Annotated in this window: 104 protein-coding genes and 2 pseudogenes (1 of these 106 running past the window's edge); 57 read left to right on the forward strand and 49 right to left on the reverse strand. The window is 56.1% G+C overall.

All coding sequences use genetic code 11. The features are described 5' to 3' along the window. Positions 1–8 precede the first annotated feature (8 nt). Together ruvA and ruvB are read left to right on the forward strand one after the other, a co-directional pair. Positions 9–620 carry a Holliday junction branch migration protein RuvA gene (gene ruvA / locus GRPL_RS12145; protein WP_032699415.1) on the forward strand — a complete coding sequence of 204 codons (612 nt, stop codon included), beginning with the start codon at positions 9–11 and terminating at the stop codon, positions 618–620. 8 nt (positions 621–628) lie between these two features. Further along, positions 629–1,639: a Holliday junction branch migration DNA helicase RuvB gene (ruvB, locus tag GRPL_RS12140; protein ID WP_032686919.1), complete on the forward strand. Its 1,011-nt coding sequence runs from the start codon at positions 629–631 to the stop codon at positions 1,637–1,639. A 93-nt stretch (positions 1,640–1,732) separates the two neighbouring features. Here ruvB and znuB read toward each other — a convergent pair whose 3' ends face one another. Together znuB and znuC are read right to left on the reverse strand one after the other, a co-directional pair. Then, positions 1,733–2,518 (reverse strand): zinc ABC transporter permease subunit ZnuB, encoded by a 786-nt coding sequence (znuB, locus tag GRPL_RS12135; RefSeq protein ID WP_032686920.1) that lies wholly within the window; start codon positions 2,516–2,518, stop codon positions 1,733–1,735. Beyond that, positions 2,518–3,270 (reverse strand): zinc ABC transporter ATP-binding protein ZnuC, encoded by a 753-nt coding sequence (znuC, locus tag GRPL_RS12130; protein ID WP_032699366.1) that lies wholly within the window; start codon positions 3,268–3,270, stop codon positions 2,518–2,520. Before znuC ends, znuB begins: the two co-directional genes overlap by 1 nt. A gap of 78 nt (positions 3,271–3,348) precedes the next feature. Here znuC and znuA point away from each other — a divergent pair, with 78 nt between their 5' ends. The 3 genes from znuA (at position 3,349) to lpxM (ending at position 6,780) form a co-directional block, all read left to right on the forward strand. Continuing rightward, positions 3,349–4,293: a zinc ABC transporter substrate-binding protein ZnuA gene (gene znuA / locus GRPL_RS12125; protein WP_032686922.1), complete on the forward strand. Its 945-nt coding sequence runs from the start codon at positions 3,349–3,351 to the stop codon at positions 4,291–4,293. Between the two features lie 15 nt (positions 4,294–4,308). Further along, positions 4,309–5,628, forward strand: coding sequence for a murein DD-endopeptidase MepM (gene mepM / locus GRPL_RS12120; protein ID WP_032699367.1), 1,320 nt, complete (start codon positions 4,309–4,311; stop codon positions 5,626–5,628). A gap of 177 nt (positions 5,629–5,805) precedes the next feature. Next, positions 5,806–6,780 carry a lauroyl-Kdo(2)-lipid IV(A) myristoyltransferase gene (lpxM, locus tag GRPL_RS12115; protein ID WP_032695586.1) on the forward strand — a complete coding sequence of 325 codons (975 nt, stop codon included), beginning with the start codon at positions 5,806–5,808 and terminating at the stop codon, positions 6,778–6,780. Positions 6,781–6,835: 55 nt separating this feature from the next. On the opposite strand, the gene dcuR is transcribed toward lpxM, so the two are convergent. The 3 genes from dcuR to GRPL_RS12100 all read right to left on the reverse strand — a co-directional run bounded on the left by dcuR (position 6,836) and on the right by GRPL_RS12100 (position 10,336). Beyond that, entirely contained in the window at positions 6,836–7,552 is a 717-nt protein-coding gene (dcuR, locus tag GRPL_RS12110; RefSeq protein WP_032699369.1) for a two-component system response regulator DcuR, read from the reverse strand. A gap of 79 nt (positions 7,553–7,631) precedes the next feature. Next, a complete protein-coding gene (locus tag GRPL_RS12105) occupies positions 7,632–9,317 on the reverse strand; it encodes an NAD-dependent malic enzyme (protein WP_032699370.1) in 1,686 nt (561 codons plus the stop codon). A gap of 71 nt (positions 9,318–9,388) precedes the next feature. Further along, complete coding sequence (locus GRPL_RS12100) at positions 9,389–10,336, reverse strand: AEC family transporter (protein WP_032699372.1); 948 nt, start codon at positions 10,334–10,336, stop codon at positions 9,389–9,391. 425 nt (positions 10,337–10,761) lie between these two features. On the opposite strand from GRPL_RS12100, the gene GRPL_RS12095 reads away from it, so the two are divergent. Then, positions 10,762–12,096 (forward strand): 2-hydroxycarboxylate transporter family protein, encoded by a 1,335-nt coding sequence (locus tag GRPL_RS12095; protein WP_032699373.1) that lies wholly within the window; start codon positions 10,762–10,764, stop codon positions 12,094–12,096. A 64-nt stretch (positions 12,097–12,160) separates the two neighbouring features. On the opposite strand, the gene pyk is transcribed toward GRPL_RS12095, so the two are convergent. Next, positions 12,161–13,603 (reverse strand): pyruvate kinase, encoded by a 1,443-nt coding sequence (pyk, locus tag GRPL_RS12090; RefSeq protein ID WP_032686929.1) that lies wholly within the window; start codon positions 13,601–13,603, stop codon positions 12,161–12,163. Between the two features lie 126 nt (positions 13,604–13,729). Next, positions 13,730–14,635, reverse strand: coding sequence for a MurR/RpiR family transcriptional regulator (locus GRPL_RS12085; RefSeq protein WP_160873290.1), 906 nt, complete (start codon positions 14,633–14,635; stop codon positions 13,730–13,732). A 319-nt stretch (positions 14,636–14,954) separates the two neighbouring features. On the opposite strand from GRPL_RS12085, the gene zwf reads away from it, so the two are divergent. The 3 genes from zwf (at position 14,955) to GRPL_RS12070 (ending at position 19,144) form a co-directional block, all read left to right on the forward strand. After that, positions 14,955–16,430, forward strand: coding sequence for a glucose-6-phosphate dehydrogenase (gene zwf, locus GRPL_RS12080; protein ID WP_032686930.1), 1,476 nt, complete (start codon positions 14,955–14,957; stop codon positions 16,428–16,430). 221 nt (positions 16,431–16,651) lie between these two features. Continuing rightward, a complete protein-coding gene (gene edd / locus GRPL_RS12075; protein WP_032699374.1) occupies positions 16,652–18,463 on the forward strand; it encodes a phosphogluconate dehydratase in 1,812 nt (603 codons plus the stop codon). Between the two features lie 39 nt (positions 18,464–18,502). Continuing rightward, positions 18,503–19,144 carry a bifunctional 4-hydroxy-2-oxoglutarate aldolase/2-dehydro-3-deoxy-phosphogluconate aldolase gene (locus GRPL_RS12070; RefSeq protein WP_032695282.1) on the forward strand — a complete coding sequence of 214 codons (642 nt, stop codon included), beginning with the start codon at positions 18,503–18,505 and terminating at the stop codon, positions 19,142–19,144. 62 nt (positions 19,145–19,206) lie between these two features. On the opposite strand, the gene purT is transcribed toward GRPL_RS12070, so the two are convergent. After that, entirely contained in the window at positions 19,207–20,385 is a 1,179-nt protein-coding gene (purT, locus tag GRPL_RS12065; protein WP_032699375.1) for a formate-dependent phosphoribosylglycinamide formyltransferase, read from the reverse strand. Between the two features lie 135 nt (positions 20,386–20,520). On the opposite strand from purT, the gene GRPL_RS12060 reads away from it, so the two are divergent. The 3 genes from GRPL_RS12060 to ptrB all read left to right on the forward strand — a co-directional run bounded on the left by GRPL_RS12060 (position 20,521) and on the right by ptrB (position 23,857). Continuing rightward, positions 20,521–20,895, forward strand: coding sequence for a YebG family protein (locus GRPL_RS12060; RefSeq protein WP_032699376.1), 375 nt, complete (start codon positions 20,521–20,523; stop codon positions 20,893–20,895). A 97-nt stretch (positions 20,896–20,992) separates the two neighbouring features. Then, complete coding sequence (locus GRPL_RS12055; RefSeq protein WP_032686935.1) at positions 20,993–21,679, forward strand: tellurite resistance TerB family protein; 687 nt, start codon at positions 20,993–20,995, stop codon at positions 21,677–21,679. Between the two features lie 117 nt (positions 21,680–21,796). After that, positions 21,797–23,857 carry an oligopeptidase B gene (gene ptrB / locus GRPL_RS12050; RefSeq protein WP_032686936.1) on the forward strand — a complete coding sequence of 687 codons (2,061 nt, stop codon included), beginning with the start codon at positions 21,797–21,799 and terminating at the stop codon, positions 23,855–23,857. Between the two features lie 5 nt (positions 23,858–23,862). Here ptrB and exoX read toward each other — a convergent pair whose 3' ends face one another. Next, positions 23,863–24,522, reverse strand: a complete 660-nt coding sequence (gene exoX, locus GRPL_RS12045) for an exodeoxyribonuclease X (RefSeq protein WP_032686937.1) — start codon at positions 24,520–24,522, stop codon at positions 23,863–23,865. A 78-nt stretch (positions 24,523–24,600) separates the two neighbouring features. Then, on the reverse strand, positions 24,601–24,831 hold the full coding sequence (locus GRPL_RS12040; RefSeq protein ID WP_004863978.1) for a DNA polymerase III subunit theta: 231 nt from the start codon (positions 24,829–24,831) through the stop codon (positions 24,601–24,603). 126 nt (positions 24,832–24,957) lie between these two features. Here GRPL_RS12040 and yobA point away from each other — a divergent pair, with 126 nt between their 5' ends. Genes yobA through GRPL_RS12025 form a run of 3 tightly spaced genes read left to right on the forward strand, consistent with a single transcriptional unit; the run spans position 24,958 to position 26,560 of the window. Beyond that, positions 24,958–25,332, forward strand: a complete 375-nt coding sequence (yobA, locus tag GRPL_RS12035; RefSeq protein ID WP_032686938.1) for a CopC domain-containing protein YobA — start codon at positions 24,958–24,960, stop codon at positions 25,330–25,332. Between the two features lie 3 nt (positions 25,333–25,335). Beyond that, positions 25,336–26,205, forward strand: coding sequence for a copper homeostasis membrane protein CopD (gene copD / locus GRPL_RS12030; protein WP_032699377.1), 870 nt, complete (start codon positions 25,336–25,338; stop codon positions 26,203–26,205). A gap of 13 nt (positions 26,206–26,218) precedes the next feature. Continuing rightward, positions 26,219–26,560: a YebY family protein gene (locus GRPL_RS12025; protein ID WP_099001803.1), complete on the forward strand. Its 342-nt coding sequence runs from the start codon at positions 26,219–26,221 to the stop codon at positions 26,558–26,560. A gap of 579 nt (positions 26,561–27,139) precedes the next feature. On the opposite strand, the gene GRPL_RS12020 is transcribed toward GRPL_RS12025, so the two are convergent. Together GRPL_RS12020 and GRPL_RS12015 are read right to left on the reverse strand one after the other, a co-directional pair. Further along, entirely contained in the window at positions 27,140–27,283 is a 144-nt protein-coding gene (locus tag GRPL_RS12020; protein WP_142131748.1) for an Ecr family regulatory small membrane protein, read from the reverse strand. 120 nt (positions 27,284–27,403) lie between these two features. After that, complete coding sequence (locus tag GRPL_RS12015; protein ID WP_172958380.1) at positions 27,404–28,375, reverse strand: VirK/YbjX family protein; 972 nt, start codon at positions 28,373–28,375, stop codon at positions 27,404–27,406. Positions 28,376–28,517: 142 nt separating this feature from the next. On the opposite strand from GRPL_RS12015, the gene pphA reads away from it, so the two are divergent. Then, positions 28,518–29,162 (forward strand): protein-serine/threonine phosphatase, encoded by a 645-nt coding sequence (gene pphA / locus GRPL_RS12010; RefSeq protein WP_032699379.1) that lies wholly within the window; start codon positions 28,518–28,520, stop codon positions 29,160–29,162. Positions 29,163–29,167: 5 nt separating this feature from the next. On the opposite strand, the gene GRPL_RS12005 is transcribed toward pphA, so the two are convergent. The 5 genes from GRPL_RS12005 to yebS form a co-directional block, all read right to left on the reverse strand. Beyond that, entirely contained in the window at positions 29,168–29,359 is a 192-nt protein-coding gene (locus GRPL_RS12005) for a YdfD/YebW family protein (protein WP_032686984.1), read from the reverse strand. Between the two features lie 93 nt (positions 29,360–29,452). Continuing rightward, positions 29,453–29,692: a YebV family protein gene (locus GRPL_RS12000; protein ID WP_004863958.1), complete on the reverse strand. Its 240-nt coding sequence runs from the start codon at positions 29,690–29,692 to the stop codon at positions 29,453–29,455. A 114-nt stretch (positions 29,693–29,806) separates the two neighbouring features. Further along, a complete protein-coding gene (gene rsmF, locus GRPL_RS11995; protein ID WP_032699380.1) occupies positions 29,807–31,240 on the reverse strand; it encodes a 16S rRNA (cytosine(1407)-C(5))-methyltransferase RsmF in 1,434 nt (477 codons plus the stop codon). A 74-nt stretch (positions 31,241–31,314) separates the two neighbouring features. Then, entirely contained in the window at positions 31,315–33,948 is a 2,634-nt protein-coding gene (locus GRPL_RS11990) for a PqiB family protein (RefSeq protein WP_032699381.1), read from the reverse strand. Further along, the gene (gene yebS / locus GRPL_RS11985; protein ID WP_015584017.1) at positions 33,917–35,200 is read right to left on the reverse strand and encodes a membrane integrity lipid transport subunit YebS; all 1,284 of its coding nucleotides are present in this window, start codon (positions 35,198–35,200) and stop codon (positions 33,917–33,919) included. Before yebS ends, GRPL_RS11990 begins: the two co-directional genes overlap by 32 nt. A 132-nt stretch (positions 35,201–35,332) precedes the next feature. Here yebS and GRPL_RS11980 point away from each other — a divergent pair, with 132 nt between their 5' ends. From GRPL_RS11980 to htpX, 4 genes are all read left to right on the forward strand, one after another. Next, positions 35,333–35,830: a GAF domain-containing protein gene (locus GRPL_RS11980; protein WP_032686987.1), complete on the forward strand. Its 498-nt coding sequence runs from the start codon at positions 35,333–35,335 to the stop codon at positions 35,828–35,830. Between the two features lie 97 nt (positions 35,831–35,927). Continuing rightward, a complete protein-coding gene (gene proQ, locus GRPL_RS11975) occupies positions 35,928–36,602 on the forward strand; it encodes an RNA chaperone ProQ (RefSeq protein ID WP_004863942.1) in 675 nt (224 codons plus the stop codon). A gap of 19 nt (positions 36,603–36,621) precedes the next feature. Then, positions 36,622–38,670, forward strand: coding sequence for a carboxy terminal-processing peptidase (prc, locus tag GRPL_RS11970; protein ID WP_032686988.1), 2,049 nt, complete (start codon positions 36,622–36,624; stop codon positions 38,668–38,670). 236 nt (positions 38,671–38,906) lie between these two features. Then, a complete protein-coding gene (htpX, locus tag GRPL_RS11965) occupies positions 38,907–39,788 on the forward strand; it encodes a protease HtpX (RefSeq protein ID WP_004863936.1) in 882 nt (293 codons plus the stop codon). Between the two features lie 79 nt (positions 39,789–39,867). Here htpX and GRPL_RS11960 read toward each other — a convergent pair whose 3' ends face one another. Then, complete coding sequence (locus tag GRPL_RS11960) at positions 39,868–41,241, reverse strand: MFS transporter (RefSeq protein WP_032686989.1); 1,374 nt, start codon at positions 41,239–41,241, stop codon at positions 39,868–39,870. A gap of 177 nt (positions 41,242–41,418) precedes the next feature. On the opposite strand from GRPL_RS11960, the gene kdgR reads away from it, so the two are divergent. Next, positions 41,419–42,210, forward strand: coding sequence for a DNA-binding transcriptional regulator KdgR (gene kdgR / locus GRPL_RS11955; RefSeq protein WP_032699382.1), 792 nt, complete (start codon positions 41,419–41,421; stop codon positions 42,208–42,210). Between the two features lie 65 nt (positions 42,211–42,275). On the opposite strand, the gene GRPL_RS11950 is transcribed toward kdgR, so the two are convergent. Next, positions 42,276–42,515: a YobH family protein gene (locus tag GRPL_RS11950; protein ID WP_032686991.1), complete on the reverse strand. Its 240-nt coding sequence runs from the start codon at positions 42,513–42,515 to the stop codon at positions 42,276–42,278. Positions 42,516–42,674: 159 nt separating this feature from the next. On the opposite strand from GRPL_RS11950, the gene mgrB reads away from it, so the two are divergent. From mgrB to rlmA, 6 genes are all read left to right on the forward strand, one after another. Then, positions 42,675–42,818, forward strand: a complete 144-nt coding sequence (gene mgrB / locus GRPL_RS11945) for a PhoP/PhoQ regulatory lipoprotein MgrB (RefSeq protein ID WP_015584020.1) — start codon at positions 42,675–42,677, stop codon at positions 42,816–42,818. A 74-nt stretch (positions 42,819–42,892) separates the two neighbouring features. Next, a complete protein-coding gene (locus GRPL_RS11940) occupies positions 42,893–43,177 on the forward strand; it encodes a YebO family protein (RefSeq protein WP_032686992.1) in 285 nt (94 codons plus the stop codon). A 638-nt stretch (positions 43,178–43,815) separates the two neighbouring features. Continuing rightward, entirely contained in the window at positions 43,816–43,932 is a 117-nt protein-coding gene (locus tag GRPL_RS26895; RefSeq protein ID WP_049267871.1) for a DUF2627 domain-containing protein, read from the forward strand. Positions 43,933–43,972: 40 nt separating this feature from the next. Next, positions 43,973–44,182 (forward strand): transcription antiterminator/RNA stability regulator CspE, encoded by a 210-nt coding sequence (gene cspE, locus GRPL_RS11935; RefSeq protein WP_001062678.1) that lies wholly within the window; start codon positions 43,973–43,975, stop codon positions 44,180–44,182. A 188-nt stretch (positions 44,183–44,370) separates the two neighbouring features. After that, positions 44,371–46,119, forward strand: coding sequence for a peptidoglycan glycosyltransferase FtsI (ftsI, locus tag GRPL_RS11930; protein WP_032699383.1), 1,749 nt, complete (start codon positions 44,371–44,373; stop codon positions 46,117–46,119). Between the two features lie 61 nt (positions 46,120–46,180). Continuing rightward, complete coding sequence (gene rlmA / locus GRPL_RS11925) at positions 46,181–46,975, forward strand: 23S rRNA (guanine(745)-N(1))-methyltransferase (RefSeq protein ID WP_032699385.1); 795 nt, start codon at positions 46,181–46,183, stop codon at positions 46,973–46,975. 3 nt (positions 46,976–46,978) lie between these two features. Here the strand turns inward: rlmA and mntP are convergent, their stop codons facing one another. The 5 genes from mntP to manX all read right to left on the reverse strand — a co-directional run bounded on the left by mntP (position 46,979) and on the right by manX (position 51,165). Then, on the reverse strand, positions 46,979–47,545 hold the full coding sequence (gene mntP, locus GRPL_RS11920; protein ID WP_032686995.1) for a manganese efflux pump MntP: 567 nt from the start codon (positions 47,543–47,545) through the stop codon (positions 46,979–46,981). Positions 47,546–47,960: 415 nt separating this feature from the next. Further along, the gene (locus GRPL_RS11915; RefSeq protein WP_032686997.1) at positions 47,961–48,419 is read right to left on the reverse strand and encodes a DUF986 family protein; all 459 of its coding nucleotides are present in this window, start codon (positions 48,417–48,419) and stop codon (positions 47,961–47,963) included. 56 nt (positions 48,420–48,475) lie between these two features. Further along, positions 48,476–49,327 carry a PTS mannose transporter subunit IID gene (locus tag GRPL_RS11910; protein WP_004863911.1) on the reverse strand — a complete coding sequence of 284 codons (852 nt, stop codon included), beginning with the start codon at positions 49,325–49,327 and terminating at the stop codon, positions 48,476–48,478. A gap of 12 nt (positions 49,328–49,339) precedes the next feature. Continuing rightward, positions 49,340–50,140 (reverse strand): PTS mannose/fructose/sorbose transporter subunit IIC, encoded by an 801-nt coding sequence (locus GRPL_RS11905; RefSeq protein ID WP_004863908.1) that lies wholly within the window; start codon positions 50,138–50,140, stop codon positions 49,340–49,342. A gap of 56 nt (positions 50,141–50,196) precedes the next feature. Continuing rightward, positions 50,197–51,165 (reverse strand): PTS mannose transporter subunit IIAB, encoded by a 969-nt coding sequence (manX, locus tag GRPL_RS11900; protein WP_032699386.1) that lies wholly within the window; start codon positions 51,163–51,165, stop codon positions 50,197–50,199. Between the two features lie 447 nt (positions 51,166–51,612). Here manX and yoaE point away from each other — a divergent pair, with 447 nt between their 5' ends. Then, on the forward strand, positions 51,613–53,172 hold the full coding sequence (gene yoaE, locus GRPL_RS11895) for a CNNM family cation transport protein YoaE (protein ID WP_032695272.1): 1,560 nt from the start codon (positions 51,613–51,615) through the stop codon (positions 53,170–53,172). 13 nt (positions 53,173–53,185) lie between these two features. On the opposite strand, the gene GRPL_RS11890 is transcribed toward yoaE, so the two are convergent. From GRPL_RS11890 to pabB, 4 genes are all read right to left on the reverse strand, one after another. Continuing rightward, entirely contained in the window at positions 53,186–54,796 is a 1,611-nt protein-coding gene (locus GRPL_RS11890; protein ID WP_032699388.1) for an EAL domain-containing protein, read from the reverse strand. A gap of 122 nt (positions 54,797–54,918) precedes the next feature. Further along, positions 54,919–56,283: an L-serine ammonia-lyase gene (gene sdaA / locus GRPL_RS11885; protein ID WP_032687002.1), complete on the reverse strand. Its 1,365-nt coding sequence runs from the start codon at positions 56,281–56,283 to the stop codon at positions 54,919–54,921. 255 nt (positions 56,284–56,538) lie between these two features. After that, positions 56,539–57,117: a CoA pyrophosphatase gene (locus GRPL_RS11880; RefSeq protein WP_032699390.1), complete on the reverse strand. Its 579-nt coding sequence runs from the start codon at positions 57,115–57,117 to the stop codon at positions 56,539–56,541. 3 nt (positions 57,118–57,120) lie between these two features. After that, a complete protein-coding gene (gene pabB / locus GRPL_RS11875) occupies positions 57,121–58,476 on the reverse strand; it encodes an aminodeoxychorismate synthase component 1 (RefSeq protein ID WP_032699391.1) in 1,356 nt (451 codons plus the stop codon). Positions 58,477–58,564: 88 nt separating this feature from the next. Between pabB and GRPL_RS11870 the strand changes: the two genes are divergently transcribed. Further along, the gene (locus GRPL_RS11870) at positions 58,565–58,744 is read left to right on the forward strand and encodes a YoaH family protein (RefSeq protein ID WP_032687005.1); all 180 of its coding nucleotides are present in this window, start codon (positions 58,565–58,567) and stop codon (positions 58,742–58,744) included. 1 nt (position 58,745) lies between these two features. Here GRPL_RS11870 and GRPL_RS11865 read toward each other — a convergent pair whose 3' ends face one another. After that, positions 58,746–60,776, reverse strand: coding sequence for a heparinase II/III domain-containing protein (locus GRPL_RS11865; protein ID WP_032699392.1), 2,031 nt, complete (start codon positions 60,774–60,776; stop codon positions 58,746–58,748). Next, positions 60,776–62,014, reverse strand: a complete 1,239-nt coding sequence (locus GRPL_RS11860) for an alginate lyase family protein (protein ID WP_032695268.1) — start codon at positions 62,012–62,014, stop codon at positions 60,776–60,778. The genes GRPL_RS11865 and GRPL_RS11860 overlap by 1 nt, the downstream gene beginning before the upstream one ends. A 525-nt stretch (positions 62,015–62,539) precedes the next feature. On the opposite strand from GRPL_RS11860, the gene GRPL_RS11855 reads away from it, so the two are divergent. From GRPL_RS11855 to GRPL_RS11835, 5 genes are read left to right on the forward strand one after another with little or no spacing between them, the layout of a single operon-like run. Further along, positions 62,540–63,829 carry an ABC transporter substrate-binding protein gene (locus tag GRPL_RS11855; RefSeq protein ID WP_032699393.1) on the forward strand — a complete coding sequence of 430 codons (1,290 nt, stop codon included), beginning with the start codon at positions 62,540–62,542 and terminating at the stop codon, positions 63,827–63,829. Between the two features lie 11 nt (positions 63,830–63,840). After that, positions 63,841–64,782, forward strand: coding sequence for a carbohydrate ABC transporter permease (locus GRPL_RS11850; protein WP_077267052.1), 942 nt, complete (start codon positions 63,841–63,843; stop codon positions 64,780–64,782). 9 nt (positions 64,783–64,791) lie between these two features. Then, positions 64,792–65,631 carry a carbohydrate ABC transporter permease gene (locus GRPL_RS11845; protein ID WP_004121979.1) on the forward strand — a complete coding sequence of 280 codons (840 nt, stop codon included), beginning with the start codon at positions 64,792–64,794 and terminating at the stop codon, positions 65,629–65,631. Between the two features lie 10 nt (positions 65,632–65,641). Further along, entirely contained in the window at positions 65,642–66,736 is a 1,095-nt protein-coding gene (locus tag GRPL_RS11840; RefSeq protein ID WP_032687009.1) for an ABC transporter ATP-binding protein, read from the forward strand. 7 nt (positions 66,737–66,743) lie between these two features. Continuing rightward, positions 66,744–67,883, forward strand: a complete 1,140-nt coding sequence (locus tag GRPL_RS11835; protein ID WP_032687010.1) for an alginate lyase family protein — start codon at positions 66,744–66,746, stop codon at positions 67,881–67,883. A gap of 57 nt (positions 67,884–67,940) precedes the next feature. Here GRPL_RS11835 and GRPL_RS11830 read toward each other — a convergent pair whose 3' ends face one another. Next, positions 67,941–68,285 (reverse strand): RidA family protein, encoded by a 345-nt coding sequence (locus GRPL_RS11830; RefSeq protein WP_032687342.1) that lies wholly within the window; start codon positions 68,283–68,285, stop codon positions 67,941–67,943. Between the two features lie 131 nt (positions 68,286–68,416). On the opposite strand from GRPL_RS11830, the gene yoaA reads away from it, so the two are divergent. The 5 genes from yoaA to rnd all read left to right on the forward strand — a co-directional run bounded on the left by yoaA (position 68,417) and on the right by rnd (position 74,800). Further along, positions 68,417–70,327, forward strand: coding sequence for a DNA repair helicase YoaA (gene yoaA / locus GRPL_RS11825; protein ID WP_032699394.1), 1,911 nt, complete (start codon positions 68,417–68,419; stop codon positions 70,325–70,327). A gap of 67 nt (positions 70,328–70,394) precedes the next feature. Further along, complete coding sequence (gene tsaB, locus GRPL_RS11820) at positions 70,395–71,090, forward strand: tRNA (adenosine(37)-N6)-threonylcarbamoyltransferase complex dimerization subunit type 1 TsaB (protein ID WP_032687012.1); 696 nt, start codon at positions 70,395–70,397, stop codon at positions 71,088–71,090. Positions 71,091–71,128: 38 nt separating this feature from the next. Next, complete coding sequence (locus GRPL_RS11815; protein WP_032699395.1) at positions 71,129–71,710, forward strand: Slp family lipoprotein; 582 nt, start codon at positions 71,129–71,131, stop codon at positions 71,708–71,710. A gap of 208 nt (positions 71,711–71,918) precedes the next feature. After that, entirely contained in the window at positions 71,919–73,604 is a 1,686-nt protein-coding gene (gene fadD, locus GRPL_RS11810) for a long-chain-fatty-acid--CoA ligase FadD (protein WP_099973046.1), read from the forward strand. Between the two features lie 80 nt (positions 73,605–73,684). After that, on the forward strand, positions 73,685–74,800 hold the full coding sequence (gene rnd / locus GRPL_RS11805) for a ribonuclease D (RefSeq protein ID WP_162180084.1): 1,116 nt from the start codon (positions 73,685–73,687) through the stop codon (positions 74,798–74,800). A gap of 82 nt (positions 74,801–74,882) precedes the next feature. On the opposite strand, the gene minE is transcribed toward rnd, so the two are convergent. Genes minE through minC form a run of 3 tightly spaced genes read right to left on the reverse strand, consistent with a single transcriptional unit; the run spans position 74,883 to position 76,690 of the window. Further along, positions 74,883–75,152, reverse strand: a complete 270-nt coding sequence (gene minE / locus GRPL_RS11800) for a cell division topological specificity factor MinE (RefSeq protein ID WP_004103270.1) — start codon at positions 75,150–75,152, stop codon at positions 74,883–74,885. Between the two features lie 3 nt (positions 75,153–75,155). After that, positions 75,156–75,968 (reverse strand): septum site-determining protein MinD, encoded by an 813-nt coding sequence (gene minD, locus GRPL_RS11795; RefSeq protein ID WP_004863866.1) that lies wholly within the window; start codon positions 75,966–75,968, stop codon positions 75,156–75,158. A 23-nt stretch (positions 75,969–75,991) separates the two neighbouring features. After that, a complete protein-coding gene (minC, locus tag GRPL_RS11790) occupies positions 75,992–76,690 on the reverse strand; it encodes a septum site-determining protein MinC (protein WP_032687016.1) in 699 nt (232 codons plus the stop codon). A gap of 126 nt (positions 76,691–76,816) precedes the next feature. Here minC and GRPL_RS0125720 point away from each other — a divergent pair, with 126 nt between their 5' ends. The 3 genes from GRPL_RS0125720 (at position 76,817) to ycgN (ending at position 78,316) form a co-directional block, all read left to right on the forward strand. Beyond that, positions 76,817–77,098, forward strand: a complete 282-nt coding sequence (locus GRPL_RS0125720; protein WP_004863862.1) for a YcgL domain-containing protein — start codon at positions 76,817–76,819, stop codon at positions 77,096–77,098. A gap of 17 nt (positions 77,099–77,115) precedes the next feature. Continuing rightward, positions 77,116–77,775 carry a fumarylacetoacetate hydrolase family protein gene (locus GRPL_RS11785; RefSeq protein ID WP_004863860.1) on the forward strand — a complete coding sequence of 220 codons (660 nt, stop codon included), beginning with the start codon at positions 77,116–77,118 and terminating at the stop codon, positions 77,773–77,775. Positions 77,776–77,869: 94 nt separating this feature from the next. Further along, positions 77,870–78,316 (forward strand): cysteine cluster protein YcgN, encoded by a 447-nt coding sequence (gene ycgN / locus GRPL_RS11780; RefSeq protein ID WP_032687017.1) that lies wholly within the window; start codon positions 77,870–77,872, stop codon positions 78,314–78,316. A gap of 77 nt (positions 78,317–78,393) precedes the next feature. Here the strand turns inward: ycgN and GRPL_RS11775 are convergent, their stop codons facing one another. From GRPL_RS11775 to nhaB, 3 genes are all read right to left on the reverse strand, one after another. Continuing rightward, on the reverse strand, positions 78,394–78,738 hold the full coding sequence (locus tag GRPL_RS11775) for a TehB family protein (RefSeq protein ID WP_004863851.1): 345 nt from the start codon (positions 78,736–78,738) through the stop codon (positions 78,394–78,396). A gap of 117 nt (positions 78,739–78,855) precedes the next feature. Continuing rightward, positions 78,856–79,386, reverse strand: coding sequence for a disulfide bond formation protein DsbB (gene dsbB / locus GRPL_RS11770; RefSeq protein ID WP_004863849.1), 531 nt, complete (start codon positions 79,384–79,386; stop codon positions 78,856–78,858). 134 nt (positions 79,387–79,520) lie between these two features. Further along, positions 79,521–81,071, reverse strand: coding sequence for a sodium/proton antiporter NhaB (nhaB, locus tag GRPL_RS11765; RefSeq protein ID WP_032687018.1), 1,551 nt, complete (start codon positions 81,069–81,071; stop codon positions 79,521–79,523). A gap of 240 nt (positions 81,072–81,311) precedes the next feature. Here nhaB and fadR point away from each other — a divergent pair, with 240 nt between their 5' ends. Next, entirely contained in the window at positions 81,312–82,031 is a 720-nt protein-coding gene (gene fadR, locus GRPL_RS11760; protein ID WP_004863845.1) for a fatty acid metabolism transcriptional regulator FadR, read from the forward strand. A 56-nt stretch (positions 82,032–82,087) separates the two neighbouring features. Here the strand turns inward: fadR and GRPL_RS11755 are convergent, their stop codons facing one another. After that, positions 82,088–83,620 (reverse strand): SpoVR family protein, encoded by a 1,533-nt coding sequence (locus GRPL_RS11755; RefSeq protein ID WP_004863842.1) that lies wholly within the window; start codon positions 83,618–83,620, stop codon positions 82,088–82,090. Positions 83,621–83,941: 321 nt separating this feature from the next. On the opposite strand from GRPL_RS11755, the gene GRPL_RS11750 reads away from it, so the two are divergent. From GRPL_RS11750 to pagP, 4 genes are all read left to right on the forward strand, one after another. After that, positions 83,942–85,240: a D-amino acid dehydrogenase gene (locus GRPL_RS11750; RefSeq protein ID WP_032695266.1), complete on the forward strand. Its 1,299-nt coding sequence runs from the start codon at positions 83,942–83,944 to the stop codon at positions 85,238–85,240. 9 nt (positions 85,241–85,249) lie between these two features. Beyond that, positions 85,250–86,320: a catabolic alanine racemase DadX gene (dadX, locus tag GRPL_RS11745; protein WP_032687020.1), complete on the forward strand. Its 1,071-nt coding sequence runs from the start codon at positions 85,250–85,252 to the stop codon at positions 86,318–86,320. Between the two features lie 569 nt (positions 86,321–86,889). Further along, positions 86,890–88,389 carry an alpha/beta hydrolase gene (locus GRPL_RS11740; RefSeq protein WP_131063688.1) on the forward strand — a complete coding sequence of 500 codons (1,500 nt, stop codon included), beginning with the start codon at positions 86,890–86,892 and terminating at the stop codon, positions 88,387–88,389. A 249-nt stretch (positions 88,390–88,638) separates the two neighbouring features. Then, on the forward strand, positions 88,639–89,214 hold the full coding sequence (pagP, locus tag GRPL_RS11735; RefSeq protein ID WP_032695265.1) for a lipid IV(A) palmitoyltransferase PagP: 576 nt from the start codon (positions 88,639–88,641) through the stop codon (positions 89,212–89,214). A gap of 26 nt (positions 89,215–89,240) precedes the next feature. On the opposite strand, the gene GRPL_RS11730 is transcribed toward pagP, so the two are convergent. From GRPL_RS11730 to GRPL_RS11720, 3 genes are read right to left on the reverse strand one after another with little or no spacing between them, the layout of a single operon-like run. Then, a complete protein-coding gene (locus tag GRPL_RS11730) occupies positions 89,241–90,164 on the reverse strand; it encodes an acyltransferase (RefSeq protein WP_162180085.1) in 924 nt (307 codons plus the stop codon). 38 nt (positions 90,165–90,202) lie between these two features. After that, positions 90,203–93,265 carry an efflux RND transporter permease subunit gene (locus tag GRPL_RS11725; RefSeq protein WP_032699398.1) on the reverse strand — a complete coding sequence of 1,021 codons (3,063 nt, stop codon included), beginning with the start codon at positions 93,263–93,265 and terminating at the stop codon, positions 90,203–90,205. Beyond that, positions 93,265–94,350 carry an efflux RND transporter periplasmic adaptor subunit gene (locus tag GRPL_RS11720; protein WP_032699400.1) on the reverse strand — a complete coding sequence of 362 codons (1,086 nt, stop codon included), beginning with the start codon at positions 94,348–94,350 and terminating at the stop codon, positions 93,265–93,267. Before GRPL_RS11720 ends, GRPL_RS11725 begins: the two co-directional genes overlap by 1 nt. A gap of 532 nt (positions 94,351–94,882) precedes the next feature. Between GRPL_RS11720 and GRPL_RS11715 the strand changes: the two genes are divergently transcribed. Beyond that, entirely contained in the window at positions 94,883–95,314 is a 432-nt protein-coding gene (locus GRPL_RS11715) for a universal stress protein (protein WP_032695261.1), read from the forward strand. A 50-nt stretch (positions 95,315–95,364) separates the two neighbouring features. Further along, positions 95,365–98,052 (forward strand): cation-transporting P-type ATPase, encoded by a 2,688-nt coding sequence (locus GRPL_RS11710; protein ID WP_032695260.1) that lies wholly within the window; start codon positions 95,365–95,367, stop codon positions 98,050–98,052. A gap of 270 nt (positions 98,053–98,322) precedes the next feature. On the opposite strand, the gene GRPL_RS11705 is transcribed toward GRPL_RS11710, so the two are convergent. Then, a complete protein-coding gene (locus GRPL_RS11705; protein WP_032699402.1) occupies positions 98,323–99,291 on the reverse strand; it encodes a threonine ammonia-lyase in 969 nt (322 codons plus the stop codon). 129 nt (positions 99,292–99,420) lie between these two features. Between GRPL_RS11705 and GRPL_RS28570 the strand changes: the two are divergent. Further along, positions 99,421–99,522 (forward strand): annotated as a pseudogene (locus GRPL_RS28570) (hypothetical protein); the annotation flags it as partial. Here GRPL_RS28570 and GRPL_RS11700 read toward each other — a convergent pair. Then, positions 99,475–101,190, reverse strand: a pseudogene (locus tag GRPL_RS11700) (potassium/proton antiporter); the annotation flags it as partial. The pseudogenes GRPL_RS28570 and GRPL_RS11700 sit on opposite strands and share 48 nt — an antisense overlap. A 92-nt stretch (positions 101,191–101,282) precedes the next feature. Then, positions 101,283–102,197 carry a muramoyltetrapeptide carboxypeptidase gene (gene ldcA / locus GRPL_RS11695; protein WP_032699404.1) on the reverse strand — a complete coding sequence of 305 codons (915 nt, stop codon included), beginning with the start codon at positions 102,195–102,197 and terminating at the stop codon, positions 101,283–101,285. 95 nt (positions 102,198–102,292) lie between these two features. Here ldcA and emtA point away from each other — a divergent pair, with 95 nt between their 5' ends. Next, on the forward strand, positions 102,293–102,904 hold the full coding sequence (gene emtA, locus GRPL_RS11690; protein ID WP_032687024.1) for a membrane-bound lytic murein transglycosylase EmtA: 612 nt from the start codon (positions 102,293–102,295) through the stop codon (positions 102,902–102,904). An 89-nt stretch (positions 102,905–102,993) separates the two neighbouring features. Here the strand turns inward: emtA and GRPL_RS11685 are convergent, their stop codons facing one another. The 3 genes from GRPL_RS11685 to GRPL_RS11675 all read right to left on the reverse strand — a co-directional run bounded on the left by GRPL_RS11685 (position 102,994) and on the right by GRPL_RS11675 (position 108,009). Next, positions 102,994–105,114, reverse strand: coding sequence for a TonB-dependent siderophore receptor (locus GRPL_RS11685; protein ID WP_032695257.1), 2,121 nt, complete (start codon positions 105,112–105,114; stop codon positions 102,994–102,996). Between the two features lie 254 nt (positions 105,115–105,368). Continuing rightward, entirely contained in the window at positions 105,369–106,160 is a 792-nt protein-coding gene (locus GRPL_RS11680) for a methyltransferase domain-containing protein (protein ID WP_032699406.1), read from the reverse strand. 103 nt (positions 106,161–106,263) lie between these two features. Next, on the reverse strand, positions 106,264–108,009 hold the full coding sequence (locus tag GRPL_RS11675; protein WP_032699408.1) for an alpha,alpha-trehalase: 1,746 nt from the start codon (positions 108,007–108,009) through the stop codon (positions 106,264–106,266). A gap of 223 nt (positions 108,010–108,232) precedes the next feature. Between GRPL_RS11675 and GRPL_RS11670 the strand changes: the two genes are divergently transcribed. The 5 genes from GRPL_RS11670 to GRPL_RS11650 all read left to right on the forward strand — a co-directional run bounded on the left by GRPL_RS11670 (position 108,233) and on the right by GRPL_RS11650 (position 113,264). Beyond that, a complete protein-coding gene (locus tag GRPL_RS11670; protein ID WP_032695254.1) occupies positions 108,233–109,126 on the forward strand; it encodes an alpha/beta hydrolase in 894 nt (297 codons plus the stop codon). 204 nt (positions 109,127–109,330) lie between these two features. Next, positions 109,331–110,770, forward strand: a complete 1,440-nt coding sequence (locus GRPL_RS11665) for a circularly permuted type 2 ATP-grasp protein (protein WP_004863765.1) — start codon at positions 109,331–109,333, stop codon at positions 110,768–110,770. Then, positions 110,764–111,693, forward strand: a complete 930-nt coding sequence (locus GRPL_RS11660; RefSeq protein ID WP_032687030.1) for an alpha-E domain-containing protein — start codon at positions 110,764–110,766, stop codon at positions 111,691–111,693. Before GRPL_RS11665 ends, GRPL_RS11660 begins: the two co-directional genes overlap by 7 nt. Next, positions 111,690–112,505, forward strand: coding sequence for a transglutaminase family protein (locus GRPL_RS11655; protein WP_032687031.1), 816 nt, complete (start codon positions 111,690–111,692; stop codon positions 112,503–112,505). Before GRPL_RS11660 ends, GRPL_RS11655 begins: the two co-directional genes overlap by 4 nt. Before the next feature lie 18 nt (positions 112,506–112,523). After that, the gene (locus GRPL_RS11650; RefSeq protein ID WP_032687032.1) at positions 112,524–113,264 is read left to right on the forward strand and encodes a proteasome-type protease; all 741 of its coding nucleotides are present in this window, start codon (positions 112,524–112,526) and stop codon (positions 113,262–113,264) included. On the opposite strand, the gene GRPL_RS11645 is transcribed toward GRPL_RS11650, so the two are convergent. After that, entirely contained in the window at positions 113,261–114,040 is a 780-nt protein-coding gene (locus tag GRPL_RS11645; protein ID WP_032695253.1) for an AraC family transcriptional regulator, read from the reverse strand. The two genes, GRPL_RS11650 and GRPL_RS11645, sit on opposite strands and share 4 nt — an antisense overlap. 95 nt (positions 114,041–114,135) lie before the next feature. Here GRPL_RS11645 and GRPL_RS11640 point away from each other — a divergent pair, with 95 nt between their 5' ends. Beyond that, a complete protein-coding gene (locus tag GRPL_RS11640; RefSeq protein WP_032687344.1) occupies positions 114,136–115,290 on the forward strand; it encodes an MFS transporter in 1,155 nt (384 codons plus the stop codon). Between the two features lie 14 nt (positions 115,291–115,304). Here the strand turns inward: GRPL_RS11640 and GRPL_RS11635 are convergent, their stop codons facing one another. Beyond that, on the reverse strand, positions 115,305–115,343 hold the end of the coding sequence (locus GRPL_RS11635; RefSeq protein WP_032699410.1) for an ABC transporter ATP-binding protein. The gene runs 1,047 nt beyond the window's last position; only the last 39 of its 1,086 coding nucleotides appear in the window; its start codon lies beyond the right edge, outside the window; it ends in the stop codon at positions 115,305–115,307.

A 115,343-nucleotide genomic window follows, 5' to 3' on the forward strand; every position in this document is an offset into this window, starting at 1 on the left:
AGCTCCATGTGATAGGCAGACTCATAGGCATCGTTCTCGAAAAACAACCCCCGCTTGTATTACTGGAAACGGGAGGCGTGGGCTATGAAGTACATATGCCAATGACCTGTTTTTATGAACTGCCGGATGTGGGCAACGAGGCCATCGTTTTTACCCATTTTGTCGTTCGCGAAGATGCGCAGCTGCTCTATGGTTTTAATAACAAGCAGGAACGCACCCTGTTTAAAGAGCTGATTAAAACCAACGGCGTCGGGCCAAAGCTGGCGCTGGCGATTCTCTCCGGCATGTCGGCGCAGCAGTTTGTTAATGCCGTAGAGCGTGAGGAGCTGGCTGCCCTGGTGAAACTGCCGGGTATCGGTAAGAAAACTGCTGAGCGTCTGATCGTTGAAATGAAAGACCGGTTCAAAGGTCTGCACGGCGATCTGTTTACGCCAGCGACGGATCTGGTGCTGACTTCACCGGCTGGCCCGTCAGATGACGATGCGGAGCAGGAAGCGGTTGCCGCGCTGGTGGCGCTGGGCTATAAACCTCAGGAGGCCAGCCGGATGGTGAGTAAAATCGCGCGCCCGGATGCTAACAGTGAAATGCTAATTCGTGAAGCGCTCCGCGCCGCGTTGTGAGGTAAGGGATGATTGAAGCAGACAGGCTGGTTTCAGCAGACAGCACCGGGTTTGAAGAGTCGGCCGATCGCGCAATCCGCCCCAAATTACTGGCAGAGTATGTCGGTCAACCGCAGGTGCGTTCGCAAATGGAGATTTTTATCCAGGCGGCAAAGCTGCGCGGGGATGCGCTCGATCACCTGCTGATCTTTGGCCCGCCGGGGCTTGGGAAAACCACCCTGGCAAATATCGTCGCCAATGAGATGGGCGTCAACCTGCGCACCACCTCCGGTCCGGTGCTCGAGAAGGCGGGCGATCTGGCCGCCATGCTCACCAATCTCGAACCCCACGACGTGCTGTTTATTGATGAAATACACCGCCTTTCGCCGGTGGTGGAAGAGGTACTGTATCCGGCGATGGAAGATTACCAGCTGGATATCATGATCGGCGAAGGGCCAGCGGCGCGGTCGATCAAAATCGACCTGCCGCCGTTTACCCTGATTGGCGCCACGACGCGCGCGGGGTCGTTAACCTCGCCGCTGCGTGACCGTTTCGGAATTGTACAGCGGCTGGAGTTTTACCAGGTCCCTGACCTGCAGCATATCGTCAGCCGCAGCGCCCGCTTTATGGGCCTGGAAATGAGCGACGAAGGGGCGCTGGAAGTGGCGCGCCGGGCGCGCGGTACGCCGCGTATCGCCAACCGTCTGCTGCGCCGGGTACGTGACTTTGCCGAGGTACGCCACGATGGCACCATATCGCTGGACATCGCCGCTCAGGCGCTGGACATGCTGAATGTTGATGCGGAAGGGTTCGATTATATGGACCGCAAACTTTTGCTGGCGGTCATCGATAAATTCTTCGGCGGCCCCGTCGGCCTGGATAACCTGGCGGCGGCGATTGGCGAAGAGCGGGAAACGATCGAGGATGTTCTGGAACCGTATCTGATCCAGCAAGGCTTTTTGCAGCGCACGCCGCGTGGGCGGATGGCGACGGTACGCGCCTGGAATCACTTCGGCATCACGCCGCCGGAAATGCCGTAATCTGCCTCCCGGCAGGTGAGCTGTGTCTATGTCCCGGCAGGGCAAGGGGGATGACCCCGGTCGACTCGGCGTGACCGGGGAAGAGGGCGTCGGTCAGGTGGCCGATTTTTTCATCATGCTGAAGATAAACAGCAGCGCGGCGCACAGCACCACGGACGGGCCAGCGGGGGTATCGTAAAACGCCGAGAAGGTCAGCCCACCGGTCACCGCGATAATCCCCACCCCAACGGCAGCTGCGGCCATCTGCTCCGGCGTACGGGCAAAGCGGCGCGCCGTGGCGGCAGGAATGATCAGCAGCGAGGTAATAATCAACGCGCCGACGAACTTCATGGCGACGCCAATGGTCAGCGCGGTGACCAGCATCAGCAGCAGTTTCACCCGCTGCAGCTTCACGCCATCGACAAACGCCAGATCGGGGCTGATGGTCATCGATAGCAAGTTGCGCCACTGCCAGAGCAGGATCGCCAGCACAATCACCACGCCAATGGCGATAGAGATCAAATCTTCCGGCGTTACCGCCAGTAAATCGCCAAACAGATAGGCCATCAGGTCGACACGAATATTCGACATCAGGCTAACCACTACCAGACCCAGCGACAGCGCGCTGTGCGCCATAATCCCCAGTAAGGTATCGAGCGCCAGATGCGGGCGTTTTTCCAGCCACACCAGGCCGCCTGCCAGCATTAAGGTCACGGCGATCACCGCATAAAACGGATTCACGTTAAGCAGCAGGCCGAAGGCCACGCCAAGCAAAGAGGCATGAGCTAACGTATCGCCGAAATAGGACATCCGGCGCCAGACCACGAACGACCCGAGCGGTCCTGCCGCACAGGCAAGCATAATACCGGCCAGCCAGCCGGGTAACAGGAGTTCAATCATCAGCGCTCATTTCCCCTACGCAGTACAATCCGCCCCTGCAGGTCATGGCGGTGATTATGATGGTGGCGATAGATCCCCAGCTGTTCCGCCCCGCGCTGGCCAAACATCGAGATAAACTGCGGATGCAGGGAGACCACTTCCGGGGTGCCGGAACAGCAAATATGTTGATTCAGGCACAGCACCTCATCGGTTTTCGCCATCACCAGATGCAGATCGTGGGAGACCATCAGCACCGAACAATCCAGTTCCTGACGCAGCTGGTTTATCAGATCGTACAAGGCAACCTGTCCGTTAACGTCGACGCCCTGCGTGGGTTCATCCAGCACCAGCAGCTGCGGCTGGTTCAGCAGGGCCCTGGCCAGCAGCACGCGCTGGGTCTCGCCACCGGAGAGTTTTTGCATCGGCGCTTCAATCAGGTGCCCGGCCTGGACACGTTTCAGCGCCGGCAGGATATCCTGCTTGCGGGTGCCGGGACGTAAGCGCATGAACCGGCTGACGGTCAGCGGCATCGTGGCATCCAGATGCAGTTTTTGCGGGACGTAGCCAATCCGCAGATTGTTCTCGCGCTTGATAACACCGTCACTCGGTGCTACCAGTCCAAGAACCACCCGCACGAGCGTGGATTTGCCTGCGCCATTAGGGCCGAGTAAGGTCAAAATTTTGCCGGGCTTTAGCGTCAGCGAAATGTCAGACAGTACGCGTCGTTGGCCGAAGGTGACCGAGACGTTTTCGAGAGTTACAAGATTTGTCATGTCAAATTAGGGGTTGCACAAGCGAGTGAATGTTATAATATCACATCTTTCTCATTCATTACGATGACTAGACGCATTATGTTACATAAAAATACGCTTCTTTGCGCTGGACTTGGCGCCGTTTTTTTGTTCGCTCAGACCTCTACGGCGAATGCCGCCGTGGTTACCTCAATGAAACCCTTAGGCTTTATCGCTTCCGCTATCGCTGATGGAGTCACGGAGACCCAGGTGCTCCTGCCTGACGGCGCTTCAGAGCATGATTATTCACTGCGTCCTTCCGATGCAAAACGCTTACAGAACGCAGACTTAGTGGTCTGGATTGGTCCAGAGATGGAAGCATTCATGGACAAGTCAACGCAAAGCATTGCGTCGAATAAAAAGGTGACCATTGCTGAGCTTGCCGGCGTGAAACCGCTGCTCATGAAAGGGGCGGATGACGACGATGACGATCATGGCCACGAACACGCCGCAGGTGAAAATAGTGACGGCGATCACCATCATGGTGTTTACAATATGCATCTGTGGTTATCCCCAGAGATAGCGCGGCTTTCAGCGGTTGCAATCCACGATAAATTATTGGAACTTATGCCGCAGAGTCGAGCCAAACTTGACGCTAACCTGAAAGAATTTGAGGCAAAATTAGCTTCAACCGATAAGCAGGTGAGTAACGAGCTCGCACCGCTGAAAGGAAAAGGGTATTTCGTTTTTCATGATGCCTATGGCTACTTTGAAAAACACTACGGTCTGACCTCACTGGGGCATTTTACCGTAAACCCTGAAATACAGCCCGGTGCGCAGCGTTTACACGAAATCAGAACACAGCTGGTTGAGCAAAAAGCCACGTGCGTTTTTGCTGAGCCACAGTTCAGGCCAGCCGTTATAGAAGCTGTTGCCAGGGGCACCTCTGTGCGCATGGGGACTCTGGACCCTCTTGGTACCGGGATTAAGCTGGGTAAAGAAAGTTACCCGCAGTTCCTCGACCAACTGGCGAAACAGTATTCGAGCTGCCTGAAAGGAGATTAACGAGGAAGTGAATACGTGCAACAGATAGCCCGCGCTGTCACTCAGGCATTCAACAATTTGCCACGACCTCACCGCGTCATGCTGGGGTCGTTGAGCGTTCTGACATTAGCGGTCGCCGTCTGGCGACCCTATATCTACCATCCGGAATCCGCCCCTATCGTCAGGACGATTGAGCTGGAAAAAAGCGAAATCCGTTCTCTGCTGCCGGAAGCCTCCGAGCCTATCGACCAGGCGCCGCAGGAAGAAGAAGCCATTCCTCAAGATGAACTGGATGATAAAGCTGACAGCGAGTCAGGCGGCCACGAATATGTGGTCTCCACTGGCGATACGCTGAGCAGCATCCTCAACCAGTACGGCATCGATATGGGCGATATCGCCCAGCTCTCCTCAGCCGACAAAGAGTTGCGCAACCTGAAAATTGGTCAGCAGCTCTCATGGACCTTAACGGCAGAGGGGGATTTGCAAAGTCTGACGTGGGAAATGTCGCGTCGTGAAACCCGCACCTACAATCGGGTCGCGAACGGCTTTAAAATGAGCAGCGAGCTGCAGAAAGGGGATTGGGTCAACAACGTGCTGAAAGGCACCGTGGGCGCCAGCTTTGTTGCCAGCGCTCGTGAAGCCGGACTGACCAGTACGGAAGTGAGCGCGGTGATCCGGGCGATGCAGTGGCAGATGGACTTCCGCAAGCTGAAAAAAGGCGATGAGTTCTCGGTATTGATGTCGCGCGAAATGCTTGACGGGAAACGGGAACAGAGCCAGCTGCTGGGCGTGCGTTTGCGTTCAGAGGGCAAGGATTATTACGCGATTCGTGCGGAAGACGGTAAGTTCTACGATCGTAACGGTACCGGTCTGGCGAAGGGCTTTATGCGCTTCCCGACGGCGCGCCAGTTCCGCGTCTCTTCGAATTTTAATCCGCGTCGTCTGAATCCGGTGACCGGGCGCGTCGCTCCGCACCGCGGCGTCGATTTTGCGATGCCGCAGGGGACGCCGGTTCTGGCGGTCGGCGATGGTGAAGTGGTGGTGGCTAAGCGCAGCGGCGCGGCGGGATACTATGTGGCCGTACGCCACGGCCGTACCTATACCACCCGCTATATGCACCTGCGTAAACTGCTGGTGAAACCGGGGCAGAAAGTGAAGCGCGGCGATCGTATTGCGCTGTCGGGTAACACCGGACGTTCTACCGGTCCGCATCTGCACTATGAAGTGTGGATTAACCAGCAGGCCGTTAACCCATTAACGGCGAAACTGCCGCGTACCGAAGGGTTGAGCGGTTCCGATCGCACCGATTATCTGGCGCAGGTCAAAGAGGTCATCCCGCAGCTGCGGTTTGACTAGCAGAATGTCAGTGTAAGCCGGTGCCTGTCGCGCGCCGGCTTTTTCTTTTGTAGGTTCCCCATCGTATCGCTAAACTATACCCACAATAAGTCGTCTTACGGCTTCTGAGGCTGCAACTTGCGGTTTGACGGGATTACCCCATTATCTTTTTTTATGCAGTACGGCTGTGGACTGGGCATGGAAACGAAAAAAAATAATATTGAGTTTATTCCAAAGTTTGAAAAATCCTTTTTACTTCCGCGCTACTGGGGCGCCTGGCTGGGGGTTTTTGCGTTTGCCGGCATCGCCCTGACGCCTCCCTCTTTTCGCGATCCGATCCTCGGTAAACTGGGACGTGCGGTGGGTCGGCTGGCGAAAAGCTCGCGCCGTCGTGCGCAGATAAACCTGCTGTACTGCTTCCCGGAAAAGAGCGAGCAGGAGCGCGAGGCTATTATCGATGAAATGTATATGTCGGCGCCGCAGGCGATGGTCATGATGGCCGAGCTGGGTCTGCGGGATCCTGCACATATTCTTTCCCGCGTCGACTGGCAGGGCAAAGAGATCATCGAAGAGATGCAGCGTAATAACGAAAAGGTGATCTTCCTGGTGCCGCACGCCTGGGGAGTGGATATTCCGGCCATGTTGATGGCCTCGGGCGGTCAGAAAATGGCGGCAATGTTCCATAACCAGGGGAATCCGGTCTTTGACTACGTGTGGAATACCGTCAGACGTCGCTTTGGTGGGCGCATGCACGCGCGTAACGATGGCATTAAACCGTTTATCCAGTCGGTCCGCCAGGGCTACTGGGGCTACTATTTGCCCGACCAGGATCACGGTGCCGAGCACAGCGAGTTCGTCGATTTCTTTGCGACCTATAAAGCCACCTTACCGGCGATTGGCCGGCTGATGAAGGTCTGCCGCGCGCGCGTGGTGCCGCTGTTTCCGGTCTATGATGGTAAAACCCATCGTCTGACGGTGCTGGTACGTCCGCCGATGGATGACCTGCTGGACGCCGATGATCACACGATCGCGCGACGAATGAATGAAGAGGTCGAGATTTTCGTCAAGCCGCATACCGAGCAATATACCTGGATCCTCAAGTTGCTGAAGACGCGTAAGCCGGGGGAAATCGAGCCTTATAAGCGCAAAGAACTCTTCCCGAAAAAGAAATAGCGTCTGCCTGTGCCTCCACCGGCGTAGTAAAAGAGAGCCGATGAACCTGCCGGGTTCATCGGCTGTATTGTTTGAGTAAAGCCGTCTGCTCGCTAATCAACCGGTAGCGATATTCCGGTCGACCGGTGAAGCCATAGTGATTATTGGTGAAGAGAATCCCCGTCTTCTCCAGCCAGATTAAATACTTACGGCACGAAACTCTGGAGATTTGCAGCGCGTTGGCGATCTCATTTGTCGAGAAGGCGTTCTCCTGATGGCTATCAATCCATTGGCACACCAGGCGCAGCGTTTGCGGCGTTAATCCCTTAGGTAAGCGGCGGGCGTTATCCGGGCGCTGAATACCGCTGCGCAGTAAATCGTCAACATCGGACTGCTCGTAGCGGGATTTGGCGTGCTGCAGCTCGCGTCGTTTGCGCCATGTCAGCAGCGCCTCTTCAAAACGCGGGAACTGAAACGGTTTAATTAAATAATCAACCACGCCATAGCGCATCGCCGTCTGGACGGTTGCCGCATCGGCGGCGGAAGTAATCATGATCGCATCGATACTGCGGGCGCTCGTACGCAGGATGGGCAGCAGATCCAGTCCGTTCTCTCGCTGCATGTACACATCCAGCAGGATCAAATCGATCGCGGGTACATGGTTCAGCATCTGCTCAGCTTCCGCCAGCGTTGAGGCGATACCACAGCAGCGAAAGTCGGCGACCCTGCTGATAAACAGCCGGTTCAGCTCTGCAACCATCGAATCATCATCCACAATAAGCACATTGAACATGCGCGGTTCCTTTGACTATCGGGAAGCAGGGGAGTCGACGCCTGGATGCTTCCCGCAGGATTAATGAAGGAACGTGTCGCTACAGCGATGAACGCTTATAGGAGGTGTAACGCGCGTGCCAGAAGGTTTTATCAATATTCGCGATCAGCTCTTCCTCGCTGAGTTTTTCGGCGACGCCTTCGGCCTGGGCCACCAGAGCGACATCAAGAGCAATGGCCCGGGAAATCATCTCAATCTCTTCCACCGGGGGTAATAACCCGCCTTTGCCGGTGGTGGCTAACGGCGAGTGGGCCGCCAGCGTTTTACTGCAGGTTATCAGCATGGCTTCGGTGACGCGCTCCGCCTTGGTCGCCAGGATGCCTAACCCCAGTCCAGGGAAAATATAGGCGTTGTTGCACTGAGCGATATCGTAGGTCGTCCCCTGACAGAACACCGGTTCGAACGGGCTGCCGGTGGCGATCAGCGCGTTACCCTGAGTCCATTCCAGCAAGTCTTTCGGCTGTGCTTCGGCGCGGGAGGTTGGGTTAGAGAGCGGCATCACGATCGGCCGTGGGCAGTGGCGGTGCATCTCTTTGATTATCGCTTCGCTGAACAGACCCGGCTGGCCGGATACGCCAATAAGCACGGTCGGGTGCACATTGCGCACCACATCCATCAACGACAGGTTGGCAGAGGTTACATCCCAGTGGGCTATAGCCTCCCGCGGCGTCACGAGGCTTTGCTGAAAATCGAGCAGATTGGGCATCTCATCGGTCAGTAAACCAAAGCGATCGACCATGAAGACCTGGCTGCGGGCTTCTTTCTCCGATAAACCATCATCAACCATCAGCGCAATAATTTTTTCGGCAATACCGCAGCCGGCGGAACCGCCGCCGAGGAACACAACCCGCTGGTCGCGCATACGGGTGCCTGCCACCGCGGCGGCGGCAATCAACGTACCGGTCGTGACGGCGGCTGTTCCCTGGATATCATCGTTGAAACAGCACAGCTGGTTGCGATAGCGATTAAGCAGGCGGCTGGCATTCTTCTGCGCAAAATCTTCGAATTGCAGCAGGACATGCGGCCAGCGACGTTTTACCGCATCGACAAACCTATCCATAAACTCCATATACTGATCGTCGTTAATGCGCGGATGACGCCAGCCCATATACAGCGGGTCTTCGAGGTGCTTCGCATTGTTGGTTCCGACATCCAGCATCACTGGCAGCGTCGCAGCGGGATGAATGCCGCCGCAGGCGGTATACAACGAGAGTTTACCAATCGGAATGCCCATCCCGCCGATACCCTGATCGCCCAGGCCAAGAATACGCTCGCCATCGGTAACGACGATCACCTGAATATCGTGGCGGGAGAAGCCCTGCAGCATCTCGTCAATGTGATGCCGGTTAGGCCAGGAAATAAACAGACCGCGCCCACGACGATAAATTTCGGAGAAGTGTTCGCAGGCTTCTCCGACGGTTGGCGTATAAATCACCGGCAGCATCTCTTTCATATGACGGCGTAGCAAGTGATAAAAGAGCGTCTCGTTAGTATCCTGAATATTCCGCAGATAGATATGTCGGGAAATATCGCGCTTAAATTCACTGAACTGCTTCCACGCGCGCTCCGTCTGTTCTTCGATAGTTTCAACATTATGCGGAAGTAATCCCTGGAGATTAAACGCCGTTCTTTCCCCCTCGGTAAAAGCGAGCCCTTTATTTAACAGCGGATTTTCCAGCAGCACTGCGCCATTGTAAGGGGTATATAATGTTTCTTTGACTAACATTTGATAACTCCTGAACATTGTTTAAATAAAAACAGGTTTAACTTGATAGAAATGTTGCCCTGAGACGGTAATTAAGAAATTAAATAAATCATGATGCCTTCGGTGACCACGCCAATGGCGGTGCCGAGTAAAATAGAGGATGAGGCCGGCTCAATATAAGTATCGCTGCGCAGCGCAAACATACTGGCAGCGATGGCTGAAGGGGTGGCGCCAATGATAATGACCTGCTGCATCAGCGTATGGCTGAGACCAAAAGCCAGGCCTGCCGCGGCCATCATAGCGGGCTGAAGCAGATTTTTAATACTGATGTTGGTGCAGGTCTGAATATTAACCGTCGGGCGTTCTCCATAAAACAGCAGGCCAAGAGCAAACAGCGACAGGCCGCCGGCAATTTTCCCGACCATTTCAATCGGCATGCTGAGCATATGGGGAAGCTGTACGCCAGCAAGGCTCAGCAGCACCCCCGAGATCGGGATCCAGACAATAGGGTTTCTGATGGCTTTCAGCAGGTTTTGCACAATCAGCTTACCCGCATGAATTTTCTCTCCATCGCCAGCGGCATGTTTATCGCCCATCCGAATCAGGATTATCGTCAGGGGAATCATGAAGACGCTGGTGATTAAGTTGCCGATAAGCACGCCAAGAAACCCTTCGGGCCCAATCAGGACGGCAAGGACCGGCGCACCGAAATAGGCCATATCAGGAAATGCGCACACCAGGGACTGGAGCGCGCTGGTTTTGATGTCATGGCGGAATACGTAGCGCGAGATCAGCAGGGTAAGGAAATAAGACCCCATCAGGCCAATCACTAATACCGCCATAAAGGCGAAGTTTTTAATTTTATCCGGGTTGGTATTTAATGCGCCTATAAAAAGATGAAAGGGCAGAGCAAACCGAATGACGACGGTGGCTAACACCGAGGCATCTTCACGACGGGTATAGCCTAACTTACCGCTGAGCCAACCGAGTAACATGATAAAAACTAATGGGAACAATGATTGTAATAGCAGCGTAGGCATAAATTATCCTGAAAATAGGCTGTAGGGTTACTTGTGGTTTTTAATCTAACGATCCCCTATGGAATGAAAGGTGATTGAAATCACAGTGGCGGGTATTTAAATAATTTCGCCTTGGGAACTTTACTTACAAATAGCGGCGCGGAGATTAACTCCTTGTTTTTCATGACTGCCGATAATTAAATGTCGTGACTGATAACTTTAGCTACGCCGTAATAATTTAAATTACTTAAACGGGAGTTTCTAACTCAGTCACAAAGTCGTGAAGGAAGGGCGTGGTTTTCTTTTTTAGCGAAAACTCCTGTGCTACCGTTTATCTGGTTTTAATTCGCATACTTCTTCATTTTTTTGTTTTTTATTTTTATTTTACTGCGCAATTTTAATATTGCGCCTCGATCCTACGCCATCTATTACAATTCAGGTGCAACATGAAAAATAATTCACTCAACCATCCGGTAGAACAAACGCACTCGAGTGGGCAAACTCCGCGTTTCTTATCCAACGTTGACGTCGGCGCCGTACCTTTAACGTTGTTTGTCGGTATCGCAACGATTGTCGCCGTCTCATCAATGGCGGGACTGTTGCCAAAGAACATGATTGGCGGGCTGGCGGTCATTATGACCCTGGGATTCGCTCTGGCCAAAATCGGCCGAATGGTGCCGGTGCTTAAAGATATCGGCGGTCCGGCTATTTTGTGTTTGATGATGCCGTCGGTGCTGGTCTATTTCGGGGTATTTGATCCCCATACTCTGGGCACCGTGCATCTGTTGATGAAAGAGGCCAATTTACTCTATTTTGTCATCGCCTGCCTGGTGGTCGGCAGTATTCTGGGCATGAACAGAACCATTCTTATCCAGGGTATGGTGCGCATGTTCGTTCCGCTGGTGGTGGGGACCGGGGCGGCGATCGCGACGGGCCTGCTGGTGGGCAGCTTATTCGGCTACAGTCTTTACCACACCTTTTTCTTTATTATCGTGCCGATTATCGGCGGCGGTATTGGGGAAGGGATCCTGCCGCTGTCGCTGGCCTATTCGGCGATCCTTGGGCAAACCCCGGACGTGTATGTTGCACAGCTAGCGCCCGCTGCGGTGGTGGGGAATATCTTCGCCATTATCTGCGCCGGCTTTCTGGCACGCCTGGGCGTCCGCCGTCCGGCGCTGTCCGGTGATGGTATGTTGATTCGCAGCCATGATGATAACCACGTTTTCTCGCAGTCTCAGGCAGGGCAGCCTACCGATTTCCAGCTGATGGGGGCCGGGCTGCTAATGATCTGCGCATTTTTCATCGTTGGCGGGCTGCTGGAGAAAGTGCTGCACATCCCGGGACCGGTATTGATGATTCTGGCCGCCGTTCTGTGCAAATACAGCAAAATTATCCCTGCCGCGATGGAGCTGGGGGCGCATAGCTGCTACAAATTTGTCTCCGCCGCCCTCGTCTGGCCGCTGATGATCGGCCTTGGGATGCTGTATGTCCCGCTGGAGAGCGTTGTTTCCGTCTTCTCCATCGGCTACGTGGTGGTTTGCGGTTCCATCGTTATTGCCATGGCGTTAAGCGGATTTTTCATCGCTTCCCGGCTGAATATGTATCCTGTTGAAGCGGCGATTGTCACCAGCTGCCACAGTGGGCTGGGCGGTACCGGGGATGTGGCGATACTCTCGGCATCGAATCGCATGTCGCTGATGCCATTTGCACAGATTGCCACCCGTATCGGCGGCGCCTCAACGGTGATTGCCGCGACATTGCTGCTGAGCTGGATTGTCTGATTGCGGATAAAAAAAACCTGCCGGCATGATGCTGGCAGGTTAGGCGTTCACCACGAGGTCGATATTACTCGACGGTCAGAATACGCGTGGTGTTGGTGCTGCCGATGGTGCTCATCACGTCACCCTGGGTCACGATAACGAGGTCACCCGAGACCAGATAGCCTTTATCACGCAGCAGATTCACCGCATCGTGCGCCGCAGCAACGCCGTCGTTGGTGCTGTCGAAGTGAACCGGCGTCACGCCGCGATACAGGGCGGTCAGGTTCAGCGTACGTTCATGGCGGGAGAGGGCGAAAATGGGCAGGCCAGAGCTAATGCGTGAAGTCATCAGCGCGGTACGACCGGACTCGGTCATGGTGATGATCGCGGTGACACCTTTCAGGTGGTTCGCCGCATACATCGCTGACATGGCAATCGCCTCTTCAACGTTGTCGAACTGGATATCCAGACGATGTTTGGAGACATTGAGGCTTGGGATTTTTTCGGCGCCCAGACAGACGCGCGCCATCGCGGCCACGGTTTCTGACGGATACTGACCGGCGGCGGTTTCCGCAGAGAGCATCACGGCATCGGTACCATCGAGGACAGCGTTGGCAACGTCCATGACTTCCGCGCGGGTTGGCATCGGGTTAGTAATCATCGACTCCATCATCTGAGTCGCGGTGATGACCGAACGGTTCAGCTGACGAGCGCGGCGAATCAGGGCTTTCTGAATACCCACCAGTTCCGGATCGCCGATTTCCACGCCAAGGTCGCCACGGGCAACCATCACCACGTCGGAGGCCAGAATAACGTCGTCCATCGCGTCCTGATCGCAAACCGCTTCCGCACGCTCGACTTTCGCGACGATCTTCGCATCGCAGCCGGCTTCACGCGCCAGGCGGCGGGCATAGTTCAGGTCTTCGCCACAGCGTGGGAAGGAGACGGCCAGGTAATCAACGCCGATTTTCGCCGCGGTGACGATGTCAGCCTTGTCTTTCTCAGTCAGCGCTTCGGCGGACAGGCCGCCACCCAGTTTGTTGATCCCTTTATTGTTTGACAGCGGTCCGCCGACGGTGACTTCGGTGAACACCTTCAGACCCTGAACTTCGATCACTTTCAGCTGTACGCGGCCATCGTCCAGCAGCAGGATATCGCCTGGCACGACGTCCGCCGGCAGGCCTTTATAATCAATACCGACTTTCTCTTTGTCGCCTTCGCCTTTACCCAGCTCTGCATCGAGCAGGAATTTGTCGCCGATATTAAGGAAAATTTTGCCTTCTTTGAAGGTGGATACGCGAATTTTCGGGCCTTGCAGATCGCCGAGGATGGCCACGTGACGGCCCAGTTTTGCCGCGATTTGACGGACTTTATCTGCACGAATCTGATGATCTTCCGGGGTACCGTGAGAGAAGTTCATACGTACCACGTTAGCGCCTGCGGCGATCACCTTTTCAAGGTTATTATCACGATCGGTTGCCGGGCCTAAGGTCGTTACGATTTTGGTTCTGCGAAGCCTTCTGGACATGTAATACTCCGTTGACTAAAACAACTTTGGTGTTGCGTGAACATGGAATCGGCGGTGCCGGTCAGCAATGTCGCTCTGCCGGAACGTAACCGAAGGTGTAATGGGTCACTACCTAATTATCAAGTTTTATGGGTTGTCGCTGTGTACAGGCAGCTCTTTATCAAAACGCGATTCCTTCAATGCTTCCTTGACCCTCTTCAAGTTATCTCTGAATTTCGCTCCTCGACGGAGGGTAAAGCCGGTGGCCAGCACATCTATGACCGTCAGTTGGGCAAGACGTGAAACCATGGGCATATAGATATCCGTATCTTCGGGGACATCAAGCGTAATCGACAAGGTTGCCTCTCGCGCCAGCGGGGTACCCGCCGACGTGATGGCGATGACCATGGCATCGTTTTCACGCGCCAGCTGCGCCAGTTCGACCTGGCTTTTCGTCCGGCCAGTATGTGAGATAATCACGACAACGTCATCATCATTGCAATTCATACAGCTCATGCGTTGCAGGACAATGTCGTCGGAGTAGATAACCGGAACGTTAAAACGGAAAAATTTGTTCATGGCGTCATGAGCGACGGCTGCCGAAGAACCGAGGCCAAAGAAGGCAATTTTCTTGGCCTGGGTCAGAAGGTCGACGGCGCGATTGACCGCTGACATATCGAGAGAGTGGTGGACCTGATCTAAACTGGCCATGGCTGACTCGAAAATTTTTCCCGTATAGGACTCTACGCTGTCGTCTTCATCGACATTGCGGTTAACATAGAGAGTACCGTGTGCCAGGCTTTGTGCCAGGTGAAGTTTAAAATCGGGAAAGCCGCGGGTTTCCAGGCTCCGACAAAAACGGTTAACGGTCGGTTCACTGACGCCAGCTTCCAGCGCCAGGGCCGCAATGCTTGAATGAATCGCCTGAGCAGGCGTAGCAAGAATGACTTCCGCCACTTTGCGTTCGGATTTGCTAAGGTGTTCCAGCCGGGACTGGATTTTTTCCAGCATATTCATGGGTAACGGAGCGCTCATCAGTGGAAGCGATTTCATTAATGGATGAAATCATCAGGCGTTTTAGCAAGAATATACCCCTCCGTTACGCTAAGCGGGGAGGAATGACGTTAAAAAATGTTGTTTTTTTTCATTACATGATCAGAGTCGTATTTTATTAACTTAAAACCGGTCGAAAGAACGAACAGGTTTAGCCGCTTGCCCAAATAGTCGCCGAAACTTTTCTCCGCGTGCGGTTTAGCGCCGGGAATGGCGGCCTGAGGGTTTCGGGAAGTTCGTAAACACAGTACAGTGCAGTGTAAGAAAATTACAAATATAGCCTGGCATAAGCACCAGACTATCAACTGAGGAGAATGACATGGCGGTAACGCAAACGGCCCAGGCATGCGATCTGGTCATTTTCGGCGCGAAGGGTGACCTGGCGCGGCGTAAATTGTTGCCTTCCCTGTATCAGCTCGAAAAAGCTGGCCAGATCAACCCTGAGACCCGGATTATCGGGGTAGGACGTGCTGACTGGGATAAAGATGCTTACACCAGGGTCGTACGTGAAGCGCTTGAAACCTTCATGAAGGAAAAGATTGATGAAGGTTTGTGGGACACCCTGAGCGGACGTCTGGATTTTTGTAACCTCGATGTGAACGATACCAAAGCGTTTTCCCGTCTGGGCAAAATGCTGGATCAGGAAAACCGCGTCACCATCAACTACTTTGCCATGCCGCCAAGCACTTTTGGCGCCATTTGCAAAGGCCTCGGCCAGGCGAAACTGAACGCCAAACCTGCGCGCGTGGTGATGGAAAAACCGCTGGGCACCTCTCTGGATACCTCCCGCGAGATCAACGATCAGGTCGGCGAATTCTTCGAAGAATGCCAGGTTTACCGTATCGACCATTACCTTGGCAAAGAAACGGTGCTCAACCTGCTGGCGCTGCGCTTTGCGAACTCCCTGTTTGTCAATAACTGGGACTGCCGCACGATCGACCACGTTGAAATCACCGTCGCGGAAGAAGTGGGTATCGAAGGCCGCTGGGGTTACTTCGATCAGGCTGGGCAAATGCGCGACATGATCCAGAACCATCTGCTGCAGATCCTGTGCATGATCGCGATGTCGCCGCCGTCAGACCTCAGTGCCGACAGCATTCGTGACGAAAAAGTCAAAGTGCTGAAGTCGCTGCGCCGTATCGACCGCTCCAACGTACGTGAGAAAACGGTCCGCGGCCAGTACACCGCCGGCTTCGCCCAGGGTAAAAAAGTCCCGGGCTACCTCGAAGAAGAGGGGGCGAACAAATCCAGCAATACCGAGACCTTTGTGGCTATCCGCGTCGATATCGATAACTGGCGCTGGGCCGGCGTGCCGTTCTACCTGCGTACCGGTAAACGCCTGCCGACCAAATGTTCTGAAGTGGTGGTTTATTTTAAAACCCCGGAGCTGAACCTGTTTAAAGAGAACTGGCAGGAGCTGCCGCAGAACAAGCTGACGATTCGCCTGCAGCCGGATGAGGGCGTGGATATTCAGGTCCTCAACAAAGTGCCGGGTCTTGACCACAAACACAATCTGCAGATAACCAAGCTGGATCTGAGCTATTCGGAGACCTTCAACCAGACTCACCTGGCGGATGCCTATGAACGTCTGCTGCTGGAAACCATGCGCGGTATCCAGGCGCTGTTCGTGCGTCGCGATGAAGTTGAAGAGGCGTGGAAGTGGGTTGACTCCATTACTGAAGCCTGGGCTGCCGATCGCGATGCGCCGAAGCCCTATCAGGCAGGTACCTGGGGGCCGGTCGCCTCTGTGGCGATGATCACCCGCGACGGTCGTTCCTGGAACGAATTTGAATAGTTTGCGCGTTATCCGGAGGAGTTATTTTACCGGTAACATGATCTGACGCAGCAAGTCGCATAATTTTTGCTCTTTTAAGCCCCGGGAGGATTCACCCCTGGGGCTTTTTTTATTACACTGCGGATAGATATTTTGCCGCTGAGCTGCAGTGTTGGTGCCTTTCACCTTCTAAGAGGTTGCTAAAATGCTGTGGCCGGACAGATAAAAATTCAGGAGCCTTTATGAATTCGACAATGTTACGGGTAACAAATCGCATTATCGAACGGTCGCGCGATACCCGCACCGCCTACCTCGCACGGATTAACCAGGCGAAGACGGATACCGTCCATCGCGCGCAGCTGGCGTGCGGTAATCTCGCCCACGGCTTTGCTGCCTGTCAGTCGGAAGATAAAGCCTCGCTGAAAAGCATGTTGCGTAACAATATCGCCATCATCACTTCTTACAACGACATGCTGTCCGCCCACCAGCCCTATGAGTATTATCCGGATATCATCCGCAAAGCGCTGCATTCGGTGAATGCGGTAGGCCAGGTCGCGGGAGGCGTACCGGCGATGTGCGACGGCGTCACCCAAGGGCAGGACGGGATGGAACTCTCCCTCCTGAGCCGCGAAGTGATTGCAATGTCGGCCGCGATCGGCCTGTCGCATAACATGTTCGACGGCGCGCTGTATCTGGGCGTATGTGACAAAATTGTCCCCGGACTGACGATGGCCGCGCTCTCCTTTGGCCACCTGCCGTCAGTATTCGTGCCGTCTGGCCCGATGGCCAGCGGCCTGCCAAATAAAGAAAAAGTACGCATCCGCCAGCTGTATGCCGAGGGTAAAGTCGATCGTATGGCGCTGCTGGAGTCTGAAGCGGCCTCCTACCACGCCCCGGGTACCTGCACATTTTACGGCACGGCGAACACCAACCAGATGGTGGTGGAATTTATGGGCATGCAGCTCCCGGGCTCGTCGTTTGTGCATCCGGATGCCGAATTGCGCCAGGCGCTGACCGCCGCCGCCGCACGCCAGGTAACGCGCATGACCGGTAACGGTAATGAATGGATGCCGCTGGGCAAAATGTTTGATGAGAAAGTGGTGGTGAACGGGATCGTTGCGTTGCTGGCAACCGGCGGTTCGACCAACCATACGATGCACCTGGTCGCAATGGCTCGCGCGGCGGGCATTATCATTAACTGGGATGATTTCTCCGATCTCTCCGATGTTGTGCCGCTGCTGGCGCGCCTTTACCCGAACGGTCCGGCGGATATTAACCACTTCCAGGCCGCGGGCGGCGTACCGGTGCTGGTTCGTGAGCTGCTGAAAGGCGGTTTGCTGCACGAAGATGTCAACACCGTAGCCGGTTTTGGTCTCTCCCGTTACACCATGGAACCGTGGCTGAATAACGGCGAGCTGGACTGGCGCGAAGGGGCGACGGCGCCATTAGACGATCAGGTTATTGCGACTTTCGACAAGCCATTCTCTCGCCATGGCGGGACGAAAGTGCTGAGCGGCAACCTCGGGCGTGCGGTGATGAAAACCTCGGCCGTACCGGTTGAGAACCAGATAATTGAAGCCCCGGCGGTGGTGTTTGAAAGCCAGCACGACGTTTTGCCTGCTTTCGAAGCCGGAATGCTGGACAAGGATTGCGTGGTGGTTGTTCGCCATCAGGGGCCAAAAGCGAACGGCATGCCAGAATTACATAAACTTATGCCGCCACTTGGTGTATTATTGGACCGCCGTTTCAAAATTGCGCTGGTTACCGATGGTCGACTCTCTGGCGCATCTGGCAAGGTCCCGTCAGCAATCCACGTTACGCCTGAAGCGTACGATGGTGGGCTGCTGGCAAAAGTACGTGATGGCGATATTATCCGCGTCAACGGGCAGACGGGCGAACTGACGCTGCTGGTGGATGACGCTGAGCTGGCTGCACGCCAGCCGCATGTTCCTGACCTCAGCAGTTCGCGCGTCGGGAGCGGCCGGGAAATGTTCGCAGCGCTGCGTGAAAAACTCTCCGGAGCCGAACAGGGCGCAACCTGCATCACTTTTTAAGACGATACAATTTGTAGATCTGGCGAGAGAGAAACTCTAATGAAAAACTGGAAAACAACTGCAGAAGCAATCCTCACCAACGGCCCGGTTGTCCCGGTGATCGTGGTGAAAAAGCTGGAACACGCTGTGCCGATGGCCAAAGCGCTGGTTGCCGGCGGCGTACGCGTACTGGAAGTCACGCTGCGTACCGCATGCGCGCTGGATGCGATCCGCGCGATTGCGCAAGAAGTGCCGGAGGCGATTGTCGGCGCAGGTACCGTAACAAACGTTGAGCAGCTGAAAGCCGTCACCGAGGCTGGCGCGCAGTTCGCTATCAGCCCGGGTCTGACCGAGTCCCTGCTGAAAGCGGCGACTGAAGAAGGGTCCATCCCGCTGATCCCGGGGATTAGCACCGTCTCCGAACTGATGCTGGGCATGCAGTATGGCCTGAAAGAGTTCAAATTCTTCCCGGCGGAAGCTAACGGTGGTGTAAAAGCGCTGCAGGCGATTGGCGGTCCGTTCGCGCATATCCGTTTCTGCCCGACTGGCGGCATCTCACCGGCGAACTACCGCGACTACCTGGCACTGAACAGCGTGCTGTGCATCGGCGGTTCCTGGCTGGTTCCGGCGGATGCGCTGGAAGCGGGCGATTACGACCGTATTACCAAAATTGCTCGCGAAGCGGTTGAAGGCGCGAAGTAATTTCCACGCCCTGATAAATGGCGAAATCCAGACCCGGTAGCGTTGACGCGACCGGGTTTTTTTTATCCCTGAACCTGCACCGCTGACGCAGCGGCTTTCGCGCGAGCCACCGCCTCATCGACGCTATCGGCGACGGCCAGCGTGACGCCCAGTCGACGAGAACCGTCAATCTCCGGCTTACCGAACAGGCGTAGCTGCAGTCCCGCCCCTACTGCGCCCTGGAGATTGCTAAAGGTGACGTTCTGGCTGGTGAGCTGCGGCAGAATGACCGCGGAGGCCGCCGGGCCATACTGACGAATCGCGCCAACCGGCAGACCGAGGAAGGCGCGAACGTGCAGCGCAAATTCCGAGAGGTCCTGGGAAATCAGCGTCACCATCCCGGTGTCATGCGGGCGAGGGGAGACTTCACTGAAAATCACCTCATCACCGCAGACGAACAGCTCCACGCCAAACAGACCGTAGCCGCCAAGCGCCAGCACGACTTTGCTGGCAATCTCCTGGGCGCGGGCCAACGCCAGCTCGTTCATCTGCTGCGGCTGCCAGGATTCGCGGTAATCGCCATCCTCCTGGCGATGGCCGACCGGCGCACAGAAATGGACGCCATCGACCGCGCTGACGGTAAGCAGGGTAATTTCAAAATCGAAATTCACCACCCCCTCGACGATAACCCGACCGGCGCCCGCGCGGCCGCCTTGTTGCGCGTAGCGCCAGGCCTCGGCCAACTGGTCAGAGTGACGAATAAAGCTCTGGCCTTTACCAGAAGAGCTCATGACCGGCTTCACAATGCAGGGAAGGCCAATCTCCGCGACGGCTTCGCGAAAGGCCGCTTCGCTGTCGGCAAAGCGGTATGCCGAGGTGGGAAGCTGCAGCTCCTCTGCGGCCAGGCGGCGAATACCTTCGCGATTCATGGTCAGTTTCGCCGCGCGAGCGGTGGGGACGACTTTCTGCCCGGCCTGCTCCAGCTCCACCAGCATATCCGTGGCGATGGCTTCAATTTCCGGCACGATAAAGTCGGGTTTTTCTTCCGCAATCAGCGCGCGCAGCGTTTCACCGTGCAGCATGTTGATGACGTGCGAACGATGCGCCACTTGCATCGCCGGCGCGTCGGGGTAGCGGTCGACCGCGATGGTCTCAATACCCAGCCGTTGGCACTCAATGGCGACTTCTTTACCCAGTTCGCCGGAACCTAACAACATCACCCGCGTCGCTGCCGGACGCAGCGCTGTGCCTAATAACGTCATGACTCTTTTCCACAGTAAAAAAACATGCGTCGCATTATAAACGAAAACGTTTGCGTCTGTCTTTACGGCTGTTGGTTGAGTCCCGGGTGAAAATTTGCTATACTGTATAAAAATACAGTATAAAGAGGCTGCACAATGGCGGTTGAAATTAAATATGTGGTGATCCGCGAAGGTGAGGAAAAGATGTCGTTTACCAGCAAAAAAGAGGCCGATGCTTACGACAAAATGCTCGATCTTGCCGAGGTCCTCAACGACTGGCTGGTCGAGTGCCCGCTGACGCTGGATGAAACCCAGCGCGATGAAATGGCAATGTGGCTGGCGGAACGTAAAGAGACATTGCACCACATCCTGAGATCAGGAAAACTCCCGGAAACGGAAGACGGTACGAACGGCCAGGCTTCTCAGGACGAGAGCTCCGCGGCTGAAACCTCAGAGGCCGCAGCGGAGGGAGCGAGCGAACAACCCGCGGCAACCGCGCCTGTAAAATCGCGCAAGGTGAAGGCCGCCTGAGTCCGGCCGAATTTGCGCATCTTTAGCTGCTCATAACATTTCCTGACATCTCGTCGTTTAGGCTGATGACATCGCTTAATAAGCAACGAGGGAAATCATGGCTAACTGGCTTAATCAACTCCAGTCCCTGCTGGGCCAGCAGGGACCGTCTTCCTCATCAGGCGAACGGTCTGATGGTAAAAGCTTCCTTCTGCCCGGGGCGCTGGGCGGCCTGGCGGGGCTGCTGGTGGCCAGTAAATCATCGCGTAAGCTGCTGGCTAAATATGGCACCAGCGCACTGCTGGTTGGCGGCGGCGCGGTGGCGGGAAGCGTGCTGTGGAACAAGTACCAGCAAAAAATGCGGGAAAATTCCCCTGCGCAATCTGTCGCTTCTCCTGTACAACCCGCCGGGGCGTCAACCTCGCCAGCCTCCGGGCTCGATGCCCGCAGTGAACGGCTCATTCTGGCGCTGGTGTTTGCCGCGAAAAGCGACGGGCACATTGATGACAGCGAGCGGGCAAACATTGATGAGCAGCTGCGCGCGGCTGGTATTGCCGTGCAGGGGCGCGTTCTTATCGATCGCGCTCTGGCCCAGCCTCTCGATCCGCAGCGTCTGGCGCAGGGCCTCACCAGCGAGCAAGAGGCGCTGGAGATCTATTACATCAGCTGTGCGGCGATCGATATCGACCATTTTATGGAGCGTAGCTATCTCAACGCTCTGGGTGAGGCTTTAGGCCTTCCGCCGGAAGTGCGTGCCGACATCGAACAGGATATCCAGGCACAAAAACAGGCGCTTTCTACCTAAATCCGCAGGTTTTGCTTGCAACGTGGGCCACTTTTGCCACCCTTATACACACGCCATCCTTCAAGCCGCTTCTTGAATGATTTTGTGTATGAAATACAGGATGCAGAAGACCAAAAGATGCCACCAAAAGCAAAACGAATTCCCCACGCCATGACCCTTCATGGCGATACCCGTATCGATAATTACTTCTGGCTGCGCGACGACGAGCGTTCGCGGCCGGAAGTACTTGATTATCTTCGCGAGGAAAATGAGTACGGACAGCAGGTCATGGCGACTCAACGTAGCCTGCAGGAGCGGGTGCTAAAAGAGATTATTGACCGTATCCCGCCGCGCGAAGTCTCCGCGCCCTACAGCAAAAATGGCTACCGTTATCGTCAGGTGTATGAGCCGGGCTGTGAATACGCTATTTATCAGCGTCAGTCGGTGCTGAAAGAGGAGTGGGATGAATGGGAAGTGCTGCTCGATAGCAACCAGCGCGCGGCGCAGAGCGAATTCTATACTCTCGGTGGGCTGGGCATTTCGCCGGATAACACGATGATGGCGCTGGCGGAGGATTATCTCTCCCGTCGGCAGTATGGCCTGCGCTTGTGCAATCTGCAAAATGGCGAATGGTATCCTGAAGTGCTGGAAAACGTTTCGCCGGAATTCGCCTGGAGCAATGATTCGCAAACGCTGTGGTATGTCCGCAAGCACCCGACTACGCTGCTGCCTTATCAGGTCTGGCGGCATACCGTGGGCGCTTCGCCGCACTCCGATGCGCTGGTCTACGAGGAGAAGGATGAAACCTTCTACGTCAGCCTCCATACGACCACCTCCCGGCAATTCGCCGTTATCTATCTTGCCAGCGCGACAACCAGTGAAGTGCGGCTGCTGAATACCGAAATGCCGGATGCGGAACCGGTGTGTTTCCTGCCGCGGCGTAAAGATCACGAGTACAGTCTCGATCATTACCAGCATGCCTTTTATCTTCGCTCTAACCGCGAGGGGAAAAACTTCGGTCTCTACCGTACCCATGAGCGCGACGAGCGGCAGTGGGAGACGCTGATTGCGCCACGCCAGGATGTGATGCTCGAGGGATTCACCCTGTTTACCGACTGGTTGGTGGTTGAGGAGCGCCAGCGCGGGTTAACCAGCCTGCGCCAGATCAACCGCAAGACCCGGGAAGTGGTGGGGATCGCCTTTGATGATCCGGCCTACGTGACCTGGCTTGCCTATAATCCGGAACCGGAAACTTCACGCTTGCGCTACGGATACTCCTCCATGACCACGCCGGATACGCTCTTTGAGCTGGATATGGACACCGGTGAGCGGCGGGTACTGAAGCAACAGGAAGTGAAAGGGTTTGAGGCCAGTCATTATCGCAGCGAACATCTGTGGATTAAGGCTCGCGATGGTGTGGAGGTTCCTGTTTCGCTGGTTTATCGGCGTGAGCATTTCCGCAAGGGTGTCAGTCCGCTGTTGGTCTATGCCTACGGGTCGTACGGCGCCAGTGAAGATGCCGATTTCAGCGCCAGCCGGTTGAGCCTGCTCGATCGGGGTTTCGTGTTTGCGATTGCCCACGTCCGCGGCGGCGGGGAATTAGGGCAGCAGTGGTACGAAGACGGCAAGTTCCTGTGTAAAAAGAATACCTTTAACGATTATCTCGATGTTTGCGATGCGCTGCTGGCGCAGGGATATGGCAATCCTCGCCTGTGCTACGGCATGGGCGGCAGCGCGGGCGGCATGTTAATGGGCGTCGCCATTAATGAGCGGCCGGAGCTGTTTCACGGCGTAGTGGCTCAGGTTCCGTTTGTCGATGTCCTGACCACAATGCTCGACGAGTCGATTCCGCTGACGACCGGGGAATTTGAAGAGTGGGGAAATCCGCAGGACGAAGAGTACTACCGCTATATGAAGAGCTACAGTCCTTACGATGGCGTCACGGCGCAGGCCTATCCCCATCTGCTGGTGACTACCGGCCTGCACGATTCCCAGGTGCAATACTGGGAACCGGCAAAATGGGTGGCGAAGCTGCGAGAGCTGAAAACGGACGATAACCTGCTACTGCTGTGCACCGATATGGATTCAGGGCACGGCGGTAAGTCGGGACGCTTTAAAAGCTATGAAGGGGTTGCGCTGGAGTATGCCTTTCTGATTGGCCTGGCGCAGGGGACGTTACCCGGCCAGGCAAACGTTTAGCGTCGCTACTCCCCGAGATAGTGCTTGAGCGTCAAGCGCAGCTCGGGGCTCATCCGATCCAGGTTATTGAACAGCCAGCGTAAATAGCCCGGGTCGTTTTCTGCGATTTCGGCCACCGCCTTGCCGCGATATTTACCGAAGGTAAAGGTGGTCAACAGCGCCGGACGACCGGTAATGGTCGCCATCTCCTCAGGCCGCCAGCCGGAAACGTGCATAATATCGAGAAGCAGTGCGGCGGTGATATAGCAGTCGTACAGCGCGCGGTGCTGATGCAGCCCCGCAGGCGTTGCGACACTGAGCTTACGCGATTTATACAGTCCCATATTGCTGTATTTAATGCCTGGCCACAGGCGACGGGCCAGCTTCATGGTGCAGATCCACTCCCCGTGCATTTCCGGTAACACCCGGCGGTCGAAACTGGCGTTGTGGGCGACATACCACCGGCTGCCGATGTAATGCGGCAGAACTTCTTCAATCCACGGCTTGTCGGCGACCATCTCTTCGGTGATACGGTGAATCGCCATGGCCTGGGGGCTGATAGGTCGATCGGGACGAACCAGATGACTCATGGGATTGGTTATCTGACCATCGACAATATCAACAGAGGCGATTTCCACAATGCCCCCCTGCAGTCCGCAGGTTTCCGTATCGATTACGCGTAGCATGGCTCACTCCGGCCGAAAAAAACCAGCGTAATTGAATGCGCAGCGCTTGCCAACCGGGACGCCCTTAAGGGACGAGAATTATTTCGCTTTGGGTTCATAGGGCAGTCGCGACAGTGAAACAGACGCCAGTCGATGGGCGATCAGGCGTTCACGGAACCAGTCACGCAGGTGTGACGGTTGCTCCCGCTCCACTAAATCGGCGACAACGGGCATATTGTAACGCTCTTTAAAGGCGACACCGGCCGCGGCAAGGTCGACGTTCACTTTGTCCATCTCGTCCTGCGAAATTTTGGCCAGATTTTTTTCCATATGGTTTCTCCTTCATGATGCCGAAAAGCGATCGGGCGCGACGTCGGACCGGGACGCATCGCTCGACTACGCCATTATACAGGGTTATTCTCTGTGCTACATACATAACGAAAAGGAATGACGATTATGCGTACCATCGCCGGGCGCGCGCTGCGTGCCTCTGCTTTTTTCGCCGGCTTTCTGGTCAGCACCGCGGCCTTAGCCCATGCGCATCTTCAACAGCAAACGCCTGCCGCAGATTCGACGGTCACCGCCTCTCCCGAATCACTGACCCTGAGCTTTTCTGAAGGTATCGAAACGGCCTTTAGCGCAGTGACCCTCACCGGCCCGCAGCAGAAAGCCGTTGCGACCGGCAAGCTGGCGCGCAGCGACAGCAATAAAGCTCAGCTGGTTGTTCCGCTGACGCAGCCGCTGTCTGCGGGGGAGTATACCGTTGACTGGCACGTGGTCTCCGTTGATGGCCACAAAACCAAAGGGCAATACCACTTTAGCGTGAAATAACGCATGCTCTCGGGAATCTATATCGGTCTGCGCTTCGTCCACTTTCTCTCGCTGATGGTGGCATTTGGCTGCGTGCTGTATGGCGCGTGGTGGGCGCCGCTGACGCTACGGCGTTTGCTAATGCAGCGTTTCTTCCCGCTTCTGCGTCATCTGCTGCTGCTTAGCGCGGTTTCTGCGCTGTTGATGCTGATGGTACAGGGCGGTCTGATGGGGAATGGCTGGGCGGACCTCTGGCAGCCTGCTATCTGGCAAGCCGTCGCCGGCACCCGCTTTGGCAGCGTCTGGGTCTGGCAGATTCTGCTGGCGTGGGTTGCGCTGGCGATCGCGTGGCTCAAACCGCGTCGTCCGGCGCGTCTGCTGCTGGTGCTGCTGTGCGCGCAGATCTTGCTGATGGCGGGCGTTGGCCATGCGGCAATGAGCGAGGGTGTGCGGGGCGTGGTGCAGCGGACTAACCACGCTGTACATCTGTTCTGTGTCGCCGGCTGGTTTGGCGGGCTGCTGCCGTTCATCTACTGCCTGCGCCTGGCGCGCGGGCGCTGGCGTCAGGCCGCTATCGGCACCATGATGCGCTTTTCTCGGTACGGACATCTGGCGGTCGCGGGCGCGATCGCCAGCGGCGTGCTGAATGCGCTGCTGATCCAGGGCGGATTATTCCGTGATTCGTTGTGGGGAGAGATGCTATTGATCAAATGTGCCCTGGTCGCTGGGATGGTAGCAATTGCGCTGGTGAACAGGTATGTTCTGGTGCCACGTATGTCGGTGAGCGGAACGCGAGCGGAGCAGCTCATTTTGCGCACCACGCAGGTTGAAATGGCGCTCGGAGCATTGGCGCTGCTGGCCGTCAGTCTGTTTGCAACCTGGGAACCTTACTGAATTAACTGGCTAAATCATGAAAAAAACTCTTCTGACTATGTTGTTACTGGCAAGCTCTGGCGTCGCGCTGGCAGCACCGCAGATTATCACCGTTAGCCGCTTCGAAGTGGGTAAAGATAATTGGGCGTTCAATCGCGAAGAGGTGATGTTGACCTGTCGCCCGGGGAATGCGCTGTTTGCCATTAACCCCAGCACGCTGGTGCAGTATCCGTTGAATGATGTTGCTGAGCAGCAGGTGAAAGCGGGTAAAACCAGCGCTCAGCCGATCTCAGTGATCCAGGTCGACGATCCGCAGCATCCGGGACAAAAAATGAGCCTCGCGCCATTTATTGAGCGCGCGCAGAAGCTTTGTTGATACCCGAACCTATCTTACTGTATTAACATATAAAAAACCGCCGGCATTCCTCTCAGGAAGCGGCGGTTTTTTGTTGGCGCTGGCCATTTTGTCAGGAATTATTCGACCACTTTTGTTGCGGACTGGAAAACCTGACGCGGTAAACTATTCTTATAAGGCAAGGCGACTTAGCCTGCATTAATGCCAACTTTTAGCGCACGGCTCTCTCCCAAGAGCCATTTCCCTGGACCGAATACAGGAATCGTGTTCGGTCTCTTTTTATCTGAAGCTTATCAACTCGTTACAAAATAAGACCGCAATCGATCCCTCATTTCCCGTTACGGTCTTTTTCCCTTATACCACAACAAAAAACGCCTTAACATTCTCTTTACAGAAAATCTGAGCTGGAGACATCCGGGTCTGCGGGTCAACGTCAGGGCGATGGCGTGCCGCCCGTCCGGAGCCAGGGTCGTCATCGCAGCGGGATATCCATACCCTGAAGATACGCGGGCATATTATTTTATTGCGATCTATTTGGCTGCTCGTTGACAGGAAATGAAAGGCCGTCAGGAAGAGGAGGGGAGGAATAAAAACAACGTATTATTCAGGCGCGACGATTGACGGATACAGCTGGGATTCAAGGTAGCAGACCAGATTCCAGATCTCCCCGCTGAAAATAAACCAAAGCGCGCCGAGGAGAATTATTATCACGATAACCAGAAGGGCAATTTCACTTTTACTCATAACTTCAATGGCTACCCGAAAGGAAACGATGAAGTGATGATAGTAACGAAACCACAGGATAAGATGCAAACGCCGTGATTTAAAAACGGCGTTTGTTTGCTATGGACAGGCGTTAGTCCCTCAGGGTTGGGAAGTCAGCCGTGCGACCTGCGCGGTCAGGTCGTCCAGCAGCTGGAAGCGGCGACGGTATTCCGCCCGCTTTTTACTGGCGATGTCCTCCAGCGACTTCCTTTCCATCTGTTGCGGCAAGCGCCAGCGCCAGGCGCCATCGGCTACGCCATCAATGGACTGCCAGAACTCATCATAGCTGGCGTGGAAATGGCGTCCCTTGCTGAGACGATAGCGCAGCGCGCGGAAAACGTGACCGTTATCGCTTACGCCATAAATGGCCTGAATGTGGCTTCTTGCGGCCAGCGCCCAGATAAACTCGAGCAGCAGGCGTTTAGGAAACAGACCATAGCAGGCGCGGGTGGCGAGCTTGATGACTTCATGCGGCACATTACGTCGCGGCCCCTGCAGCCCGCCGATAACCAGCTGCCATTGCTCCTGCTGGCGCACAACGCTGAATGTGGCGCTGGCCAGCAGCGTCTGGTTACCATCGCGCAGCCACAATGTGGTTTCGCCTTCGCGCTCGGCTTTACCTGCGGAGGAGGCCGAGAGAGTGAAGCGGGTTTCATCTTTACCCTGCAATTCCAGCAGGGGCGTCTCTTTGGCGGCGGTCATGGCGGCAGCCAGCTGCGCGCCTGGCAATGAGTCGATGAACTGATAGTGGCTGATAATCGCCTGGGCGCGCTGGCTGGCGTTTAACCCACGGGTCAGATACTGGCGGTGTACTTTACCCGGCAGGGTGACCTGCGCGGCAAGTAGCTGATTAAAGTCAGGACGCACGGAAAGATTATCCAGCATTGCGCGAGTGGGCGTATAAAATAAGGCCGTACGCAATAAAAATTTCAGCCGGTAATTACGCTTTTGCCAAATCGGAGCGGGAATAAGTCTGCCCATCACCAGATCGGCAATAAGATTTGTGCGGGGCTGTTGTGCGAAGGCTGAGTGCAGGCTATTGTCCGTCACGATAAAATACCTCGTTGTTATTTAGCCTCTATTTTAAGGGCTCGCTAAGGCGAGATTAATATCCTGGCGGACTATATTTCTGTTTCGTTTATATTTGATTGAGGTGTGTATCTTCGGGGTGGCAGCGGGAGAATTAACTATAATTGTATCAGGGGGACAAAATATGTATCAGCGCATTGAGGGGGCGGCCTGGCGCAATATCTGGCTGGTTGGCGATCTGCATGGCTGCTTTGCCGTATTGATGAACCAGCTCCGGCATATAAAATTCGACCCTTACCAGGATCTTCTCATCTCGGTGGGCGATTTGATCGATCGCGGGCCGCAAAGTGCGAAATGTCTCGCGCTTCTCGACTGCCGCTGGTTCCGTGCGGTGCGAGGTAACCATGAACAGATGGCGTTGGATGCGCAAGAGAGCGGGGCGTTGACGCTATGGGTCATGAACGGAGGCCACTGGTATCAGGAGAGCGCGCGCGGCGAGCGGCAGCAGATTGACGAACTCCTGAGTCGCTGTCGTCAGCTGCCGCTGATTGTCGAACTCAGCGCCGGGTCGCTGCGCCATATTGTGGCCCACGCCGACTACCCGGCCGCGACCTATCGTTGGCAGCAGCCGGTAGACGAGCAACAGGTGCTGTGGAGCAGACAGCGCCTGATGGACCATCTGGCCGGTCGGCATGGCGCAATAGGTGGAGCGGACCACTTTTGGTTTGGCCACACGCCGTTGAAGCAACGTTATGATAGCGATAATCAACATTACATTGATACGGGGGCGGTATTCGGCGGTGAACTGACCCTGGTACAGCTGCAGTAAGCGGCTTAAAAATCGCTGTATTCGCTGGCGGGCTGCCAGAAACCATCAATAAAATCCTCAACCGGAAAACAGCCGCCCTGGCGTATCCGCTGATCGTCCATCGCGACAAGGCACCGTCGTTCGTTATCGTAGACGTCGACGACAATATCTTCGCAACCACCGTCCAGGTAACAAATAAACAAAACTAAGGCGAACATCCTGGCCTCATGTTTGGGTTTGTTAATCAGTATAGGGTAGCTCATAAACGGGGGGAATAAATAACCCGTCTCAGGCGACGGGTTCTTTTTGAATCAGGCAACGCGCATGATCCAGGCATCGGATTGTTGATCATAGTGCTTACGGTAGAGGACGGAATGTTGGCCATCAAGAATGGCAGGGACGCTGGTTTCCGCATCCCAGCCATCCAGCTGCATGCATAAGTCCGGATCGGATTTGCAAGGAATGCTTAACGTTCGCTCTCCCTGCTGTTCACCGTGCAGCTCGGCGTCGTCTATCTCAAACGCGCCGATTCGAATGCTGGTTTTACTCATAAATTCACCCCGTTAATCTGCTGAATTGTGGTACGACCAGTTAGGCCGTCATTTTTCAGCGTAGACAATGGGGGGCAAACCGCCAGTAAAAAAATGCGCTTTTTTTGCGCGCGATCACGCCTTGCCGGCAAAAAGTTTACCGTCGCGCACCAGCTCACGCGGGTAGCTGTTTTTCAAACGGGAGCCGACTTTTTTCGCCAGCCCCAGCGTTGCTCCCTGGAACGTGACGATGACTTCATCCTGCCGCGGCGGCGTTTCAGGATAGACGTCGCGGCCACGATACCACTCTTGCGCTTCATCCAGCGTCAGTTCAAACGGGGCATCCGGTGCGGCGAGGGCAATGACCGCTTCATGCTGCCAGCGAAAGCCTTTGTTATGGGTTTCCGCCAGGCGAATGCCAATCCGCGAAAAACGGACCTGGCCGATAAATGATTCCAGCGCTTGCGGAAACAGCCAAATCTCTTTATCACGCTGCCAGAGCGTATGACTGTCATCCCAGTGCAGCCCGACGGCGGCAGCGGCGGCGGTAATCGCTGCGGCTTCGCGGCTTTTAAGCGGCGCAAAAGGAAATTTACCGACTTTGTAACCCGGCGCCGGTAGCGCTTCGATCGCCGCGGTTTTCTTGAGGCGGGCAACAAAAAAGCCCTCGCAGTCAAAAATCTGCGGAAAGACGTGGAGAAATCCTTCTGCGGTTAAGGCCTCCGTAGCCTGTGGGAACAGCGCGCCAAGCGGTAATACCTCGACCGCCTGCGGATAGCGGGCTAACAGCCACTGCACGACCTCCTGGTTCTCTTCCCGGTTCAGGGTGCAGGTTGAGTACACCAGTGTGCCGCCAGGGCGCAGCGCGTGAAATGCGCTGTCGATGAGCTCCCGTTGGGTTTCGGCGATCTGCTGGTTACTCTCTGGCGACCAGTTTTTCAACGCATCGGGATCTTTGCGCACCACCCCCTCGCCGGAGCAGGGAGCATCCAGCAGGATAGCGTCAAAGCGTTCCGGCAGCGCGGCGCCAAACACCCGGCCATCGAAGTGGGTCAAGGCAACATTGCTGATGCCGCAGCGGCTGATATTGGCATGCAGGACTTTAACCCGGCTGGCGGAAAACTCATTGGCGAGGATCCCGCCCGCATTTCCCATGCGCGCGGCGATCTGCGTGGTTTTGGAACCAGGTGCAGCGGCGACATCCATGACCCGCTGTGGCATGTCGCCATCGGCAAACAGCGCCGCAACCGGCAGCATAGAACTGGCTTCCTGGATATAAAACAGGCCGCTGAGATGTTCGGCGGTGCTGCCCAGCGGCAGGGCGTCCTCATCATCGCGTTCGATCCAAAAGCCCTCTTCGCACCAGGGGATCGGCGTCAGCTGCCAGCCATAGGGCGCTACCCGCTGCAGAAAGCCGGCAACGGAAATTTTCAGCGTATTCACGCGCAGGCTGCGGCGTAACGGGCGCTGGCAGGCAGCGATAAACGCATCGAAAGAGAGATGCGTGGGCATCGCGTCACGCATTTGAGCGAGGAATTGGTCAGGAAAATAGACTGCGTTTTGAGCCACTGGTGCGCACCACAAGAAAAAAGGGTGCGCAGTTTATCATAAACGCTCCGGCGGGGGACACCGGAGCGTTTTGCTTACTGTGGCAGGGCCGTGCCCCATTCACGCCACTCTTTCGGTTCGCTTTCCAGCAGCAGGAAGTGTTTACCATCCTGTGCCTTCGGCGCCAGCGGCGTGCCTGGCGGCGTGGCAAAGGAGATGCCGCCGCGAATGAACTGGTTAAAGGTCCCGGTTTTCACGACGCCGCCAATCAGGCCAAAGTCGAGGTTATAGCCGGAAGAGAGCCAGAAGACCGAATTGTTACGCACCAGATACTGATAGCGTTTGCTGATACGCAATTTGACCATTACGCGATCCGACATTGAACCCAGAGTCAGCCCGGTGACCGTACCGACTTCCAGTCCGCGGAACAGTACCGGCGTTCCGATATCCAGCGAACCGGCTTCCGGCACTTCGACAACGATGCTCAGACCGTCAATGTAGCGGGAGTCGCTAATCGTCGTTTCCTGAATTTCGAAATCACGGCGTGCCGTGCCGCGACCCGGTTCAACGTTGATATAGGGCTGGAAAATGGTATCCAGGTGTTCGACACCCGCGGCCGAAATCTGCGGGGTGATCACCGAGAAGCGGGTCCCGCTGCGGGCGAAGGTGTCGACGTACTCTGGGTAGAGCACGGCTTTCGCCTGGACTTCGTTTTTCGCGGTAATCAGATTCAGGGACTGGATCTGGCCGATATTAATGCCCAGGTAGCGAATCGGCATCCCTTCGGAAATTTTACCGGCATCAAAGGCATGCAGCGTAATCTGGCCACCGACTGCCCGCGCAGCGGTTTCAGAAGCATAGAGAATGCGTTTGTTGCCAATTCGCGCGCCGGCGCTGCTGCCGCTGAGATCGTCAAAGCTGACAGCGCCCCTCAAGGCCCGTGACAGCGGTGACGCCTGCACGGTCAGACCATTGCCATCGAGCTGGACCTTGGCGCCTCCCTCGGCCCAGAAGACGCTATTGTTGGTCAACAGATAGCGATATTCCGGCTTAATATGCAGATCGATATCAAATGCGTTGCGCCGGGGTTTAACCGAAATGATCTCGCCGACGGCAAACTTACGGTACAGCACCACCGAACCTTCCTGAACATCCGGCAGGGTCTCTGCCGTCAGGCTCAGAGTGGTGGTGGGCACTTCGCTGAGGCTGTTTTCTTCCGCCTTCTCCATATTGGCATACAGCGGATAGCTGGCCTGTATTGTTCCTTTCTCGCCAGGGATGATGCGAATACCGCCTTCGACCCACTCGCTGGCGCTGGCGCCGAGCACTTTGATGCCATCAAAACCCACTTTCACGTCAAGGCGGCTGTTAACGACAAATTTGCTGTCGCCGCGCACCAGGTCGCGATATTCAGGGGTAATGGCCACCTGGAACGTGACGCCTTTCGCGGTCAGCTTGCGCTCCAGAACCTGACCCACTTTCACGCCGTGCAGCACCAGCGGCTGCCCGGCATCAATACCGTAACTCTCCGCTGCCGTGAGCGTAACCGTAGCCACATCCGGTTCATCGAGCAGGGATTTGTCAGCCGGAAGCACCACAAAGTGATTCCGCGTCTCCCCCTCTCCGGGCACCAGTTCGAACGTATTCCCGGTCAGCAGGGCGCTGAGGCTGGGGTTATCCAGCGAGATTTTCGGCTTTTTCATCTGAATAAGCGTCTTATCTCTGAGCAGGGTGACAACGCTTGGGTCCACCGTCATCTCACCGGTCACTTTACTGCCGGGATTGAGATTGAGTTTGGTCAACTGCCCGACTTCCAGCCCCTGATACATGAGCGGGGTGGAGCCGGCTTTCAGGCCTTCGCCGTCAGGCAGTTCCAGCGTGACCAGGACCCCGCGCTGGCTGTGGGCCAAATCTTCATACAGCCCGTATTCATCGTTTTGCTGAGCCGGTTGGGAATCCGCAGGGGAGTCAAAGGCAATCGCGCCGTTAACCAGCGCGGAGAGGCTTTCCAGCTGGACCTTCGCGCCGCCGAGGCCGACATCGGCCTTAACGCCTGAGACATTCCAGAAGCGGCTGCCTTTTTTCACCAGGTTCGTAAAGCGGCGCTCGATCAGCACATCGATAGTGACGCCCTGATTGTTATCATTGAGCGCAAAATCGTAAACCCGGCCCACCGGAATTTTGCGGAAGTAGACCAGCGATCCGCTGGTGAGCGAACCGAGGTCCGGCGCCTGCAGATGAATCATCAGCTCGCCGTTGTTGATATGGTATTTCGGCTGGGTATCGAGGGCGATGAAATGGTCCTGCGGTTCGCCTTTGCCCGGCATCATACCGATATAGTTACCGCCAACCAGCGCATCAAGACCGGATACGCCGGCCAGCGAGGCTTTCGGAGTCACCAGCCAGAATTGGGTATCTTTGCGCAGAGCGTCTTTCATGTCGCCTTTGACGCTGGCGGATACCTCGATTTTACTCAGGTCTTTGCTCAGCGAGATATTCTCGACGGTGCCCACCTCGACCCCTTGATAGCGGATAGGCGTGCGCCCCGGGACAATCCCGTTGGCCGACTGGAAGTCGATGGTGATGGTCGTCCCGCGATCGTTATAGCTGGTCCAGATCAGCCAGCTGGCGATCAACAGGGCTATTACCGGCAGCAGCCAGAATGGCGAGATGCGACGTTTGGTTTTGATTCTGGCTTCAGTCGGTGAAGCGGGCGTTTCCTGACTCATGTGCGTCCCAAAGTAAGCGGCTGTCCAGCCATTCAACAGCAAGGATAGTTAATATTACCGCGGCGCCGAAATATACCGCAGCAGGCCCCATCGTGAAAGCGAGGAGTTGGTCGCGATTAATCAGTGACATGGTTAATGAGATAACAAAAAGATCCAACATTGACCAACGGCCGATCCAGGTAATCAGCCGCAGCAGGATGATGCGGGTACGCAACCCCTGTTCGCACTTGAATTGTATGCTCACTAACAGCGTAAACAACACAATAACTTTGGTAAATGGCACCAGAATACTGGCGATAAACACGACGCCGGCAATCGCCACATTGCTATTGGCCAACGACATAATCCCCGAAAGAATCGTATCATCCTGACGTGCGCCGTTGACGTAAATAATTGAGATCGGCAGCAGGTTAGCGGGAAGCAGGAACACCACCGAAGCAATCAGCCCGGCCCAGCTTCGCTGCAGGCTCTGCGGTCGTCGATGGTGGAGCGGCGTATGGCAGCGTCGGCAGCGCCCGCGAGCGTCGCGAAAGCCGGTGTAATGGCAGCCGGTGCAAACCTGTAGCGCCGGGTCGGCCCGAAACGCAGGCCGCTGGGGATAAAATCGCTCCCACAACTCTTCCACGTTCATATGAATGATCGTCAGAATGCTGAGCAGGGTGAGGGAGATAAAGGCCACAAGCCCGACGCCCGGCTGCAGGAAGGCGTAATCCTGTACCTTGATGGAGGCCACGCCGATACCGACCAGATAGATATCCAGCATCACCCACTCTTTCAGTTTTTCCAGCATCAGCAGCACCGGGCGTAAATTCATGCCCAGAACGTTCCCCAGCCAGAGATAGGCGATAGAGATGACCAGCAGCGCCGGTGCGCCAATCGCACAAAACAGCACCATCGCGGCAGTGAGCGGATCGCCCTGGCCGGTCATTTGCCAGATCCCCTGGATCACGTTCGCATCGATACGTACGCCGAGCAGATGCAGACGCAGTAAGGGTTCGGTCCACGCAAAGGGCATCAGGAGCATCATGGTGATGGCCATACTACCCAGCCGCGAAAGAGACCAGTCGCGGCCATCACGCACTTTCGCATTGCAGCGCGGGCACCAGGCGCTTTGATAACGCTTAAGCACCGGCAAACGAAAAAGAACGTCACACTGCGGGCAGCGGTGATAATGTGCCTGGGGTAGCGGACGGCTGACCGCATGCACGACCATCTTTTTTGCCGGTGTTATCGGTTGTGTTTTTAGTGGCATTTATTACGTACAGGAATGAATGTATCTCACTATCTTAACCCAGGATTGAATTCATCTTGAGCCTGAACGCATTTAATGCTTATTTTATTAGGCAATGCGTGTTTCGCAGTAAGACAACTAAGTGACCAGATAATGAACAAAACAGAATTTTACGCGGATTTGAACCGTGATTTTCAGGCTTTAATGGCAGGTGAAACCAGTTTTTTGGCGATGATCGCTAATACCAGCGCGCTGCTGTTTGAGCGCCTGACCGAGGTTAACTGGGCAGGTTTCTATTTGCTCGAAGGGGAGACGCTGGTTTTAGGACCATTCCAGGGCAAACTGGCCTGCGTACGGATTCCGGTTGGGCGAGGCGTTTGCGGTGCGGCCGTTGCGCAAAATCGCGTTCAGCGGGTGGAAGATGTCCATGCCTTCGATGGACATATCGCATGTGATGCCGCCAGCAATTCGGAAATCGTCTTTCCGCTGCAGGTGAACAATCAGATTATTGGCGTTCTGGATATCGACAGCACCGCCTTTTCCCGCTTCACCGCTGAGGATGAGCAGGGGCTGGCTGAACTGGTCGCACATCTGGAAAAACTCATTTCTGCGACTGACTACCAAAAAATATTCGCCCACGTCGCAGGATAATCAACGGATAACGTAGCATTTAGCGATGGCGTCATTATAATGACGCCTGTTCATGCCTGCGGCTTGTTGGCTACGTCCGTTGTAATCAGGAAATTTCATGGAAAATCAACCTAAGTTGAATAGCAGTAAAGAAGTTATCGCGTTTCTGGCCGAACGTTTCCCTCAGTGCTTCAGCGCTGAAGGTGAAGCTCGCCCCCTGAAAGTCGGTATTTTTCAGGATCTCGTGGAGCGTGTTGGGGGAGAGATGAATCTCAGCAAAACCCAACTTCGTGCCGCTTTACGTCTTTATACTTCGAGCTGGCGCTATCTGTACGGCGTTAAGCCAGGCGCAGTCCGCGTTGACCTTGACGGCAACCCGTGCGGCGAACTGGAAGAGCAGCATGTTGCTCACGCTCGTCAGCAGCTCGAAGAAGCAAAAGCTCGCGTTCAGGCGCAGCGCGCAAGCCAGCAGGCTAAAAAGCGCGAAGCCGCCGCCGCTGCGGGTCAGCAGGAAGACGGTGCTCGTCGTGAGCGTAAGCCACGTCCTCAGGTTCGTCGCAAAGAAGGCACCGAACAGCGTAAGCCGCGTCCAGCCGTTGCAAAAGCACCGCGTGAAGAGCGTCATACCCCTGTATCAGATTTGACCGCGTTAAGCGTTGGCCAGGCTCTGAAGGTGAAAGCAGGCAACAACGCAATGGACGCCACCGTTCTGGAAATCACCAAAGATGGCGTTCGTGTACAGCTGACTTCTGGTATGTCAATGATTGTACGCGCAGAACACCTGGTGTTCTGAAACGGAGGCCGGGCCAGGCATGAACACATTCTTTAAGCTCACCGCGCTTGCGGGCCTGCTAGCAATAGCAGGCCATGCGTTCGCCGTGGACGATATCACTCGAGTCGATCAAATTCCCGTGCTGAAAGAAGAGCCGCAGCACGCGACGGTGAGTGAGCGCGTTACCTCGCGCTTTACCCGTTCTCACTATCGGCAATTTGATCTCGACAACGCCTTCTCGGCAAAAATTTACGACCGCTATCTGAATCTGCTGGACTACAGCCACAACGTGCTGTTGGCCAGTGATATTGCTCAGTTCTCGGCGAAGAAGAATCAAATCGGCGATGAGCTGCGCACCGGAAAGCTGGACGTTTTTTACGACCTGTATAACCTGGCGCAGAAGCGTCGTTTTGAGCGCTATCAGTATGCATTGAAGGTGCTGGAACGTCCGATGGACTTTACCGGCAACGACAACTTCAACCTTGACCGCAGCAAAGCCCCCTGGCCGAAAGACGAAGCCGAGCTCAACGCGCTGTGGGATGCCAAGGTTAAGTTTGACCAGCTGAGCCTCAAGCTCACTGGCAAAGATGACAAAGAAATTCGCGATACCTTAACGCGTCGCTACAAATTTGCCATTCGCCGTCTGGCGCAGACCAACAGCGAAGATGTGTTCTCGATGGTGATGACCGCTTTCGCTCGCGAGATTGACCCGCACACCAACTATCTTTCTCCGCGCAACACCGAACAGTTCAATACGGAAATGAGCCTGTCATTAGAGGGCATCGGCGCGGTACTGCAGATGGATGACGACTATACGGTCATCAATTCGCTGGTAGCCGGTGGTCCGGCGGCGAAGAGTAAATCGATCGCTGTCGGCGATCGTATCGTCGGCGTCGGCCAGTCGGGTAAAGGCATGGTTGACGTCATCGGCTGGCGTCTGGATGACGTTGTCGCGCTGATCAAAGGGCCGAAGGGCAGCAAGGTGCGTCTCGAAGTTCTGCCTGCCGGTAAGGGGGCCAAAACCCGCATCGTCACGCTGACCCGAGAGCGCATTCGTCTCGAAGACCGCGCGGTGAAGATGTCGGTGAAAACCGTCGGCAAAGAGAAAGTCGGCGTGCTGGATATCCCGGGCTTCTACGTTGGCCTGACGGATGACGTTAAGGTGCAGCTGCAGAAGCTGGAGAAACAGAACGTCAGCAGCATTGTTATCGACCTGCGCAGCAATGGCGGTGGGGCGCTGACCGAAGCCGTTTCGCTATCTGGCCTGTTTATTCCGTCTGGCCCGGTGGTTCAGGTCCGTGACAACAATGGCAAAGTGCGTGAAGACAGCGATACCGATGGCGTGGTGTACTATAAAGGCCCGCTGGTGGTGTTGGTCGATCGTTTCAGTGCTTCGGCCTCTGAAATCTTCGCTGCCGCTATGCAGGACTACGGTCGCGGCTTAATTGTTGGCGAGCCGACCTTTGGTAAAGGCACCGTTCAGCAGTATCGCTCGCTGAACCGGATTTACGATCAGATGCTGCGCCCTGACTGGCCGGCGCTGGGCTCCGTACAGTACACCATTCAGAAGTTCTACCGCATTAACGGCGGCAGTACCCAACGTAAAGGTGTCACGCCGGATATCATGATGCCGACCGGGAGCGAAGATCGCGAAACCGGCGAGCAGTATGAAGATAACGCGCTGCCGTGGGATAGCGTCAATGCGGCGACCTACGTGAAATCCGGTGATTTGAAGCCGTTCGATCCGCAGCTGCTGAAGCTGCATAATGAGCGGATTGCCAAAGATCCTGAGTTCCAGTACATCATGAAGGACATCGCTCGCTATAACGCAATGAAAGATAAGCGTTATATCGTTTCTCTCAACTACGCCCAGCGTGAGAAAGAGAACGAAGAAGACGACGCGACGCGCCTGGCGCGGATTAACGACCGTCTGAAGCGCGAAGGTAAACCGCCGCTGAAGAAACTGGACGATCTGCCGAAGGACTACCAGGAGCCGGATCCGTATCTTGATGAGACGGTCCACATTGCGGTAGACCTTGCGCATCTTGAGAAAGAGATGCCCGCGGTAGAACCGCCGGTCAGCAAATAAGCACCCAACGGGCACAATGATTGTGCCCGTTTTTCTTTCCGTCATCCTCCAGGCCGTCCTCTCTTATACATACAAAATGTCAACAACTTACGCGGATGTCAGTTCGTCGTGACAAAATGTAAAGTTGTGTTTTTCTCGTGACTTAGCGGGGCCTGATCGTTGAAAATTAGCGTTCTACCCATACGATATGGGTAATCGCATAGTGCGTTTTGTTAAATCGAGGTTAAAAGAAAATTATGATGCGAATCGCGCTTTTCCTGTTGACCAACCTGGCAGTGATGGTGGTCTTCGGGCTGGTGTTAAGCCTGACGGGAATTCAGTCAAGCAGCATGACCGGGTTACTGATCATGGCGCTGCTTTTTGGTTTTGGTGGATCGATCGTTTCGCTGATGATGTCGAAATGGATGGCGCTGAAATCCGTGGGTGGGGAAGTGATTGAGCAGCCGCGCAATGAAACGGAACGCTGGCTGATGAACACCGTCGCGCAGCAGGCGCAGCAGGCGGGTATTGGCATGCCGCAGGTCGCCATCTACCACGCGCCGGATATCAACGCGTTTGCCACCGGCGCCCGCCGCGATGCTTCTCTGGTCGCCGTAAGCACCGGGCTGCTGCAAAACATGAGCCGTGATGAAGCTGAAGCGGTCATCGCCCACGAAATCAGCCACATCGCCAACGGTGACATGGTCACGATGACGCTGATTCAGGGGGTGGTGAACACCTTCGTTATCTTTATCTCGCGTGTTATCGCGCAGATTGCCGCCGGCTTCCTGGGGGGAAACCGGGATGACAGTGAAAGCAGCAACGGTAACCCGCTGATTTACTTTGCCGTAGCGACCGTGCTGGAACTGGTGTTCGGTATCCTGGCCAGCATCATTACCATGTGGTTCTCGCGCTACCGCGAATTCCACGCCGATGCCGGGTCTGCCAGACTGGTTGGTCGTGAGAAAATGATTGCCGCGCTGCAGCGCCTGAAAACCAGCTATGAACCACAGGAAGCCAGCAGCATGATGGCGTTCTGCATTAACGGTAAGGCGAAGTCAATGAGTGAACTGTTCATGACTCACCCTCCGCTGGATAAGCGTATTGAAGCGCTGCGCAGTGGCGAATACCTGAAGTAACATTGTTGCAGAGTAGGTAAAAAAAATCCGCCGCCCGAGGGCGGCGGATTTTTTTATGGCTGAAGCCTGAGGAGGGCGGCTATTGCCCAGGCCTGGGCTGAGTTACGCGAAGCCCGCTGACGGTTGCGGCAATCACCGCCAGTCCACCGGCCAACAGCAGTGCGCTGTGGGTGCCGCTGTTGCCCTGCAGGTTAAGCAGCAGGGCAACCAGCGCCGCACCGGTACTTTGACCGAGCAGACGCGCGGTCCCGAGCATTCCGCTGGCACCGCCGCTGCGATGGGCCGGTGCGGAAGAGACAATGGTATGGTTGTTTGGCGACTGGAACAGGCCAAAACCGGCGCCGCACAGTGCCATGCGCCAGATAATATCCAGATCGGAAGGCGTGGAGGGCAACAGCGCAAGGCCAAACAGGCCGCAGGCCATCACCAGCAGGCCGATTGCCCCCAGTAATCCCGCGTGCACTTTCTCAATCATATAACCTGCCAGCGGCGCCATCACCATGGTAGCCAGAGGCCATGGCGTCAGCAGCAAGCCGGTTTCTACTTCGCTGCGGCCCATCATCGACTGCAGGAAGAAGGGCAGGGAAACCAGCGCCAGCATTTGCGCGCAGAACGAACAAATGGAGGTACAGATAGACAGGGAAAACAGCGGGATGCGTAGCAGGTCAATCGGCAGCAGCGGGACCGGCATCTGCAGCTGGCGGCGCACAAAAAAGAAACCGATAACCAGCATCGCGGCCACTTCCGCAAGTACGAATCGTCCCGACTGACCCTGGGCAAAACCGCCGAGAGCGGTGATCAACAGGCCAAACGTCAGCGCATTCATTATGGCGCTGGGAAGATCGAAGCGGGTGATTTTGCTCCGGCCAACGTTTGCTGGCAGGTAACGCATGGCGAGGATAAGCGAAACAATCCCGAGCGGAATATTAATAAAAAAGAGCCATTGCCAGGAGGCAACCGAGAGAATAGCGGCTGCAATGGTGGGGCCGGCGGCCGATGAAACCGCCACCACGAAGGAGTTAATCCCCATTCCGCGCCCGAGAAAACGCTGCGGGAAAATAAGTCGGATCAGCGCTGTGTTGACGCTCATCAGGGCGGCGCCGCCAAGGCCCTGCGCGACGCGGGCAAGCGTCAGCATCTGCAGACTATGGGAGAGTGCGCAGGCGAGCGAGGTCAGAGTAAATAGCGCAAGACCGATTTTATAGATACGCCGATAGCCAAACATATCGCCGAGAAAAGAGAGCGGCAGAAGGGCAATCACGATAGCTATCTGGTAGGCGTTGACAATCCAGATTGACGCCGCCGGCGAGGCGTTTAAATCGGTGGCGATAGTCGGCAGAGCCACGTTGGCAATTGCGCCGTCGAGCACCGCCATGGCCAACCCTAAAACGATGGTCAGAATTGCGCCGTAGCGCTGCGGCAAAGGCAGGCCATCGGCAATGTTTTTATCCATGGTGAATGTATGTCTTTATGGTAATTATTCTCTGAGTAATGATTTTAGCATTGATTATTCGGCTGTATGTCGCAGATTTGTAACGAATGAACAGAAGAACGATTGCGGGGGCCGCGATGCGAATTTATAATAAAAACCGGTTCTGATTTTTATAAAACAGTTACGATGAGGTGATAAATGGCAGTTGCAGATTTGGATAAGCAGCCAGATTCTGTCTCTTCGGTATTGAAGGTTTTTGGCATTCTGCAGGCGCTTGGTGAAGAGCGTGAAATTGGCATTACCGAACTGTCCCAGCGCGTCATGATGTCAAAAAGCACCGTTTATCGCTTTTTGCAAACCATGAAATCGCTGGGCTATGTGGCGCAGGAAGGCGAATCTGAGAAATACTCCCTGACGCTCAAGCTGTTCGAACTGGGCGCGCGTGCGCTACAGAATGTCGACCTGGTCCGCAGTGCCGACATCCAGATGCGTGAACTTTCGCGGCTGACGAAAGAGACGATCCACCTGGGCGCGCTGGATGAAGACAGCATCGTCTATATCCACAAAATCGACTCCATGTACAACCTGCGGATGTACTCGCGTATCGGTCGCCGCAACCCGTTGTACAGTACCGCTATCGGTAAAGTGCTGCTGGCGTGGCGCGATCGCGCTGAAGTTGAGCAGATTCTCGAAGGCGTCGAATATAAACGCAGCACCGAGCGGACCATCACCAGTACGCAAGCGCTGCTTGACGTCCTGGATCAGGTGCGTAAGCAGGGGTACGGTGAAGATAATGAAGAGCAGGAAGAGGGGCTGCGCTGCATCGGCGTACCGGTTTTCGACCGCTTTGGCGTGGTGATTGCCGGCCTGAGTATCTCTTTCCCGACGCTGCGTTTCTCAGAAGAGCGTCTGAGTGAATACGTGGCGATGTTGCACACGGCGGCGCGTAAGATTTCTGAACAGATGGGCTATAACGACTATCCATTCTGATCCGAATGGCGCTGTGGTCAGTTAAACGACAGCGGGAATGCACTTCCCGCTGTCGCTTTTACGCATCAACCTTTGTCGATAACGGTTTCGCTTTTGCGTAAAATCGGGCAGTCGGTAACACCGATAATACCGCTATCAGAATGAACGTATTGTGCGGTACTGGTGCCGCGAGCGGTCAGATATTTACACTGAAGCCCCAGTCCCGCAGCATTCTGATTGCTGCCAATAAGAATGCCATAGCCGCTCAATAATATACCAATCCATACGATAGCCAGTACTACAATGGAACGAATGATTAATCGCATTGTTGCCTCATGGTTTGCATTATCCCTGCGCGTATTTTGACAGCTACACGTATTGAAACAAGTCTATGATTCCTAAACTTGTCTTTCGTATTACAGTTAGCCACGGTTTAAGATGCTCATGTTATCCTGGAAACATCTGATACTGATGCGGAGAATGGAGTGAAAAAAGTACGCTGGGTTTTGCTGATAGTCATCATAGCGGGCTGTTTGTTGCTGTGGACTCAGATGCTTAACGTAATGTGCGATCAAGATGTACAGTTTTTCAGCGGCATCTGCACAATCAATAAGTTTATCCCCTGGTAAGACATTTTTATGACGACCGATTTCCTTCTGCTGCGCGAGTGGTAGAATGGACGCCTTCTCTTTGAGGTGGTGAAATGAGTGAGTTACTGAATCCTGGGATCTTAAATCTGGCATCGTTGGCACTGTCCGTTGTGCTGCTGCTTGTCGGTTTGTTGTTATGGTTTTTTGTTAATCGCGCAAGTTCGCGCACCAATCAGCAGATTGAACTGCTGCAGGCGTTACTGGATCAGCAAAAGCGGCAAAATGCGCTGCTGCGCCGTCTCTGTGAAGCCAATGAGCCTGAGAAACAAGAGGTTACTAAGACTTCGGCGGGAGAGAAAGACGATGACGACTTTATCCGTCTCGTCGCCGAACGGTAGCTGACTGACAGGTGTGCACCGGGTCGGTGTGCACCTGGATCTAAGGAGTCGCTATAACTTTTTCTTATCCTTTCCGATCGTTTTGTTACACTTCCTCGCCCCCTGAGTGTGTTCCTGCTCCCAATTCTGGCTATTGACGTCATTGATTTTTTAGTTAATCAAATAAAATAATAACAATCTGTTTTAATTGTCTGATGAAAAAATATCGTCATTAATGCTTCACGTTTAAATTGTATTATAAATAATATTTATAACGGAAGCGGATGACGATTTTATATCTTTACCTCCGCAGAATTTAAGCGAAATTTCAACTATCGATATGACCTTTTATACGCATCATTATGCACTGGCCCTGACCCTGTGTGCTGAAAATGTGGTGTTTGAATAGCCGGGTGCCTGGACGAACCGAAGTTGTTGAGCTATGGTAAAAAAGTTGCAACCATCGGGTTTGCTATAATTGCGAATCCTGCGGTAGCAGCGAGGGCAACCCTGGGCGGCAAAGACGCATAAATGTGCAGGTGATCAAATGATTACCTTATAATTTGTGCGGAGGATCGAGACACGTTTAAAAATGGCTTGCCATTATTTACGTTGTATGTGATAACACCTTTCGGGTTAAACGAGGTACAGTTCTGTTTATGTGTGGCATTTTCAGTAAAGAAGTCCTGAGTAAACACGTTGTCGTTGAATACCGCTTCTCTGCCGAACCTTATATTAGTGCCTCATGCAGTAATGTGTCAGTTTTATCTATGTAAGCGCCTGTGGGCGAAGAAAACAGTCTAAGGAATTTTGCAAATGGCAAAGATTAAAGGTCAAGTTAAGTGGTTCAACGAGTCTAAAGGTTTTGGTTTCATTACTCCGGCTGATGGCAGCAAAGATGTGTTCGTACACTTCTCCGCTATCCAGGGTAATGGCTTCAAAACTCTGGCTGAAGGCCAGAACGTTGAGTTCGAAATTCAGGACGGCCAGAAAGGTCCGGCAGCAGTTAACGTTACTGCTATCTGATTCAAGACCACTCATCTTGTAAGAAAAGCCTCGCCTCTGCGGGGCTTTTTAGTCTTTATTGCAAAACATTTCCATTTTTCCCCCTCCGTCGCGCTTTGTTGCAAAACAACATCCTTATTCGCATAGTTTCGCATCCTGTTGTGCCGATTTTCTGTTAAATCAGAGGGTTGCAATATAAGGCTGGAGCTATGGTGCTAAAGTACAAAAATAAGTCAGTTGCTCATTTCACCCCTCTTCGTTTTGGGCTGTTGTGCGTGGCGATTCTCGGGTGTCTCGGAATACTGCTGGGGCGGGTGGCCTGGCTGCAAATAATTTCTCCAGATAACCTTGTAAAACAAGAAGATATGCGTTCGTTGCGCGAAGAACCCATCGACGTGCAGCGTGGAACCATCAGCGACCGCGAGAATCGCCCGCTGGCGGTCAGCGTGCCGGTGAGCGCCATCTGGGCTGACCCGCAAACCATTATGCAAAAGGGCGGCGTCGGCTATGGCCCACGCTGGCAGGCGATGGCGGAGGCGCTGCACCTTAATCTGAGCGATCTGGCCAAACGCGTTGAGAGCCATCCGCATATGCGCTTCATCTATCTGGCCCGTCAGGTTAACCCGGAACAGGCCGAATGGATCGACAAACTGCACCTGCCAGGGATCAACCTGCGTGATGAGTCGCGCCGATTCTATCCCGCGGGGCACGTGGCGGCTAACCTGCTGGGGTTTACTAATATCGATAACCAGGGCATTGAGGGGATTGAGAAAAGCTTTAATGCTCAGCTTACCGGAAAGCCGGGGCGCCGGCTGGTGCGTAAAGATCGTCATGGACACGTGATCGAAAATATCACCGAGATGCCGGCGGTACCTGCGCATAATATTCAGCTGAGTATCGACGAACGTCTGCAGACGGTCACCGAAGATGCGCTGGATAACGCCGTGAACTGGAATAAGGCGGAATCCGGGGCGGCGGTACTGATTAAGATAGATACCGGCGAGATACTGGCGATGGCCAGCTATCCGGACTTCAATCCCAATAACCGTGATAACGCCAGGCTGGATGATTTTCGCAACCGCGCCATCAGTGACACCTTTGAGCCGGGCTCGACGGTAAAACCGCTGGTGGTGATGACGGCGCTACAGCAGGGGATTGTGCAACCGGACAGCGTAGTGGATACCCATCCCTTTGTGCTTGATGGTCACCGCATTCGCGACGTTGGCTATTATCCCGAACTGTCATTAACCGGCATTTTGCAAAAATCCAGCGATACCGGCGTTTCGCATCTGTCGCTGGCCATGCCAGTCCAACACCTGATCAATACTTATAAAGCGTTCGGCTTTGGCGACCCGACCGGACTGGGGCTGACCGGCGAAAGCGCCGGGCTGATGCCTCAACGGCGCTATTGGGGCCAGCTGGACCGCGCGACCTTTGCCTTCGGATATGGTCTGATGGTGACTCCGCTGCAGCTGGCACATGTTTATGCCACTATCGGCGGCTTCGGTATTGAACGACCGCTCTCGATTACCCGTATCGACCCGCCGGTCATCGGCACGCGGGTCATGCCAGAACCGATAGTGCATGAAGTGGAGCATATGATGGAGAGCGTGGCGTTGCCGGGCGGCGGGGGAACCAAAGCGGCGGTACGCGATTATCGCATTGCGGTGAAAACCGGGACCGCGAAAAAAATCGGTCCTGACGGTAAATATATCGATAAATATGTGGCGTATACCGCAGGCGTGGCGCCCGCCAGTCGTCCGCAGTTTGCGCTGGTGGTGGTGATTAACGATCCCAGCAATGGCGCCTATTATGGCGGGGCGGTTTCCGCACCGGTCTTTAGCCAGATCATGGGAGATGTGCTGCGGCTGGAAAATGTGATGCCGGACGGTATGCCGCAAGGTTCGGAAAATCTGATTGTGATGCATAGCGGGGATGCCGCGCCGCCGGCGTTGTAACAGTGGTCTGAAAGGGCGAATAGCGCTACACTTTCGCCCTTTCAGCGACACCGGAGTTGTCATGTCATACAGTTGCCCACTTTGCCACGCGCCGCTTTCCCGCCGCGATAATAGCTATATCTGCCCGCAGCGGCACCAGTTCGACCTGGCGAAAGAGGGGTATGTCAATTTACTGCCGGTGCAGTTTAAGCGGTCTCGCGATCCGGGCGATAGCGCGGAGATGATGCAGGCGCGGCGGGCGTTTCTCGACGCGGGCCACTATCAACCTCTGCGTGATGCCATCAGTGACTTTCTGTCCGTCGCCGCCCCTGAGCGCCTGCTTGATATCGGCTGCGGGGAAGGGTACTACACCCATGCGTTTGCCGCTATCGCCGCTCATTGTTGGGGGCTGGACGTCTCAAAGTCGGCCATTCGCGCGGCGGCCAGACGCTATCCGCAGGTCAATTTTTGCGTCGCATCGAGCCAGCGTCTGCCGTTCGACGACGCCAGCCTGGATGCGGTGGTCCGGATCTATGCCCCTTGTAATGCGCAGGAGCTGGCGCGGGTGGTCAGACCCGGCGGCTGGGTGATTACCGCCACGCCGGGGCCGCGGCATTTGCTGGAGCTGAAAGGGTTGATTTACGACGAGGTGCGTCTGCATGAGCAACATCATGAACAGATGGCTGGCTTTACATTAAGCCAGCAGCAGCAGCTGGCCTATCCGATGCAGCTGACCGGGGCCGAGGCTGAAGCGCTGCTGCAGATGACCCCATTCGCGTGGCGGGCGAAGCCGCCGGTGCGTGAAACGCTGCGCGCGCAGGCGACTTTCCGCTGCCAGACCGATTTTATGATTCACTGCTGGCAGCGTGAGGCCTGAGAACTAGCCGGCGAAATGGCTCCAGAGAATCTGGGCGCCGATACCAATCAGGACAATACCACCAAGAATTTCGGCTCGCTTGCCCAGCAGCGGGCCGATAAACCGACCGACCATTATTCCCAGCGTCGACATCACCAGCGTTGCGCAGCCGATAGCCAGCGCGGTGGCGATAATATTTACTTGCAGGAATGCCAGGCCAACCCCGACGGCCATCGCATCGAGACTGGTGGCGAAGGCGGTGGTGACCAGCAGCCAGAAACCGTGGCGGCGAGGCGCTTCACATGCCTCATCTTCGGTTGTGCGAAAACCTTCGATGACCATCCGTCCGCCGAGAAATACCAGCAGCACGAACGCGATCCAGTGATTCCACTCCAGTACGAACTGGCTGGCGAGCATCCCCATCCCCCAGCCGACAAGCGGGGTGAGCGTTTCGATGGCGCCGAAAATTAACCCGGTGCGCAGCGCTTCGGAGAACTTAGGTTTGTGTAAGGTAGCGCCTTTACCGATAGAGGCTGCGAAGGCGTCCATGGACATGCCAAAGGCAAGAAGAATCGTAGCGGAGATGTTCATCATTGCGTCCTGACCGGGGAAAATCCATATGACACATCACAGCCCCCAGTAGATATACGCAGCCCGCGACTCAGGTATGCGTACAGCGGTGATGTGTCTATGGTCTCGCCTGATTGAACACCTTCTTCAACCCGTACGTGCCACGTTTTGCAACGAGTATGTTGACACGCACATTTCCTGGCTGGCAGGAAACCGGCTACTCCCCAACGACGGGCGCAACCTTAACATATTTTTAGAATATAAAACAATAACAGGATTTATTTATTTCAATAACCAAATGATAACGATTTTCATTTGAATTTATGCGTAAATAATTCGTTAATAAATATAAGTGAAGTGCGCAGACGGAATATAGCCATGGCTATATTCCGTCTGCCAGAAATCGCTGAAATATAGCGTTGGCTATATTTATAACTTACTGAGTGGAAACGAGAAGTTTGTAAATCTTTTCCAGATCGTCGATGTTTCGTACACGAATAAGCAGGCGCCGTTGCTCTAATTGCATCACCAGTACGCCATCTTCCGATAAATTCATCGCTTTAATTCGCTTATATTCAATCCAGATATTGGCGAAGAAAAAGCCAGTCGGTTTGAAGATGATTTTCGGCGTCCGGATCCAGAACAGAAACAAACCCATTAACGCCAGCGCAGATAATAACCAGGTGGTGATTAGCGCGCCGTGGCTGATGATATTGTTATAAATCAGAATGGCGGTCAGGCCGACGAAGATGATCCCGTCAACGCGGCTGCGGCGGAGCAGGGGGATGGCCAGGAGTAACGGGCCGTTGCGACGGGGCATAATAAACTGGTCATAAATGGCAAACGCCAGCAGAACAACAATAAACAGAATCAGCACCAGATCCGTGATTGTCATCTATCCTCCAGTGAAAAAAAAAGCCGGGGGCAAGCCCCCGGCGGACAACAGGATTATTACAGGCCCAGCAGGCCGATAGCGTAGCCGACGATACCGATGACGAAGAAGCCGACGATAATCCACAGGGCGTTAACTTTCTTACGCAGCAGCCACATACAGGCGAAGGTCAGCAGCAGAGGCACCAGGCCCGGCATCAGCTGGTCAAGGATAGTCTGTACGGTCGTGACGTGAACCTGACCATCTGAACCGGTGATTTTTGACACCACCAGCGGAATGTTCACATGCGTCCACTTGTTAACCAACGCCCCCATGACAAACAGGCCGAGAATTGACGCCCCCTCGGTCAGTTTCTGCAGGAAGCCGCCGCCCATATCCTTAACGATATCGACACCTTTGCTGTAACCGTATGCCACCCCGTAGTAACGGGTCAGCAGACGGACGGCGTTGAACAGAATAAAGAACAACAGCGGGCCTAACAGGCTGCCGCTCATCGCGATACCGGCACCCAATGCCGCAAATACCGGACGCACGGTACCCCAGAAGATCGGGTCGCCGACGCCAGCCAGCGGCCCCATCAGACCGACTTTGATACCGTTGATGGCACCATCATCGATCTCGGCGCCGTTTGCACGCTGCTCTTCCATCGCCAGCGTTACGCCCAGAACAGGCGCTGCGACGTACGGGTGAGTGTTAAAGAACTCCAGGTGACGCTTAATTGCCTGCTTACGCGCATCGTTGTTCTCCGGGTACAGGCGACGAATAGCCGGTACCATAGAGAAGCAGAAGCCCAGCGCCTGCATACGTTCGAAGTTCCATGACCCCTGGAACAGGTTAGAACGAATGAACACGCCACGAATGTCACTCGGAGTGAGTTTTTTCTCGGTGGTATTTTTAGTCATATCAACCATTTCGCTCACCTGTTAGTCCAGTTCGTTATCGAGATCGTTATTACCAGCAGCCTGCGCTGGCGCACCCGCTACGCGGTTGTATTTCGGGCTCAGCTGGATGTAGAGGATAGCCATTACCGCGCCAATCACCCCCAGCGCAACCAGGTTGAAGTTAGTGAATGCGGCGGTGACGAAGCCAAGGTAGAAGAACGGCATCAGGTAGCCTGCGCGCATCATATTGATGACCATCGCATAACCAACGACCACGATCATGCCACCGGCGATGTTCAGACCGCTGGTGACCACTTCAGGAATCGCATTCAGCATACCCTGAACTTCGCTGGTTCCGACGGAGATAGCCACGATGACCGCCGGGATAGCGATACGCATAGCCTGCAGGAACAACGAAGAAACGTGGAGCCACGAAATCGCCGTCAGGTTGCCATTTTCCGCCGCTTTATCCGCCGCGTGCTGGAAGGCTACGGTAATGGTACGAACGATGATGGTCAGAACCTGGCCTGCTGCTGCCAGCGGGATAGCCAGAGCGATACCGGCGCCGATACCCTGATGACCGGCAATAACCAGAACGGTAGAAATGATGGATGCCAGCGCGGCATCCGGCGCAACCGCCGCACCGATGTTCATCCAGCCCAGGGCGATCATTTCCAGGGTACCACCGATGATGATACCGGTTTTCATATCGCCGAGAACGGCACCGATCAACGTACACGCGACCAGAGGACGGTGGAACTGAAATTCATCAAGTACCGACTCCATACCCGCAATACACGCGACGATGAACACCAGCACAATCTGAAGAAGGGTAATCTCCATTGTACTTCTCCTGTTGATTAAGTCTTAAGTTGAAAATTGGGGCGCGACCCGCAAGGTTATTTCGCCACCTTGCCAATCAGGTCCATCATTTTCAGTTTCTGGTCGGTGGAAACTTTACGGACTTCCAGCTCGATACCGCGGGCATTTAGCTTTTTAAATGCTTCAATATCTTTTTCATCGACCGAAACGGCGTTGTTCACCTGCGTTTTACCCTGACGGAAAGCCATACCACCGATATTGACAGTGGTGATTTTCACGCCGCCTTCAACGACACGTTCGACGTCGGTAGGGTTGGTAAACAGCAACATGACGCGATCGCCTGCGTATTTCGGGTTGTTGTAGACGCGAATCATCTTCGCAACGTCGACAACGTGGGCGGTCACACCCGGAGGAGCAACCTGAGTCAGTAACGTTTTGCGCACGGTATCCGCCGCGACTTCATCACTCACGACAATAATACGGGTAACGTTGGTTTCTTTTGTCCAGCGGGTGGCCACCTGACCATGAATAAGACGGTCATCAATACGCGCCAGGCCGATGACCATATAGTCGTTCGGACCCATTGGTTTTGCCGGGGCTGGCGCTTGGGCTGCTGCCTTAACCGGAGCCGGAGCGACTTTTTCCACCGCTTTCGCTTTCAGCGCCTTCACGCCTTCACGACCGGTTTCTACCGCCAGAGCCACCAGCTCGTCGAACGACGGATCGTCGTCGCGCGCCATCAGCGTTTCGACCAGCATCGGAATGTTGACGCCAGCAATCACTTCGTAATGTTCTTTATCGACGACAATGCGGCTGGCGGCATTAAATGGACTACCTCCCCACGTATCGACGAGAAATAACACGCCTTTAGTTGTGTCCAGCTTTGCCAGCTGTGCGTTGTATTTCTCAATTAGCGTTTCGGCATTTTCACCCGGAACGAAATCGATCCAGCCAACGTTTTCCTGCTCGCCCAACAGCATTTCTGCGGTTTTCAGCAGTTGTTCTGCAGCCCAACCATGTGTGCCTATTACAATAGCAATCGTCACTTGCTACCTCCTTTATTATCGTGAATGCATCATCTGTGGTGATACATCCTGAATCACTCTTGCGAACAAAATCGATTCAGTGAGGGTGTAAGATCTAAAATAATTACTACCGCGAATTATTTTAGATAGTGAAAAAATAATTAATGTGATGAAGATCCGTTAATCACGCATCTGCGACTAATAATTTCGCAGCGCAAAAAATAGGCTTACCTATTGCAAAGACTGGTAAAATTTTTTCCAATCTTCCTCCATTTTTTGCTATGTTTAGCTTCCGTTTAATTACTCAGGAGTATAGGGCATAGCCCGCTGTATGGACCCTCATCGACGTCTTTTCACCTTCTGGCGTTTTTCTGCCGCCGCTACCTGCTACGCTTTTTTACCCGCAACGATTGTCTCTGCCGTGCGTGACATCGCGATGACTCCGTCTGTCGTGAACTGGAGCAACTCATGGAATTCTTAATGGATCCCTCTATCTGGATCGGTTTATTGACGCTGGTCGTCCTTGAAATCGTGCTCGGTATCGACAACCTGGTCTTTATCGCTATCCTCGCGGATAAACTGCCGCCGAAACAGCGTGACAAAGCGCGGCTGATCGGTCTGACGCTGGCGCTGTTTATGCGTCTGGGGCTGCTGTCAGTTATTTCGTGGATGGTGACCTTAACCAAACCGCTGTTCAGCATTGCGGATTTCTCTTTTTCCGGGCGCGATCTCATCATGCTGCTCGGGGGGATATTCCTGCTGTTTAAAGCGACCACGGAACTGCATGAACGGCTGGAAAACCGCCAGCACGATGCCGGACATGGTAAAGGTTATGCCAGTTTCTGGGTGGTAGTGTTGCAAATCGTCGTGCTGGATGCGGTCTTCTCGCTGGACGCAGTCATTACCGCCGTCGGCATGGTGAACCATCTGCCGGTGATGATGGCCGCGGTGGTCATTGCGATGATGGTGATGCTGCTGGCCTCGAAGCCGTTGACCCGCTTCGTGAACCAGCATCCGACGGTGGTGGTGCTCTGTCTGAGCTTCCTGCTGATGATCGGTCTGAGCCTGGTGGCTGAAGGCTTCGGCTTCCATATTCCGAAAGGGTACCTGTACGCCGCTATCGGCTTCTCGATCACCATTGAGTTCTTCAACCAGGTGGCACGACGTAACTTTATTCGTCACCAGTCGACGCTGCCGTTACGCGCACGTACGGCTGACGCTATCCTGCGCATGATGGGCGGGCGTAAACAGCACGCCGTGAGCCATGATGGCGAGAGCCCGGCGCCGGTTCCGGTGCCGGAAGGAGCGTTTGCGGAAGAAGAACGCTATATGATTAACGGCGTCCTGACCCTGGCGCAGCGTTCATTGCGCAGTATCATGACTCCGCGCGGTGAAATCAGTTGGGTGAATGCGGAGCAAAGCGAAGAAGAAATTCGTCGTCAGCTGCTCTCTTCACCGCACAGTCTGTTCCCGGTATGCCGGGGCGAGCTGGATGAAATCATTGGTATCGTGCGAGCCAAAGAGATGCTGGTGGCGCTGGAGGCCGGTGAGAACGTCGCGGCATTAGCCTCGGCTTCGCCGGCGATTGTGGTTCCGGAAACGCTGGATCCTATCAATCTGCTGGGGGTGCTGCGTCGTGCTCGCGGTAGCTTCGTCATCGTGACCAACGAGTTTGGCGTGGTACAGGGGCTGGTGACGCCGCTGGATGTCCTGGAAGCCATCGCCGGGGAATTCCCTGATGCCGATGAGACGCCGGAAATCGTGGCTGATGGCGACGGTTGGCTGATCAAAGGATCAACCGACCTGCATGCTTTACAGCAGGCGGTAGGGCTCGATGACATCGTCGATGAAGATGAGGATATTGCGACGGTAGCTGGACTGGTCATTGCCGTTAACGGCCATATACCGCGTACCGGCGATGTTGTTGAACGGGCGCCGCTGCAGTTTACCGTTCTCGAAGCGAACGACTATCGTGTTGATCTGGTGCGCGTAGTCAAAACGGTGCATGACAGCCAGGAAGAAGAATAATCCTCCTGGGTCGTCAGACTGGCCGGTCGGTCTCCGCTGGAGGCTGGCCGGTTTTATTATCCGCCATCGCCTCGACCTGACGTCGGGCGGCCAGCCACTGTGGAAAGTCTTCCACCGGCATTGGCCTGGCATAGTGAAATCCCTGCAGGATATCAACGCCGTGGCGCCGCAAATATTCGTCCTGCCGCTGAGTCTCCACGCCTTCTGCCACCGTCACAATATTCAGCCGGTGCGCCAGCGCAATAATGATATCCGTTACCGTGGCATTGACGCTGTCGATGCCGATAGCGCTGGTAAAGGATTTATCAATCTTCAGCACGTCAGGCCGTAGCTTTTCCAGCCAGGAGAGCGAGCTGTTGCCAGTGCCAAAGTCATCGATTGCCAGGTACACCCCCCTGAAATGCAGATGTTCCGCCATGTGGTGATCGCCGTCCTGCAGCACGTCCCGCTCGGTGAGTTCCACCACCAGCTGCTGCACCGGATAGGCGCTGAACCAGAGTTTATGCAGATCGCGCAGCAGTTCACCCTCGGCAAAGTGGCGAGCGGCGACATTAATCGAAATGTGAAAATGTTTATCGTGGGGGAATAGCGAAAGCTGGCGTGCGGTTTCTGCAATGACATAGCGGGTGAGGGGAACGATCAGGTTGTAGCCTTCGGCGATAGGAATGAACACCTCCGGCGATATGTTTCCCCGGCGCGGATTGTTCCAGCGCAGTAAAATCTCGACGCCGGTACATTTTCCCGAATGCAGATCCTTCAACGGTTGGCACCACAGCTTGAATTCGCGGGCGGCGATACCGAGGCTGATTTCCCGGGAAAAACTCATCCTGCCCGCGGTAGCCAGCCAGGCGATTCCGGTCATCAGTAAACTGAGGATCAACGCCAGCGGCAGTTCGCCCGGCAGTTCGTTGAGGGCGATAGCGGAAGCGCCGGGACCGCTGACGTTAATGGCAAACGGGAACAAGGTCGAATGTTGACGGTATATCACCGACTCGCCGGGAAGCACCGAGTGATCAACTACTCCGCTCCCGCTGATAAAGTTCCGGGTGCCGACGCTCAGTCCAATACCGGTAATCAACGATGATTTTGCGTTGAGAATTAACTCTCCCAGCAGCTCAATATTGATGATGATCATCACGCCATCGGCGCTATTGAAAGCGGAGGGATACCATTGAATTAAGACTGGAGAGCCGACCAGCAGCGTGTTATCGGTTGAAAAAACCAGCAGCTCCCGCTGGCCTGGCAGGTCGGGTTGCAGCTGATGAATAGGGACGTTGCGATCGCCAAAGATGCTGGAGCAGTAGAGAATATTCGATTTAACCAGGACGATTGAACGCACGGTTTGCAGCGAGGCCGCCAGTTTGCGCAGCGGCAGACGCACATCCTCACAGGGCTTCCCCACCAGCTGAAGCAACGAAAGGTGCTGTTCCGACAACGGGCGTAAAATTTTATCCATCGCCACCACCATTTTATTGGTGGTCATCTGGACGCGCTGCTGATTTAAACTACGCTGCGAAATAAATCGGATCGCCAGCGTGGTCGTCAACGTCAGGAGCGCAACAATCAAACAAATGATAATCCGCTTACGACGGTATGCCGAAATGACCTTTTGTGCATTTTGCATGCGCGACACCCTGTCGACTCTCTGTGTGGAGTAGAATAACAACCGCCATTGAGCAAGTGTAGTGGGTGTAAATAAATAACAGCGGAAAATGCGCCCGTAAGGGCGCATTTGATGGGGAGAGTTTAGTCACACTGAACTTTGATAGCCAGACCACCGCGAGAGGTTTCGCGATACTTGGCGTTCATGTCTTTACCGGTCTCATACATAGTCTCAATGACTTTATCGAGCGAGACGCGCGGTTCGCTGGTGCGGCGCATGGCCATACGCGCAGCGTTGATCGCCTTCACGGATGCAATGGCGTTACGTTCGATGCACGGAACCTGCACCTGGCCGGCAACCGGGTCGCAGGTGAGACCCAGGTTATGTTCCATCCCGATTTCTGCCGCGACGCAAACCTGTTCCGGGCTGGCGCCAAGCAGTTCGGCAAGACCGGCCGCCGCCATGGAGCAGGCCACGCCAACTTCACCCTGACAGCCGACTTCCGCGCCAGAAATGGAGGCGTTCATCTTGTACAGTGTGCCCACGGCGCCGGACGCCATAAAGTAGCGAATATAAATATCCGGGCTGACCGATTCGATAAAGTGATCGTAGTAGGCAAGTACCGCCGGTACGATTCCGCAGGCGCCGTTTGTCGGGGCCGTCACCACGCGTCCGCCGGCTGCGTTCTCTTCGTTCACGGCCAGGGCGAACATATTCACCCAGTCAACGACGTTCATCGGGTCGTTTGACAGCTTATCGCTGGCTACCAGCAGACGACGCAGCGCAGAGGCGCGACGAGGAACTCGCAGCGGGCCAGGCAGCACGCCTTCGGTATTCATCCCGCGATCGATACAGGCGCGCATGGTCTGCCAGACGTGAGCAAAATAGTCTTCAATCTCTTTTTTGCTGTGCAGCGCCAGCTCGTTTTGCATCACCATGCCGGAGAGCGACAGCCCGGTCTCCTTGCAATAGGCCAGCATCTCCTGCGCCGATTTGTACGGATAAGGCACGCTCAGTTCGTTCGCGCTCTCTTTACCGAAGTGCTCTTCATCGACGATAAAACCGCCGCCAATAGAGTAGTACGTTTTGCTGTAGATCTCTTTGTCGCCCGCCCAGGCATGAATCGTCATGCCGTTCTCGTGCAGCGGCAGATTGTCGCTACGGAAACGCATGCCGTCATCCGCCGGGAAGTCAACTTCATGCTGCCCTTGCGCCAACAGCAGGCGTCCGCGGGTTTCAACGTCGCGGATAAATGCCGGTATCGCGTCAATATCGACCGTATCGGGCTGATTGCCCGCCAGTCCCATAATGATGGCGATATCCGTATGGTGGCCTTTGCCGGTTAATGAAAGTGAGCCGTAGACATCGACTGCCACACGGGTCACTTCATTAAGCAATCCCTTTTCGACCAGGTCATCGACGAACTGTTTACCGGCCTTCATCGGGCCTACAGTATGGGAAGATGAGGGACCAATCCCCACCTTGAACATGTCGAATATACTAATCACGCTAATACTCCTGACAGGGTTACCGCAGCGGCGGTAACGATGTGATAACTGCGCATAGTGTAAGAGGGAACCGCACCATCAGCTTAACTATTCACATGAATTAAACTAATGGGTAACGGTGAATTTACTAATGGTGAGAGCGCATTCTCATTTTGAGTATATACCCGAAACAGACACCCGACGACGGCGATAGTGAGGGCGGTGAAGCGAGGGGCGCGGCCGGAATTTCAGCCGCGTCAGGCATGATGAAGAAAACTAAGGTTTAGTCCCGATTTGCAGCGCCAGCTCACGAATAATACCGGCGGTCATTCCCCAGACAAAATAGTGCTGATACCACGACAGCCAGACGCGATGCGAGTTACCGCGGCGGTGAATGTCCAGCGGGTGATAGCGTCCCAAACGCAGCGCTTCAGCGAGCGGCATCTCGAACACCGCTGCGACCTCATCCTGGCTGGCGTGATAGTGGAGATTTGGCGGAATGATGCCGACCACCGGCGTGACCTGGAAGCCGGTCACGCTGTCTACCGGCGGCAGCACGCCGATAATCTCGACCGACTCGGGGGGAATGGCGACCTCTTCCTGGGCTTCGCGCAACGCGGCGGCAATCAGCGTGGCATCGGTGGCGTCCACTGCGCCGCCGGGGAAGGCAACCTGACCGGCGTGTTTACGTAGCCGCGGCGAGCGTTGGGTTAACAGCAATCCCGGCTGCGGACGACGAACGATAGGCACCAGCACCGCCGCCTGGCGCTGATTCAGCGCATTGCGCGAGGGCTGCGGGCGCAGTAATTGAAAACGCGAAAGAAAGTCGTCCAGCTCAAGGGCGCCATCCGCCATGTTCTAGCTCTCCAGTTGTTGCAAAATACGATTAACTTTATCAAACGTTTCCTGATATTCGGCCGCTTCTTCGCTGTCCGCCACGATGCCGCCGCCGGCGGAACAGTACAGCTGACCTTGCCAGGCCGTCAGCGTACGAATAGTAATACTGGTATCCATATTGCCACACAGGCTCAGATAGCCGATACTGCCGCACCACGCATTGCGGCGCTGCGGTTCGAGCTCATCGATGATCTGCATCGCCCGCACTTTGGGCGCGCCGGTAATCGACCCGCCGGGGAAGGCCGCCCGCAGCAGGTCGCTGGCATGCAGATGGGCCGGCAGCCGGGCGGTAATGGTGCTTACCAGATGGTGCACCGCCGGGAACGGCTCAACCACAAACAGCTCCGGAACCCGTACGCTACCGGCTTCGGCAACCCGACCGATGTCATTACGCATCAGATCGACAATCATCAAATTCTCCGCCCGATCTTTAGGCGAGCGGGCCAGCTTCTCCGCCTGACGGGCGTCCTGCTGCGGATCGGCCAGACGCGGCAGCGTACCTTTAATCGGGCGGGTCTGAATCTCGCCCTGGCGAAGCTGGATGAAGCGTTCCGGCGAAAGGCTAAGTACGGCGCCATCCTGCAGACGAATAAAGGCGCTGAACGGCGCGCGATTGCCGCGGTTCAGCTGGCAAAATGCCTGCCACTCATCGCCGCAGTAGCTGGCCTGAAAGCGCTGAGCCAGATTGACCTGGTAGCAGTCGCCGCTGTGCAGCCAGGCCTGAACCTGACGAAATTTTTCGCCGTACTGTTCGCGGCTCATATTGGAGCGCCAGGCGGACGTCAGCGCAAACGGGGTCGTTGGCGCGGCAGACTGCGCCTCCAGCCAATGCAGGCGGGCGTGCGGATCGCCATAGCTGAGCAACGATACTTCGCGGCGCTGGTGATCGACAATCAGCGCCCAGTCATAAATACCGACGGCCATATCCGGCAGCGCGATATCGGCGACGGCGTGCGCGGGCAGAGATTCAAAACGGCGTCCCAAATCGTAGCCGAATAACCCCAGCGCGCCGCCGAGGAACGGCAGATGGGGATGCGCTGGCGGCCTTAATCCGCACCGATCCAGCTGCGTCTGCAGCAGCGTCAGGGGATCGGCCGTTGAGCTGCTCTGCGTCTGACCGTCATCCACCACGGTTGTTTCGCCGCGGGTCAGCAGCGTCGTGAGCGGGTCGGCGACGATAATATCAAAACGGTTATGCGGATGGTCAGCAAAACCAGAATGCAGCAGCATTGCCCACGGGGTCGTGCTTAAAGGAGTAAAGTAACGCTCGGCAGCATCCGGGTGCCATGGCAGGGTAATAATAGCGGGGGACAACATCTTCCTCGATCCTAATCGTCACCGTCCTCTGGAAAATCAGGCGGGCGGCATGAAATAATTACGCCACACAATGTAGCAGGAGTGAGTCATGTTTGCAGGTTTACCTTCGCTGAGCCACGAGCAGCAGCAAAAAGCGGTAGAACGTATTCAGGAGCTGATGGCTAACGGGATGAGTAGCGGTGAAGCCATTGCGCTGGTGGCGAGTGAACTGCGCGCCACGCATACCGGCGACCGGATCGTAGCGCGCTTTGAAGATGAAGACGAGTAAATTACTCCGTGTACTGAGGTGAGAGGCCGCTTTCCGCGAGCGGAAGGATTGCATCAGGCCGTTTCCCGGGCTCGTCGTACAACGTCACGTGCGTCACGCGTTCGCCGCGCCAGAAGGTAATTTGCGTACCGACTGGCGTATGATGCACGGTCACTTCCGTCAGCGGCGCGCGGTTTGCCAGATCCCACAGACACACAAAACGCGCCTGCGGCAGGTGATTGCGTATCACCAGATAGCTGAGATTGCGAATTGCCGGGTTATCGGGTGCCAGCCCTTGCCAGAGTTCACCATCACCGGACAGCCAGAGCGCAACGGTATCGCCACCGCGTGCAAAGTGGCGCGGTTGACAGCCGTTCAGCGGCGTCATGGTTGTTTCGGTCATTCGCCGCAGTGGCCCGCTGAGCGAAAAGGGCTGGGCCGTGCCGCTCTGATCCAGCGCCTGTGCCGCCAGATGCAGCGTCCAGTCGAGCTGCTGGCGATGCGGGTTCTCCACGGAGGATAGATCGATCAGCACATCTTCAAGCCACAGCAGGCGACGGCGGAAGCGCACGTCTCGCCAGGCCGCAGCGTCCCACTCGACGCGGCTATGGCTGTTGAGCTTCGGCGGGGGTTTGCCCCAGTCAACCTCGCTATCCAGCCACAGAGAGTCGTCATCCATATGCCAGCCTAACACCTGCGGATTGGCCGGTGGCTGGTTGCTCTGATTTACGCAAAGCGTATTGTGCGTGGCGCTGTTTTTGTAATAGTCGTAGTGCATTTTCGCGCCGTAGCCGGTGGTGCCCATATCCGTGAGTAGCCAGCTGTTACGATGCCAGAGCATCAGTCCCAGCCGGTCGTAATGGTCGTGTTCGCCCCCCCAGGGACTGTGTTTGATCAATAGCGCCTGCTGCGGCCGCCGCCATAACGTCAGACCCGCGCCCGGCGCAAACAGCGACTGCTGCGGGATGAGCGCCAGGGGGGATTCCGGCAGAGACTGTTCGCGCCATAGCAGGGTTTCACGCTCATCGGGCGCCGTTTCGGTAAACTGCAGGACCGCGGCGTACTGCGGGTCACGCCAGATAAACCAGGCAAACTCGTACAGATCCCGGTGATGGAGCTTCTCCTGCCCGGCGAGGCAGTCATTAAGCCGAGGGAAAGTGCCGTCCGGCAGCAGCAGCGACAGCGGGAACTTCAGCATCGCCTGATACCAGGGGCCGTCCAGCAGGCTCCAGCGGGTGCCGCGCGCCAGTTTCTCGAAGGCGAAAAAGCCCTGCAGCGCGTAATAGTGATAGTGAACGGAGCCTTCGAACCACAGCCCTTCCGCCAGCAGGCCGTGTTCCAACTGCCAGCGCAGGCCGTACGGCTGGTTAACGGCAAACTCCAGCAGCGTGTCATCTTCGAGGACGAAACCCAGTATGCCAAGCGCCGCGCTGATTTTGACTTCATGGTTGTGAATCTGTGGACTACGATGATCGCGCAAAAACGTTGCCGCACAGCGCAGCAGGTTTTCACTGATGTGTCGCTGTTCGCCGGGCGTCAGGCTGTCGCGAATAAAGTCATAACCCAGCGCCATCTCCAGAATGCAGTTGGCTTCGCACAGCGTCTGGGCGTTCATCTTTCCCGGTCCGTTGTTGGGAATATCGCCGTGAATCTCATAGCCGGGATAGACATCCGCGTAACCCATAAGCAGCGTGCGAACTCTATCGCGATACGCCGTTTCGCCGGTCAACTGCCATATCAGTCCGAGCTGCTGGCATGCGCTGGCGTTACGGCCGTTCATCTCGCGCCACCAGGCGCCGTCCCACGGTTCGCCGCAAAATATTTCGCCATCAACCGGGCAGGCATGCTGGTGGGGGGTACCCGCCCGCCACGTCAAGCGTACGCCGTGGTGCGGACAAAAGTAGTAGAGATTCCAGCTGGCGATCCCTGACTGCGGAATGAGAACCGCTGCCTGAAGTACCGGCTGTGCATCCTTCACGAGCCGTTCAAGCAGTGCGTTATCAGCGGCTGCACGTCCGACAATGTTGGGCCAGAGCCCAGAAAATTGTTTCATTAGCGGTTATCCCTGACCTCTGATGATGCGGAAAGCGGGGCGATGAGCGTAGTGATATCGTCGGGATATTTCGCTCGCAGCCACTGCGCTTTGTCACTGAACAGCGCATCTTCCGGCCAGGCGTGCGCGGCGGTGGCGATATTGCGCAGCGCTTTCTTGTCGTCCATTTTATCGATGTCTTTCCAGGGCCACGGGGTATCGCTGTCAATAAAGCTGGCGATGTACTGATAGCCTTTGCGCAGGCTATGGCCATCAAGGGTGAAATTCCAGATGTCGACGCCCGCTTTCTCGCCCAGTCGTCCGAGGCGGTTATAGGCTTCGAGGTTGAAATTGCTGTAGTGCCACGGACGCGTGCGCTCCAGTTCGGCCATCTGGCGGCCTTCGATATCAAATTGACCCGCAATACGCCGCAGCTGGGTGATGTACAGGCGCTTTTTCGCCTCGTCGATTTTCCCGCTGAACAGGGCGAAGGCGGCGGCCTGCATATCGAAATAGCTGCCGTGATTGTTATGCCAGTTCTCTTCTTCAAAGCCGTTCTGGCTGGTGGTCATCCACTGGTAATAGTCGCCAAACCACTGCTTTAATGCGCTAACGTCGTTTTCACTCAGGGCAGCTGAGGATTGCAGCAGGGCGATTGCGTCAACGACGTCAACCAGCGCCCGGCTATCAATAATGCCGATACCGCGTCCGGTATTAATACCGGGAATGGCTTGCGCATGCTGCAGGTTGGGGGTCATACGCGTCTTTGGATCGAGGAACCAGGTCCTCAACTGGGCCGCTGCCTTTTGCGCATAGCGATCGTCGTGGGAGAAGTACCACGCCAGCGCCAGCGTTGAAACGTCGTTACTCATCTTCACCAGCCGGTTTTTATCGGTGGCATCGCTATTGGCATCCGGGTTGGTTTGCCCATCTTTACGAATATAAGGCAGTCCGTCTTTGGTATCAGGGTTCGGCCACCAGTAGGGAGGGAAACTGTAATAGTCGTGCTTGTTGCCGCTGGCGGCGACCAGCGTTTTATCCATCACCGAGAACAGCGGATGCTTGAGCGCCAGATCGGCTTTTTTTAGCAGAGCCGCTTGTGCCTGCACAAATAGCGGATCTTTCGCGGCAATCTGCTGGCGGCTGAAGGCTAAATCCTTTCCGTCTAGCGTGTACGGCTCAGCGGCATACAAGGAGGCGCTAAGGCCGGAACAAAACAGCGCAATGCATAACAAACCTCGGCGAGGTATTGAGTTCATCGTGATAACCCTTCTACAAATATGAGAAAAGATAACAGCAGAATTATACCTGACGCGTATTTAAATGACGCATGAAACAGGCAGTGTAATTAAAAACAATATATTTGAATGTTCGCTGGCGAGCAGTGTAAAAGACAAAGTGATTTTTTTTGTGATATCCATCAAGTTTATTGTTATGGATAAATAATGACGTTTTTAATGCTGGGTACATCACGGAATTTGGCTTTTTTCTATATTTTTTGAATGTTTTAACAAATTTAATAAATTATTAAGGCGTTGATTTTTATTGTTATTTGTTTCTTGTCACTTTTCTTGTCACTTTTTGGTGTGATCTGCCTCAATTTTCTTGTTTTTGAAACGCAATTTCTTTTTTGCATGGTTGTATTGGGAAATACATTTCTATCTAATGAATGGAAATATTTCTTGCGTCAGCTGTATTAACGCCTGAGCGATATTCAAACTCCTTTTCATGTATTAATTGAGAATTTAATTACCTTTGTGCTCTACAATAAAGGATATGCCATCATGTCTGCCAATAAATTACGCTCCTTATTACTTCTCACCGCGCTTGGGCTCGGCGTCAGCCAAAGCTATGCCGCGACTACCCTCAACGTCTGGATCCGCGCCAGCAATGACTCGAAGAATATCTACAAACAAGAGGCGGAAAAGTTTGAAGAAAAAACCGGTATCAAAATTGAGTATTTCAACGCCACTACAGACTTTGAACAGCGGCTGGCGCGCGCCACTGCCGGCAACGCCTTACCCGATCTGATTTTTAACGATGCGGCCTCGCTGGGGCAGTTTATCCAGTTGGGTATTGCCGAAGAAATTGACCCGCAAGCTATCGCCGGCGGCGACCAGCTATTCCAGACGGCATGGAAGAGTACTCGCTATATCGACGGTAAATACTATGGCGTACCGACCTCCGCGCAAACTTTCGCCCTGTTTGTGCGCAAAGACTGGCGGGAAAAACTGGGGCTGCCGCAGCCCAGGAGCTGGGATGATATTCGGGCCCTGGCAAAAGCCTTCACCACCCAGGATCCCGATGGCAACGGCAAAAATGATACCTACGGATTTATCGTTCCCGCCTCGACGACGCGCGGCTACGCCAGCTGGTTTATGAGCAGCTTTATCTGGCAGGCGGGCGGCGATTTCGTTAAAGAAGAGAGCGGAAAATTCAGCGCCTCGCTTAATACGCCGGAAGTGGCTGAAGCGATGACCTTTATGCGCACCATGATGTGCGAAAAAGTCACCCAGCCGGGCGCAATTAACGCCACCACCGCCGACGTTATCCCCTCCTTCCGCTCCGGGCAGAGCGGTATGTTCTTCAGCGGTCCGTACCATATTGCGCTGTTCGATAAAGACCCGGGTAAAGACAACTTTGAAGTGGTTCCGGTAGTGGGGCCGAAAGGCGAAGCCACTCTCGCTGAAGGTACCACGGTCTTTATGATGAAGAGCAGTCAACAAAAAGAGGCGGCGCGCCAGTTCATTGAATTCATGATCTCCCCGGAAGGCCAGGAGATCGGCATGGGTAAAGGCAGTCAGCATATTCCGGTGGTGCGTCTGCCGGTTAACAAGAACGTCGACGTTAAGGACGTTTATCAGGATGCGCGCTGGGAAACCTTCGCCCGGCTCTATAACGAGCAGGGACGCTACGTGCCGCAAATCCCCAACTGGACGCCGGTGCGTCAGGCGGCAGCCGAAGGCTTTAACCGCATTTTTGCCGACTGCAACAGCGATATCGCCGCCGGGCTGAAGACTCTCGACGGCAAGGTTAACGCTGAGCTGAAAAAACAAAATGTGCTGGCTAACTGAGGACCTACGTTATGACCCTGCATGAGACGAAATCCTCGCCGATAAAGCAGGCCGCTTCGCCTTACTCGACCGGATGGCTGAGTGCAAAGCGTAAGCGGGCGCTGATCCCGTGGCTGTTTTTAGCGCCTGCGCTAATTATTTTCAGCTGGTTTAAGTTTATCCCGATGGTTCAGGGTCTGGTGATGAGCTTTTACAAGGTCAACTTTAATCAGCCGAACGAGTGGGTAGGGCTCGATAACTTCACCCGCGCTTTTTCCGACGTAGAACTGCACGCGGCGGTGGTAAACACCCTGCTGTACGTCGTGGTAACGATGTTTGCCGCGGCTATCCTGGCCTTCTTTCTCGCCATGCTGCTGGAAGGCCCGGCGCGCCATCTGCGTTTTATTCGCACCGCCATCTTTTTACCCGCGGTCACCAGCGCGGCAATCGTCGCCGAAATGTGGCGTATTTTATTCAACCCAACGCCCAACGGCGTGGTTAACCACATCCTGAGCTGGTTTGGCGTCGCCGACCAGGGCTTTCTTGCCAGTTCCGACCAGGCGCTGGGGGTCATCATGCTGCTGCACATCTGGAAGGCGGTGCCTTACAACATGGTGATTTTTATTGCCGGTCTGGCGGGGATCAGCCGCGATTTATACGATGCGGCGAACGTCGACGGCGCCAGCTGGTGGAACCGTCTGCGCTACGTCACACTGCCCGGCATGATTCCGGCGCTTTCGGTGGTGCTGATGCTCTCCTTTATTCGTGGTTTCCGCGTGTTTGCTGAGGTGTATGCCACCACCGGCGGGGGGCCGTCTAACGCCACGGAAATGGTCATGACCCACATCTATAAATTGGGCTTTGAACAGTTTGACTATGGCTACGCTTCGGCGGTGTCGTTCCTGCTGTTCACCTTCACGGTTTTCTTAACCATTTGTCATCTGACGCTGAAAAAACGTATCGCCCGTTACTAAGGAGCCGCGATGTTAAGTAAACGTTGGGATACAGCAGGACGCTGGTGCATCTACGCGCTGCTGCTGATTGTCTTTGTCGGTCCGTTCTGGGGCATCGTCGCCACGGCATTCAGCGGTGCGCCGGTGAAACCGGGCGAGCTGCTGGCCTGGCCGAATCAGTTCTCGTTTGAAAACTTCATCTTTGCGTGGATGGATATTGGCGTCTGGCAGTATCTGCTGAACTCCATTCTGGTGGTGTTCTTTGGCACCGTTCTGCAGGTGTCGGTCAGCGCGCTGGCGGCGTATGCGCTGGCGCGTAAGAAGTTTCGCGGCGTGGCGCTGGTGAGCCTGGTGATTTTGTCCACCATGATGCTGCCGGAAGAGGTCATCGCGATTCCGCTGTACATGATTATTAACTGGCGGCTGCCGTTTATCGATGCCTCGCTCTACAACAGCTACCTCGGGATGATTTTGCCGGTCGTCGGCTGGGCGTTCTCCATCTTTGTCCTGACCGAATTTATGTCGGCGATACCGAAAGAGCTGGAGGAGGCGGCGCGTATTGATGGCGCTAACGAGTGGCAGATTTTCTTCCACGTCATTCTGCCGCTGGTGAAACCGGCGCTCGGCACGGTGGTGACCTTCGGCTTTATTATGATTTGGGACCAGTACCTGCTGCCGCTGATTGTGGTCAACCAGGACAGCCTGAATACCATTCCAGTGATCCTCGGCACGCTGCGTACCGATGAGAGCATCACGCCGAACATTTTTATCGCCATAACGCTGCTGGCGATGCTGCCCAGCATCATCGTCTACCTGGGTCTGCAAAAACATTTCAATCGCGGGATTATGTCCGGCGCGGTCAAAGGATAAGGAGTTACCGATGGGATCTGTTGTACTGAATAGCGTACGTAAATCGTATGGTGATGCGCAGGTGATTAAAGACGTGTCGTTGACTATCCCGGACGGCGAGTTCTGCGTCCTTGTGGGGCCCAGCGGCTGCGGCAAGTCTACGCTATTGCGCATGATCGCAGGCCTGGAGGAGATCTCCGGCGGGGAAGTGCACATCAACGAGCGTAACGTCACGGAAGTGGAGCCGAAGCTGCGCGACATTGCAATGGTGTTTCAGAGCTATGCGCTCTACCCGCAGATGACGGTGCGTGAAAATATGGGCTTTGCCCTGAAGATGGCTAAACTGCCGAAAGCGGATATCCAACAGAAGGTCAATGAAGCGGCGGCGCTATTGGGGCTGGAGCCGTTGCTGGAGCGCCTGCCAAAAGATCTCTCCGGCGGCCAGCGCCAGCGCGTGGCGATGGGGCGGGCGATCGTACGTAAGCCGCAGGTCTTCTTATTCGATGAACCGCTATCCAACCTGGATGCCAAGCTGCGTACCCAAGTGCGCGGCGAGATCCGCGAATTGCATCGTCGACTGAAAACGACCTCGGTATACGTCACCCACGATCAGATTGAAGCGATGACCATGGGACAGATGATAGTCGTCCTGCGCGATGGGCGAATTGAACAGGCGGGTACCCCGCTGGAGCTGTACGACCAGCCGGCGAATCTGTTCGTTGCCGGATTTATCGGTTCGCCGGAGATTAACCAGCTTCCCGGCGAGGTCGTGCTGAACGGCAACGCGACCAGCCTGCGTCTTAAAGATGCCTCACTGCTGGCTTTGCCCGCGGGGTTACGAGTGACCGACGGTCAGCAGGTGGTGTATGCCATTCGCCCTGAGCAGGTCAACGTGGTCCATGAAGCGCGCGACGATGCGCTGGCGGCGAAGGTCACGGCGGTGGAGAACACCGGTTCGGATATGCAGCTTTTCTGCGATACCGGCGGCGGGGCGTTTACATCGGTGTTCAAACAGCGTCTGGCGGTAAAAGAGGGGGATAAGATCTGGCTACAGCCGAAGCTCTCGGGCGTGCACCTGTTCGATGCGCAAAGCGGTCAACGCATCGCGTGCCGGGAGGGCGTTTAAGGTGGCGATGAAGCTGTACACCCTTGATGAAACCTGCCTGGAAAACGCCCGTGCTGGCTTAAAACAGCCGTTCTCGCCATTGCAGCTGGCGCTGAGCAAGCTGGTGTCGGAGGCCGACATCCTGCGCCGCGAAGCGCCGGAAAGCGTGGTACACAAAAAACTGCGGCCGGCGAGCGGTGACGCGCACGATTACTACAGTCTGGGTACCTACTGGTGGCCAAACCCACGGCGTCCCAACGGGCTACCCTACATTCGTCGCGACGGGCATATCAACCCGCAGTGTGAAAATAACGATACCGATACTTCGCGCATTATCCGTATGTGCGAACGGTGTCTGACCCTGGGGCTGGCGTGGTACTTCACCGGCCAGCGCCAGTACGCACAGGCGGCGGCCGCGCAGATCCGCTGCTGGTTCCTCGATGCTGACACGCGAATGAATCCGCATCTCAACTATGGCCAGGCGATCCCGGGGATTGTTTCCGGCCGCGGTACCGGGTTGATTGACACCCGCTTAATGTGGATGGTGGTTGATACCATCGGCTTGATGAGTTCGGCGAACGTGCTGGATACCGACGATATTATCGGCCTGCACCAGTGGTTCCGCGATTTTAACCACTGGATGTACTACAGCGAAATTGGCCACTCAGAGTACGTCTGGCACAACAACCACGGTACCTGGTACGACGCCCAGCGGACGGTGAACGCGCTTTTCTATGGCGATAAAGGGCTGGCGGCGCGGATCATCGAGCAGGGGATCACCCAGCGGATGGCGGCGCAGATTGACCAGGATGGCAAACAGACCATGGAGCTCGAACGTACCATCCCTTTCCACTACTCGCTGTTTAACCTGGAGGCGCATCTGCTGCTCAACCGCTACGCCGAACACGTTGAGTTTGACCGCTGGAACGCCATCCGCGATGGGCGAGGAGTGAAGCAGGGGATTGATTATCTGGTGCCGTTTATCCGGGAACCGGATCTGTGGCCATACAGCGACCTGCAGGGGATTGTGTGGGATAGCGCGCTGCGGGTGCTGCTGCAGTCTGTGCGAGGGTATGCAAAACAAGCTGCCAGCTATCGTGAAGCGCTGAAATGCGTGCCGCAGGAGACGCTGCAGCTGAAGGAACAGCTAATGTGGTGCGCGGGTTGAGAGAAACGAACCGGCAAGCCGGATGGCGGGTGGCTATCCGGCTTGCTGAGTTGCCGCTTACACCGCGGCGATAATTTTAATTTCGACTTTGTATTCAGGCTTCATTAACGCGGCCTGAACGGTGCAGCGTACCGGGGCGTGACCGGCAACTACCCAGGCGTCCCAGGCTTTATTCATGGCGGCAAAATCGCTTTTGTCCGCCAGGAAAATGGTGGCATCAAGAATACGCGACTTGTTGCTGCCCTGTTTTTCCAGCACGGCGTCAATCTGCGCCAGGGTGTTCGCGGTTTGCTCAAAGGCATCCGCATCAAGGTTGGCCGGTACGCCGGTATAGTAGAGGGTCTGGTTGTGGATGACGACATCAGACCAGCGGGCTTCCGCATCGATACGCGTAATTGTCATTTTAATTTCCTTCGGTTTTATTCCATCAGACAGCGGCAAGACTGCCATAATGTTCTGCTCACGTCACTACCCGGGCTGGTGAAACGACGCCCTCCCTGACATAATCACTGTCCAAATAACCAGGGGGCAATGTGATCGACGATTTTGCAGCAGACGGCCAGCTGGCCAGCGCCATTCCGGGATTTAAACCGCGCGAACCGCAGCGCCAGATGGCGGTGGCGGTGACCCACGCCATAAAAGAGGCGCGGCCGCTGGTGGTTGAAGCCGGGACCGGTACCGGGAAGACATATGCCTATCTGGCGCCGGCGCTGCGGGCCAACAAAAAGGTGATCATCTCCACCGGTTCGAAAGCGCTGCAGGATCAGCTCTACAGTCGCGACCTGCCAACGGTGGCAAAAGCGCTGAACTTCACCGGCAGGCTGGCGCTGTTGAAAGGGCGATCAAATTATCTGTGCCTTGAGCGTCTCGAGCAGCAGACTCTGGCCGGCGGCGATCTGCCGGTGCAAACCCTGAGCGACGTCATTTTGCTGCGATCGTGGTCTAATCAAACCATTGATGGTGATATCAGCACCTGCGTCAGCGTCGCCGAAGACTCTCAGGCCTGGCCGCTGGTGACCAGCACCAACGATAACTGCCTCGGCAGCGACTGCCCGCTGTACAAAGATTGCTTCGTCGTCAAAGCGCGTAAAAAGGCGATGGATGCCGATGTGGTGGTGGTTAACCACCATCTTTTTCTTGCCGATATGGTGGTGAAGGAGAGCGGTTTCGCCGAGCTCATCCCCGAAGCGGAGGTGATGATCTTCGATGAAGCCCATCAGCTCCCGGATATCGCCAGCCAGTATTTTGGCCAGTCGCTCTCCAGCCGTCAGCTGCTGGATCTGGCGAAAGATATCACCATCGCCTACCGCACCGAGCTGAAAGATACCCAGCAGCTGCAAAAGTGCGCCGACCGGCTGGCCCAGAGCGCGCAGGATTTTCGCCTGCAGCTCGGCGAGCCCGGCTATCGCGGCAATTTGCGCGACCTGCTGGCGGACAGCAACATTCAGCGGGCGCTGCTGCTGCTCGATGATGCGCTGGAGCTGTGCTATGACGTCGCCAAACTGTCTCTGGGTCGTTCGGCGCTGCTGGATGCCGCCTTTGAACGCGCGACGATCTATCGTGCGCGGCTCAAGCGACTGAAAGAGATCAACCAGCCGGGCTTCAGCTACTGGTATGAATGCACTTCCCGCCACTTTACCCTGGCGCTGACGCCGTTGACCGTGGCTGAAAAATTTAAAGAGGTGATGGCGCAGAAACCGGGGAGCTGGATTTTTACCTCCGCGACGCTGTCGGTTAACGACGATCTTCGTCATTTCACCGCGCGGCTTGGCATCGAAGAGGCGGAATCGCTGCTGCTGCCCAGCCCGTTTGATTACGCGCATCAGACGCTGCTCTGCGTGCCGCGCAACCTGCCACTGCCGAATCAGCCCGGTGCCGCGCGACATCTGGCCGCGATGCTCAAGCCGCTGATTGAAGCTAACGACGGCCGCTGCTTTATGCTGTGCACCTCGCACGCGATGATGCGCGATCTGGCGGAGCAGTTCCGCGCCACCATGACGCTACCGGTTTTGTTACAGGGTGAAACCAGTAAAGGGCAGCTGTTGCAGCAGTTTGTCAGCGCCGGCAACGCTTTGCTGGTGGCGACCAGCAGCTTTTGGGAAGGGGTGGATGTGCGCGGCGATGCGCTATCGCTGGTGATTATCGATAAGCTGCCGTTTACCTCACCGGACGATCCGCTGCTGAAAGCGCGAATGGAAGACTGTCGCCTGCGCGGCGGCGATCCGTTTGACGAAGTCCAGCTGCCGGATGCGGTCATTACGCTGAAACAAGGGGTTGGACGTCTGATCCGTGATATCGACGATCGCGGGGTGCTGGTGATTTGCGACAACCGGCTGGTGATGCGCCCCTATGGCGCCGTCTTCCTCGCCAGTCTGCCGCCAGCGCCGCGAACCCGCGATATCCGCCGGGCGGTGCGTTTCCTCGCCGTGCCGCCGGCGAGGTAATCTGTCGTAAAATGTGGTAAGCTGCGCGCCATTTTGTCAATCTGCTAGAGCGAGAGCGCGACAACTCATGCGAATTTTGGCTATCGATACCGCCACGGAGGCCTGCTCCGCGGCGCTGTGGAATGATGGCACCCTTTGTGCTCATTTCGAAATTTGTCCCCGTGAACATACCCAACGTATTCTGCCGCTGGTGCAGGATGTCCTGAATGAAAGCCATGTCTCACTGACTGAGCTCGATGCCCTGGCCTTTGGCCGCGGGCCAGGCAGTTTTACCGGCGTACGTATTGGCATCGGCATTGCTCAGGGGCTGGCGCTGGGGGCGGAACTGCCGATGATTGGCGTATCGACCCTGGCTACCATGGCGCAGGGCGCATGGCGTAAAACCGGGGCCACCCGCGTTCTGGCGGCCATCGACGCCCGAATGGGCGAAGTGTACTGGGCTGAGTATCAGCGCGATGAGCAGGGCGTCTGGCACGGCGAAGAGAGCGAAGCGGTGCTGAAGCCTGACGCCGTTCGCGAACGTCTGCAACAGCTGGACGGTAGCTGGGCAACGGTAGGGACCGGCTGGCAAGCCTGGCCCGATCTGGCGAAGGAGACTTCGCTGGTCTTAACCGACGGTGATATGACGCTACCGGCGGCGGAAGATATGCTGCCGCTGGCCTGCTACCTGCTTGCCGCCGGGAAAACCGTTGCCGTAGACAAAGCCGAACCGGTTTATTTGCGTAACGACGTGGCGTGGAAGAAACTTCCTGGCCGTGGATGAATCTCAGTAAATATAAGACTGAGAGAAGGAGTCGCATCATGGCGGGTCAAAACAAAGCAGTACGTTGGTTATTAGCGGGCGCCGTTGCCGTCGCGTTAAGTGGATGCGTGTCGGTGCCGGACGTGATTAAAGGTTCCAGCCCGACGCCACAGCAAGATTTAGTCCGGGTCATGGCCGCGCCACAGCTCTACGTGGGTCAGGAAGCCCGTTTTGGCGGTAAAGTCGTCAACGTGCAGAATCAACAGGGTAAAACCCGTCTGGAAATCGCCACGGTTCCGCTGGACAGCGGTGCCCGGCCTGAGCTGAACGAAGCATCACGCGGGCGCATCTTCGCCGATGTGAACGGCTTCCTCGACCCGGTTGATTTCCGCGGCCAGCTGGTGACCGTCGTTGGCCCGATTACCGGCGTTGTTGACGGAAAAGTCGGCAGCACACCGTACAAATTTATGCTGATGAATGCGACCGGCTATAAGCGCTGGAACGTGGTGCAGCAGGTGGTTATGCCGCCGCAGCCCATCGACCCGTGGATGATCGGTCCGCGTCCGTGGGCTTACGGTTATGGCGGCTGGGGCTGGTACAACCCGGGCCCTACGGAAGTCAGAAATGTTGTAACTGAATGATTTTGTAGTTTTTGTAAGCTAAAAGAAACAGCGGCTTGTCCGCTGTTTCTTTATTTTTGGACCCATAAGAAAAATAAATAGTGACGCGCTTCGCAACCTGTAAAACGCCTAATTAATAAACTGGTACGCTGAGTTAATATAATGTTAACAGAATGTTTGTTGATCAGGGGCTGTGATGACGACGAATAACTATTTCAGAGGTGATGCAGTGAAAAAGGTTTGGCTAAACCGCTATCCCGCCGATGTTCCGGCGGAGATAAATCCTGACCGCTACCAATCCCTGGTTGAATTATTTGAACATGCCGCCACGCGCTACGCCGACCAACCGGCGTTTATCAACATGGGCGAGGTGATGACCTACCGTAAGCTGGAGGAGCGCAGCCGGGCGTTCGCCGCTTATCTCCAGCAGGGGCTGGGACTGCAAAAGGGCGATCGCGTCGCGCTGATGATGCCTAACCTGTTGCAATACCCCATCGCGCTCTTCGGTATTCTGCGCGCGGGGATGATTGTGGTGAACGTCAATCCGCTGTATACGCCGCGCGAGCTTGAGCATCAGCTGAATGACAGTGGAGCGGCGGCGATTGTGATCGTCTCCAACTTTGCCCATACCCTGGAGAAAGTGGTCGATAAAACGCAGGTGAAGCATGTGATCCTGACCCGGATGGGCGATCAGCTCTCAGCCGCGAAAGGCACCCTGGTGAATTTCGTGGTGAAGTACATCAAGCGTCTGGTGCCGAAGTATCACCTCCCCGATGCGATCTCTTTCCGCAGCGCGCTGCATGCCGGTTATCGTATGCAGTACGTTAAACCTGACATTGTCTGTGCAGATCTGGCTTTCCTGCAGTACACCGGTGGCACTACCGGCGTGGCGAAAGGGGCAATGCTCACCCACCGCAATATGCTGGCGAACCTCGAGCAGGTGAATGCGACCTACGGGCCGCTGCTGCATCGTGGGAAAGAGTTTGTCGTGACGGCGCTGCCGCTGTACCACATTTTTGCGCTGACCATGAACTGCCTGCTGTTCATTGAGCTCGGCGGCCAGAACCTGCTGATTACCAACCCGCGCGATATTCCGGGGCTGGTAAAAGAGCTGGCAAAATACCCGTTCACCGCGATGACCGGGGTCAATACGCTGTTCAACGCCTTGCTCAACAACAAAGAGTTTCAGCAGCTCGATTTCTCTTCTCTGCATCTTTCCGCCGGCGGCGGAATGCCGGTGCAGCAGGTGGTGGCCGAGCGCTGGGTTAAACTCACCGGCCAGTATCTGCTCGAGGGCTATGGCCTGACGGAGTGCGCGCCGCTGGTCAGCGTTAACCCCCATGATATTGACTACCACAGCGGCAGTATCGGGTTGCCGGTACCGTCGACCGAAGCGAAGCTGGTGGACGATGACGATAATGAAGTGCCGCCGGGTCAACCGGGGGAACTGTGCGTGAAAGGCCCGCAGGTGATGCTGGGCTACTGGCAGCGTCCCGATGCGACCGCGGAGATCATCAAAAACGGCTGGCTGCATACCGGCGATATTGCGGTGATGGACGATGAAGGCTTTTTGCGCATCGTCGATCGCAAAAAAGATATGATTCTGGTCTCCGGGTTTAACGTCTATCCGAACGAAATCGAAGATGTGGTGATGCAGCATTCGGGCGTTCAGGAGGTGGCTGCCGTCGGCGTACCGTCGGGCAGCAGCGGTGAAGCGGTAAAGATCTTCGTCGTGAAGAAAGACGCAGCGCTGACCGAAGATGCGCTGATCACCTTCTGCCGCCGCCATCTGACCGGATATAAAGTACCGAAACTGGTTGAATTCCGTGATGAACTGCCGAAATCCAATGTTGGAAAAATTTTACGGCGAGAACTGCGTGACGAAGCCCGCGCTAAAGTAGACAATAAAGCCTAAGGTATAGAGAGTCGCCAGACGCCGGCTAAGCCGGCGTTTTTTATGGGCGCAAGTTAAGAGAGCATGATTTGAACTATCAGATGATCACCACCGACGATGGTCTTCGCGCCATCTGTGAAGCGGCAAACGCGGCACCCGCGATTGCGCTGGATACAGAATTTGTCCGCACCCGCACCTACTATCCGCAGCTGGGCCTGCTCCAGCTGTTTGACGGTGAACAGGTTTCGCTGATTGACCCGCTGGAGATAACCGACTGGGCGCCGATGCGTGAGCTGCTGCTGAACAAAGACGTCACCAAGTACCTGCACGCTGGCAGTGAAGATCTGGAAGTGTTCCTCAACACCTTTAACCTGATGCCGGAGCCGTTGATTGATACCCAGATTCTGGCCGCTTTTTGCGGGCGCCCGATGTCCTGGGGATTTGCGTCAATGGTGGAAGAGTATACCGGCATTGCGCTGGATAAGAGCGAGTCGCGCACTGACTGGCTGGCTCGTCCGCTGACCCAGCGTCAGTGCGACTATGCGGCGGCGGATGTCTGGTATCTTCTGCCGATCGCGAGCAAGCTGATGGCGGAAACCGAGGCCGCTGGCTGGCTGGATGCCGCGCTGGACGAATGCCGTCTGATGCAGCAACGCCGTCAGGAAGTGCAGGACCCGGCGCAGGCGTGGCGTGATATCGGCAACGCCTGGCAGCTGCGCACCCGTCAACTGGGCTGCCTGCAGCTGCTGGCGGAGTGGCGTTTACGTAAGGCGCGCGATCGCGATATGGCGGTCAATTTTGTGGTTCGTGAAGAGCATCTGTGGAACGTGGCGCGCTATATGCCGGGGAGCCTCGGGGAACTTGATAGCCTCGGCCTGTCCGGCAGCGAAATTCGTTTTCACGGCAAAACGCTGATAAGTCTGGTGGCGAAAGCCCAGGAGCTGCCTGAAGAGGCGCTGCCGGAGCCGCTGCAAAACCTGATTGATATGCCGGGCTACCGCAAAGTCTTTAAAGAGATTAAAGCGCTGGTGCAGGAAGTGAGTACCGAGAAGGGGCTGAGCGCAGAGCTGCTGGCATCAAGACGACAGATTAACCAGCTGCTGAACTGGCACTGGCAGTTGAAAAGCGGAAACGGACGACCTGAGCTGATTTCCGGCTGGCGAAGCGACCTGATGGCCGATCGTCTGCAGGCGTTGTTAAGCGAATATCCGCGCTAAGCCGCAGCAAAAAGCCCGGACAGACTCTCCGGGCCACTATGCCAACCAACCCGATAGCCCAAGGCTGTCGGGTTTATTTGGCTCAGGGTTTCGACTCTTCCGTTTCTGGCAAAGTCACGTTCAACTCCAGAATCGAAATATCGCCATCCCGTTGTTCCAGCTGAACGCTGACCATTTCCGGGTCGATCTGTACATACTTACAAATCACCTCCAGAATATCTTTGCGTAACTGCGGCAGATAATGCGGTTCAGCGTCGCCGCGACGACGCTCCGCGACGATGATTTGCAGGCGCTCTTTCGCAATGTTGGCCGTGTTCTTTTTCCGCGAGAGAAAAAAGTCGAGTAATGCCATAATTTATCCTCCGAACAGGCGTTTGAGGAAACCTTTCTTCTCTTCTTCAATGAAGCGGAAAGGACGTTCTTCTCCGAGCAGACGTTCAACCGTATCGGCATAGGCCTTACCTGCGTCTGACGCGTCATCCAGGATAACCGGCTCACCCTGGTTTGACGCCCGCAGCACGGACTGATCTTCCGGGATCACGCCTACCAGATTGATACGCAAGATTTCCAGAACGTCTTCCATGCTCAGCATGTCGCCTTTGTTTACACGACCTGGGTTATAGCGCGTGAGCAGCAGGTGTTCTTTGATCGGCTCATCGCCATTTTCCGCGCGGCGGGATTTGGAGGCGAGGATACCGAGGATACGGTCGGAGTCACGAACGGAGGAGACTTCCGGGTTGGTGGTGATGATGGCTTCGTCGGCAAAATAGAGCGCCATCAGCGCACCGGTTTCAATGCCTGCAGGAGAGTCGCAGACCACAAAATCGAAGTTCATCTTTTTCAGTTCTTCGAGAACTTTATCTACACCTTCGCGGGTCAGCGCATCTTTATCACGCGTCTGGGAGGCGGGGAGGATATAGAGATTGTCGGTGCGTTTATCTTTGATTAACGCCTGATTCAGCGTGGCATCGCCCTGAATCACGTTGACGAAGTCATAAACTACCCGACGCTCGCAGCCCATAATCAGGTCGAGGTTACGCAGACCGATATCAAAGTCGATAACGACAGTTTTCTTTCCCTTCTGGGCCAAACCGGTAGCGATGGCCGCGCTGGAGGTGGTCTTGCCAACGCCCCCTTTACCCGAAGTCACAACAATAATGCGTGCCATAGAAATTCCTTGTTAAAAAGGGACTAACTCAACGGTTGAATAGTCAAAGCGGTATCACCCAGACGCAGGCGGGCCGCTTTGCCATAAAATTCGGCCGGGATATTATCACTCAGCCAGTATTCCCCTGCGATGGAAACCAGTTCCGCCGTGAGGTGTGAACAAAATATTTGCGCTTCTCTGTCGCCGCCTGCGCCCGCGAGTGCGCGTCCCCGCATCATGCCATAAACATGGATGTTACCATCGGCAATAAGTTCCGCACCGGCACTCACATGATTTGTAACAATCAGATCACAGTTTGGTGCATAAATGCGCTGACCGGAACGTACCGGCAGATCAATTAAACGCGTTTTTGTGATCGGATTAACAACTGGCGGCGGCGCGACCGGCTCTGGCGTCGCCTGGCGGGGGATTTTCTCTTTCCCTTCCGTCAGTAAAGGAATCCCGGCGCGGTCGATTTCCGTTTTGAGCCGCGGGATTTTGCAACCACTCACGCCCATAATCCGTAAACCGGTGCTGACAATGGCTTCGTGCATAGGGCGCCAGTCAACGTCGTTTTCGACATTGCTGAGGTTCACAACGACCGGAGCGTGACGTAAAAAAGCGGGAGCCTGGGCGATCTTGTCTTCTAACGCCTGACGAATAACCTCGGGATTTGCGTCGTGCAAATGAACGACAGATAAGGTGAAGCTACTGCCCTTAAGTTCGATTGGCGTATTTGACATCCTGGCCTTACTCAATTTGCTGTTTATCACCTGCCGAAGTGCGGTGATATTCCGAAGACTAAAAGGCATGTTATAGTCACTCATATATTGAGGCAAGTGACCACGGGTCTAATTCCGAGTAAAACTATGTTTTGTGTGATCTATCGAAGTACTAAACGTGAGCAAACCTATTTATATGTCGAAAAAAGGGACGATTTCTCACGCGTTCCTGTCGAACTGATGGCAAGCTTCGGCACGCCGCAGATGACCATGCTGTTACCGCTCGACGGACGGAAAAAGCTTGCCGGTGCCGATCTGGAAAAAGTCAAACAGTCCCTGATTGATCAGGGCTATTATCTCCAACTTCCTCCTCCGACTGAGAATCTACTTAAGAAACACCTGGCGGAACAGGGGAATAAATCTGATTAACCCACCGAGGGGAAATAATGTACCAACATCATAACTGGCAGGGAGCATTACTGGATTATCCGGTAAGTAAAGTCGTTTGCGTGGGCAGCAATTATGCAAACCACATTAAGGAAATGGGCAGTGCAATGCCGGAAGAACCGGTGCTGTTTATTAAACCTGAGACGGCGCTATGCGATATCCGCCAGCCGTTGGTGCTCCCCGAGGGATTGGGTTCGGTGCATCACGAAGTTGAACTGGCGGTGCTGATTGGCAGCACGCTGCGCCAGGCGACGGAAGAGCACGTCCTGAAAGCGATTGCGGGCTACGGCGTAGCGCTGGATCTTACCCTGCGCGATCTGCAGGGTAAGATGAAAAAGGCCGGCCAGCCGTGGGAAAAAGCCAAGGGCTTTGATAATTCTTGCCCGGTTTCCGGTTTTATTCCGGCGGCGGAATTTCATAGCGACCCGCAAAATACGCCGCTGAGCCTGAAAGTGAACGGCGACGTTCGTCAGCAGGGAACAACGGCCGATATGATCCATAAAATCGTCCCGCTGATTGCCTATATGTCGCGTTTCTTTACGCTCAAAGCCGGCGATATCATCCTGACCGGCACGCCAGAAGGCGTCGGGCCGCTGAGCAGCGGCGATGAGCTGGAAGTCGGCTTTAATGGTCTGACGCTCTCCACCCGCGTACTGTAACGTCCTTTTGCCGCCTTTGCGGGCGGCAAAACTTGCATCAGCGTGCCAGACTGGTTATAAGGTGCACCCTGAATGGCAATGACGGATATCCCCTATGAGCGAACAACTTTTCTGGCAGCAAAAAACACTTGATGAAATGACCGACGCGGAGTGGGAATCACTGTGCGACGGGTGCGGACAGTGCTGCCTGCATAAGCTGATGGATGAGGATACGGATGAGATCTATTTCACCAACGTCGCCTGTCGTCAGTTAAATATTAAAACCTGCCAGTGCCGGAACTATGAACGACGTTTCGAGTATGAGCCGGACTGCATCAAGCTGACCCGCGATAATCTGCCTACGTTCGAATGGCTACCACCGACCTGCGCCTATCGCCTGCTGGCAGAAGGGAAGCCTCTGCCAAACTGGCACCCGCTGCTGAGCGGCTCGAAAGCGGCGATGCATGGCGAACGCATCTCCGTACGCCATATTGCGGTTAAAGAAGAGACGGTGCGCGACTGGCAGGACCATATTTTGAATAAGCCCGACTGGGCGCAGTGAAGCGTTGATGCTTGCTATCGTTTGCTAAAACCCGCCGCGAGGCGGGTTTTGTGTTTCACGGTATCTGAGCGGCTGGGTCAGGCTTTCTTAGCGTGAAACAGCCCGTTTTCGCCATGGCTCTCTTCTTCAACCCAGAAATTGATATTGAACTGCGCGTCATCGCTCATCTCGATGCGATGCCAGTACTGCGGCGGACTGGTGGCAAACTGGCCGGCGTTAATCACCACTTTGACTTCCGGCTCGCTTGCCTGTTCGTCAGCAAAGCCATAATAGGTGACGGTTCCTTCCATTACGCACAGCTGACCGAAAACGCCGGCGGCGGTATTGTGGTGGCTGAGCAGGGCGGCGGGGACGTTCTGTTTGGTGAAAAAAGGGGTGGAGCGTTTAACTTTCCAGTGAGCAGGAATACGCAGGTGAGACATCGTCAGCTCCTTAGTGGACAGATAAAAAAATGTATTTAATATGCATCTTTTGATCTGTCGTCGTCAATCGACAGGCAAAAAAAAACGCTCCTGAAGGAGCGTTTTTTTACCACTAACTTAGCGGCCGAAGAGATCGCGCTTTTTCGGTTTGAAAGGCTGAGCAATCAGCACCAGCAGCGCCACGATCAGATAGGCGGCGAAGATCCCTACCAGCCACTGTGGCATCTCCAGCGTCAGAAATTCCCACTGACGAACGGAGCAGTCGCCGCTGGCGACGAACATCTGCGGGATCCATTTATCCAGCGGGAGCCACGTTGGAAAACGCGCGGCGAAATCACAGGTCTGAAACGGGGAAGGGTGCAGCTGAATCATAGTGTGTTCCCACGCCAGCTGCAGACCGCGCAGCGCGCTATACAGCCAGATGACCAGCGCCACATAGCGTAACGGCGTTTTTGGCGCGATAGCCCCGACAATACCGGCGCCCATAATGCCTAATAATGCACAACGTTCATAAATACACATCACACAGGGTTGCAGCAACATCACGTGCTGGAACCACAGCGCAACTAATTCAAGGATAAAAGCGGTTAACGCCATCAGGAGCCAGGCTCCGCGTCCCCTTGAGCACTGGTTTAAATATCGCAACATAGTCATTTCCCTGGAACATGCCAAATCATGGCAGTGTAAACGAAAACCGTACCGACGCCAGCAGCTTGTTGGAAAATATTACATAAAAGAAGTGCGGTTATCCGCCTGACGGAGGCGGATAACCGGAGCTTAATTTAAGGAAGTGACGGCGTGATGAGCCAGTGGTTATCGAGCATCCACTGGGTGACAGGCATCAATGCGAATTCAACGCACAGCAGCCCCACCAGGGTCATGACGATGGTGTAGGGCAGCGCCATCCACACCATACGACCATAGGAAAGGCGAATCAGCGGCGCCAGCGCGGAGGTCAGCAGGAAAAGAAACGCCGCCTGGCCGTTAGGGGTGGCGACGGAAGGCAGGTTGGTGCCGGTATTGATCGCCACCGCCAGCAGTTCAAACTGCGGCAGGCTGATAACGCCGTTCTGCAGCGCCGTTCGGGCTTCGTTGATATACACCGTGCCAACGAAGACGTTGTCGGAAATTGACGACAGTAACCCGTTAAACAGATAGAACAACGACAGCTGGGCGTGCGGTGATGCCTGGAGGACAAACTGAATCACCGGCGTAAACAGGTGCTGGTCGATGATCACCGCAACCACGGCGAAAAATACGGTCAGCAGGGCGGTGAACGGCAGCGCCTCGGTAAAGGCTTTGCCGATGGCATGCTCGTCGGTGACGCCGGAGAAAGTCGTCGCCAGAATAATCACCGATAAACCGATCAGCCCCACTTCAGCAAGGTGCATCGCCAGCGCGGTCACCAGCCAGATACCGATAATCCCCTGCGCAATCAGCCGCAGGCGATCCTGACGGCTGCGCTGCTGACGGCTGCGATCGTCGAACTCCTGTAACACCTTACGTACGACTGGCGGCAACGGTTCACCGTAGCCGAACCGTTTGGTTTTCTCCAGCAGCAGGCAGGTCAGCAGGCCGCAGATCATCACCGGCAGCGTCACCGGAGCCATCCGCAAAAAGAACTCGCCGAAGTGCCAGCCCGCCGCCTTGGCAATGATCAGGTTTTGCGGCTCGCCCACCATGGTCATTACGCCGCCGAGCGCCGTCCCGACGCCCGCATGCATCATCAGGCTGCGCAGAAAGCCGCGGAACTGTTCCAGCACGTCACGATAATGCTGGTCGATGTGGCTATCGTCGAGGATATCGTTATCATCCGGGCGCGCGGAGGCGACGCGGTGATAGATGCCGTAGAAGCCAACGGCGACGCTGATCACTACCGCCACAACGGTCAGCGCATCGAGGAAGGCGGAGAGGAAGGCCGCTGCGAGACAAAAAGAGAGCGACAGCAGCATCTTACTGCGAATCCCCAGCAGCAGGCGGGTAAAGATAAACAGCAGCAGCTGCTTCATAAAATAGATCCCCGCCACCATGAACATCAGCAGCAGGAGCACTTCCAGATTGCTGGCAATCTCTTCGCGGACATGTTCCGGGCTGGTCATGCCGATCATCACCGCCTCAATCGCCAGCAGGCCTCCCGGCAGGAGCGGGTAACACTTGAGCGCCATGGCGAGGGTAAAGATAAATTCCACCACCAGCATCCAGCCGGCAATAAACGGATTGAGGTGAAAAACCAGAGGGTTAACGATCAAAACAATGATGAGAGCGAGTTTATACCAGTCAGGGGACTGGCCAAGAAAATTGCGCCACAGGGCGCGGCCATAAGACATTTCCACGACAGACTTCCTTCCCGTCAAATTAATGACATAATTTTACGTGTAACTATTTACAAGATTACCAGTTGAGCAAAACGGGAAGCAACTTACTTCGCCTCGCGTTCGCGCGATGGCAGGGGGTAACGAAAAGTTGAAAATGAAACGGCGATCCCCTTTTAATTACTTTCTGACGCTATCTGCTCTATAGCGGCTCTGGTATGATGAGTGGAATTTGCAACGCTGTGTAATGGAAATCTAATTATGGTCATTAAGGCGCAAAGCCCTGCGGGTTTCGCGGAAGAGTACATCATCGAGAGTATCTGGAATAATCGTTTTCCCCCAGGCACCATCCTCCCCGCCGAACGTGAACTTTCTGAACTCATTGGTGTGACCCGCACCACCTTACGCGAAGTGTTGCAACGTCTGGCCCGTGATGGTTGGTTGACGATTCAGCACGGCAAGCCGACGAAGGTGAACAATTTCTGGGAAACGTCCGGGCTGAATATTCTCGAAACTCTGGCGCGTCTTGATCATGACAGCGTTCCGCAGCTGATCGATAACCTGCTGTCGGTACGTACCAATATCTCTACCATCTTCATCCGCACCGCGTTCCGTCAGCATCCTGACAATGCGCTGGAAGTGCTTGCCAGCGCGCGGGAAGTCGAAGATCACGCCGACGCGTTCGCCGAGCTGGATTACAACATCTTCCGCGGCCTGGCGTTCGCCTCTGGTAACCCGATTTACGGCCTGATCCTCAACGGAATGAAAGGGCTGTACACTCGCATCGGTCGTCACTATTTTGCCAATCCGGAAGCGCGCAGCCTGGCGCTGGGCTTCTATCATCAGCTGGCGAAAGTGTGCGAAGAGGGGCTGCACGAGAAAGTTTACGAGATTGTCCGTCGTTACGGCCACGACAGCGGCGAGATCTGGCACCGGATGCAGAAAACCATGTCGGGTGATTTAGTCATCGGCATGCGTTAAAGGACACCGACGTTATAAAAAATGCCCGGCAAGCTGTCGGGCATTTTTTCATCGTTTTACAGCGCGTTCTGGCGCGGCGGGCTACGCTCCAGCAGTTCGATACTGCCATCGGCATTTTGTTGTTCCAGCAGGATATCAAACCCCCACAGACGATGGACGTGCTTGAGCACTTCGCGACGCCCTTTATCCAGCGGGACGCGGTTGTGCGGCACATAACGCAGCGTTAATGAGCGGTCGCCGCGCAGATCGACGCTCCATACCTGAATATTCGGCTCGAGGTTGCTGAGGTTGTACTGGGCGGACAGCTTCGAGCGGATCTCCCGATACCCCTCCTCGTTATGGATAGCGGAGATCTCCAGGTAGTTATTATGATCGTCATCCAGCACCGTAAAGAAGCGGAAGTCGCGCATGACCTTCGGTGACAGGAACTGGCTGATAAAACTCTCGTCTTTGAAATCACGCATCGCGAAATGCAGCGTTTCCAGCCAGTCAGAGCCGGCGATATCCGGGAACCAGTAGCGGTCTTCTTCGGTCGGCGACTGGCAAATACGCTTAATGTCCTGGAACATGGCGAAGCCCAGAGCGTACGGGTTAATCCCGTTATACCACTGGCTGTTATAGGGCGGCTGGAATACCACGTTGGTGTGGCTGTGCAGAAACTCCAGCATAAAGCGCTCCGTCACTTTCCCTTCGTCATAAAGGTGATTGAGGATCGTGTAATGCCAGAAGGTGGCCCACCCTTCGTTCATCACCTGGGTCTGCTTCTGCGGATAAAAATACTGGCTGACCTTGCGCACGATACGCAGGATTTCGCGTTGCCACGGCTCCAGCAGCGGCGCGTTCTTCTCCATAAAGTACAGCAGGTTCTCCTGCGGCTCTGAAGGGTAGCGGCGGGCCGACTCAATGGTCTTCTCTTCTTCCCGCTTCGGCAGAGTGCGCCATAGCATATTCACCTGGCTTTGCAGATACTCTTCCCGGCTTTTCTGCCGCGCTTTTTCCTCCTGCAACGAGATTTTTTGCGGGCGTTTGTAGCGATCGACGCCGTAGTTCATCAGGGCATGACAGGAGTCGAGGAGCTTCTCCACCTCATCAACGCCGTAGCGCTCTTCGCAGTCGGTAATGTATTTGCGGGCGAAAATCAGATAATCAATGATCGAGCTGGCGTCGGTCCAGCTGCGGAACAGATAGTTGTTTTTGAAAAAAGAGTTGTGACCGTAGCAGGCATGGGCCATCACCAGCGCCTGCATGGTGATTGTGTTCTCCTCCATCAGGTAGGCGATGCAGGGATTGGAGTTAATCACAATCTCATAGGCCAGCCCCTGCTGACCGTGCTTATACGCCTGCTCGGTTTCGATAAACTTTTTACCGAACGACCAGTGCGGGTAGTTGATGGGCATGCCGACGCTGGAATAGGCATCCATCATCTGCTCGGAAGTAATGACTTCGATCTGGTGCGGATAGGTGTCGAGACGGTATAGCTTCGCTACCCGGTCAACCTCGGCAAGGTAGGTTTCCAGCAGTTCAAAAGTCCAGTCGGGTCCATCGCTTAAACGAGTAGTGTCCCTGTTCATGGAATCAATCGTAGCCATTAGCGCGCCCTCGTTGTAGGTGGCTCTCTCTGTACGGAAAGCCTCTCATCAAGCATAGAACAGGGGATGACAAACTGCGCCTCCCGACAATTTCTTTTCTTCGCGATTTCGCAATCTTAAAGGCCTTATTTACCCGAACCATCAGAATATTATTCTGAGTAAAAATGAAGCGCAGCAGGAGATAGTAAATCTATAGGGTCAGTGCTGGTGCGGTTTGCTGTGAGTTAAGTCACCATAAATAAAGCGTATGTTGAATAATATTTTCAACTGAGTTATCAATTTGTAATCAGATGATTGTTCTTTAACTATTACGGAGTCGCTATGCGAGTCGTCATACTGGGAAGTGGGGTAGTTGGGGTTGCGAGTGCATGGTATCTAAGCCAGGCGGGTCATGAAGTGACGGTTATCGACCGTCAACCCGGGGCGGCGGAAGAGACCAGCGCCGCTAACGCCGGGCAGATTTCCCCGGGCTATGCTGCGCCGTGGGCGGCGCCAGGCGTGCCGCTGAAGGCCATCAAATGGATGTTCCAGCGCCACGCGCCGCTGGCTATCGGGCTTGACGGGACTCAGTTCCAGCTAAAGTGGATGTGGCAAATGCTGCGCAACTGCGATACCCGCCATTATATGGAGAACAAAGGGCGGATGGTGCGTCTGGCGGAATACAGCCGCGACTGCCTGAAAGCGCTGCGTGAGAGCACCGGGATCCAGTATGAGGGCCGCCAGGGCGGCACATTGCAGCTGTTCCGTACGGAAAAACAGTATGAAAACGCCACCCGCGACATCGCCGTGCTGGAAGATGCCGGCGTTCCGTACCAGCTTCTGGAAGCGAAACGTTTGCTGGAAGTGGAGCCCGCGCTGGCCGAAGTCAGCCATAAGCTGACCGGCGGCCTGCGTCTACCCAATGATGAAACCGGCGATTGCCAGCTGTTTACCACGCGCCTGGCGGCGATGGCGGAGCAGGCGGGCGTCACCTTCCGCTTTAATACGCCGGTGGACGCGCTGCTGTATGAAGGCGAACAGATTGCCGGCGTGAAATGCGGCGCTGAAATAATCAAAGGCGATGCTTATGTGATGGCCTTTGGTTCTTACTCTACCGCGATGTTGAAAGGGCTGGTGGACATTCCGGTCTATCCGCTGAAGGGCTATTCGCTGACCATTCCGATTGCCGAGGAGGACGGCGCGCCGGTTTCGACTATTCTTGATGAAACCTACAAAATCGCCATTACCCGCTTTGACCAGCGTATCCGCGTGGGCGGGATGGCGGAAATCGTCGGCTTTAATAAAGAACTGCTGAAGCCGCGCCGGGAAACGCTGGAGATGGTGGTCCGCGATCTGTTCCCGCGCGGCGGCCACGTTGAGCAGGCCACCTTCTGGACCGGGCTGCGCCCGATGACGCCGGACGGTACGCCGGTGGTAGGCCGTACAGCGTATAAGAATTTGTGGCTGAACACCGGGCACGGCACGCTGGGCTGGACCATGGCCTGCGGTTCCGGACAGTTGCTCAGTGATTTGATCTCAGGCCGTACACCGGCCATTCCGTACGATGATCTGGCCGTCGCGCGCTATAGCCCCGGCTTTACTCCGGCACGCGCTCAGCATCTGCACGGCGTTCATAACTAAGGAGTCTTCATGTCCCGTCCTGTATTGGCCAGCATTGATTTGTCGGCCTTGCGGCAGAATTTGCAGATTGTCCGGCGTGCGGCCCCCGCCTCGCGCCTGTGGGCGGTGGTGAAAGCCAACGCCTATGGTCACGGCCTGTCGCGCGTCTGGAGCGCGCTGAGCGGCGCTGATGGCTTCGCGATGCTCAACCTTGAAGAGGCGATCCTGCTCCGCGAGCACGGCTGGAAAGGGCCGATTCTGATGCTGGAGGGTTTCTTCCACGCCGATGAGCTGGCGCTGTTCGATAAGTACCGCCTGACCACCAGCGTGCACAGTAACTGGCAGATTAAGGCGCTTCAGCAGGCCAAACTCCACGCGCCGCTGGATATCTACGTCAAGGTTAACAGCGGGATGAATCGCCTCGGTTTTATGCCGGATCGCATTCATACCGTCTGGCAGCAGCTGCGGGCGCTGAACAACGTCAGCGAAATGACGCTGATGTCGCATTTTGCCGATGCGGAAAATCCGCAGGGCATTATTGAGCCGATGCGCCGTATCGAGCAGGCGGCGGAAGGGCTGGATTGCCGGCGTTCGCTGGCTAACTCCGCGGCGACGCTGTGGCATCCAGAAGCCCATTTCGACTGGGTGAGGCCGGGGATTGTGCTGTATGGCGCCTCGCCTTCCGGCCAATGGCAGGATATCGCCAATAGCGGCCTCAAGCCGGTGATGACGCTGAGCAGCGAAATCATCGCCGTGCAGAACCTGAAGGCGGGAGAGGCGGTGGGCTACGGCGGCCTGTATCGGGCATCCGGCGAACAGCGCATTGGGATTGTGGCCTGCGGTTACGCCGACGGCTATCCGCGCGTGGCACCGGACGGTACGCCGGTGCTGGTTGACGGCGTTCGGACCCGCACGGTGGGCCGGGTGTCGATGGATATGCTGGCGGTCGATTTAACGCCTTGCCCACAGGCCGGGATCGGTGCGCCGGTAGAGCTGTGGGGCAAAGAGATCAAAATTGACGATGTCGCCAGCGTCTGCGGCACCGTCGGCTATGAGCTGATGTGCGCGCTGGCGCCCCGCGTTCCGGTGGTGACCGGGTAACTTGCCTGGACGGCGCTATTCGCCGGTCTGATGAGCCAGAATTGCAGTCAGTGACTGGAATTCTGGTTTTCCGCTTGCGGTAGTCGGAAAAACCGGCCCGGTGGTAAACCGGGGAAACCCCCGCGTCAGCCGTATGTCGGCGGCGCCCGCCCGCTGCGCATCCTCGCCCTGTACGCCTCGTTCCGACCGCCGAAGGTCTGCCAGCAATACAGCGTGCCTGCCTGGCTTCTTGATTCGATTCCGTTGCCTGCTACGATCTGCTTAACGCAGGCTGCCATCGCCAGAGGCGTGGATGGCCCGAACGGGCGGATAACATGACGGACATCAAACCGAGAGATGCCTGTTCCACGGGATTGAGCCCTCAAACGTCCGGACGCATGGCAGACCGAGTTGGCGATATCCATCCCGACACTCCCGCTTGTGGCGCGGTCATTGACTGCCGTCTTCAGCGCAGGCAGTAAAAATCAGCAACCGACTACTTCTGGAAACAATGTCCAGCACCTGACTACAATGCCCCAGCGAGCCAACGGTCGTCATGTACAGAACCCAACACGGACAGCGAGATGCCAATGATGAGATTTACCCGCCCCCTGATTAAAGCTGGCTTAAAAGTGGCCTCGCTGGGGAAAAAAATAGCCATTGGCCTGCTTATCGTTATTACCGTTTTTATTGCCGGGCGTATTTACGAAACGCAGCGTGGGCCAGCACTACATCCGTGGCATACCTGGTCTGCTGATGAAATGTCGACAGCGGAGATTGACCGCTCGACCTTCGCGGGCTATCTGGCGCGAGAAGACGCGATTTTTCACGAGATGAAAATTCAGCTGACCAATACGCTTCCTGACGATCAAAAAACGCCGCTTAATCGGTTTTATGCCCAAAGCCAGGTCTACCCGCAACAGTTTCAGCCTGACTGGAATCGCTCCTTTGTGCTGCTGCCGGAGGGGACACCGCGCGGCGCCGCGGTGTTACTTCATGGCTTGACGGACTCGCCGTACAGCGTGCGCTATCTGGCAAAGGCCTACCAGCAGCAGGGGTTCGTTGCCGTTGTGCCGAGGCTGCCGGGGCATGGTACTGCGCCGGGTTCGCTGACCGCCGTTGACTGGCAACAGTGGATGGCGACAACGCGACTGGCGGTACGCGAAGCGACCCGCCTGGCCGGGGCGAACGTCCCGCTGCATGTTATCGGCTATTCCAACGGCGGCGCGCTGGCGCTGAAATATGCGCTCGACGCGCTGGATGATAAGACCTTGTCTCAGCCGCAGCAGATAGTCCTGCTGTCGCCGATGATTGGGGTGACCGCTTTTGCCCGCTTTGCCGGGCTGACGGGGTTACCGGCGGTGTTTCCTGCTTTTGCGCGGGCGGCATGGCTGAACGTGGTCCCCGAGTTTAATCCTTATAAATACAATTCCTTTCCGGTGAAGGCGGCCCGACAGTCGTGGCTGTTAACCCAGGCGCTGCAGGAGAAAATTGTCCAGGATTCCCGCAGCCAGCGGCTCGCAGCGCTTGCTCCGGTGCTGACTTTTCAGTCGGTGATGGACTCCACCGTCAGCACCAGGGCCGTGGTGGATTCGCTGTATCGTTATTTGCCGGAAAACGGCAGTGAACTGGTGATTTTTGATATCAACCAGGCGGCGAATTTGCGCGCGCTGTTTCGACCCGCGGTCTACTCTGCGCTCAGCACGCTATTGCCGCCAGCGCCGCGGCGCTATCGCACGACGGTGATTACCAATGCCTCGCCCACCACGTATGATACCGTCGCTCGTACCACGCCAGCAGGCGCGCAAGAGGAGCAGGTGACGCGGCTGAACATGGCGTGGCCGCAGGATATGTATTCGCTCTCGCACGTCGCGGTGCCATTCCCGATGACCGACTCCCTGTACGGTCGCGAGCCGACGGAGAAGAACCTTTACGGCATTAGTATCGGCACCATTTCGCTACGCGGAGAGACCTCAACCCTCAGCGTAGGGCTGGATACGCTGATGCGCGTCACCTCCAACCCGTTCTTCCCATTTATGATGGAGCGTATTCAGCAACATATTCGCGGCGCTGTCCCGCCTTCTCCCTGAATCGGGATTATAATGCGAGGACATCCTTTGATTTCCCGACCGGCGCATACGCCAGATTCAATGAGCGTCGTGAGAATGTCCTGATTCAGAAATGGTAGGGTTTATCGCTCTGGGGGAGCGCCTTGCCGGCTACTATAGCCCTGTCATCAGGGACGCCTGTGACCAGCAAACTAGCGGCGGTGATATTGGCAAAGCGCGTTTATTATTCCCGGACTGAATCGTTACCGGTGATTTTTTAAGGAAAAACCTATGCAACATTGTCGGCTGATAGTGTGGGCAACCCTGATTATTTTCGCCACGGCGGTACAGGCTGAAGACCATGTTTACGGCGAACAGCGCATCAGCGGCTGGTGGAACTGGCTCAAAAACGATGTTTCGCAAACCTGGAATCAGCCGCAAAATTATGACCTCTATCTGCCGTTTCTTAGCTGGCACAACCGCTTAACCTACGATAAAGAGAAAACGGATAACTACAATGAGATGCCCTGGGGCGGCGGCTTCGGCGTCTCTCGCTATCACGATGATGGCGACTGGAGTTCGCTGTATGCCATGATGTTTAAGGATTCGCATAACAAATGGCAGCCTATCGTCGGCTACGGCTGGGAGAAGGGCTGGTATCTGGATAGCCGCCAGGATTTCCGCCTTGGTCTTGGCGTGACCGCCGGGATCACCGCCCGTGATGATTTTGCTAATTATGTCCCCTTACCGATTATTCTCCCCTTATTTTCCGCGAGCTATCAGCGGCTTAGCGTACAGTTCACCTATATTCCCGGCACCTACAATAACGGCAATGTCCTGTTTGCCTGGCTCCGCTATGGTTTTTAAACCCGGGTCAGCTGGACGCCGGTGATTTAAAGGGTGATCACTTTTTTAGTGATGGAGTGGGATAACGCCAGCATGGAAATCAATACCGAGACGATAAACGTCAGGGCAATCAGCATTAATTTTGTGGTCAGCGAACCGATTGGGATAAGGGTGCTCAGGAGATGAAAAATTGAGTAATGGAGAATATAAACCCCGGTCATCGTTTTGCTGATTGCCGCCAGAATACTCTCTTTAAACTCGCTGTTTTTGCGAAAACGCACGCCGTTGGCCGCAATGACCAGCGCGACCACCAGAATATAAATTTGCGAACCGGTGAGAATGAACGCATTTCTGTCGGCCTTGAACAGGGCGAAAAAGAAATGGCGCTCGTAAAACCAGGTGAAAAGATAAATAAAGGGGATAGCAAACATCGCGGCTTTGACGACGTTATCGCGATTAAGCCAGCGCACGACCAGCGGGTCGCTAAACAGCTGACCGGTTAAATAAAACAACAGCCAGGTCCACAGGCGATACTGCGGCGCCAGGGTCAGCGCATGCACGTTGGGATAGAGGGCCGCCAGCAGGTCGTAACCATAGGAGAAAAGCAGTAATACAAACACCACGCCGAAGAAGAGCCTTCTTCGCTGGCTTAGCCACTCGATCAGCGGGTGGAAGGTATAAATCACAATAAAGGCGAAGACAAACCACGGCTGGATAAGATAGCCGCGCTGATAGGGCTCCCAGAGGTAGTAAATCGTCATCCAGAAAAGAAAGACGATCACCACGCTTTTAATTTTCCCCATCTGCCAGCTCGCGCTATGCCGGGACTGAGCATCGAGATAACCGGCCACCACAAAAAACAGCGGCGTGGCGATGGTTGAGATAAACGTCAGAAAGCCGAGGATCCAGTGATAATCGTAATCATACCGATCCCAGGTGTTATAGATGGTAAAGAAGGTGACCGCCGTCATGCATCCCAGCGTTTTAATAATATTTAACCCGGTGGTGTTCATTGTGGTTGCCGCATATCCTTAGGGTGGAAACAGGCGTAAATAACCGGAAGAACCAGGAGCGTCAGAAGGGTCGCAAAACCCAGCCCGAACATGATAACCACCGCCATACTCTGGAAGAAGACGTCCAGCAGCAGCGGCGCCAGCCCGAGCACGGTGGTGAAGGCCGTGAGCAGTATCGGGCGTAAGCGCGAGGTTGCCGCATAGATAATCGCCTCGTGCTGCGGTTTTTCCTGTTTTTGTTGTTCAATCTCTTCAACCAGCACGATACCGTTACGGATAAGCATTCCGCTCAGGCTCAGTAGACCGATAAGCGCCATAAAACCAAAAGGGATGCCGGTAATTAAAAATCCCGGCGTCACGCCGATCAGCGCCAGCGGTACGGTCAGCCAGATGGCAATGGCATTCTTCAGCGAGCTGAACATCAACACGGTGATGACGAACATCACCAGATAGCCCAATGGCAGGGTGGTGAACAGCCCCTGCTGCGCTTCGCTGGAGTTCTCGGCATCGCCTCCCCACTCAATGCTGTAGCCGTGCGGCAGGCTGAGCGCGTCAATCTGCGGCTGGACCCGCGCCAGAATATCGCCTGGGGTTTGATTGCTCAGCGGGTCGGGGTCGGTCATCACCGTGAGCACGCGGCTGCGGTCGCGGCGCAGAATTAACGGGTCTTCCCATTCGAGGTTAAAGCCGCTGACGACGTTGCTTAGCGGAATGTACTGCTGACGGCTTTGGCTCCACACCAGCACGTTTTGCAGATGGTTAGCATCCTGACGTTCGGCGGCCGGCGGGCGCACCACCACCGGCAGCAGATCGGCGCCTTCGCGATACAGCCCGGCGCGGCTACCGCTGAAATTCATCTGCAGCGCACTGTCGATATCTTGCTTATCCACCCCCAGCTCGCGCCCCAGGGTAGGGGAATACTGCGGGCGGATCGTTTTACTGCGGTTTTGCCAGTCGTTACGCACGCTGCCGACGGCCGGATCTGCCGTGAGGATCGTGCTTACCTGGCTGGCTATCAGCCGCAATCTGTCGGGATCGGGGCCTTTAATCCGTACCTCGATTGCGCTGTCGCCGGACGGACCAAACATCACCCGCTTGCTGCTGGCGTTCACCTGCGGATAGTAACGCGCAATATAGGCATCCACGTGACGAGTGAGGGCGTCAATGCTGCGCCGGTCGTCCATGCGAACCATGATCTGCGCATAGTTGCTGTACTGCCGCTGGCCGCTATAGGTGAGGATAAAGCGCATGCTGCCCTGACCGACGGTGGCCACGGTGGTGACGACGCCGGGCTGGCCGTTAATCGCGGTTTCGATATCGCTGGCCATTTTTTCCGTGGCGGCAATGTCGGTGCCGTAGGGCAGCCACAGATCCACAAAGAAGATCGGCGTATTGGATGACGGGAAAAAGTTCTGCCGCACCGAGCCAAATCCCCAGACTGCGCCAGCCAGCAGCGCAGCCATCACCACGAGGGTGACGGTTTTTTGCCGCAACAGGGCGTTGAGGATCCGCTGGTAGCTGCGGTAGAAGCGCCCGCGGTAAGGATCGGTCTCAGCGGCCGGCGCCGGGGATGCCGCGCCTTTAAACAGCCACCATTTGATCAGCACCGGGGTAATGGTGAGCGCCGAGAACCAGCTGAGCATCAGGGAGATTAACAGTACCTGGAACAGCGATTTACAATATTCCCCCGTCGAGTCCTGCGACAGGCCGATAGGTGCGAAGGCGAGGATCGCAATCACCGTTGCTCCCAGCAGGGGCAGGGCGGAACGGCGGATAACGTAGTTGATGGCGGTCAGCAGCGTTGACCCCTGCTGGCGGGCAATCAGCACCCCTTCGACAATCACGATAGCATTATCGACCAGCATACTGAGGGCGATAATGAGCGCCCCCAGCGAAATCCGCTGTAGCTCAATACCCCACAGGTACATAATCAGCAGCGTGCCCAGCACGTTGAGGGCCAGCGAGAACGCAATAATAATACCGCTGCGCACGCCCATAAAGATCAGCAGCACGCCGACAACAATGGCCAGCGCCATTAAGAAATTAGTGATAAAGCCGTTAACCGAGTGGCCAACTTCAGCCGCCTGATCGTAGAACAGATCGAGGTGAATCCCGGCGGGTTTTTCCGCCGACATTTGCGCCAGTTTAGCCTCCAGCGCGTGGCCAACATCGATGACGTTGACGCCGGGAATAAACGAGACGCCCATCGTCACCGCCTGGCGGCCGTTGGCGTGGTAGATGCTGGACGGGGATTCGCTCAACCCGCGCGAGATCGTCGCAATATCCCGCAGCCGGGTCGCCGCTCCCGTGCCATGCGGGTTGATCGGCAGGTCGCCCAGTTCGTCGATATTGTCAAATTCCCCGGTGGGATGCAGGCGAATGGACTCGCTGCCGGATTTTATCTCCCCGGCGCTGGAAACGACGTTCAGGCGACTGAGAAGAGCGGAAAGCTGATTAAGGGTAATGCCGCGGGCCGCCATTTTAGGCAGCGAGATATCAATGTTAATTTGCTGAGGGATCGCGCCGCCGATGGCGACCTTGCCGACGCCGGGCACCAGCACCAGCTCCCGGCGCAGCTGCTCGGCATAGCGGACCAGCTCCGGATTGCTAAAACTGTCGCCGGAAATGGCAAAGAAGAAGCCAAACACGTCGCCGAAATCATCGTTGACGAAGGGGGAAACCACGCCTGGCGGGAAGAGGCGGGCCGCATCGCCCACCCTGCGCCGCAGCTCATCCCAGATTTGCGGCAGCTCATTGGAGTGGTAATTCGAGGCGATGTTCACCGTAATCTGCGAGAGTCCGTTGGACGAAATAGAGCTGACGTTATCCAGATAGGGCAACTGTTGCAGGGCATTTTCCAGCGGAAGGGTGACCTCTTCTTCGACCTGTTGCGCCGATGCGCCAGGATAGTGGGTAATGACCACCGCCGTTTTAATGGTAAAGGCCGGATCTTCCAGACGGCCGATATTGAGCAGGGCAAAAATACCGCCAATGCCCAGCAGCAGAATAGTTAACCAGACGCGAACGGGATTATTAATAAACTGGCGAGAGATATCCATTACAGGCCTCGTTCACGCGTCCAGATTCGAACCGGCTGTTGGGCATGCAGTTCGCTTACGCCAGCCGCCACAACGCGCTCGCCGGCGCTGAGCCCGTCGGTAATGACCACACCCTGGGTGGTTACCTGCCCGACACTCACTTTGCGATCTTCAAGATGCAGCTGTTCTCCATCGCCTTTAATTACCCACACGTGCGGCTCATTGCGCGGATGATTATCGGGATTGAACACCGCCTCAACCGGCACCACCAGCGCCTCATGACCCGCGTTGGCGGGCAGATTTGCCAGATTCACCGTCACGGTTCCGCTGACGCCGCCCACCGCAGGGAAATCAGCCGGACGCGGCATGGTCAAAATCACCTGCCACGTCAGGGTATGATTGTCGCTGCTGCCGGAATGCTCTTTGTACTGGGCGGTGAACTGGCGCTCCGGCAGGGCGTTGATTTTCACTATCGGGCGGTACTGGGCGTTGCGAATATCAAAGGCGCTAAACAGGTTTTCCGGAATACTGAAGACCACATCAAGGAGATCGCTACGCGTCAGGGTCACAATGGTCTGGCCGGCGGCGACCACCTGGTGATTGCGGACCGGCACGCTGGCCGCTACCCCGCTAAACGGCGCGTTTAGCGTCATCTGGTCGAGCTCTTCGCGGGCAATTTTCAGCGCGGCATTTGCCGAGTCGCGGCTGGCGCGCTGGATGTCCATTTCAGCTTTCGAAATAGCCTGGCGGCCGGCCAGGGTCTGGAAGCGATCGAACTGCCGCTGCGCGAGCGTGGCGGCAGTTTGTCGTTCATTGAAGCGCTGTTGGGCTTCCCGCGCGTTCAGGCGGGCGAGGACCTGTCCTTGCGTAATGTTCGCCCCCTGGCGAACGTCGAGCGATTCAACCTGGCCACCGCGTTTAAAAGACAGATCCGTAGAGTCCCCGGATTCGATGCGCGCAGGAAAAATACGTTGCTGTGAATCACCGACGGCGGTTACCTCCACCGCTTTAACCATCCGCGGTAGTGGCGTGACCTGGGGTGCTTTCTGATCGCAAGCTGTTGTTATTAAAATAACAACAGGAATGAGAGAAAAATAACGCTTCACTGTATTCCCCTCAGTGTGAATAGATTTATTTTACATGTTTGTTACAAGCGCCATGATTATTCAGCCAACGCGGAGACAACGACATAAGTGAATAAACCTGTCGCCGTACAGGCAATGATTGCCAGGGCGATAAACAGGCTCAGACGAACCAGACTATAGCCAAACATCGCGCCTCCTTTAGTACTGGATATATAGTAAGTAAATTCTCACATGACTAATTATGGGGTGATTTTTGGAAGTACTATAGCTCCTGATTATGAGCATAGTCGTAGAAAAGCGGAAATGTTAAAAAGAGTAAAAATTGTCCTTATGTCGAAGTTTTAGCGCTGTTTCCAGCCGATTTGTCTGAGGTGGGCGGGCTCTGTGATATTTTTCAATATAATAACCGGTGGCTTAATCATGTTAACCGTCCTGTGCTACGTTTAATTATACCGACTTTTGTGCCAGCTTTTGTTTCTGAGATTATTTCCTCAATACGACACGTCAGGCGTTAATCGCCAACTATTCTATTGGTAATAAAAGGATTGTCTCTATGTATAAAAATATCCTGGTCCCGGTTGATGTCTTTGAAATTGGTCTCGCCGACAAAGCGTTATCCCATGCTCAGTTTCTTGCGCAAAGCGCTTCCGGGAAAATTCATTTAGTGCACGTAAACCCTCTGTTTTCCCCAGCGCTAACGCGCGGATTTATTTCCGATGCACGAAAAATGGAAGACTATCTGGTTAAAAACTCAGAGGAAAAACTGGCTGAGCTGGCCAAAAAGTCCACCTTGCCGGAAAGTGACATCCATATTCATGTCCGCAGCGGCAATATTCGTGATGAAGTGATCAAACTGGCCGACGAACTGCAGGCGGATGTGGTGATTATTGGCTCGCGTAACCCCAATATTCAGACCCACTTGCTGGGTTCCGAGGCGGCAAGCATCGTGCGTTATGCCCACGTTCCGGTTTTCGTTGTGCGTTAGGGGCGGCCTGATGCTGTTCTGATTTCCGTTACAGGAGTGAGGAGATAACTATGAGTACAGACAAACCGGCTGGCCCGTTCTACAAGCTCTCCGTCGATGAAACCCTGACCAGCACCAACAGTTCCTCCGAAGGTATTAGCAGCGCAGAAGCGGCCTCGCGACTCCAGCAGTACGGTGAGAATGCGCTACCCCAAAAGCCGGGCAAACCCGCCTGGCTCCGCTTCCTCGCCCATTTCAACGATGTCCTGATCTACGTCCTGCTGGCAGCCGCGCTGCTGACTGCGGTCATGGGGCACTGGGTTGATACCCTGGTGATCCTCGGCGTCGCGGTGATCAATGCCCTGATTGGCCATATCCAGGAAAGTAATGCGGAAAAATCGCTGCAGAGCATTCGTAATATGCTTTCCAGCGAAGCGGTGGTGATCCGTCAGGGGAACCATGAAACGGTGGCGACCACCGCGCTGGTGCCGGGTGATATTGTGGTGATCCGGGCAGGGGACCGAATCCCTGCCGACCTGCGGGTTATTGAAGCCCACAATCTGCGTGTGGAAGAGGCGATTCTCACCGGTGAGTCGACGGTCGTGGAAAAAAACACCGAGGCGCTGAGCGGCGAGCTTCCCCTCGGCGATCGCACGAACCTGTTGTTTTCGGGGACCACGGTCAGTTCCGGCGGCGGGAAAGGTCTGGTGGTGGCGACCGGCGGGGATACCGAACTGGGCCATATCAACCAGATGATGGCGGATATTGAAAAGCACCGTACGCCGCTGCTGGTACAGATGGATAAGCTCGGCAAAGCCATCTTTATTATCATCCTGGTGATGATGGCCGCGCTGTTCGTCTTCAGCCTGCTGTTTCGCGATATGCCGGTTTCAGAGCTGATGCTCTCGCTGATTAGCCTTGCGGTGGCGTCGGTGCCGGAAGGTTTGCCGGCGATCATCTCGATCATTCTCTCTTTGGGCGTGCAGACCATGGCGCGGCAGAAGGCGATTATCCGCAAGCTGCCGACCGTTGAGACCCTCGGGGCGATGACGGTGATCTGCTCGGATAAAACCGGAACGCTGACCATGAACGAGATGACGGTAAAAGCCGTCATTACGGCGGATACCGTCTATCGGGTAGAAGGCGATAGCTATGAACCGATCGGGAATATTCACCCGGTAGATGGCGCTGGGCCGGTTGTGGTGGCCCCCGGTACGCTGCTTGAGCGCTATTTGAGGACCATTGATTTATGTAATGACAGCCAGCTTATCAAGGATGAAAGCGGGTTATGGAAAATTACCGGCGGTCCAACGGAAGGGGCGCTGAAAGTGCTGGCGGCGAAAGTCGCGCTGCCGACTGTGGCCACCGAATTGCGCAGCAAAATCCCTTTCGATTCGCAATATAAATATATGTCGACGCTCTATCGGATCGGTAATGAAGAGATGATCTTAATCACCGGCGCCCCGGATGTGCTGTTCCGGCTTTGTCAGCAGCAGCAGACGGAGGATGGCCTGCAGCCGCTGAATCAGCCCTACTGGGAAGCGAAAATCGAAGAGTACGCGCGGGAAGGGTTGCGAATGGTCGCGGCGGCGTGGAAACCGGCGGCCAGCGGGCAAAGCGAGCTGACCCATCAGGATCTGCAGCAGGGGGTTATCCTCCTCGGCATTGCCGGGATGATGGACCCGCCGCGTCCGGAAGCGATTACGGCGATTGGCGACTGCCTGCAGGCGGGCATTCGGGTGAAAATGATCACTGGCGATCACCCGCAAACCGCGATGAGTATCGGCAAAATGCTTGGCATTGGCAATGCCGGCAATGCCATCACCGGGCGTGAGCTGGAGGTGATGGACGACCAGCAGCTCAGCGAAGCGGCGCAGAAATTTGACATTTTCGCCCGTACCAGCCCGGAAGATAAATTCCGTCTGGTGCAGGCGTTGCAGAGTAAAAAAGAGGTGGTGGGGATGACCGGCGACGGGGTGAACGATGCTCCGGCGCTGAAGCAGGCTGATGTCGGGATCGCCATGGGCATCAAGGGAACCGAGGTGACCAAAGAGGCGGCCGATATGGTGCTGACGGATGATAACTTCGCCACCATCGCCAGCGCGGTCAGAGAAGGGCGGCGGGTGTACGATAACCTGAAGAAAACCATCCTTTTCATTATGCCGACCAACCTGGCGCAGGGGTTATTAATCATTATTGCGCTGCTGGCGGGGAACTTAATTCCTTTGACCCCGGTGCTGATCTTATGGATGAACATGGCGACCTCCGCCACGCTGTCGTTCGGCCTGGCGTTTGAGGCTGGCGAGAAGAACATTATGGCGCGACCGCCGCGCGATCCTAAACTGCATGTTATGGATGGTTTCGCTATCTGGCGGGTGATTTTTGTGGGTTCGATGATAGCCGTGAGCGCCTTTGTTCTGGAAGCCTGGCTCCAGCCACGCGGCTATTCGCCGGAGTTTATTCGTACCGTCCTGCTGCAAACGCTGGTGACCGCCCAGTGGTTTTATATGCTCAACTGCCGCGTCGCCGACGGCTTTTCTCTGAGTAAAGGATTACTGGCAAACAGAGGCATCTGGATCGTCAGCGCCGTCCTGCTGGCGCTGCAGCTGCTGATCATCTACGCGCCGTTTATGCAAATGCTGTTTGGTACCACCGCGCTGCCGTTCCGCTATTGGGTGATCACTTTTGTCATCGGATTTGTGATGTTCCTGATTGTCGAGGTCGAAAAACCGTTAACCCGGAAATGGCGCACCGCCTGATACATGAGGCTGTCGCATCGGACAAGGGCAGGCCCGCTTATGTTCAGCAGGCGTATTGTGTTAACCGTGGGGGAAATGGCGCTTCAGGCCGCATGAGCCGGCGTGGGATTAGCCATTCTTTTTGAGCAGGTCTGTCGGGCCTCTGTTGCCGGTGGGCGGCGGGTAAAAATTCCGCTGGAATTTGAACCCGCCCCTTTGCCGCTTTCAGTACTCTCTGCCGATCGCCCATTTTTGCCAGCCTAAAGCAGGGGGGGCACAGGACGCTGGCATTTAATTAATCCCGGCATTTTTTGCCCAGACATTCATCTCCCGCTGGCTAATATTCCCCCCGCATACGATGAGCCCAATGACCGCATCTTTGGGAAGTTTGGGGATAACCGCATGGGCCGCAGGAATGAGCGTCCCGCTGGCGGGTTCCACCCATTGTCTGGCTTGCTCAGCAAAAGTGATCATCCCTGAGACGGCGTCGTTATCTGACACGATGACTATCTCTTCAAGGTAGCGCTGAGCGTGTTTCAGCATCAACGGATCAATCACCGGGACACCCAGCGTTGACACGGCGGAGGTGATATCGACATTTACAGGCTTGCCCGCTTTTAATGCCTGATACATTGAACTGGCGCCCACCGTTTCCACTCCCCAGATGCGGATGTGCGGGTTGTGGGATTTAAGCACCGTCCCCACGCCAGCCAGCATGGCACCGCCACCGACCGCAACAAACACGTCGGTTAAAGAAGGGCAATCCGCAATCAGTTCGAGCGCCAGAGTGCCATATCCTTCCGCGACACGGGTGTCGCGACAGTCATCAATGAGATGATATCCCTGTTGTGAAAGGTTTCTGGCCCGTTCAAAAGCGGCATCGACATTTTCTTCAATCATGACCGTGGCGCCGGAATGACGTATTTTTTCAACGGATGAGGCCGGAGCATTTTCCGGCATGATGACGGTGACGTCGATATTGAGCGCTTTGGCAGCCTCTGCCACTGCGATACCAAAGTTACCGCCACTGACGGCAGCGAAGCGGTAATCTTTCCGCTCGCCGCTAAAAGCGGAAAGCAGGTTCAGCACTCCCCTGGCTTTAAATGAACCCCCGGTCTGCAAATTCTCCAGTTTAAGAAAAACCGCTCTTCCCAGCATATCCGATAATCCCGGAGACAAAACCGTGGGGGTTCGTACGACTGTATCTCTAACCCTTTCGGCTGCGGCGACAATGGAAGACACAGTCATGTAAGTCGTCATCGGTCTATCTCCTGTGAAAGCTCTCGGGTAAAAGAGGTGAGGAAACAGGGGGCGTTTCCCTGCGTCATCGCGGCCCTCAGGGCCGCCGATGCGCGTTTGTTGAGATGATTCTGGGGTCTGTATGCGTCGGTGCCATTCACCGAAGCGAGAGTAGCAAGAGGCGGATCACTCCGCCTCGTCTTCCGCCACGCGTACCCCGACCTTCAGCACGTGGTCTTCCTCTTTCTCCGCCACCGTCCACAGCATTCCGGCGAACTCCACCTGGTCACCGACAACCGGCGCGGCACCGAGCAGGTCCTGAATCACGTCCCCCAGCGACTGCTGGCGTTCGCGAAACTCCTCTCCGCCGTCAAGGCCGTAAATTTGCGCCACATCGGCGAATTTTGCGCTGGCGTCGAGAATAAAGTCGCCGAAGAAGCGCTGGTCGAGCGCCACCGGCGGCGACTGGCTGAACATTTTACCCAGCGCCGGCAGGTCGTGCTCGCGGCCGATCACGCAGAGAATATCGCCTTCGAGCAGGCGGGTGCTGCCGGTCGGGTGCAGCAGAACATTGTCGCGGAACAGGGCGGCAATGCGGGTTTCCGGCGGCATGTGCAGATCGCGCAGCGCCGCGCCGACGCACCATTTATCGGCGCTCAGCTGGTAAACAAACTGCTCCCAGGGGTTTTCTGGGTGAATATCCAGCCCGACGCGGGAGATGGGCCAGCCCACCGGCGGAACCACCACTTTGGCTTTTTTCGCCGCCCAGGAGAGGGACGTTCCCTGCAGCAGCAGCGAGACCAGCACCACGAAGAAGGCGACGTTAAAGAACAAGCGGGCGTTGTCAAGGCCCGCCATCATCGGGAAGACGGCGAGAATAATCGGCACCGCGCCGCGCAGGCCAACCCAGCTGATAAACACCCGCTCGCGCAGGTTAAAACCGCGAAATGGCAGCAGGCCGGCAAAGACCGACAGCGGGCGGGCGACGAAAATCATCCACATTGACAGCAGTAGCGCCGGGATGGCGATAGGCCACAGATCCGACGGCGTGAGCAGCAGACCGAGCACAAGGAACATGGCGATTTGCGCCAGCCACGCCAGCCCGTCAAAGTTCTGCAGGATCCCGTGGCGGTTGCGAATCGGCCGGTTGCCGAGCAGGAAGCCGCACAGATACACCGCCAGAATACCGCTGCCGTCCAGCGACGTGGTGACGGCAAAAATCATAATCCCGCCGCTCAGCGCCAGCAGCGGATAGAGTCCCGCAGGGAGCACGATGCGGTTAATCATCTGCAACAGCAGATAACCGCCGCCGAGACCAATCGCAATACCGAGGCCGAACTGCTGCACGATATGCACGGCAAACATCCAGCTCAGGCCGGTTTCATGCTGCTGAATCATCTCGATAAGGGTAATGGTCAGGAATACCGCCATCGGATCATTGCTACCGGATTCAATCTCCAGCGTGGAGCCCACGCGTTCGTTCAGCCCTTTACCGCCGAGCAACGAGAAGACCGCCGCGGCGTCGGTGGAGCCGACAATCGCGCCGATCAGCATCCCCTCGATAAGATCGAGATGGAACAGCCACGCGGCCATCATCCCGGTCAGACAGGAGGTGATCAGCACGCCAACGGTCGCCAGTGAGAGGGCGGGCCAGAGCGCGACGCGAAACGAGCTCGCCTGGGTGCGCATGCCGCCATCAAGCAGGATCACCGCCAGCGCCAGGTTACTCACCATGTAGGCGAAAGGGTAGTTGTCAAAAGGGATGCCGCCGATACCATCGACGCCGGCCAGCATACCGATGGCAAGGAAAATAACCAGAATCGGGATGCCAAGGCGTGAGGAAAAGGAACTCAATAAAATGCTACAGGTTACTAATACAGAACCCAGAATAAACAGACTAATGACCGCACCGGCGTCCAAAGTTGACGTACTCCTTACTGGCGTGAAGGTTTTATGAAAGTGACATCATTTTAACAATCTGCAGAGTATCCGAAAATGTGTAACGGAAGTTTTTATTCTGTCAGTACCGGATGCCCGCTGAGCGTTAAGGTGGTGGTGGCCGCGTTGTTCACCAGCAGCGCATTCGCGCCGAGGGGCAGAGTCACGGTCTGCTGCTCGTGGCCGAAGTCCAACCCGCTGATGAGCGGAACAGCGAGCTGTGCGCGAAGATAATCACGGACCTGCGGTAAATCATAGCCCGCGTCGTAATCGTTAGGTCGGGCGCCGGTAAAGCTGCCGAGGACGATGGCGCGCTGATTTGCGAGGATACCACTATTGAGCAGCTGCAGCAGCATCCGTTCGACGCGGAACGGATGCTCGTTAATATCTTCCAGCACCAGAATGCCGTTGGCGATTTGCGGCAGCCACGGCGTGCCAATCAGCGAGGTTATCATCGCCAGATTGCCGCCCCACAGAGTTCCCTGGGTCCGGCAATCCGGGCCTTCGCCCTGCCACTCGAGGGTAAATTCCGGGTTGCGCAGCGCCTGCCAGAAGTGGTGTTCGGTAAACGGGTCCATGGTTTCGGCGCCAAAGTTACCGGCCAGCATCGGACCACTGAAGGTGATTATGCTACCCTTTGCCAGCAGGCCCATCTGAATCGCTGTAAAATCGCTGTGTCCGCAAATGATTAGCGGGTTCTGCCGCTGGCGCGCAGCGAGGGCCTGCCAGTCGATGTGCGGCAGCAGGCGGCTGGCGCCGTAGCCGCCGCGTACCGCCATCACGATGCGATTAGCGCCGTCGAGGGTCGCCAGTTGGTTAATGTCGTTCAGGCGCTCATGCTCAGTTCCGGCAAACCGCTGCTGGCGGCGAGGGATGACCTCCTGGTGCAGGACCTGATGCCCGGCTTCCTGCAGACGTTGAACGCCGCGGTATGCTGCCTCCTGGTTGAGGCAGTAACCTGAGGGGGCGACCAGATAAAACTGAGACATGACAATTCCTTGCTAAGAATGAAAGGGTTATCATGCCGCCTGGAGCGATTATTGTCATCTCCAGGCGGCAAACTTCAGCCAATAAGGATAGATGTGTGAAATTGAGATGGTGTGTTTTTATCGTTGTATTGTTGGCCGGTTGTAGCTCAAAACAGGATTACCGTAACCCGCCGTGGAACGCTGAAGTTCCGGTTAAGCGGGCGATGCAGTGGATGCCGATCAGTGAAAAAGCCGGCGCGGCGTGGGGCGTTGACCCGCAGCTGGTGACGGCGATTATCGCCATTGAATCCGGTGGCAACCCGACGGTTATCAGCAAATCCGGAGCAGTAGGCCTGATGCAGCTGAAGCCTTCCACTTCCGGGCGCGATGTCTACCGGCGCATGGGCTGGCGCGGCGAGCCGTCGGTCAGCGAGCTGAAAAACCCCGAACGTAATATCTCGATGGGCGCAGCCTATCTGAGTATCCTTGAGAATGGCCCGCTTGCCGGGATTAAAGATCCGCAGGTGATGCGCTATGCGGTGGTGGTCTCCTACGCCAATGGCGCCGGGGCGCTCCTGCGTACCTTCTCCTCGAATCGTCAGGATGCGATTGACGAGATTAACGATTTGGATGCCGATGAGTTCTTTGAGCACGTGGTGAAAAAACATCCGGCTCCGCAGGCTCCGCGCTATATCTGGAAGCTGCAGCAGGCGCTGGACGCCATGTAGCCGCCTGCGCTCGCGCTGCGCTTCACGGGGCGACACGTCGGGTGTCATCCGTAGAGCACAGCGCGAGCGGAATGTTTTTCAGACAATCCTTAGAAGTCGTAGCCGACGGTGGCGGTCACGCTGCGTTCGGCTCCCCAGTAGCAGTTGCCGGTCCCGTAGCAGCCGGAGAGATACTCCCGGTCGCTGAGGTTATTGGCGTTAACCTGCACAAAAGCCCCTTTCAACGACGGCGACCAGACGCCGAGATCGGCGCGCACCATCGCATCCAGTAAGGTCACCGACGGCAGGCGCTCGGTATTAGCGTCATCCGCCCACTGTTTCCCAATATAGCGTACGCCAGCCCCGGCGCTGATCCCCGCCGGGAACTGATAGCGCGCCCAGAAAGAGGCCATCTGATCCGGCGTCAGCTGCGGCGTATTGTCGCTCGTCCCATCTTTGGTGTCCTGGAAGCGCAGGCGGTTCCAGGTGTAGGAGGCGAGGGTGCTCAGCTCAGGCGTAATCTGGTTGCGCATCTCCAGCTCCACGCCCTGAGAGTGAACTTTTCCTGCTGGAATAAAGGTCGCGGTGGCGATGTTTGGATCGCGCGTCGCCACATCTTTTTGCGTTAAATCGTAGACCGCGATGCTGTACATATCGGCGGAGCCCGGCGGCTGGAACTTCAGCCCCGCTTCCAGCTGTTCTGCCGTGGTGGGTTTCAGCAGGGTACCGTCGGCGCCCGGCAGCATCGCAGGGGTAATCGCCTGGCTATAGCTCAGATACGGCGAGAGGCCGTTTTCCAGGGCATACAGCAGCGATGCCCGGCCGCTGATATGGTCATCGGAGCGGCGGCTGGAGGTGCCGAAGGTATCGCTGACCTGCTGCGAAACAATACGGTCGTAACGCCCGGACACATCCAGATGCCAGCGCGCCCAGACCATTTCGTCCTGCAGATAGATCCCGGTCTGGTAATAGCGGCGGTTGTTGTTATCGCTGTAGGTCACGGTATGTCCGGTCTGCGCGCTATAGCCGCTGAACGGATCGAGAGGCGACGCGCTGCCGGCGCCGGTCCACAGATCGTTGCGGAAACGGTGATATTCTCCACCGAGAATCAGCGTATGGGCCAGTTCGCCGGTGGTGAAATCGGCGCGCAGGCGGTTATCGGTTGACCAGGCATCCAGCGAACCGCGCGAGCCGCTGTAGCCGCGCGCCAGACTATCGCTGTCATCAATCCAGCCGACCTGATACACCTGATCCAGCGATACGTTGGTGTGGGTATAGCTTCCGGCGGAGTAGGCCGACCAGACGTCATTGAACTGGTGAGTGAACTCGTAGCTGTAGATCTGCTCGCGGCGCTGATACCCGTCTGACGGATCGCCTTCGTTGGTGCTGGTGGAGAGCTTACGCCCGTTGTGGGCATAGCGGGTGCCTTCCAGCGGCAGCGAACCGTGATAGCCGCCTGACGGATCTTTTTGCAGGTAGGCGCGCAGCAGCAGCGAGGTGTCAGTATCCGGTTGCCAGAGCAGGGAAGGCGAAATAGCGTAGCGTTCTTCGCGGGTGTTATCGTACTGAGTATCGCTGGTGCGCGTCATGCCGATAATCCGGTAAGCCCATTGATCGTTGAGGGCATCGGTATAATCGAAGGCGGCCCCTTTGGTATTCTGCGTCCCGCCGCTGAGGCGGAAATGGCCTTCCGAGGTAAACTGCGGACGTTTGGAGGTCAGATTCACCACCCCGCCCGGCACGCTCTGACCGTACAGCGCCGAAGAGGGGCCGCGGATGACGTCAACCCGTTCAACAAACCACGGATCGATTTGCAGGACGTTGTGGCTACCGCCGTCGCTCATCAGGCGCATGCCGTCGAGAAACAGGTTATCAACATCACCGCCGTGGTAGCCGCGTAGCGATACCGTATCAAAGCGGGTTGCGCCGCCGCCGAAGCTGGAGTAAACCCCCGGAGTGTATTCCAGCGCCTGGCTGATGGTATTGGCTCCCTGATCATCCATCTGTTGACGGGTGATGACGGAGACCGATTGCGCGGTGGTAATCAACGGCTGATCGGTTTTGGTCGCGCCGGCCGAGGTTTTGGCGCTATAGCCCTGCGTTGGCGAGATGGCAGAGTCGATGGGTTGCGCGGTGACGATAACCGTCTCTTCCGCCAGGCTGGCAAACGGGAAGACGGTGGCCAGCGCGTACAGCAGCGCCGGGCGTTTGAAGATGACGCGAGCGGTCATGACATAATCCTGAGTTGACGTAGCCTGGTACTCCTGTACGCCACCACGCATAAAAAACGAAAGTGTCATCTTTCGTAAAAAAGTAATGCGAATTATTATCGTTTGCTTTCTCGCGATCAAGCGCGTTTTTGTCGCGCTCGCTGGCAAAGACCGCGATAAATATCAGGATGTTGCTGCGTAAGGGGCGCGTCATGCGCCCGAAGGGGGAGAGAGGGAAACCCGCTACCTACTAATTCAGGTGGGGGATAACGCGTTCAGCGACGGCAATTCCAGCCGATCAGCGCCCAGTCCCGGGCCTCAACCTGAATTGTCTCCGGGTTTTGCTGCGGATACCAGCGGGCGAGACGTTCCCGCTCGGCCGGGCTGAGTGCGCCGAACGCCGCCACGACGTTGCGCTCAAACAGCGGATAGCTGCTGTTATCCTGAGTGTCGCCATAAATAAAGTCGACGCTGGCATTAATCCCCATTTGATACAACACGTTCACGGCATACATATAGTTCGGCAGCGCCGCGCCGTCTCGTCCCAGCACGCGCAGGATCGTCGGCGAGGCAAACCCCGGGTTAACCAGATGGGTGGTGTAGACCCGCAGCCGCGCCTGACGATCGAGCTTCGTCATCGCATCGCGCAAATCGGCCACCAGGGTGGAACGGGAGGCGATGGCGATATCGCAGCGCGGTAGCCCCTCCCAGCTCTCTTCCCACGCCCGCTGGCGCCAGACCGCGTGGCGAACGCCTTGCGCCGTAGCCCGACGGGCGGCGACCTCCAGCATCCCCTGACTGTAATCGACGCCGCAGATCTCTTTGAGCTGGCTGGCCAGCGCCAGCGAGACGGTACCCGGCCCACAGCCCATATCAAACAGGCTGCTGGCGCCGTGCAAATCGATTTTTGCCAGCAGCTGCTGCAGATAGCTGTCGATGACCGGGGCGTCGACGATGGCGATGTTTTCCGCCCGGGCATCCCAGTGGGCGGGCGGTTTCTCTTTCCGTCCTGCCAGAGCGAGCTGTTGTTGGTAGAGGCGGGCAAAATCGATATCGTCAATCAACATAAGAGTCTTCCATCAAGGCGGGTGACCTGAAAACAGCAGACTAACGCGATTGCGAGCCGCGCGGGAGAAAAAAACGCGGCGGTGAGCCCGCCGCGTACGAGGTTTACGGCGCCGGTTTTTTATCCGGTTCGGCGAGCGCATCGTTGGCGGCCGGCTGGGTGCTGACGGCCGCAGCGGATTTTTCCACATTCCCGACCGGGCGCGAAGCCGGCAGTGAATCGCACGGTTTCTCTTTCGGGCAGACCAGATCCAGCATTTTCAGCGTCACGCCGTTGGTCCAGCCGAAACCATCCTGCAGCGGATATTCACCGCCGCCACCGCCGGTGCCCGTCGAGCTGACATCATACTTTTCGACCAGCTTTTGTTGACTGTCGTAGGTATGCTGGACATTGCTGAGGAAGCGCCAGCTCACCTCCATCGCAATTTTCTGCTGGTCGTAGTTTTGTAGCCCCTGGGCGGCAACCCACTGCAGCGGCGCCCAGCCGTTCGGTGCATCCCACTGCTGACCGCTGTTCACGGTGGTCGTGGTTAAGCCACCGGGTTTCAGCAGCTGCGATTCTGCCGCCGCAGCGACCTTCGCCGCTCGTTCGCGGGAAGCGGCGTTTACGTACAGCGGGAACAGGGCCGCGGCGGTGAGCTGATTACGGACCTTATGGGTCTTGAGGTCATAATCGGCGTACCAGCCCGCTTTATCGTTCCACAGATATTTCTCCAGCGCCTTCTGGCGGTCGTTGGCCAGGGCATCGTACTGCGCCGCTTTGGCGCTGTCGCCGGCGGCCTTGCTGGCACGCGAGAGGGTCTTCTCCATGTGGAACATCAGCGCGTTGAGATCGACCGGCACGATGCTGGTGGTGCGGATGGTCCCCAGTTTTTTCGGGTCATCCATCCAGCGCGAGCTGAAATCCCAGCCCGAGGCGGCGGCAGAACGCAGGTCGCGATAGATCTCGGTCGCCGGGCGATTCGGGTTGTTTTTCGCGGTGGTGACATCATCGAGCCACGATTCCGGACGCGGGGTATCGTTATCATCCCAGTAGCGGTTCAGCAGCGCGCCATCCTCCATTCGCACCACCCGCTGGTTGGCTTTTCCCGGCTCCAGCGCATCGGCGCCTTTCATCCAGTACTGGTACTCTTTTTCCATCTGCGGCAGCCAGGTTTTCAGCACCCTATCGCCATCATGGGTCGCGAGGAGCTCCACCATAAACGAGAAAAACGGCGGCTGTGAGCGGCTCAGATAGTAGCTACGATTACCATTGGGAATGTGGCCCCAGGCATCGATCTCCGCCGCGAAGTTGGTCACCATATCCTCAACTTTATCCCAGTGCCCGCTCTCGGCCAGGCCCAACATGGTGAAGTAGCTATCCCAGTAATACACTTCCCGGAAGCGGCCGCCGGGAACCACGTAGGGTTTGGGCAGCGGCAGCAAAGAGTCCCACTTTTCGACCTCAACGGTGCTGCGGGTCAGCACTGGCCACAGGCCGTCGATATGCTGACGCAGCGTCTGGCCCTTCGGCGGAACGTACCGATCATTGTCTTTCGGCAGGGTGAAATTCAGCTCGACGAAATGACGCAGGTCGAAGCTGGTCTGGTTTTTTTGCATGCGATAGTCGGCCAGGATCATCAGCGGATCGCTATTGGGGATCGCATCGGCAAAGGTTTTCTGGTCGGGGAAGAGTCGGGCATTTTGCACATCATTAAACAGCGGGCCGAGCATCACATCCGGGGATGGCGGCACGGGTTTGGTTTCCACGGCCTGGGCGGCCAGCGTCGATAAAGCGAAGATCGCGCCCCCGAGCGCCAGAGATAAAGCGTAAGGCAACGTTGCGGGACGACGTGAAACCGATCTCGTCATGGGGAATTCTCCTTATCATTTCAGACGGTCTTGCCACTGCATTTGACCATCAGAAAACCTTAGACGAATATCTGCTATCCGGGGTGTTGCAGGTAACATTTTGCGTGAAAACAGACAATTTACCTGCCTGTCCTGGCAGACAAACAATAAGCAGAGCCGTGGAAATCGCCATGTCATCGCGGTGTGCTGTTATCGGTCGATCAAAGTCTGAGGAGAACTGCGGGTGAATCGACGTCATTTTCTGCTGTTAAGCGCGGCATCGCTGTGGGCGGCGGCACGTGCCGGGGCCAGCGATCGCCGGGATGAGGTGCTCAGCTTATGGCCTGCCGAACCGCCGGGGGGCGGCGGGCCATCCGGGGCACCGCGGCTCTCTGCGCGCGGCGCGCTCACTCATATTGTCCGGCCGCAGTTGGCGGTGTGGCGCCCGGCGCAACCCCGTGGTCATGGCGTACTGATTGCCGCCGGGGGCGGCTACCGGCGCATCGAAATGGCGAAAGAGGCCTGGCCTGCCGCGCGCTGGCTGACGGCACGCGGCTATACCGCCTACGTCCTGAGCTACCGGCTTCCCGGCGAAGGGTGGGGCGCCGGCGCGCTGGCGCCGTTGCAGGACGCCCAGCGGGCGCTGCGGTTGATTCGCGCGCGGGAAGAACAGGTCAGCCTGCTGGGGTTTTCCGCCGGCGGGCATTTGCTGGGTATGGCGGCCTGCCGGGCCGATTTTGCCGCTTATTCGCCGCAGGATGCTCTCGATGACCATCCGGCTCGTGCCGATAAAGCCGCGCTGATTTATCCGATTATTTCGCTGATGTCGCCCTATAGCCATACCGCGACGCACCGGATGCTGGCGGGCGCCCATGCCTCGGAAGCGGTTGACCGCGCCTGGTCGGTGCAGACCTACGTCAATTCACAGACACCGCCCTGTTTTCTGGCCCAGGCGGAGGATGATTCGGTGTCCGATCCGCATAACACCCTGATCATGGCCGCCGCCTGCCGACAGCATCAGGTGCCGGTCAGCCTCTATCGCTATGCCCGCGGTGGACACGGTTTTGCCATGGGGCGTCCCGGTACGCCGACCGTCGAATGGCCGGAGCATTACGCGCGCTGGCTGAACGGGCGCTAACCCTGATGGCGCAGGCGCGCGATATTTGCTTCATGATGGTGCAAAACCGGCGTGGCATCGGCTATCGGGGTGATTGTTTTTTGCACAATAAAGCGGCGCATTGCGGGGAATTGCACTGGTCTCACGCCCTCTGCTACCTGGCATAATAAATGCTTATCTCTTTGCGGGGTTACCCCAACGTGAGTATAACCGGAGGAGACGGCCATGATAAAAATAACGCTTCCTGACGGGCATTATTATGATGAGATGCTTACCGCGCAGGGACAGCAGCGTCACCACTATAACGCCTGGTGGCAATGGTTTCACAACACCGATCAATTCTCTATCCGGCAAAAGAAAGAGCAGGCGGAGCTGCTTTTTCACCGCATCGGCATCACGTTTAATGTGTATGGGGAAGATGAAGGTACCGAGCGTTTGATTCCATTCGATAGCGTCCCGCGCATCATTCCCGGCGGAGAGTGGAAAAAGATCGATCGCGGTATTCGTCAGCGGGTCAAAGCGCTGAACGCCTTTTTGTACGATATCTACCACGAGCAAAATATCCTGCGCGCGGGCCTCATTCCGGCGGAGCAGGTACTGGCCAATGAACAATATCAGCCCTGCATGCAGGGCATCAATCTGCCCAATAATACCTATGCCCACATTACCGGCGTCGATATGGTGCGCAACAGCGACGGCCAGTATTACGTGCTGGAGGATAACCTGCGTACCCCTTCAGGGGTCTCGTATATGCTGGAAAACCGCAAAATGATGATGCGTCTCTATCCGGAGATGTTTGAAAATCACCATATTGCGCCGGTCGAGCGCTATCCGGGATACCTGCTGCAAACCCTGCGTGAAAGTTCCCCGGTGGACGATCCCTGCGTGGTGGTGATGACGCCCGGGCGTTTTAACAGCGCCTATTTCGAACACAGCTTCCTCGCCCAGCAGATGGGGGTTGAGCTGGTGGAAAGCGCCGATCTGTTTATTAAATCGGGCGCGGTCTATATGCGCACCACCGAAGGGCCGCGGCGGGTGGATGTGATTTACCGGCGTGTTGATGACGCCTATCTCGACCCGCTGGCATTTCGCGCCGACTCGATGCTCGGCGTGCCCGGCCTGCTGTCGGTGTATCGCGCAGGCGGCGTGGTGCTGGCTAATGCGATTGGTACCGGTGTGGCGGACGATAAGTCGATCTACCCCTTCGTCCCGGAGATGATCCGCTTCTATCTTGGCGAGCAGCCGATACTGAACAATATTCCCACCTGGCAGTGTCGCAAGCCGGAGGATTTGCAGTACGTGCTGGGGAATCTCGAGAGGATGGTGGTCAAAGAAGTTCATGGCGCCGGGGGATACGGCATGCTGGTGGGGCCGCGTTCAACCAAAGAAGAGCGGGAGATGTTTCGCCAGCGTCTGTTGGCCAATCCGGCTAACTATATCGGACAGGAGACTCTGGCGTTGTCCACCTGTCCGACCTTCGTGGAGGGAGGGCTGTCGCCGAGGCATATCGATTTGCGTCCCTTTGTCCTCTCCGGCCAGGAGATTCGTCTGGTGCCGGGCGGTCTGACGCGGGTGGCGCTCACCGAAGGCTCGCTGGTGGTGAACTCATCGCAGGGCGGGGGCACCAAAGATACCTGGGTGATGGAGGATGGTGAATCATGCTGAGTCGGACTGCGAGTGAACTTTTCTGGATGGCGCGCTACCTGGAGCGCGCGGAAAGCTATGCCCGGGTGCTTGATGTGACGTGGAAACTGTCGATGATCCCGCGTCACAGCCAGCAGTCGCGGGATCTGGCTCTGCCGCTGAATTTGTCCTTAACCCATGAACTGTTTCAGGCGCGACATGCGCGCTTCACCATGAGCAATTTGCTTAATTTCTTCGCGCTCGACGGCAACAACCCCTGCAGTATTTACAGCTGCGTGGAGATGGCCTGGAACAACGCGCATGCGGTTCGCGGCAGCCTGTCCGCCGAGGTGTGGGAGTGCATCAACGCTACACGTATTGAACTGCGCCAGCTCCGCCAGCGGGGGATTAGCGAACTGGGCACCGATGGTTTTTTCGACTGGGTGAAGGAGCGGGTGCACCTGTTTCGCGGCGCGGTGCTGGGTACGCTGCTGCGCAATGACGCGCTGAGCTTTATCGGTATCGGCACCTTGATTGAACGGGCCTACGCCACCACGCAACTGCTGCTGATCAAGGATCAGCAGCTGAGCAGCGATCCGGATTCGGTACGCGAATACTACCGGCTGGACACCCTGCTTAACGCGGTCAGCGCCCGGGAAGCCTACAACAGTATCTTTCGCCAGCCGGTCACCCGGGAGACGGTGATGGAGCTGCTGATTTTGCGCAACGACGTACCGCGATCCCTGCGGGCCTGTATCTCCGATCTGATTGGTCAGCTGGAGCATATCGCAAACGACCGTTCACACCTGCCGCTGCGCCTGGCGCATCAGCTGAATGTCGATCTGCGCTTCAGCACCCGCGACGATCTGGCGGGCGCCGATTTACAAAGTTACCTCAACGGACTGCTGGCGCGTATTAATGCTCTGTCCGACAGCATCAGACAAACTTATCTGGAGGCGCTATGAAACTGGTCATCGATCACCTGACCCGCTACGGCTACGATGAAGAAGTGAAGTTTTCGACCCAGTACCTGCGCCTGACGCCGCGCAGCACCGGACGGCAAACCATTACCTCCTGGACCCTGACCTTGCCGGAGGGCGCGGCGGTGACGACCACCGACGCATGGGGAAATGTCCTGCATGTATTAACGCTCGACAATCCCCACAAAGAGATTGCCATCCGCGCCAGCGGGATCGTGGATATTGCCGAGGACAGCGAACAGAGCGATGTGGCGGAAGAGGAGCTGCTCTCTCCGCTGGTCTATTTACGCTGTACGCCGCTGACCCGCGCCGACGACAGGATTCGCGAATTTGCCCAGCGCCTGTATCGCCGCGATGAGCCGGAGGAGAGTCTGAATCAACTGATGGCGGACCTGCTGCTGAGAATGCCATACTCACCGGGAGCCACGCAGGTGCAGGACTCTGCCGCAGACGCCTTTGCCAGGGCAAAAGGCGTCTGCCAGGATCATACCCACGTCTTCCTCGCCTGCTGTCGCGCGCTGGAGATCCCGGCGCGCTACGTCAGCGGCTACGTTTACAGCGATAATGCCCAGCATGTCGCAATGCACGCATGGGCAGAGGTGTGGGTGAACGGACGCTGGCAATCTTTTGATATCACCAATAATACCCGTCACCTCAACCAGCATCTGCGGCTGGCGACCGGGCTGGACTATCTGGATGCCTGTCCGGTGCGCGGCACCCGGCTGGGCGGCGGCGGGGAAATAATGTTAACCAACGCTGAAGTGCGCGAGCATTCGCAACAGGCGCAGCAGCAATAAAGGCAGGAACAAAGAACGATGACCTACTGTGTGGCCATGTGTTTAGCGGATGGACTGGTATTTGCCTCCGACTCCCGCACTAATGCGGGAGTGGATCATATCGCGACCTTTAAAAAACTCCATGTGTTTGCCGAGGACGGCGAACGGGTCCTGGTGCTGCAGTCCGCAGGCAACCTGGCCACCACCCAGAGCGTCATAAGCCTGCTGAGTACGCGGATTGCGACTCAGCAGGAGCCTAATCTGCTGCAGGTGAGCTCGCTGTATGACGCGGCGATGCTGATTGGCAAAACGCTGCAGGAGGTGATTCAGCGCGATAGCAGCAATCAGCAGCACTGCGGCAATACCAACTTCAACTGCAACCTGCTGCTGGGCGGGCAGATTGCCGGAGAAACGCATCGCCTTTTCCATATCTATCCGGAAGGCAATTTTATTGAAGCCTCGCGCGATACCCCGTACTTCCAGATTGGCGAGAGCAAATACGGCAAACCGATCATCGATCGGGTGTTAAGCCGGGAGACACCGCTGGAACAGGCGATGTGCTGCGCGCTTATCTCGATTGATTCCACGCTGCGCAGCAATCTCTCCGTTGGCCTGCCGCTGGATACGCTGCTGTACCGCAGCGGGAGCCTGAGCAGCGCCGGCCAGCATCGCATCACCGAAAGCGATCCGTACTTCAACACCATCCGCAAGGCGTGGTCGGAAGGATTGCAAAACACGTTCCAGACCTTGCCGCCCTATGCGCCGGGCGGCGATCGCTAAGGCGCGGTCTGCGGTGAGAAATAGCGTCCCGGCGTCATGCCGGTCATGGTGCGGAAAAAGTAGATAAAGGCGCTGTCGCTGGCGAAATCCAGCGCCTGCGCGGTATCGGTAATGCGCTCCCCAGTGGCCAGCAGCTCCACCGCCTTCATCAGGCGCCACTGCTGCCGCCACTGCTGATAAGTCATCCCGGTATCGCGACGGAAAATCCGGCTGATGGTCTTTTCGCTGGCTCCGCAGCGGACCGCCAGCTGCTGCAGCGGCGGCGGCAGGGCGTCGCCGGCGAGCAGCGCCAGACGCTTATCCTGAGGCAGGGCGAGCATCATCGGCTCCTGCGCCGCGCTGCACATTTCCGCCTCGCAAAGCGCGGCGAGGTGCCAGCCGATACCGTTCTGCCAGTCACTATCCCACGGGCTGGCGGCGATTCGCTCCAGCAGTTCGCGCAGCAGCGGGCCGACGTTGAGGATCGCCGGATGGCGCGGGAGGGCAGGATAGTGGGTCGGATGAAACCAGACCGAGCGATAGTCGACGATGCTTTTCATCTCCGCACGGTGGTCCATGCCGGCCGGTATCCAGGCCGCCCGGGTGGGCGGCAGCAGGCACAGCAGCGCGCCGTTGTTGAGGGTCAGTCGTATGCAGCCCTGACGGGTAAAAAGCAGCTGTCCCATCCGGTGCAGGTGGCTGCCGGAATCATGCTGACCCAGCGCCGAGCACACGCCAATCACTCTGTTATGCAGATCCTCCGGATTAAATAGCGCATTCGCCTCGAGCCAGGCCATGATGTCTGATTTCCGATATAAAAAGTCATTATGTTTATAATGTACGATTCACCGCCCGCCTACAATAGCGCCTCTTAATTGTATCGGAGGTGATGATGTTCGGGCGTTCGGCCATGGTGCTGGTTACCGCATTATTGATGTTTCCGCAGATCGTGGAGACGATTTACAGTCCGGCGCTGACCGATATCAGCCGCTATTTTTCCGTCAGCGCGGTAGAGGCGACGCAGACCCTGTCGGTTTACTTTATCGGCTTCGCCATCGGTGTGCTGTACTGGGGACGATTCAGCGACCGCTATGGCCGGCGTCCGGCGCTGTTGGCGGGCCTCGCGGCCTATGCCCTGGGCTGCGTGCTGGCGCTGGCGGCGCGTGATTTCACGTTACTGCTGGTCGCCCGGATGCTGTCGGCGTTCGGTGCGGCAACGGGATCGGTGGTGAGCCAGACTATCCTTCGCGACCGTTTTAACGGCCGCCAGCTTGCCGCTCTTTTTTCAGTGATGGGCCTCGTGCTGGCGGTCAGCCCGGCGGCAGGCGTCTACCTCGGCGGAGCAATCGTTGCCGGCTGGGGAATGCACGGTGTGTTGACGGCCCTCGCGCTGCTGGCCGCGGTATTGCTGCTACTGTGCTGCTGGCTACTGCCGGAGACTCGCCCGTCGCAGCATGTTCACACCGCGTTTTTACCGCTCTTACGCCGGATGGCGACGGATAAGCCGCTGGCGCTGGCGGTCCTGCTGGTGGCGGCCTTCAACGTCAGTCTGTTCAGCTATTACAGCCTGGCGCCGTTCATCTTCGCGCAGCTGCGTCAGGGGAGCGTGATTTTTGGCTACAGCGGCATCGCGTTGGCCGTCGGATCGTTGGCCGGGGCGCTGTTCAATCGCTGGCTGCTGCGCAAAGCCGTCGCGGAAGCGGGAATATTGCTGCTCGCCTGTCTGATACAGCTGATGAGCAGCGTAGCGGTGTTTTGCCTGCCGGATACGCTGCTGTTCCTGCTGCCGATGATCGGCATCACCTTTGCCTACGCCATGGCGATCCCGCTGCTGCTCGGCACGGCGCTGGGCGCATACGGCCACTGTCGGGGAACCGCCGGGGCTATCTTCGGCCTGGCCTATTATGTGCTGATTGGCCTGGGACTGGCGGCAGTGGGATGGGGGCAATCGCTGGGAGGGGCGCTGATCGTGTGCGCCAGCGTCAGCTGCATCGCCGGGCTATGCTACGGCCGCTGTTTGCGCACCGCGCGGGCGGAGGCGACCTGACCCGCCCGCGAGGCTCAGCGCGTGGAAGCCAGCCGTTCGCCGCTGGCGGCGTC

Origin of the sequence: Klebsiella planticola ATCC 33531 (genome assembly GCF_000735435.1) — a bacterium.
Classification (GTDB): domain Bacteria; phylum Pseudomonadota; class Gammaproteobacteria; order Enterobacterales; family Enterobacteriaceae; genus Klebsiella; species Klebsiella planticola.

What these genes read in the sequence shown, in the direction of transcription:
- ruvB (WP_032686919.1), top strand. Translation starts at nt 629, where the DNA reads ATGATTGAAGCAGACAGGCTGGTTTCAGCAGACAGCACCGGGTTTGAA.
- znuB (WP_032686920.1), bottom strand. Translation starts at nt 2,518, where the DNA reads ATGATTGAACTCCTGTTACCCGGCTGGCTGGCCGGTATTATGCTTGCC.
- znuC (WP_032699366.1), bottom strand. Translation starts at nt 3,270, where the DNA reads ATGACAAATCTTGTAACTCTCGAAAACGTCTCGGTCACCTTCGGCCAA.
- znuA (WP_032686922.1), top strand. Translation starts at nt 3,349, where the DNA reads ATGTTACATAAAAATACGCTTCTTTGCGCTGGACTTGGCGCCGTTTTT.
- lpxM (WP_032695586.1), top strand. Translation starts at nt 5,806, where the DNA reads ATGGAAACGAAAAAAAATAATATTGAGTTTATTCCAAAGTTTGAAAAA.
- dcuR (WP_032699369.1), bottom strand. Translation starts at nt 7,552, where the DNA reads ATGTTCAATGTGCTTATTGTGGATGATGATTCGATGGTTGCAGAGCTG.
- GRPL_RS12105 (WP_032699370.1), bottom strand. Translation starts at nt 9,317, where the DNA reads ATGTTAGTCAAAGAAACATTATATACCCCTTACAATGGCGCAGTGCTG.
- GRPL_RS12100 (WP_032699372.1), bottom strand. Translation starts at nt 10,336, where the DNA reads ATGCCTACGCTGCTATTACAATCATTGTTCCCATTAGTTTTTATCATG.
- GRPL_RS12095 (WP_032699373.1), top strand. Translation starts at nt 10,762, where the DNA reads ATGAAAAATAATTCACTCAACCATCCGGTAGAACAAACGCACTCGAGT.
- pyk (WP_032686929.1), bottom strand. Translation starts at nt 13,603, where the DNA reads ATGTCCAGAAGGCTTCGCAGAACCAAAATCGTAACGACCTTAGGCCCG.
- GRPL_RS12085 (WP_160873290.1), bottom strand. Translation starts at nt 14,635, where the DNA reads ATGAAATCGCTTCCACTGATGAGCGCTCCGTTACCCATGAATATGCTG.
- zwf (WP_032686930.1), top strand. Translation starts at nt 14,955, where the DNA reads ATGGCGGTAACGCAAACGGCCCAGGCATGCGATCTGGTCATTTTCGGC.
- edd (WP_032699374.1), top strand. Translation starts at nt 16,652, where the DNA reads ATGAATTCGACAATGTTACGGGTAACAAATCGCATTATCGAACGGTCG.
- GRPL_RS12070 (WP_032695282.1), top strand. Translation starts at nt 18,503, where the DNA reads ATGAAAAACTGGAAAACAACTGCAGAAGCAATCCTCACCAACGGCCCG.
- purT (WP_032699375.1), bottom strand. Translation starts at nt 20,385, where the DNA reads ATGACGTTATTAGGCACAGCGCTGCGTCCGGCAGCGACGCGGGTGATG.
- GRPL_RS12060 (WP_032699376.1), top strand. Translation starts at nt 20,521, where the DNA reads ATGGCGGTTGAAATTAAATATGTGGTGATCCGCGAAGGTGAGGAAAAG.
- GRPL_RS12055 (WP_032686935.1), top strand. Translation starts at nt 20,993, where the DNA reads ATGGCTAACTGGCTTAATCAACTCCAGTCCCTGCTGGGCCAGCAGGGA.
- ptrB (WP_032686936.1), top strand. Translation starts at nt 21,797, where the DNA reads ATGCCACCAAAAGCAAAACGAATTCCCCACGCCATGACCCTTCATGGC.
- exoX (WP_032686937.1), bottom strand. Translation starts at nt 24,522, where the DNA reads ATGCTACGCGTAATCGATACGGAAACCTGCGGACTGCAGGGGGGCATT.
- GRPL_RS12040 (WP_004863978.1), bottom strand. Translation starts at nt 24,831, where the DNA reads ATGGAAAAAAATCTGGCCAAAATTTCGCAGGACGAGATGGACAAAGTG.
- yobA (WP_032686938.1), top strand. Translation starts at nt 24,958, where the DNA reads ATGCGTACCATCGCCGGGCGCGCGCTGCGTGCCTCTGCTTTTTTCGCC.
- copD (WP_032699377.1), top strand. Translation starts at nt 25,336, where the DNA reads ATGCTCTCGGGAATCTATATCGGTCTGCGCTTCGTCCACTTTCTCTCG.
- GRPL_RS12020 (WP_142131748.1), bottom strand. Translation starts at nt 27,283, where the DNA reads ATGAGTAAAAGTGAAATTGCCCTTCTGGTTATCGTGATAATAATTCTC.
- pphA (WP_032699379.1), top strand. Translation starts at nt 28,518, where the DNA reads ATGTATCAGCGCATTGAGGGGGCGGCCTGGCGCAATATCTGGCTGGTT.
- GRPL_RS12005 (WP_032686984.1), bottom strand. Translation starts at nt 29,359, where the DNA reads ATGTTCGCCTTAGTTTTGTTTATTTGTTACCTGGACGGTGGTTGCGAA.
- GRPL_RS12000 (WP_004863958.1), bottom strand. Translation starts at nt 29,692, where the DNA reads ATGAGTAAAACCAGCATTCGAATCGGCGCGTTTGAGATAGACGACGCC.
- GRPL_RS11990 (WP_032699381.1), bottom strand. Translation starts at nt 33,948, where the DNA reads ATGAGTCAGGAAACGCCCGCTTCACCGACTGAAGCCAGAATCAAAACC.
- yebS (WP_015584017.1), bottom strand. Translation starts at nt 35,200, where the DNA reads ATGCCACTAAAAACACAACCGATAACACCGGCAAAAAAGATGGTCGTG.
- GRPL_RS11980 (WP_032686987.1), top strand. Translation starts at nt 35,333, where the DNA reads ATGAACAAAACAGAATTTTACGCGGATTTGAACCGTGATTTTCAGGCT.
- proQ (WP_004863942.1), top strand. Translation starts at nt 35,928, where the DNA reads ATGGAAAATCAACCTAAGTTGAATAGCAGTAAAGAAGTTATCGCGTTT.
- prc (WP_032686988.1), top strand. Translation starts at nt 36,622, where the DNA reads ATGAACACATTCTTTAAGCTCACCGCGCTTGCGGGCCTGCTAGCAATA.
- htpX (WP_004863936.1), top strand. Translation starts at nt 38,907, where the DNA reads ATGATGCGAATCGCGCTTTTCCTGTTGACCAACCTGGCAGTGATGGTG.
- GRPL_RS11960 (WP_032686989.1), bottom strand. Translation starts at nt 41,241, where the DNA reads ATGGATAAAAACATTGCCGATGGCCTGCCTTTGCCGCAGCGCTACGGC.
- kdgR (WP_032699382.1), top strand. Translation starts at nt 41,419, where the DNA reads ATGGCAGTTGCAGATTTGGATAAGCAGCCAGATTCTGTCTCTTCGGTA.
- GRPL_RS11950 (WP_032686991.1), bottom strand. Translation starts at nt 42,515, where the DNA reads ATGCGATTAATCATTCGTTCCATTGTAGTACTGGCTATCGTATGGATT.
- GRPL_RS11940 (WP_032686992.1), top strand. Translation starts at nt 42,893, where the DNA reads ATGAGTGAGTTACTGAATCCTGGGATCTTAAATCTGGCATCGTTGGCA.
- GRPL_RS26895 (WP_049267871.1), top strand. Translation starts at nt 43,816, where the DNA reads ATGTGTGGCATTTTCAGTAAAGAAGTCCTGAGTAAACACGTTGTCGTT.
- cspE (WP_001062678.1), top strand. Translation starts at nt 43,973, where the DNA reads ATGGCAAAGATTAAAGGTCAAGTTAAGTGGTTCAACGAGTCTAAAGGT.
- ftsI (WP_032699383.1), top strand. Translation starts at nt 44,371, where the DNA reads ATGGTGCTAAAGTACAAAAATAAGTCAGTTGCTCATTTCACCCCTCTT.
- rlmA (WP_032699385.1), top strand. Translation starts at nt 46,181, where the DNA reads ATGTCATACAGTTGCCCACTTTGCCACGCGCCGCTTTCCCGCCGCGAT.
- mntP (WP_032686995.1), bottom strand. Translation starts at nt 47,545, where the DNA reads ATGAACATCTCCGCTACGATTCTTCTTGCCTTTGGCATGTCCATGGAC.
- GRPL_RS11915 (WP_032686997.1), bottom strand. Translation starts at nt 48,419, where the DNA reads ATGACAATCACGGATCTGGTGCTGATTCTGTTTATTGTTGTTCTGCTG.
- GRPL_RS11910 (WP_004863911.1), bottom strand. Translation starts at nt 49,327, where the DNA reads ATGGTTGATATGACTAAAAATACCACCGAGAAAAAACTCACTCCGAGT.
- GRPL_RS11905 (WP_004863908.1), bottom strand. Translation starts at nt 50,140, where the DNA reads ATGGAGATTACCCTTCTTCAGATTGTGCTGGTGTTCATCGTCGCGTGT.
- yoaE (WP_032695272.1), top strand. Translation starts at nt 51,613, where the DNA reads ATGGAATTCTTAATGGATCCCTCTATCTGGATCGGTTTATTGACGCTG.
- GRPL_RS11890 (WP_032699388.1), bottom strand. Translation starts at nt 54,796, where the DNA reads ATGCAAAATGCACAAAAGGTCATTTCGGCATACCGTCGTAAGCGGATT.
- GRPL_RS11880 (WP_032699390.1), bottom strand. Translation starts at nt 57,117, where the DNA reads ATGGCGGATGGCGCCCTTGAGCTGGACGACTTTCTTTCGCGTTTTCAA.
- pabB (WP_032699391.1), bottom strand. Translation starts at nt 58,476, where the DNA reads ATGTTGTCCCCCGCTATTATTACCCTGCCATGGCACCCGGATGCTGCC.
- GRPL_RS11870 (WP_032687005.1), top strand. Translation starts at nt 58,565, where the DNA reads ATGTTTGCAGGTTTACCTTCGCTGAGCCACGAGCAGCAGCAAAAAGCG.
- GRPL_RS11865 (WP_032699392.1), bottom strand. Translation starts at nt 60,776, where the DNA reads ATGAAACAATTTTCTGGGCTCTGGCCCAACATTGTCGGACGTGCAGCC.
- GRPL_RS11860 (WP_032695268.1), bottom strand. Translation starts at nt 62,014, where the DNA reads ATGAACTCAATACCTCGCCGAGGTTTGTTATGCATTGCGCTGTTTTGT.
- GRPL_RS11855 (WP_032699393.1), top strand. Translation starts at nt 62,540, where the DNA reads ATGTCTGCCAATAAATTACGCTCCTTATTACTTCTCACCGCGCTTGGG.
- GRPL_RS11850 (WP_077267052.1), top strand. Translation starts at nt 63,841, where the DNA reads ATGACCCTGCATGAGACGAAATCCTCGCCGATAAAGCAGGCCGCTTCG.
- GRPL_RS11845 (WP_004121979.1), top strand. Translation starts at nt 64,792, where the DNA reads ATGTTAAGTAAACGTTGGGATACAGCAGGACGCTGGTGCATCTACGCG.
- GRPL_RS11840 (WP_032687009.1), top strand. Translation starts at nt 65,642, where the DNA reads ATGGGATCTGTTGTACTGAATAGCGTACGTAAATCGTATGGTGATGCG.
- GRPL_RS11835 (WP_032687010.1), top strand. Translation starts at nt 66,744, where the DNA reads ATGAAGCTGTACACCCTTGATGAAACCTGCCTGGAAAACGCCCGTGCT.
- GRPL_RS11830 (WP_032687342.1), bottom strand. Translation starts at nt 68,285, where the DNA reads ATGACAATTACGCGTATCGATGCGGAAGCCCGCTGGTCTGATGTCGTC.
- tsaB (WP_032687012.1), top strand. Translation starts at nt 70,395, where the DNA reads ATGCGAATTTTGGCTATCGATACCGCCACGGAGGCCTGCTCCGCGGCG.
- GRPL_RS11815 (WP_032699395.1), top strand. Translation starts at nt 71,129, where the DNA reads ATGGCGGGTCAAAACAAAGCAGTACGTTGGTTATTAGCGGGCGCCGTT.
- rnd (WP_162180084.1), top strand. Translation starts at nt 73,685, where the DNA reads ATGATCACCACCGACGATGGTCTTCGCGCCATCTGTGAAGCGGCAAAC.
- minE (WP_004103270.1), bottom strand. Translation starts at nt 75,152, where the DNA reads ATGGCATTACTCGACTTTTTTCTCTCGCGGAAAAAGAACACGGCCAAC.
- minD (WP_004863866.1), bottom strand. Translation starts at nt 75,968, where the DNA reads ATGGCACGCATTATTGTTGTGACTTCGGGTAAAGGGGGCGTTGGCAAG.
- minC (WP_032687016.1), bottom strand. Translation starts at nt 76,690, where the DNA reads ATGTCAAATACGCCAATCGAACTTAAGGGCAGTAGCTTCACCTTATCT.
- GRPL_RS0125720 (WP_004863862.1), top strand. Translation starts at nt 76,817, where the DNA reads ATGTTTTGTGTGATCTATCGAAGTACTAAACGTGAGCAAACCTATTTA.
- GRPL_RS11785 (WP_004863860.1), top strand. Translation starts at nt 77,116, where the DNA reads ATGTACCAACATCATAACTGGCAGGGAGCATTACTGGATTATCCGGTA.
- ycgN (WP_032687017.1), top strand. Translation starts at nt 77,870, where the DNA reads ATGAGCGAACAACTTTTCTGGCAGCAAAAAACACTTGATGAAATGACC.
- GRPL_RS11775 (WP_004863851.1), bottom strand. Translation starts at nt 78,738, where the DNA reads ATGTCTCACCTGCGTATTCCTGCTCACTGGAAAGTTAAACGCTCCACC.
- dsbB (WP_004863849.1), bottom strand. Translation starts at nt 79,386, where the DNA reads ATGTTGCGATATTTAAACCAGTGCTCAAGGGGACGCGGAGCCTGGCTC.
- fadR (WP_004863845.1), top strand. Translation starts at nt 81,312, where the DNA reads ATGGTCATTAAGGCGCAAAGCCCTGCGGGTTTCGCGGAAGAGTACATC.
- GRPL_RS11755 (WP_004863842.1), bottom strand. Translation starts at nt 83,620, where the DNA reads ATGGCTACGATTGATTCCATGAACAGGGACACTACTCGTTTAAGCGAT.
- GRPL_RS11750 (WP_032695266.1), top strand. Translation starts at nt 83,942, where the DNA reads ATGCGAGTCGTCATACTGGGAAGTGGGGTAGTTGGGGTTGCGAGTGCA.
- dadX (WP_032687020.1), top strand. Translation starts at nt 85,250, where the DNA reads ATGTCCCGTCCTGTATTGGCCAGCATTGATTTGTCGGCCTTGCGGCAG.
- GRPL_RS11740 (WP_131063688.1), top strand. Translation starts at nt 86,890, where the DNA reads ATGATGAGATTTACCCGCCCCCTGATTAAAGCTGGCTTAAAAGTGGCC.
- pagP (WP_032695265.1), top strand. Translation starts at nt 88,639, where the DNA reads ATGCAACATTGTCGGCTGATAGTGTGGGCAACCCTGATTATTTTCGCC.
- GRPL_RS11730 (WP_162180085.1), bottom strand. Translation starts at nt 90,164, where the DNA reads ATGACGGCGGTCACCTTCTTTACCATCTATAACACCTGGGATCGGTAT.
- GRPL_RS11725 (WP_032699398.1), bottom strand. Translation starts at nt 93,265, where the DNA reads ATGGATATCTCTCGCCAGTTTATTAATAATCCCGTTCGCGTCTGGTTA.
- GRPL_RS11715 (WP_032695261.1), top strand. Translation starts at nt 94,883, where the DNA reads ATGTATAAAAATATCCTGGTCCCGGTTGATGTCTTTGAAATTGGTCTC.
- GRPL_RS11710 (WP_032695260.1), top strand. Translation starts at nt 95,365, where the DNA reads ATGAGTACAGACAAACCGGCTGGCCCGTTCTACAAGCTCTCCGTCGAT.
- GRPL_RS11705 (WP_032699402.1), bottom strand. Translation starts at nt 99,291, where the DNA reads ATGACGACTTACATGACTGTGTCTTCCATTGTCGCCGCAGCCGAAAGG.
- ldcA (WP_032699404.1), bottom strand. Translation starts at nt 102,197, where the DNA reads ATGTCTCAGTTTTATCTGGTCGCCCCCTCAGGTTACTGCCTCAACCAG.
- GRPL_RS11685 (WP_032695257.1), bottom strand. Translation starts at nt 105,114, where the DNA reads ATGACCGCTCGCGTCATCTTCAAACGCCCGGCGCTGCTGTACGCGCTG.
- GRPL_RS11680 (WP_032699406.1), bottom strand. Translation starts at nt 106,160, where the DNA reads ATGTTGATTGACGATATCGATTTTGCCCGCCTCTACCAACAACAGCTC.
- GRPL_RS11675 (WP_032699408.1), bottom strand. Translation starts at nt 108,009, where the DNA reads ATGACGAGATCGGTTTCACGTCGTCCCGCAACGTTGCCTTACGCTTTA.
- GRPL_RS11665 (WP_004863765.1), top strand. Translation starts at nt 109,331, where the DNA reads ATGATAAAAATAACGCTTCCTGACGGGCATTATTATGATGAGATGCTT.
- GRPL_RS11660 (WP_032687030.1), top strand. Translation starts at nt 110,764, where the DNA reads ATGCTGAGTCGGACTGCGAGTGAACTTTTCTGGATGGCGCGCTACCTG.
- GRPL_RS11655 (WP_032687031.1), top strand. Translation starts at nt 111,690, where the DNA reads ATGAAACTGGTCATCGATCACCTGACCCGCTACGGCTACGATGAAGAA.
- GRPL_RS11650 (WP_032687032.1), top strand. Translation starts at nt 112,524, where the DNA reads ATGACCTACTGTGTGGCCATGTGTTTAGCGGATGGACTGGTATTTGCC.
- GRPL_RS11645 (WP_032695253.1), bottom strand. Translation starts at nt 114,040, where the DNA reads ATGGCCTGGCTCGAGGCGAATGCGCTATTTAATCCGGAGGATCTGCAT.
- GRPL_RS11640 (WP_032687344.1), top strand. Translation starts at nt 114,136, where the DNA reads ATGTTCGGGCGTTCGGCCATGGTGCTGGTTACCGCATTATTGATGTTT.